The sequence below is a fragment of the Nostoc sp. UHCC 0870 genome, assembly GCF_022063185.1.
Lineage (GTDB): Bacteria > Cyanobacteriota > Cyanobacteriia > Cyanobacteriales > Nostocaceae > Trichormus.
Map to the genome: position 1 here is coordinate 1,067,572 of NZ_CP091913.1, position 115,343 is coordinate 1,182,914.

Annotated in this window: 106 protein-coding genes and 2 tRNA genes (2 of these 108 only partly in view); 60 read left to right on the forward strand and 48 right to left on the reverse strand. The window is 41.1% G+C overall.

What is annotated here, in order from left to right:
• Positions 1 to 246, forward strand: partial view of a M56 family metallopeptidase gene (locus L6494_RS04720; protein WP_237991681.1) — the 3' portion only. It extends 618 nt beyond the left edge of the window; only the last 246 of its 864 coding nucleotides appear in the window; its start codon lies off the left edge, out of view; it ends in the stop codon at positions 244 to 246.
• Between the two features lie 460 nt (positions 247 to 706).
• Positions 707 to 1,480 (forward strand): MlaE family lipid ABC transporter permease subunit, encoded by a 774-nt coding sequence (locus L6494_RS04725; RefSeq protein WP_237991682.1) that lies wholly within the window; start codon positions 707 to 709, stop codon positions 1,478 to 1,480.
• Between the two features lie 122 nt (positions 1,481 to 1,602).
• Here L6494_RS04725 and L6494_RS04730 read toward each other — a convergent pair whose 3' ends face one another.
• From L6494_RS04730 to L6494_RS04740, 3 genes are all read right to left on the reverse strand, one after another.
• Entirely contained in the window at positions 1,603 to 3,417 is a 1,815-nt protein-coding gene (locus L6494_RS04730; RefSeq protein WP_237991683.1) for an aspartate kinase, read from the reverse strand.
• Between the two features lie 198 nt (positions 3,418 to 3,615).
• Positions 3,616 to 4,203: a Uma2 family endonuclease gene (locus tag L6494_RS04735; RefSeq protein ID WP_237991684.1), complete on the reverse strand. Its 588-nt coding sequence runs from the start codon at positions 4,201 to 4,203 to the stop codon at positions 3,616 to 3,618.
• A gap of 177 nt (positions 4,204 to 4,380) precedes the next feature.
• Positions 4,381 to 4,917: a hypothetical protein gene (locus L6494_RS04740; RefSeq protein ID WP_237991685.1), complete on the reverse strand. Its 537-nt coding sequence runs from the start codon at positions 4,915 to 4,917 to the stop codon at positions 4,381 to 4,383.
• Positions 4,918 to 5,291: 374 nt separating this feature from the next.
• On the opposite strand from L6494_RS04740, the gene L6494_RS04745 reads away from it, so the two are divergent.
• From L6494_RS04745 to L6494_RS04760, 4 genes are all read left to right on the forward strand, one after another.
• Complete coding sequence (locus tag L6494_RS04745; protein WP_237991686.1) at positions 5,292 to 7,280, forward strand: S8 family serine peptidase; 1,989 nt, start codon at positions 5,292 to 5,294, stop codon at positions 7,278 to 7,280.
• Positions 7,281 to 7,962: 682 nt separating this feature from the next.
• Entirely contained in the window at positions 7,963 to 9,168 is a 1,206-nt protein-coding gene (locus L6494_RS04750) for an RNA-guided endonuclease InsQ/TnpB family protein (RefSeq protein ID WP_237988886.1), read from the forward strand.
• Between the two features lie 166 nt (positions 9,169 to 9,334).
• Positions 9,335 to 9,490, forward strand: coding sequence for a DUF2256 domain-containing protein (locus L6494_RS04755; protein ID WP_237991687.1), 156 nt, complete (start codon positions 9,335 to 9,337; stop codon positions 9,488 to 9,490).
• A gap of 128 nt (positions 9,491 to 9,618) precedes the next feature.
• Entirely contained in the window at positions 9,619 to 10,575 is a 957-nt protein-coding gene (locus L6494_RS04760; protein WP_237991688.1) for an isoaspartyl peptidase/L-asparaginase, read from the forward strand.
• Between the two features lie 375 nt (positions 10,576 to 10,950).
• Here L6494_RS04760 and glmU read toward each other — a convergent pair whose 3' ends face one another.
• The 3 genes from glmU to L6494_RS04775 all read right to left on the reverse strand — a co-directional run bounded on the left by glmU (position 10,951) and on the right by L6494_RS04775 (position 15,231).
• Complete coding sequence (gene glmU, locus L6494_RS04765; RefSeq protein ID WP_237991689.1) at positions 10,951 to 12,303, reverse strand: bifunctional UDP-N-acetylglucosamine diphosphorylase/glucosamine-1-phosphate N-acetyltransferase GlmU; 1,353 nt, start codon at positions 12,301 to 12,303, stop codon at positions 10,951 to 10,953.
• A 265-nt stretch (positions 12,304 to 12,568) separates the two neighbouring features.
• Positions 12,569 to 13,792 carry a response regulator gene (locus L6494_RS04770; protein WP_237991690.1) on the reverse strand — a complete coding sequence of 408 codons (1,224 nt, stop codon included), beginning with the start codon at positions 13,790 to 13,792 and terminating at the stop codon, positions 12,569 to 12,571.
• Between the two features lie 536 nt (positions 13,793 to 14,328).
• Positions 14,329 to 15,231 (reverse strand): tRNA (5-methylaminomethyl-2-thiouridine)(34)-methyltransferase MnmD, encoded by a 903-nt coding sequence (locus tag L6494_RS04775; protein WP_237995810.1) that lies wholly within the window; start codon positions 15,229 to 15,231, stop codon positions 14,329 to 14,331.
• Between the two features lie 106 nt (positions 15,232 to 15,337).
• On the opposite strand from L6494_RS04775, the gene L6494_RS04780 reads away from it, so the two are divergent.
• On the forward strand, positions 15,338 to 16,156 hold the full coding sequence (locus L6494_RS04780; RefSeq protein WP_237991691.1) for a sulfurtransferase: 819 nt from the start codon (positions 15,338 to 15,340) through the stop codon (positions 16,154 to 16,156).
• Between the two features lie 146 nt (positions 16,157 to 16,302).
• Here the strand turns inward: L6494_RS04780 and L6494_RS04785 are convergent, their stop codons facing one another.
• Complete coding sequence (locus L6494_RS04785; RefSeq protein WP_237991692.1) at positions 16,303 to 17,685, reverse strand: hypothetical protein; 1,383 nt, start codon at positions 17,683 to 17,685, stop codon at positions 16,303 to 16,305.
• 575 nt (positions 17,686 to 18,260) lie between these two features.
• Here L6494_RS04785 and L6494_RS04790 point away from each other — a divergent pair.
• Positions 18,261 to 19,730 (forward strand): FecR family protein, encoded by a 1,470-nt coding sequence (locus tag L6494_RS04790; RefSeq protein WP_237991693.1) that lies wholly within the window; start codon positions 18,261 to 18,263, stop codon positions 19,728 to 19,730.
• Between the two features lie 123 nt (positions 19,731 to 19,853).
• Here the strand turns inward: L6494_RS04790 and L6494_RS04795 are convergent, their stop codons facing one another.
• Positions 19,854 to 21,614: a hypothetical protein gene (locus L6494_RS04795; protein ID WP_237991694.1), complete on the reverse strand. Its 1,761-nt coding sequence runs from the start codon at positions 21,612 to 21,614 to the stop codon at positions 19,854 to 19,856.
• Positions 21,615 to 22,426: 812 nt separating this feature from the next.
• On the opposite strand from L6494_RS04795, the gene L6494_RS04800 reads away from it, so the two are divergent.
• Both L6494_RS04800 and L6494_RS04805 read left to right on the forward strand, forming a co-directional pair.
• Positions 22,427 to 23,653, forward strand: a complete 1,227-nt coding sequence (locus L6494_RS04800) for a succinate--CoA ligase subunit beta (RefSeq protein ID WP_237991695.1) — start codon at positions 22,427 to 22,429, stop codon at positions 23,651 to 23,653.
• A 228-nt stretch (positions 23,654 to 23,881) separates the two neighbouring features.
• Positions 23,882 to 24,763: a succinate--CoA ligase subunit alpha gene (locus tag L6494_RS04805; RefSeq protein ID WP_237991696.1), complete on the forward strand. Its 882-nt coding sequence runs from the start codon at positions 23,882 to 23,884 to the stop codon at positions 24,761 to 24,763.
• A 1-nt stretch (position 24,764) separates the two neighbouring features.
• On the opposite strand, the gene L6494_RS04810 is transcribed toward L6494_RS04805, so the two are convergent.
• Entirely contained in the window at positions 24,765 to 25,643 is an 879-nt protein-coding gene (locus tag L6494_RS04810; protein ID WP_237991697.1) for an aspartoacylase, read from the reverse strand.
• 618 nt (positions 25,644 to 26,261) lie between these two features.
• On the opposite strand from L6494_RS04810, the gene L6494_RS04815 reads away from it, so the two are divergent.
• Positions 26,262 to 27,176, forward strand: a complete 915-nt coding sequence (locus L6494_RS04815) for a LysR substrate-binding domain-containing protein (protein ID WP_237991698.1) — start codon at positions 26,262 to 26,264, stop codon at positions 27,174 to 27,176.
• Between the two features lie 250 nt (positions 27,177 to 27,426).
• On the opposite strand, the gene L6494_RS04820 is transcribed toward L6494_RS04815, so the two are convergent.
• Positions 27,427 to 29,493, reverse strand: coding sequence for a S9 family peptidase (locus L6494_RS04820; protein WP_237991699.1), 2,067 nt, complete (start codon positions 29,491 to 29,493; stop codon positions 27,427 to 27,429).
• Between the two features lie 48 nt (positions 29,494 to 29,541).
• Positions 29,542 to 30,288 carry a hypothetical protein gene (locus L6494_RS04825; protein WP_237991700.1) on the reverse strand — a complete coding sequence of 249 codons (747 nt, stop codon included), beginning with the start codon at positions 30,286 to 30,288 and terminating at the stop codon, positions 29,542 to 29,544.
• A gap of 224 nt (positions 30,289 to 30,512) precedes the next feature.
• Here L6494_RS04825 and hemE point away from each other — a divergent pair, with 224 nt between their 5' ends.
• A complete protein-coding gene (hemE, locus tag L6494_RS04830; RefSeq protein ID WP_237991701.1) occupies positions 30,513 to 31,565 on the forward strand; it encodes a uroporphyrinogen decarboxylase in 1,053 nt (350 codons plus the stop codon).
• Positions 31,566 to 31,665: 100 nt separating this feature from the next.
• Positions 31,666 to 32,619 carry an NAD-dependent epimerase/dehydratase family protein gene (locus L6494_RS04835; RefSeq protein ID WP_237991702.1) on the forward strand — a complete coding sequence of 318 codons (954 nt, stop codon included), beginning with the start codon at positions 31,666 to 31,668 and terminating at the stop codon, positions 32,617 to 32,619.
• 122 nt (positions 32,620 to 32,741) lie between these two features.
• On the opposite strand, the gene miaB is transcribed toward L6494_RS04835, so the two are convergent.
• Positions 32,742 to 34,106, reverse strand: coding sequence for a tRNA (N6-isopentenyl adenosine(37)-C2)-methylthiotransferase MiaB (miaB, locus tag L6494_RS04840; RefSeq protein WP_237991703.1), 1,365 nt, complete (start codon positions 34,104 to 34,106; stop codon positions 32,742 to 32,744).
• 78 nt (positions 34,107 to 34,184) lie between these two features.
• Between miaB and arsC the strand changes: the two genes are divergently transcribed.
• Complete coding sequence (gene arsC, locus L6494_RS04845; protein ID WP_237991704.1) at positions 34,185 to 34,583, forward strand: arsenate reductase, glutathione/glutaredoxin type; 399 nt, start codon at positions 34,185 to 34,187, stop codon at positions 34,581 to 34,583.
• Between the two features lie 40 nt (positions 34,584 to 34,623).
• Here the strand turns inward: arsC and L6494_RS04850 are convergent, their stop codons facing one another.
• A complete protein-coding gene (locus tag L6494_RS04850; protein WP_237995812.1) occupies positions 34,624 to 35,271 on the reverse strand; it encodes a Uma2 family endonuclease in 648 nt (215 codons plus the stop codon).
• 513 nt (positions 35,272 to 35,784) lie between these two features.
• Here L6494_RS04850 and L6494_RS04855 point away from each other — a divergent pair.
• The 6 genes from L6494_RS04855 to L6494_RS04880 all read left to right on the forward strand — a co-directional run bounded on the left by L6494_RS04855 (position 35,785) and on the right by L6494_RS04880 (position 39,015).
• Entirely contained in the window at positions 35,785 to 36,828 is a 1,044-nt protein-coding gene (locus L6494_RS04855) for a 1-acyl-sn-glycerol-3-phosphate acyltransferase (protein ID WP_237991705.1), read from the forward strand.
• A gap of 221 nt (positions 36,829 to 37,049) precedes the next feature.
• Entirely contained in the window at positions 37,050 to 37,286 is a 237-nt protein-coding gene (locus L6494_RS04860; RefSeq protein WP_190701020.1) for a DNA-directed RNA polymerase subunit omega, read from the forward strand.
• A gap of 158 nt (positions 37,287 to 37,444) precedes the next feature.
• On the forward strand, positions 37,445 to 37,879 hold the full coding sequence (locus L6494_RS04865) for a hypothetical protein (protein WP_237995814.1): 435 nt from the start codon (positions 37,445 to 37,447) through the stop codon (positions 37,877 to 37,879).
• 5 nt (positions 37,880 to 37,884) lie between these two features.
• Positions 37,885 to 38,250, forward strand: a complete 366-nt coding sequence (locus tag L6494_RS04870) for a DUF1818 family protein (protein ID WP_237991706.1) — start codon at positions 37,885 to 37,887, stop codon at positions 38,248 to 38,250.
• Positions 38,251 to 38,300: 50 nt separating this feature from the next.
• A tRNA-Pro gene (locus L6494_RS04875) sits at positions 38,301 to 38,374 on the forward strand.
• A gap of 242 nt (positions 38,375 to 38,616) precedes the next feature.
• On the forward strand, positions 38,617 to 39,015 hold the full coding sequence (locus tag L6494_RS04880) for a hypothetical protein (protein ID WP_237991707.1): 399 nt from the start codon (positions 38,617 to 38,619) through the stop codon (positions 39,013 to 39,015).
• 26 nt (positions 39,016 to 39,041) lie between these two features.
• Here the strand turns inward: L6494_RS04880 and pgsA are convergent, their stop codons facing one another.
• On the reverse strand, positions 39,042 to 39,575 hold the full coding sequence (gene pgsA, locus L6494_RS04885) for a CDP-diacylglycerol--glycerol-3-phosphate 3-phosphatidyltransferase (protein ID WP_237991708.1): 534 nt from the start codon (positions 39,573 to 39,575) through the stop codon (positions 39,042 to 39,044).
• A 514-nt stretch (positions 39,576 to 40,089) separates the two neighbouring features.
• Here pgsA and L6494_RS04890 point away from each other — a divergent pair.
• From L6494_RS04890 to L6494_RS04955, 12 genes are all read left to right on the forward strand, one after another.
• Positions 40,090 to 42,759 (forward strand): beta strand repeat-containing protein, encoded by a 2,670-nt coding sequence (locus L6494_RS04890; protein WP_330911066.1) that lies wholly within the window; start codon positions 40,090 to 40,092, stop codon positions 42,757 to 42,759.
• A gap of 361 nt (positions 42,760 to 43,120) precedes the next feature.
• The gene (locus L6494_RS04905) at positions 43,121 to 43,933 is read left to right on the forward strand and encodes a hypothetical protein (RefSeq protein ID WP_237991709.1); all 813 of its coding nucleotides are present in this window, start codon (positions 43,121 to 43,123) and stop codon (positions 43,931 to 43,933) included.
• Between the two features lie 469 nt (positions 43,934 to 44,402).
• Positions 44,403 to 45,623: an MFS transporter gene (locus L6494_RS04910; RefSeq protein WP_237991710.1), complete on the forward strand. Its 1,221-nt coding sequence runs from the start codon at positions 44,403 to 44,405 to the stop codon at positions 45,621 to 45,623.
• 224 nt (positions 45,624 to 45,847) lie between these two features.
• Positions 45,848 to 46,825: a hypothetical protein gene (locus L6494_RS04915; protein ID WP_237991711.1), complete on the forward strand. Its 978-nt coding sequence runs from the start codon at positions 45,848 to 45,850 to the stop codon at positions 46,823 to 46,825.
• Between the two features lie 89 nt (positions 46,826 to 46,914).
• Positions 46,915 to 48,327: an aspartate ammonia-lyase gene (locus tag L6494_RS04920; RefSeq protein ID WP_237991712.1), complete on the forward strand. Its 1,413-nt coding sequence runs from the start codon at positions 46,915 to 46,917 to the stop codon at positions 48,325 to 48,327.
• 170 nt (positions 48,328 to 48,497) lie between these two features.
• Positions 48,498 to 49,469: a DUF362 domain-containing protein gene (locus tag L6494_RS04925; protein ID WP_237991713.1), complete on the forward strand. Its 972-nt coding sequence runs from the start codon at positions 48,498 to 48,500 to the stop codon at positions 49,467 to 49,469.
• A gap of 813 nt (positions 49,470 to 50,282) precedes the next feature.
• Entirely contained in the window at positions 50,283 to 50,468 is a 186-nt protein-coding gene (locus L6494_RS04930; protein ID WP_237991714.1) for a hypothetical protein, read from the forward strand.
• Positions 50,469 to 50,892: 424 nt separating this feature from the next.
• Positions 50,893 to 51,405, forward strand: a complete 513-nt coding sequence (locus tag L6494_RS04935) for an inorganic diphosphatase (protein WP_237991715.1) — start codon at positions 50,893 to 50,895, stop codon at positions 51,403 to 51,405.
• Between the two features lie 296 nt (positions 51,406 to 51,701).
• Positions 51,702 to 52,085 (forward strand): aspartate 1-decarboxylase, encoded by a 384-nt coding sequence (gene panD / locus L6494_RS04940; protein WP_237991716.1) that lies wholly within the window; start codon positions 51,702 to 51,704, stop codon positions 52,083 to 52,085.
• 11 nt (positions 52,086 to 52,096) lie between these two features.
• On the forward strand, positions 52,097 to 52,996 hold the full coding sequence (locus tag L6494_RS04945; RefSeq protein WP_237991717.1) for an MBL fold metallo-hydrolase: 900 nt from the start codon (positions 52,097 to 52,099) through the stop codon (positions 52,994 to 52,996).
• Between the two features lie 446 nt (positions 52,997 to 53,442).
• Positions 53,443 to 53,769 (forward strand): hypothetical protein, encoded by a 327-nt coding sequence (locus L6494_RS04950; RefSeq protein ID WP_237991718.1) that lies wholly within the window; start codon positions 53,443 to 53,445, stop codon positions 53,767 to 53,769.
• A gap of 197 nt (positions 53,770 to 53,966) precedes the next feature.
• Positions 53,967 to 55,448: a sensor histidine kinase gene (locus tag L6494_RS04955; RefSeq protein ID WP_237991719.1), complete on the forward strand. Its 1,482-nt coding sequence runs from the start codon at positions 53,967 to 53,969 to the stop codon at positions 55,446 to 55,448.
• An 80-nt stretch (positions 55,449 to 55,528) separates the two neighbouring features.
• On the opposite strand, the gene L6494_RS04960 is transcribed toward L6494_RS04955, so the two are convergent.
• A complete protein-coding gene (locus L6494_RS04960) occupies positions 55,529 to 56,767 on the reverse strand; it encodes an ABC transporter substrate-binding protein (RefSeq protein WP_237991720.1) in 1,239 nt (412 codons plus the stop codon).
• A 193-nt stretch (positions 56,768 to 56,960) separates the two neighbouring features.
• On the opposite strand from L6494_RS04960, the gene L6494_RS04965 reads away from it, so the two are divergent.
• Positions 56,961 to 58,364, forward strand: a complete 1,404-nt coding sequence (locus L6494_RS04965) for an MFS transporter (RefSeq protein ID WP_237995818.1) — start codon at positions 56,961 to 56,963, stop codon at positions 58,362 to 58,364.
• A 114-nt stretch (positions 58,365 to 58,478) separates the two neighbouring features.
• On the opposite strand, the gene accD is transcribed toward L6494_RS04965, so the two are convergent.
• The 4 genes from accD to leuB all read right to left on the reverse strand — a co-directional run bounded on the left by accD (position 58,479) and on the right by leuB (position 62,475).
• Positions 58,479 to 59,429, reverse strand: a complete 951-nt coding sequence (gene accD / locus L6494_RS04970; RefSeq protein WP_237991721.1) for an acetyl-CoA carboxylase, carboxyltransferase subunit beta — start codon at positions 59,427 to 59,429, stop codon at positions 58,479 to 58,481.
• Positions 59,430 to 60,108: 679 nt separating this feature from the next.
• The gene (locus L6494_RS04975) at positions 60,109 to 60,918 is read right to left on the reverse strand and encodes a prepilin peptidase (protein WP_237995825.1); all 810 of its coding nucleotides are present in this window, start codon (positions 60,916 to 60,918) and stop codon (positions 60,109 to 60,111) included.
• Between the two features lie 115 nt (positions 60,919 to 61,033).
• Positions 61,034 to 61,300 carry a hypothetical protein gene (locus tag L6494_RS04980; RefSeq protein ID WP_237991722.1) on the reverse strand — a complete coding sequence of 89 codons (267 nt, stop codon included), beginning with the start codon at positions 61,298 to 61,300 and terminating at the stop codon, positions 61,034 to 61,036.
• 89 nt (positions 61,301 to 61,389) lie between these two features.
• Positions 61,390 to 62,475 (reverse strand): 3-isopropylmalate dehydrogenase, encoded by a 1,086-nt coding sequence (gene leuB / locus L6494_RS04985; RefSeq protein ID WP_237991723.1) that lies wholly within the window; start codon positions 62,473 to 62,475, stop codon positions 61,390 to 61,392.
• A gap of 59 nt (positions 62,476 to 62,534) precedes the next feature.
• Here leuB and L6494_RS04990 point away from each other — a divergent pair, with 59 nt between their 5' ends.
• The 4 genes from L6494_RS04990 to L6494_RS05005 all read left to right on the forward strand — a co-directional run bounded on the left by L6494_RS04990 (position 62,535) and on the right by L6494_RS05005 (position 64,210).
• Complete coding sequence (locus L6494_RS04990) at positions 62,535 to 62,714, forward strand: hypothetical protein (protein WP_237991724.1); 180 nt, start codon at positions 62,535 to 62,537, stop codon at positions 62,712 to 62,714.
• On the forward strand, positions 62,711 to 63,052 hold the full coding sequence (locus tag L6494_RS04995) for a hypothetical protein (RefSeq protein ID WP_237991725.1): 342 nt from the start codon (positions 62,711 to 62,713) through the stop codon (positions 63,050 to 63,052). The genes L6494_RS04990 and L6494_RS04995 overlap by 4 nt, the downstream gene beginning before the upstream one ends.
• Positions 63,036 to 63,266 (forward strand): hypothetical protein, encoded by a 231-nt coding sequence (locus tag L6494_RS05000; protein WP_237991726.1) that lies wholly within the window; start codon positions 63,036 to 63,038, stop codon positions 63,264 to 63,266. The genes L6494_RS04995 and L6494_RS05000 overlap by 17 nt, the downstream gene beginning before the upstream one ends.
• A gap of 80 nt (positions 63,267 to 63,346) precedes the next feature.
• Positions 63,347 to 64,210 carry a mechanosensitive ion channel family protein gene (locus L6494_RS05005; protein ID WP_237991727.1) on the forward strand — a complete coding sequence of 288 codons (864 nt, stop codon included), beginning with the start codon at positions 63,347 to 63,349 and terminating at the stop codon, positions 64,208 to 64,210.
• On the opposite strand, the gene L6494_RS05010 is transcribed toward L6494_RS05005, so the two are convergent.
• Positions 64,200 to 64,373 (reverse strand): hypothetical protein, encoded by a 174-nt coding sequence (locus tag L6494_RS05010; protein ID WP_237991728.1) that lies wholly within the window; start codon positions 64,371 to 64,373, stop codon positions 64,200 to 64,202. The two genes, L6494_RS05005 and L6494_RS05010, sit on opposite strands and share 11 nt — an antisense overlap.
• Positions 64,374 to 64,868: 495 nt before the next feature.
• Between L6494_RS05010 and L6494_RS05015 the strand changes: the two genes are divergently transcribed.
• A complete protein-coding gene (locus L6494_RS05015; RefSeq protein WP_237991729.1) occupies positions 64,869 to 65,726 on the forward strand; it encodes a mechanosensitive ion channel family protein in 858 nt (285 codons plus the stop codon).
• A 78-nt stretch (positions 65,727 to 65,804) separates the two neighbouring features.
• On the opposite strand, the gene L6494_RS05020 is transcribed toward L6494_RS05015, so the two are convergent.
• The 5 genes from L6494_RS05020 to topA form a co-directional block, all read right to left on the reverse strand.
• Positions 65,805 to 65,975, reverse strand: a complete 171-nt coding sequence (locus tag L6494_RS05020; protein WP_330911067.1) for a hypothetical protein — start codon at positions 65,973 to 65,975, stop codon at positions 65,805 to 65,807.
• Between the two features lie 308 nt (positions 65,976 to 66,283).
• Positions 66,284 to 66,508 carry an AbfB domain-containing protein gene (locus tag L6494_RS05025; protein WP_237991731.1) on the reverse strand — a complete coding sequence of 75 codons (225 nt, stop codon included), beginning with the start codon at positions 66,506 to 66,508 and terminating at the stop codon, positions 66,284 to 66,286.
• Between the two features lie 29 nt (positions 66,509 to 66,537).
• Complete coding sequence (locus L6494_RS05030; protein ID WP_237991732.1) at positions 66,538 to 67,680, reverse strand: IS4 family transposase; 1,143 nt, start codon at positions 67,678 to 67,680, stop codon at positions 66,538 to 66,540.
• A 157-nt stretch (positions 67,681 to 67,837) separates the two neighbouring features.
• Positions 67,838 to 69,601, reverse strand: coding sequence for a galactose oxidase-like domain-containing protein (locus tag L6494_RS05035; RefSeq protein WP_237991733.1), 1,764 nt, complete (start codon positions 69,599 to 69,601; stop codon positions 67,838 to 67,840).
• 509 nt (positions 69,602 to 70,110) lie between these two features.
• Positions 70,111 to 72,288 (reverse strand): type I DNA topoisomerase, encoded by a 2,178-nt coding sequence (gene topA, locus L6494_RS05040; RefSeq protein WP_237991734.1) that lies wholly within the window; start codon positions 72,286 to 72,288, stop codon positions 70,111 to 70,113.
• Positions 72,289 to 72,443: 155 nt separating this feature from the next.
• Between topA and L6494_RS05045 the strand changes: the two genes are divergently transcribed.
• The gene (locus L6494_RS05045; protein WP_237995827.1) at positions 72,444 to 73,505 is read left to right on the forward strand and encodes a J domain-containing protein; all 1,062 of its coding nucleotides are present in this window, start codon (positions 72,444 to 72,446) and stop codon (positions 73,503 to 73,505) included.
• 1,327 nt (positions 73,506 to 74,832) lie between these two features.
• On the opposite strand, the gene L6494_RS05050 is transcribed toward L6494_RS05045, so the two are convergent.
• Positions 74,833 to 74,917, reverse strand: a tRNA-Ser gene (locus L6494_RS05050).
• A gap of 487 nt (positions 74,918 to 75,404) precedes the next feature.
• Here L6494_RS05050 and arsM point away from each other — a divergent pair.
• Together arsM and arsS are read left to right on the forward strand one after the other, a co-directional pair.
• A complete protein-coding gene (arsM, locus tag L6494_RS05055; protein ID WP_237991735.1) occupies positions 75,405 to 76,373 on the forward strand; it encodes an arsenosugar biosynthesis arsenite methyltransferase ArsM in 969 nt (322 codons plus the stop codon).
• A gap of 234 nt (positions 76,374 to 76,607) precedes the next feature.
• On the forward strand, positions 76,608 to 77,627 hold the full coding sequence (gene arsS / locus L6494_RS05060) for an arsenosugar biosynthesis radical SAM (seleno)protein ArsS (RefSeq protein WP_237991736.1): 1,020 nt from the start codon (positions 76,608 to 76,610) through the stop codon (positions 77,625 to 77,627).
• Positions 77,628 to 77,869: 242 nt separating this feature from the next.
• Here arsS and L6494_RS05065 read toward each other — a convergent pair whose 3' ends face one another.
• From L6494_RS05065 to L6494_RS05110, 10 genes are all read right to left on the reverse strand, one after another.
• Complete coding sequence (locus L6494_RS05065) at positions 77,870 to 78,241, reverse strand: hypothetical protein (protein WP_237991737.1); 372 nt, start codon at positions 78,239 to 78,241, stop codon at positions 77,870 to 77,872.
• Positions 78,241 to 78,447, reverse strand: coding sequence for a hypothetical protein (locus tag L6494_RS05070; RefSeq protein WP_066381921.1), 207 nt, complete (start codon positions 78,445 to 78,447; stop codon positions 78,241 to 78,243). Before L6494_RS05070 ends, L6494_RS05065 begins: the two co-directional genes overlap by 1 nt.
• Positions 78,448 to 78,456: 9 nt before the next feature.
• Positions 78,457 to 78,684 (reverse strand): hypothetical protein, encoded by a 228-nt coding sequence (locus L6494_RS05075; protein WP_237991738.1) that lies wholly within the window; start codon positions 78,682 to 78,684, stop codon positions 78,457 to 78,459.
• A complete protein-coding gene (locus L6494_RS05080) occupies positions 78,656 to 79,573 on the reverse strand; it encodes an AAA family ATPase (protein WP_237991739.1) in 918 nt (305 codons plus the stop codon). The genes L6494_RS05075 and L6494_RS05080 overlap by 29 nt, the downstream gene beginning before the upstream one ends.
• Before the next feature lie 301 nt (positions 79,574 to 79,874).
• Positions 79,875 to 80,984 carry a glutamate 5-kinase gene (proB, locus tag L6494_RS05085; protein WP_237991743.1) on the reverse strand — a complete coding sequence of 370 codons (1,110 nt, stop codon included), beginning with the start codon at positions 80,982 to 80,984 and terminating at the stop codon, positions 79,875 to 79,877.
• Between the two features lie 287 nt (positions 80,985 to 81,271).
• Complete coding sequence (locus L6494_RS05090; RefSeq protein WP_237991746.1) at positions 81,272 to 81,811, reverse strand: YqeG family HAD IIIA-type phosphatase; 540 nt, start codon at positions 81,809 to 81,811, stop codon at positions 81,272 to 81,274.
• A gap of 22 nt (positions 81,812 to 81,833) precedes the next feature.
• Entirely contained in the window at positions 81,834 to 82,406 is a 573-nt protein-coding gene (locus L6494_RS05095; RefSeq protein WP_237991748.1) for a DUF3727 domain-containing protein, read from the reverse strand.
• Positions 82,407 to 82,546: 140 nt separating this feature from the next.
• A complete protein-coding gene (gene ruvX / locus L6494_RS05100) occupies positions 82,547 to 83,008 on the reverse strand; it encodes a Holliday junction resolvase RuvX (RefSeq protein WP_237991758.1) in 462 nt (153 codons plus the stop codon).
• A 20-nt stretch (positions 83,009 to 83,028) separates the two neighbouring features.
• Positions 83,029 to 84,282 (reverse strand): GNAT family N-acetyltransferase, encoded by a 1,254-nt coding sequence (locus L6494_RS05105; RefSeq protein ID WP_237991760.1) that lies wholly within the window; start codon positions 84,280 to 84,282, stop codon positions 83,029 to 83,031.
• 274 nt (positions 84,283 to 84,556) lie between these two features.
• Positions 84,557 to 84,760: a hypothetical protein gene (locus L6494_RS05110; protein ID WP_190696624.1), complete on the reverse strand. Its 204-nt coding sequence runs from the start codon at positions 84,758 to 84,760 to the stop codon at positions 84,557 to 84,559.
• A gap of 100 nt (positions 84,761 to 84,860) precedes the next feature.
• Here L6494_RS05110 and L6494_RS05115 point away from each other — a divergent pair, with 100 nt between their 5' ends.
• Both L6494_RS05115 and L6494_RS05120 read left to right on the forward strand, forming a co-directional pair.
• Complete coding sequence (locus tag L6494_RS05115) at positions 84,861 to 85,262, forward strand: hypothetical protein (RefSeq protein ID WP_237991762.1); 402 nt, start codon at positions 84,861 to 84,863, stop codon at positions 85,260 to 85,262.
• Between the two features lie 290 nt (positions 85,263 to 85,552).
• On the forward strand, positions 85,553 to 86,155 hold the full coding sequence (locus L6494_RS05120) for a DUF4360 domain-containing protein (protein ID WP_237991763.1): 603 nt from the start codon (positions 85,553 to 85,555) through the stop codon (positions 86,153 to 86,155).
• On the opposite strand, the gene L6494_RS05125 is transcribed toward L6494_RS05120, so the two are convergent.
• A complete protein-coding gene (locus L6494_RS05125; protein WP_237991765.1) occupies positions 86,152 to 86,403 on the reverse strand; it encodes a hypothetical protein in 252 nt (83 codons plus the stop codon). The genes L6494_RS05120 and L6494_RS05125 overlap by 4 nt on opposite strands.
• 248 nt (positions 86,404 to 86,651) lie before the next feature.
• On the opposite strand from L6494_RS05125, the gene L6494_RS05130 reads away from it, so the two are divergent.
• The 6 genes from L6494_RS05130 (at position 86,652) to phnE (ending at position 93,118) form a co-directional block, all read left to right on the forward strand.
• Positions 86,652 to 87,278, forward strand: coding sequence for a Coq4 family protein (locus tag L6494_RS05130; RefSeq protein ID WP_237991774.1), 627 nt, complete (start codon positions 86,652 to 86,654; stop codon positions 87,276 to 87,278).
• Positions 87,279 to 87,314: 36 nt separating this feature from the next.
• Positions 87,315 to 88,697, forward strand: coding sequence for a cytochrome P450 (locus L6494_RS05135; RefSeq protein ID WP_237991776.1), 1,383 nt, complete (start codon positions 87,315 to 87,317; stop codon positions 88,695 to 88,697).
• 116 nt (positions 88,698 to 88,813) lie between these two features.
• Positions 88,814 to 90,106 (forward strand): APC family permease, encoded by a 1,293-nt coding sequence (locus L6494_RS05140; protein WP_237991778.1) that lies wholly within the window; start codon positions 88,814 to 88,816, stop codon positions 90,104 to 90,106.
• A 253-nt stretch (positions 90,107 to 90,359) separates the two neighbouring features.
• On the forward strand, positions 90,360 to 91,157 hold the full coding sequence (gene phnC, locus L6494_RS05145) for a phosphonate ABC transporter ATP-binding protein (RefSeq protein ID WP_237991781.1): 798 nt from the start codon (positions 90,360 to 90,362) through the stop codon (positions 91,155 to 91,157).
• A gap of 110 nt (positions 91,158 to 91,267) precedes the next feature.
• The gene (phnD, locus tag L6494_RS05150; protein ID WP_237991790.1) at positions 91,268 to 92,269 is read left to right on the forward strand and encodes a phosphonate ABC transporter substrate-binding protein; all 1,002 of its coding nucleotides are present in this window, start codon (positions 91,268 to 91,270) and stop codon (positions 92,267 to 92,269) included.
• A gap of 75 nt (positions 92,270 to 92,344) precedes the next feature.
• A complete protein-coding gene (gene phnE / locus L6494_RS05155) occupies positions 92,345 to 93,118 on the forward strand; it encodes a phosphonate ABC transporter, permease protein PhnE (RefSeq protein WP_237995829.1) in 774 nt (257 codons plus the stop codon).
• A gap of 121 nt (positions 93,119 to 93,239) precedes the next feature.
• On the opposite strand, the gene psb34 is transcribed toward phnE, so the two are convergent.
• Both psb34 and phnF read right to left on the reverse strand, forming a co-directional pair.
• Positions 93,240 to 93,410 carry a photosystem II assembly protein Psb34 gene (gene psb34, locus L6494_RS05160; protein ID WP_237991801.1) on the reverse strand — a complete coding sequence of 57 codons (171 nt, stop codon included), beginning with the start codon at positions 93,408 to 93,410 and terminating at the stop codon, positions 93,240 to 93,242.
• Positions 93,411 to 93,548: 138 nt separating this feature from the next.
• Positions 93,549 to 94,265: a phosphonate metabolism transcriptional regulator PhnF gene (phnF, locus tag L6494_RS05165; protein WP_237991803.1), complete on the reverse strand. Its 717-nt coding sequence runs from the start codon at positions 94,263 to 94,265 to the stop codon at positions 93,549 to 93,551.
• Positions 94,266 to 94,383: 118 nt separating this feature from the next.
• On the opposite strand from phnF, the gene phnG reads away from it, so the two are divergent.
• From phnG to phnM, 10 genes are all read left to right on the forward strand, one after another.
• A complete protein-coding gene (gene phnG, locus L6494_RS05170; RefSeq protein ID WP_237991814.1) occupies positions 94,384 to 94,842 on the forward strand; it encodes a phosphonate C-P lyase system protein PhnG in 459 nt (152 codons plus the stop codon).
• A 94-nt stretch (positions 94,843 to 94,936) separates the two neighbouring features.
• On the forward strand, positions 94,937 to 95,539 hold the full coding sequence (phnH, locus tag L6494_RS05175) for a phosphonate C-P lyase system protein PhnH (RefSeq protein ID WP_237991823.1): 603 nt from the start codon (positions 94,937 to 94,939) through the stop codon (positions 95,537 to 95,539).
• A complete protein-coding gene (locus tag L6494_RS05180; RefSeq protein ID WP_237991825.1) occupies positions 95,529 to 95,981 on the forward strand; it encodes a GNAT family N-acetyltransferase in 453 nt (150 codons plus the stop codon). The genes phnH and L6494_RS05180 overlap by 11 nt, the downstream gene beginning before the upstream one ends.
• 316 nt (positions 95,982 to 96,297) lie before the next feature.
• Positions 96,298 to 97,458, forward strand: a complete 1,161-nt coding sequence (locus L6494_RS05185; protein WP_237991834.1) for a carbon-phosphorus lyase complex subunit PhnI — start codon at positions 96,298 to 96,300, stop codon at positions 97,456 to 97,458.
• 68 nt (positions 97,459 to 97,526) lie between these two features.
• Complete coding sequence (locus L6494_RS05190; RefSeq protein ID WP_237991836.1) at positions 97,527 to 98,735, forward strand: alpha-D-ribose 1-methylphosphonate 5-triphosphate diphosphatase; 1,209 nt, start codon at positions 97,527 to 97,529, stop codon at positions 98,733 to 98,735.
• 20 nt (positions 98,736 to 98,755) lie between these two features.
• Positions 98,756 to 99,319 (forward strand): phosphonate degradation HD-domain oxygenase, encoded by a 564-nt coding sequence (locus tag L6494_RS05195; RefSeq protein WP_237991845.1) that lies wholly within the window; start codon positions 98,756 to 98,758, stop codon positions 99,317 to 99,319.
• Between the two features lie 222 nt (positions 99,320 to 99,541).
• Positions 99,542 to 100,405, forward strand: coding sequence for an alpha-D-ribose 1-methylphosphonate 5-phosphate C-P-lyase PhnJ (locus L6494_RS05200; protein ID WP_237991848.1), 864 nt, complete (start codon positions 99,542 to 99,544; stop codon positions 100,403 to 100,405).
• Positions 100,402 to 101,172, forward strand: coding sequence for a phosphonate C-P lyase system protein PhnK (phnK, locus tag L6494_RS05205; RefSeq protein WP_237991858.1), 771 nt, complete (start codon positions 100,402 to 100,404; stop codon positions 101,170 to 101,172). The genes L6494_RS05200 and phnK overlap by 4 nt, the downstream gene beginning before the upstream one ends.
• A gap of 246 nt (positions 101,173 to 101,418) precedes the next feature.
• On the forward strand, positions 101,419 to 102,144 hold the full coding sequence (phnL, locus tag L6494_RS05210) for a phosphonate C-P lyase system protein PhnL (protein ID WP_237991868.1): 726 nt from the start codon (positions 101,419 to 101,421) through the stop codon (positions 102,142 to 102,144).
• 31 nt (positions 102,145 to 102,175) lie between these two features.
• Complete coding sequence (gene phnM, locus L6494_RS05215) at positions 102,176 to 103,312, forward strand: phosphonate metabolism protein PhnM (RefSeq protein WP_237991870.1); 1,137 nt, start codon at positions 102,176 to 102,178, stop codon at positions 103,310 to 103,312.
• A gap of 38 nt (positions 103,313 to 103,350) precedes the next feature.
• On the opposite strand, the gene L6494_RS05220 is transcribed toward phnM, so the two are convergent.
• The 7 genes from L6494_RS05220 to L6494_RS05250 form a co-directional block, all read right to left on the reverse strand.
• The gene (locus L6494_RS05220; RefSeq protein ID WP_237991873.1) at positions 103,351 to 103,620 is read right to left on the reverse strand and encodes a DUF7219 family protein; all 270 of its coding nucleotides are present in this window, start codon (positions 103,618 to 103,620) and stop codon (positions 103,351 to 103,353) included.
• A 262-nt stretch (positions 103,621 to 103,882) separates the two neighbouring features.
• Entirely contained in the window at positions 103,883 to 106,816 is a 2,934-nt protein-coding gene (locus L6494_RS05225) for a hybrid sensor histidine kinase/response regulator (protein ID WP_237995831.1), read from the reverse strand.
• A gap of 89 nt (positions 106,817 to 106,905) precedes the next feature.
• Positions 106,906 to 109,149, reverse strand: coding sequence for a methyl-accepting chemotaxis protein (locus L6494_RS05230; protein ID WP_237991882.1), 2,244 nt, complete (start codon positions 109,147 to 109,149; stop codon positions 106,906 to 106,908).
• 64 nt (positions 109,150 to 109,213) lie between these two features.
• Entirely contained in the window at positions 109,214 to 109,711 is a 498-nt protein-coding gene (locus L6494_RS05235) for a chemotaxis protein CheW (protein ID WP_237991884.1), read from the reverse strand.
• Positions 109,712 to 109,715: 4 nt separating this feature from the next.
• Complete coding sequence (locus L6494_RS05240) at positions 109,716 to 110,093, reverse strand: response regulator (protein WP_237991895.1); 378 nt, start codon at positions 110,091 to 110,093, stop codon at positions 109,716 to 109,718.
• Between the two features lie 60 nt (positions 110,094 to 110,153).
• Positions 110,154 to 111,203, reverse strand: a complete 1,050-nt coding sequence (locus L6494_RS05245) for a response regulator (protein ID WP_237991907.1) — start codon at positions 111,201 to 111,203, stop codon at positions 110,154 to 110,156.
• Between the two features lie 518 nt (positions 111,204 to 111,721).
• Positions 111,722 to 112,027, reverse strand: coding sequence for an endonuclease domain-containing protein (locus tag L6494_RS05250; protein ID WP_237991908.1), 306 nt, complete (start codon positions 112,025 to 112,027; stop codon positions 111,722 to 111,724).
• A gap of 103 nt (positions 112,028 to 112,130) precedes the next feature.
• On the opposite strand from L6494_RS05250, the gene L6494_RS05255 reads away from it, so the two are divergent.
• Complete coding sequence (locus L6494_RS05255; RefSeq protein WP_237991910.1) at positions 112,131 to 112,307, forward strand: hypothetical protein; 177 nt, start codon at positions 112,131 to 112,133, stop codon at positions 112,305 to 112,307.
• A 170-nt stretch (positions 112,308 to 112,477) separates the two neighbouring features.
• On the opposite strand, the gene L6494_RS05260 is transcribed toward L6494_RS05255, so the two are convergent.
• Together L6494_RS05260 and L6494_RS05265 are read right to left on the reverse strand one after the other, a co-directional pair.
• The gene (locus L6494_RS05260) at positions 112,478 to 114,619 is read right to left on the reverse strand and encodes a tetratricopeptide repeat protein (RefSeq protein WP_237991912.1); all 2,142 of its coding nucleotides are present in this window, start codon (positions 114,617 to 114,619) and stop codon (positions 112,478 to 112,480) included.
• A protein-coding gene (locus L6494_RS05265; protein WP_237991914.1) for a P-loop NTPase fold protein crosses the window boundary here: on the reverse strand, positions 114,576 to 115,343 show its 3' portion. 579 nt of this gene lie beyond the right edge of the window; 768 of the gene's 1,347 nt are visible here — the last part of the coding sequence; the start codon falls outside the window, past its right edge — the gene reads right to left on this strand; the stop codon is at positions 114,576 to 114,578. Before L6494_RS05265 ends, L6494_RS05260 begins: the two co-directional genes overlap by 44 nt.

A 115,343-nucleotide genomic window follows, 5' to 3' on the forward strand; every position in this document is an offset into this window, starting at 1 on the left:
CCTTTATTGTTGGCAGAATCGCTATTATTAGTAGTCAGTAATGCTTCTGTATTCACCCCATCTGGAATTTGCTGTGCGGCTTTGGGTGATAGTGTAGGCGATGCCTACGGCGGTAAACTACGCTTAGAACAGAGAATTGAAGCTTTACTAACACCAGCAACACCAACCCCAGAAATTAAATTACAATCTTGGCATACATTCCTGTTAGCATTTTTGCCTTTACTAACCGTGATATTCCACACCTAGTTATCAATGATTTTTGCCTAGGGACTAAACCATTCATCATAACAAAAAACCCTTGTTTAGCAAATAAACGAGGGTTTTTGCTTGAGAGAAAATGCTTAGGTCGTGAAATCAACTCTTAAAAATAAACCTAAAAATAACCATATCAAAATCTAGATATAATATTATGTCATTAATCAACTACCCTACTTTATTCCTGAGACAATTAAATTAGCGTAGTATAGCGTTTTCTAATCACATGAGGTACATCATAGCCCCCTCCTTGCGTGCGGGGAGGGGGTTGGGGGTGGGGTTCTTGTACCTCACTAAAGCGAGAACCGCTATAGTTCAGATCATAGATACACATAAACATTCTGTAGGGAATTACAAATTACGAATTACGTAAAGCCTGCGGCATAGCTGCGCTTAGAGCGTAGCGGGACGTTAGTCCATTACGAATTACGAATTAAACCGGGTGGTAAAATTGCAACCAAAAAAAAATTTAGATCAATTATGGATTGTACGTTGTTTGGCCGCAGTATTACTTTTTGGTCAAGTCTGCCTACATTTAATCCAAGGAAAAACTTACTACCGTAAAATTCTAGAGCATATGGTAACTGCGGGGCCTGCTTCCATATCTCCAGTTTTGTTAGTCAGTGTTTTTTCAGGCATGATTTTTACTATTCAAACTGCCAGAGAATTAATAAAATTTGGTGCTGTCAGTACCGTAGGAGGTGCTTTTGCCTTAGCTTTTTGTCGAGAATTAGCCCCTATTTTGACAGCAAGTATTATTGCCGGACAAGTAGGTTCTGCGTTCGCCGCCGAAATAGGTGCAATGCGTGTTAGCGAACAAATTGATGCGCTATATATGCTCAAAACTAACCCTATTGATTATCTAGTTTTACCAAGAGTAATTGCCTGCTGTTTAATGATGCCCATCATGATGATTTTTGCTTTAATTATGGGCATCGCTGGAGGCATTTTTGCAGCTGCACAATTTTACAAAATTCCTCCAGAAATATTTTTAGAATCAGTTAGAGATTTTTTAGACACATCAGACGTATTTACTATTTTACTTAAAGGCTTAATTTTTGGAGCTATAGTTTCTGTTAACGGCTGTAGTTGGGGACTAACTACTAGAGGCGGCGCAAAAGAAGTAGGAGAATCCGCCACAACAGCAGTTGTTACTACTTGGGTAGCAATTTTTATGACAGATTTTTTCCTATCTTTATTATTATATGAAAATCCTACATTGTGATTAGGCATAATCAGTCATCAGTTATCAGTCACTTTATAACTGATGACTGATAACTGATTTAACTCCCTACTCCCTACTCCCTACTCCCTACTCCTTACTCAGCACTCAGCACTCAGCACTCTCTACGCAGGTACAACAAATTTCTCGCTACCAGCCAAATCAAAGGCGGCGTGAATGACTTGTAAAGCTTGTACGCCTTGTTCTTGGGCTACGACACAACTAATTTTAATCTCCGAGGTAGCGATCATTTGAATATTAATTTGGTGTTTAGCTAACGCATCAAACATTTTTGCAGCTACACCTGGTTGTCCTACCATACCTGCACCCACAATACTAACTTTAGCGATCGCACTATCCAAAACTACATCACCCCATCCTAAATCTGTTGCTACTTCTGTCAGCAATCTGTGGGCGGTTTCTCCATCCATCAGGGGGACTGTAAACGCTATATCTCGTCTGGCTACACCATCAATTACCCGACAGCGTTGAGATTGAATAATCATGTCTACGCTGATGTTGTGCTGTGCCAAAATACCAAAGAGTTTGGCGGACATTCCCGGACGATCGGGGACTTGGCGAATCGCTAAACGGGCTTGTTTTAAGTCTAAAGCTACACCGCGCACGGGGGGATGGGAAGAAGGTAGGGAAGCCGGGGAAGTAGGGGAAGCCGGGGAGGCTACTATCTCAAAAGCTTGACATAATGAAGCCACAGCGCGATCGCCATCACTCGCATCAATGACACAACTAACTTTGACTTCGCTGGTGGAAATCATTTGGATATTTACTCCGGCTGCGGCTAGGGTGGCGAACATCTTAGCGGCTACCCCAGGACGGCCTATCATCCCTGCGCCAGAAATACTGACTTTGGCAATGTCTTGTTCTACCATCACCTCAGCCTCATCAGCGTTGGGGTGAGATGGATTTCTTAAAGCTGGGGCGATCGCTGAGGCTACGGCTTCGGCTCGTTTGAGGATGGGTGTTCTGACAGTGAAAGCAATATCATTAGTATTACCTTCGTGTATCGATTGAATAATTAAATCTACATCTACTTGTTGGCGGGAAATTTCGCCAAATAACTTAGCTGCTACCCCTGGTTTATCGGGTATACGCAACAACGCTACCCTTGCTTGGTCGGTGTCAAATTCTACCGCATCTACAGGACGAGCAATTTCTAAATTAATCAGCGATCGCCCTTGATTTTGAGGAGTTGTCACCCAAGTCCCAGGGTCATCCGTCCAACTTGACCTAACTACCAGAGGTACACAGTAGTTACGGGCAATTTCCACAGCACGGGGATGTAATACTTTTGCACCTAAACTCGCCAGTTCCAGCATTTCATTACTGGTGATTTCATCCATTAACTGCGCTTCAGGAACTAGCCGGGGGTCTGTAGTTAAAATCCCTGGTACGTCGGTATAAATTTCACAAAAGTTAGCTTGTAATGCAGCTGCCAAAGCTACCGCCGAAGTATCAGAACCACCACGCCCCAAAGTCGTAATTTCTAACTCACCATTGCTAGAGATACCTTGAAACCCAGCAACAACAACGACCTTACCATCATTAAGGTGACGCATCACCCGTTCTGTTTCAATCTGCAAAATCCGGGCGCGGGTGTGTTCAGCTTCGGTAACAATTCCTACCTGTGCGCCAGTCATAGAAATCGCTGGTTGTCCAAGTTCCTGTAACGCCATACTCAGCAAAGCAATAGTAACTTGCTCCCCTGTAGATAGCAGCATATCCATTTCCCGACGGCTAGGATTAGGAGAAATATCATTAGCTAGCTTAACGAGTCCATCGGTGGTTTTTCCCATTGCTGAAACCACTACCACCAGAGAGTTTCCTGCTTTGACAGTTTTATAGACACGCTGGGCTACAGCTTGGATGCGTTCGACTGAACCGACAGATGTACCACCGAATTTCTGAACTATAAGCGGCATAACTTTTGTTTAATCAATATCCCTACTTCTTTCTATGCTTCCCTAAACTTAGGAAGTATTGAAGCCATTAATAGTTAATCAGTTTAGTGAACTACCTACACCGACTGCAAGCATTTAATCAAAGTAGGTTGGTTTAACGCAAGGAAACTCAACATTTACAATGCTACCAATTTAGTATTGATTGCCTCACTTGTGCCTTTAGTTTTGACTCAAAGATTCTTCAAAAACCACATCTTCATACAACGCCGCCATTGTCCCCTCAAAATTAACACTGTTGAGACAAAATAATTCCTGTGCTGGCGTGTATGATTGCAAAATCCACAAACCTTGCTCATCGCGTCGGAAACACTCGACACGTTGACGCTTGGTATTAATTAAAACATACTCTTGTAAACTTTCCAAGGCTTGATAATCAGCGAATTTATCACCCCGGTCAAAAGCTTCAGTAGAATTAGATAAAACTTCCACGATTAAACAGGGAAATTTTTTATAAGTCGGTGTTTCTTGGTCGCGTTGGTCACAAGTCACCATCACATCAGGATAGTAAAAGCGGTTCAAAGACTCAATTCGGGCTTTCATGTCAGCGATATAAACACGACAACCAGAACCGCGTACATGAGTCCTTAAAAGCGCAAATAGATTTCCTGCAATAGTAACGTGAGGGTCACTTGCGCCAGCCATTGCGTAGATGTAGCCATCAATATATTCGTGTTTTTCTTGGCTGTGTTCTTCTAGTTGCAGGTATTCTTCTGCGGTTACGTAGTTTTCTTGAGGAGAAGCAACCATGATGCTAACTTCCTTTTCTTGCGCTATATCACTTGGCGATATCCTAGCATCTTTGAGTTAATGGAGCGATCGCCTTTTGAGCAGTCGTTTAAGGCTGTAGTGCAACCCAAATAGCGATCGCCTGTCACCTGTCACCTGTCACCTATCGCCTGTCACCTGTCACCTATCACCTGTCTATCAACGCCGTCTCATTTCCATGAGCATTTGCGGCTCGACATTCTCCACATTCGGTATTGCTTCTAATTGAGCAATGCCTTGCAAACTATCACTCATCTTAGCTGATTTAGCACGTAACCAAGCCGCATGGGGAGCATAAGCCAGACTTTGGGCGACTTCATAACCTGCTTGATTAATCGCTGCTTGTTGTGACTTTACCTCCACATCTTCCGCAAAGCGAATAAATACTAAACCCGTGGGAACGGCGAGTGAACCCCCTTCCAGCGTATAGACAGGGCTGAGTGTGTCTTTTATTTCTGGCTTAGGTTCACCAGCAAAAACTACTATTTTTCCCTCATTTAATACTAAAACTGCTGAAGATGTTACGGTACTTGGTTCTTTGTAATGTACGGCGTAGTATCCAGGCTGACGGCTGAATAATACAGGCGCATCTTTACCAACACGAATTTGTTGGGGATATTCATTAAAGTAGTCTGGTTGAAATCTCACTTCAGCAATTGGGGGTAGAGAACAAGCCTGGACGAACAACTCAATCATGTTGTTTAAATTCTAATGATTTTCGGCTATCAGCAAATTGGTCTTGTAAACTTTTAATCAAGCAGAGGAAAGATGAATTAGTTAGATGATTTTTTCGTATTCAGGACTTTAGTCCTCAAAACTATCAGGACTAAAGTCCTGACTACAAACCTATTACCCTTATTTTTTCTCTAGACAGCAGAAAGTTAATCTAGGTTGCTGTTTACTTACATTTTGTAACTTGTATTGCCGATATTCTGGAAAAATCGAGGGCAGGCTTGTATTTAGTGGCTAATACTAAATTCTTTCTCAGCTGCGGCTTGTGGGTGACTCATTCCAGATATGCACACGCCAGCCAGAGGCTGAGATTTAACTTGAGACCAGGAGATTAAATTATGGTTCAGGTTCGCTATGGTGGCCAGAACGGTGAACAGTATGAACTTGTGATTAGTGACGATCACATTGTAGTTCGTACCCAAAGCCGTAATGTGCTTGTAGGCGATCGCCCTTTTGAAGTGGCATCTGTATCACCAGAAGCCCGTAATATCCTCAATCAATTTGAGTTGACAACGCGATTCCGTCAAGCAGGTGTAGAAATTCTGCACGTGAAAGTACCACATGAAGATGGTGCTTTATGTAACCAAGCTAAGGAAATTTTAAATCAAGAAGCAGAAATCCAATTTGCTGGACGGGTATTGGTTGATCCTCAATCGATGCAGCCAGTGGTCTACACCGAAAACTTATTCGTGAAGTTCGATGACGAAGCGGAAGTTAGTACCTGTGAGGAAGTTTTGGGGCGTTATGGTTTAACCATCAAACGTCAACTTGATTATGCCCGTAATGCCTATTTTATCAGTGCGCCTGCAAATACTGGTTTAGCTGTCTTTGACCTGGCTGAAAGACTACTCCATGAAGAGTCAGTAGAACTGTGCCATCCTGAGTTAGTCCGGGAATTGCGCCAACGCCAAGTTTTCCCCCAGCAATGGCATCTCAAGGAAACCACAATTGATGGTAAAACTATCAATGCTCATGTAAACGTTGAAGCAGCTTGGAAGTTAAGCGAAGGTGCAGGCACAATTATTGCCATTATTGATGATGGTGTGGATATGGAACATGAAGAGTTCCGTTCTTCTGATAAAATTGTCGCCCCACGGGATGTAACACGGAAAAATAATAATCCCCGACCAGGAAACTCAGACCATCATGGTACAGCCTGCGCCGGGGTAGCCTGTGGTAATGGTAACTTTGGAGCATCCGGTGTAGCACCAAAAGCCAAACTCATGCCGATTCGGTTTGCTTCTGGGTTGGGTTCACAAGACGAAGCCGACGCTTTTGTTTGGGCGGCGCAAAATGGTGCAGATATAATTTCTTGTAGCTGGGGGCCACCAGACGGGATTTGGTGGAAAGACGATGACCCAGGCCATCAGCAAAAATTTCCCTTACCTGACTCTGCACGTTTGGCGATGGAATACGCCTTTAATAAAGGGCGCAATGGTAAGGGCTGTGTGATTTTATTTGCCGCAGGTAATGGGAATGAGAGTGTCGATAATGACGGTTACGCCAGCTATCCTAAAGTGATTGCTGTCGCCGCTTGTAACGACTTCGGCAAAAGAAGTGCCTACAGCGACTTTGGGAATGCTGTCTGGTGTGCTTTCCCTAGCAATAACGGCTATAGTTCTCAAACCCCTGGCATTTGGACAAGCGATCGCACTGGTTTAGCTGGGTACAATTCTGGTAATATTACACTTGGAGACGCAGCAGGCAACTATACTAATAGTTTCGGCGGCACTTCTAGCGCGTGTCCTGGGGTGGCTGGTCTCGCCGCTTTGATTATTGCCCGTAACCCTGATTTACGTTGGGATGAGGTCAAAGACATCATTAAACGTTCCTGCGATCGCATTGATGAAGCTGGCGGCAATTATGATGCTAATGGACGTAGCCCCCTCTATGGATACGGTCGCGTCAATGCCCTCAAAGCCGTAGAACTGGCGTTACCACCACAAAATGAACGCGTTGGTATTTTCAAAGCCGTGCAGGATGTCCCCATTAACGATTTGCAGACATCTAAATTGAGTTTAGCGATCGCTAACACCAACACTATTAAATCTATCAAAGTTGAGGTAGACATCGAACATACCTACATTGGCGATTTAATGGTAAATCTCAACCCCCCCACGGAATTAGGCTTATTACCGATAGTTCTCCATAGTCGTCAAGGCGGATCTACAGACAACATCAAAAAAACCTATGATGAAGTCAACACCCCTGAATTAGCTACCCTCAAAGGTAAAATTCCCCAAGGCAATTGGACTTTGGAAGTAACAGATAAAGCCGAAGCAGATACAGGCAAAATTCGCAGTTTGACTATTGAAATTGGCTTTTAAGCACAGGTCTAATCCCAGATTTCTCGGTTAAGTGACACTTTAACCCCTTAATTCTTAACTTTTGTGGCTCTAATCTGCCGTGCCAGATTAGAGCCATCATTTATATTACCCGGATTTCTCACAAGCTTTGCGATCGCTATTACCAAACCTTTATCAGGCTTAAATTTTGAGCGTTTTAGACACTGCACGAATCACAGCAGTATGTGAACGGGGTATTTTATCTCAAGTCTAAGTGGCATAAGCGTTTTGGGCTAACCGTTTAAACCTTTGTGAGAAATCCGGGATTAGACATCTCCAAAAAAGAATGTAGAGATGTTCCACCGAACGTCTCTACAAGGTTTCTCTCATGATTAGTTGAAAATTTATAAAGGGTAGGTTGAAAACCCCTGAGAAATAGCAACGTAGTTGCGTCCAAAGTGCTTTAGACAGGGGATGAAAACCACGCTTATTGGCTTTAGCCCTCAGTGACCTTTGGCTTTTTGGGTTCTGGCAAAGAATCTATCCATTCTTCAACAAGGCTAGACATAGTTCTATCTTGCTCGACGGATATTAACAAAAGCTTATGATACCTGCGTTCCGACAAACGAAATCCTAATCTTTTAGTTTTCATAAATGTTCAACATTGTTTGTACATTTATGATACTATACAAGAAATTCAGTACATCAAGGAGGTGATTAAGTAGTGCTGGTATTAGAGTACAAAATAAAAAGCACAAAGTTACAGTATCAAGCCATAGATGAAGCTATTAGAACCACGCAGTTCATTAGGAATAAAGCTATTCGTTACTGGATGGATGCACCAAGAGAAGCGAACATCAATAAAGTCGCTCTTAATAACTACTCAACAGCACTACGGAAAGAGTTTAAATTTGTAGAACAACTCAATTCAATGGCTTGCCAATCTGCAACCGAAAGAGCTTGGTCGGCTATTGACAGGTTTTACAGTAATTGCAAATCAAAGACTCCAGGCAAGAAAGGATATCCACGCTTTCAAAAAGATAACCGTTCAGTTGAGTATAAAACTTCGGGATGGTCACTACACCCCACCAGACGACGCATTACTTTCACTGATAAAAAAGGTATTGGTGAGGTCAAATTACTTGGTAAATGGGATATTCACACTTACCCAGTTAAGTCAATTAAACGGGTAAGGCTAGTCAAGAAAGCTGATGGTTACTATTGCCAATTTGCAATTAAAACTGAACCATTAAGTGAGTCAAGAATTGCTGATGGTGAAGTGGGCTTAGATGTTGGTTTAGAGTATTTCTACTCTGATTCCAATGGGTATCATGAACCTAATCCTAGATTTCTAAGGAAAGCCGAAAAAGCAATTAAGCACTCTCAACGTCAAATATATAAAAAGGAGAAAGGTAAAAACCAACGACGGAAAGCTAGACAGAGATATGCTCGGAAGCACTTAAAAGTAAGTAGACAACGGAGTGAACACGCAAAGAGAATTGCGCGTAACGTATGCAAGGCTAACGCCTTAGTGGTCTACGAAGATTTAAGAGTAAAGAACATGGTAAAAAATCATTGTCTTGCTAAATCAATTAATGATGTTAGCTGGGGATTTTTTCGTCGCTGGTTAGAATATTTTGCAGGTAAGTTTAACAGTAAAGCTGTTGCTGTCAATCCTAGAATGACATCTCAAAAATGTAGTGATTGTGGCGCAATTGTTAAAAAAGCTCTTTCAACTCGTACCCATAAATGTAGTTGTGGATGTGAGATGCAAAGAGATGTTAACGCTGCTAAAAATATTCTGAATCTTGCAAAAGCTACGGCCGGGCAGACCGAAAGTAACGCTACTGGACTAGTAACCTCTACTTTACTTGGGGAAACCCTGGTTGAGCAAGTGACTAGGGTGAAAGTAGAATCCCCGTGTCTTTAGACCGGGGAGTGTCAAATACTATATTTTCTGAGCTAACTGCCCAAAAAAACAACCCATAGGAGGATGTAAACGGCATCGGATCACCAAATGTATCTTCCTTTAGTGACAGGGTATAATTGTCTTCCATCTCTCTCCAGAATCGAACTCAACTTTGCAAGGTATTGATATGGGGCGTAATCGTTCTAAGTCTGACTTACCTACAAAAATTTGTCCCGTGTGTCAACGTCCTTTCACTTGGCGAAAAAAGTGGGAAGATTGCTGGGATGAGGTGAAATATTGCTCAGAACGTTGCCGTCGTCGTCGTTCTGAGGGAAAAACATAAGAGGACTGGGGACTGGGGACTGGGGACTGGGGACTGGGAAAAAATTTCTTTAATACCCAATGCTTTATACCCAATATCTAATACTTCAAAACAACCGCAACTTAAACTTAAATAGCGCAGGGGCATAAATGAAATCACAGGTGCAACCTAAATTAATTATTCACGGAGGAGCAGGTAGTTCTCTCCACGGCAAAGGGGGATTAGAGGCAGTTAGGCGATCGCTCCATGCCATAGTAGAGGAAGTATATGCTCTGTTATTGTCAGGAGCAGATGCTTCTGTAGCAGTAGTGCGGGGTTGTCAACTGTTAGAAGATGAGCCGCGCTTTAATGCTGGTACTGGTTCGGTACTGCAATCTGATGGTCAAATCAGGATGAGTGCTTCTTTGATGGATAGCGCATCAGGCCATTTTAGTGGTGTAATTAATGTTTCGCGGGTGAAAAATCCCATTGAGTTGGCACAATTTTTACAAAGTTCCCCAGACCGCGTACTTTCAGATTATGGTGCGGCGGAATTAGCGAGAGAATTACAAATTCCCAGTTATAACGCTCTGACAGAGTTACGGTTGCAAGAATGGATACAGGAGCGTCAAGACAACTTTAAAAGCCCGATGGCTGGGGTGGTTGCAGAACCGGAAATTTTAGAACCCAGTAACGCTGGACGCGGTACGATTGGCGTAGTGGTCTTAGATGCCTACGGGAAGCTCGCAACTGGTACTTCCACAGGTGGTAAAGGCTTTGAACGCATTGGCCGGGTAAGTGATTCTGCTATGCCCGCAGGTAATTATGCTACTAATCATGCTGCCGTTAGTTGTACTGGTATTGGTGAAGACATTATTGATGAATGTTTAGCCCCCAAAATTGTCATTCGCGTCACCGATGGAATGTCTTTAAAAGAAGCAATGCAAAAGTCTTTTGCGGAAGCACACGAGAACAAGAGAGATTTTGGCGCGATCGCATTAGATGCAAATGGTGCGATCGCTTGGGGTAAAACCAGTCAAGTCATCCTCGCCGCCTTCCATGACGGTGAAAAAGTTGGCGACACCTTAGAACTCCCTGAAAGAACTGAGGTGGGCTGCATAATTTAGTGGGGAGTGCTGAGTGCTGAGTGCTGAGTGGGGAGTGCTGAGTGGGGAGTGGGGAGTGGAATTTTCCTTTCCTACTACTACTGTATCAAGTTAGTTTTGACAGTTCGTAGTAAGGACTTTAGTCCTTAGAAAAATCAGGACTAAAGTCCTTACTACAAACTCGCTTATCCATCAATTTAAACTTGACGCACTACTACACTCCGTGTTCAGAGTTTCGAGTCAAACATTGGTTATAACTATCAACTTTCATTAACTACTCAGCACTCTTTGTACTCAATACCCAACACCCAGCACTCATCACTCTTCTTACTCAGCACTCAGCACTCTTTTTACTCAGCACCCAGCACTCAGCACTCATCACTCAGCACTCATCACTCAGCACTCTTCACTCTTCTTACGCCAACCACGTTTAATTACCTGACGACTACGAGCAATTACTAAGCTATCATCAGGCACATCTTCAGTAATTGTAGAACCCGCAGCTACGTAGACATCATTACCCAAGGTGACAGGAGCTACTAAAACGCTATTAGAACCGGTCTTAGTGCGATCGCCTATAATGGTGCGATGTTTTTTCACGCCGTCATAGTTGGCGGTGATTGTCCCTGCGCCTATATTGACTTGATTACCTGCTGTTGTATCACCTAAATAAGATAAATGGGCTACGTTGGTGCGATCGCCTATCTGGGTATTTTTCAATTCGACAAAATTACCGATACGGCAATTAGTACCCACTTGAGCATGACCCCGTAAATGGGCATAGGGGCCAATTTTCGTTCCTGGTTCGATCACACTATCTGTTACTACAGAATACTGCACGGTGACGTTTTCACCCAAATGGCTATTTTCAATTAAACTACCTGGGCCGATACGACTCCCGGATTGAATAACCGTATTTCCTCGTAGATGAGTTTGCGGTTCAATAATTATATCAGGCTGTAATTCTACGGTGTCATCGATAGTAATACTATTGGGATCTATTAACGTCACACCAGCTAGCATCCATTTTTCCTTGACTCGCCGTTGTAAGATTTCGGAGGCTGTAGCTAATTGTAGGCGATCGTTAATACCCAAAATTTCCTGCTCATCTTCTACATCTACTGCCATTACCTGACCAACTTGGGTGACAGCATCTGTGAGATAGTATTCTTTCTGGGCATTATTCGCCTGCAAATGCGGTAAAACCTCTGCTAAATTCTGCCAACGAAAACAATAAATGCCGGCGTTAATCCGTTGATTTTGCCTTTGTAGGGAAGTACAGTCTTTATCTTCAACAATTTGTTCTACAAAGTTGTTATGACAAAAAACACGCCCATAGCCTTTAGGGTTGGCTAGGTTGGCTGTGAGGATAGTAGCAGCGTTTTGATTGGCTTGGTGAGTTTGTAATAACTTTTCTAGGGTTTCAGTGCGTAACAGTGGCACATCCCCGTTCAATATCAGTAAATCCCCGCTATAGCCTTCTAGATGCGGTAATAATTGCTGGATGGCGTGACCTGTTCCTAACTGTACAGTCTGTTCCACAAATTCCAATCCAGGTAACTGCATAGCTGCTTTGACTTCCTGTGCCTGATACCCTACAATCACCATCTGACGTGACGGTGCAAGAGGTTCTGCACTAGCCAAAACTCTTTCAACCATTGTCCGCCCACCCAAAGAATGTAAAACCTTGGGTAAACTAGACTTCATTCTAGTGCCGCGTCCTGCTGCTAATATTGCTACAACTACCATAATTAGCTATTATCTACAATTAAATTTCGCTGTTGTACTTGGTACTGTGAGATTCAGGCTCAAATCATATCAGCTAATCAATGCAGTAAGTATGGGGAGCATTAACAATTCAAAATTCAAAATTCAAAATTCAAAATTAAAGACAGTTGGAGTTAGGGATTTAAACCCCAACTCAACTGATACTACGTGTAGATGTAGGGGTCTTAAACCCTTGAATTTACGATAAATTAGGACTGTTGAATGTTGACTTTTTTCTGTCTAATGACTATTGCCGAGAGAGAACGAATTCGGCAAACTGCTGCATGAGTTTTGGGTTGCGCCAACCAGACTCAGTTTCATCTAGCATGATACATAGTGCTTCTTCTGGTGTAAAAGCTTTTTTGTAAGGACGTTCGCTTGTTAAAGCATCATAAATATCAATTACTTGAAATACCTGGGCAATGTAGGGAATTTCATTTTCCTTGAGTCCATCGGGATAACCTGAACCATCCCAGCGTTCATGGTGATGGCGAATAATGGGAATTACACCTTGCATACTACGTAGGGGTTGACAGATTTTTTCCCCAATTAAGACGTGTTGCTTCATAATTACCCAATCTTCAGGGGTGAGTTTGCCTTGTTTGAGCAAAACTGCATCGGGAATTCCTACTTTGCCGATATCGTGAAGATAACCGCCCCAACCTAAATCTCGAATTTGGTAGCGTGAGAGATTTAGGTATTCTCCAAAGGCTTGACCTAACCTTACTAGCCGTTCACAATGGTCGCCAGTATTAGGGTCGCGACTTTCAACCGCCCTAGCTATAGAAAATAATGCTTGTTCTGCGTGGTCTAAATCTTCATTTAACCGCTTCTGATGGACTAGAGATTTAACACGGGCTACTAGTTCTACTCGGTCAAAGGGTTTGCTTAAAAAGTCATCTGCGCCTACTTCAATGCCCTGGATGCGCGATCGCCTATCATTTAATGCTGTAATAAAAATTACGGGAATTAGTCTAGTATCTTCGTCTTGTTTAAGTAATTGACACACTTCAAACCCATCCATCCCCGGCATCATCACATCTAGCAAAATCAGATCCGGTTGCTGTTCTTGGACAAGTTCTACTGCTGTATAACCACTATCTGCCTCAATGACTGTGTACCCTTCCAGGGATAAAAGTGCAACCGCAGTCATTCTACTAGCCGTATGATCATCAACTACTAAGACTTTTGGGGGTTCGGAATCGAAGCTTTTGACTGGGGACGTTGTGGTTTGTATGGTTTTTGAAATTAGGCACTCATAACCCGAATTTCGATTGGGTTTCAGCCAAGAAGTTGCTTTTTGGCTTTCTGTAATCATAAAATCTTCTTTAGATAAATCCAAGGAATAATCTTCTACGTCTTGCAATCCTGGTCCGTGATCTGAACTAATATTGTTTACTTGGCTGAGGGGTTTATACCCATTCACATTTTGTTCAGTAGAGCCTGTGTACTCACCACTCCTTTTAATCACAGAAGCACCCCAATCTTAATAAAAAATTAAACAGCGTCCCAACTTCAAAAAGACCTGAGTATTTAACTTTATACAACTGTCAATCTCTTCTTTTACCCGCATCGTATCAGAATACTTATTTGAGCAAGACCCATCCATTCATTTTGTATGAGAAAAGTGAGAATTGACTTAATCTATTTTCCCTGCTTCTGATTCCAGTATGATGAATTTGTGCCAATGTTAAATCAGGTGTTTTACTGAGATTTTTAATCATGGTTACAGCAGAAAAAATAATGATTGTTGACTCTATGTCAAAGTTATGCAGGTTGAGTTTTAAGTTTCTGTTTTGGGCGGATAAAGTTCAGTATTTTCATCCATAAATTTAGGTACTATGATCATCTGCTTTCAATATACAAGATTTATTGTATATTACAATACAGACAACAGATAAAAATACTACATTTATGTCTAAAATAGCAATAAATCGTAAAACCTGTTAAAAATTTTACAGTATACCTGTAATTCAGCACTAAATTATTTTTGAGATGGTAGTAAAGCTAAGAGTGATCACTGAGTAACCGCCGTTTGCGCCAACGAGAAGTAGGTTCTAGTAAACTAGTCTGTTGTTCTTGTTGTCGTCTTTGCAATATGACAGACGCAGGATCATTTAATTGCGGATCGCGGTAGGGAATAGCAGCACGAGTGAGGAGATGTTCTTTCTCTGCCGGGGAAAGGGGGGGAAGTGCTGAATTTGACTCTGATTCAACACTTTGAGGATGGGCTGCAACTGTGCCAGGCGATCGCCTGCCTACTGGTTCTGTTGAACCTATTTGTAATCCAGCTAACAATAAAGCTTTACGTACACACGCAGCACAGGAATAAGTAGCGAGTATACCAGCCCCGTGTAAACACAGAGCTATTTGTTGCATAAATTCCACAGTCCATAGTTGAGGACACTGAGGCGGTGAAAATGGGTCTAAAAAAATAGCATCTGCTAGAAAACCCAACTGATTAACTTTCCTAATTGATTCTCTAGCATCACCAATTAATAATGTTGCTTGGAGGCGATTTGTTTGCACCTGTTGCTCAAAAGCCAACTTGGTCAAAATGGTAGTGTATTCATAGTTCCAGTTATCTAATAAATGATGAGCAATTGCCGCTTGTGGTACAGATGGATTTAGTTCTAAACCAATCAATTCAACATAGCAATTGGGATTCACTGCCCAAATAGTCTGCAATGCTGCTGCGGTATTGTATCCTAGACCGTAACAAATATCTAATAAACGCAAAACTGGTTTTTGAGCAATTTTACTTAGTTGAGTTGCACTGGCAAATTTCCGAAAACTTTCCTGCTTCGCCCCAAAATTACTGTGAAAAGCTTCACCAAACTCTTGGGAGAAGAAAGTTAAAGAACCATCTGCTGTTAGCTGAGGGGTAAAATTATTCTCTAAGTCTGACATGGGTACAGGTGACAGGGGACAGGTGACAGGGGACAGGGGACAGGCGAGGTAGGGGAACAATCCAATGTCGATTGACAAATGACTAATAACTAATGACTAATGACTAATGACTAACATTCAATTTGTTGTTTCATCGGACTGGTTACTCGAACACTTGCATGATCCGCAGGTTGTGATTGTAGATTGTCGCTTTTCTTTAGCTGACCCGCAACTAGGACAAAAACAATACGAAGCAAGTCATATAGAGGGGTCTTACTACCTAGATTTGAATCTGGATCTTTCTAGTCCGGTGAGTGAACATGGTGGAAGACATCCTTTACCACAACCTAATGACCTAGCTGAGAAATTAGCCGCAATTGGGGTAGAGTTTCAAAAAACTTTAGTTGTCGCTTACGATGACTCTCGCCTGGCTTTTGCATCTCGTCTTTGGTGGTTGTTACGCTATTTGGGTCATGAACAAGTAGCTGTTTTGGATGGAGGTTTTAGCCAATGGGAAAAAGCTGGCTATCCCGTCACAGATGTCATTCCCCAACCGCAAACAGCTAAGTTTATCCCCCAAGTTCAAACAGAATTGGTGATAGATATTGAAGCTGTAAAAAATCGTAAAGATTTACCGATGGTTGTTTTGGTAGATTCGAGAGAAGGCGATCGCTATCGTGGTGAACGAGAACCAACTGATAAAATCGCTGGTCATATTCCTGGTGCGGTCAATTACCCTTGGATGGAAGTAACAGATACTTCCGGCTATTTAATTCCGCCAACAGCACATCAACAACGCTGGGAACAAGTAGAACCATCTGAAGAAATTTTAGTTTATTGCGGTTCTGGTGTTACAGCCTGTGTAAATTTGCTGTCTTTGGAGTTAGCTGGGATTCATACAGGTAAACTTTATGCTGGTAGTTGGAGTGATTGGATTAGCTATTAGTCACCTATCACCTGTCACCTATCACCTGTCACCTATCACCTGTCACCTATCACCTATCATCTGTCACCTATCACCTGTCACCTATCACCTATCACCTATCACCTATCATCTGTCACCTATCACCTGTCACCTATCACCTGTCACCTCTAAAACTCACCTAGCACCCAGTTGTAATTGACACTAAAAAACCAGCTATCAAAATCAATGTTCCTGGCGGTGGAATCACCAAAGCTAAAACCAGTCTGAACATTCATTCTATTGGACTTAGATAAACGATAAGTGAGGTGTGCAAATAAACGATGAGATTGGTCATTGCGATCGCGTTCTGTAAAGTCTGATAAATTTAATTGGTAATTTAACCCTACATCCAGAGGCTTTTGTAGCTGGTAGTTCAACGATAACCACAAAGAATTCACTATACGACTACGGCTATCAGGGTCAGCTAAGTTCCAACTCAATTCATAAACACTGTCTAGCATTAATCGTTTACTCAGTGGATCTCTTCTACCCAAAGATAGCCTGAAAGATTGTTCATTTAAGAAGCGATCGCCAGATTTAAATATATCGCTACTGTTCGCATAAAATAATTGCTGATTGCTCCAACTGATTTCACCAAACATTCGTCGTGATAGCTGTTGGTAAATACCCAAATTAAATCTTATTTGGTTATAATTAAATTTTGATTGGTCTACATAACGAATTAAATTACCATCAATTGAGCCATTTAAATAAGTCTTAGTTCCCAAAGGGAAATATGCAGAAGCTAGTCTGATTCCAGAAAATAATAACCCATCTTCTACAGGCATATTTTCAGATGAGAAAATGTTACTTGTATGAAAATAACCAATACGTGCTTGTAGAGAACCTATAGGTTTAAACTTAGGTACAGGAATTTCTGTCTGTGGAGGTTGTGGTTGTTCTAGGGGTGGATTGGGTAAAGGTCTTCGACGCACCCTTAGTCCCAATTCCTGATAAGTCTCAGACTCTGAATTTAATTGTTTTCTTTCTCTTAATCGCCGCCTGAGTCTTTCCAATCTTTCTAATCGTTCATTGTCATTTTTTGGCGGTGATTCCAACAATTGTTCTATAGGCTTTGGAGCAGTTTGGGGGAAATTATTAGGCTGAGTTTCTAGCTGTGGTGGTTCATTCCTCTGTTGAATAACACCAGTATCTGAACTTGGTATAAAATTCGCTTCAGTTCCGGCATTTTCTGTTTGTGTAGGAATTGCTTGAGCAATTGAAAGTTTTGCTTTAACCAGATTTAAATCCACCTGTTCTTTAGAGGATATGTCAAACAATACGAATTTTGGCAATTGAGAATAATCTGTGTTTAAATCAAGTTCTTGACACATTGCCATATTATTCTCTGCATTTAGCAAAAATTCTTGTGTTTTGCCTAACTCATCTTGACAGGTTGATGTCTTTGTTTTTTTACCGGATGCTGCATCTACCTTGATGGTATAACTACTTGCACCAGTAATAACTAATAAAACCGTGAGAAAAAAACTTTTCCAGCCCTGAAATTGCATTTTATATGGATGGATTTAATTACTTTTACCGCACTCAGTCCTGAGTCCTGAGTCCTGAGTCCTGAGTATATTCTTCTTACCAAGAATATTAGCTTACTAAGCTGTTGGACATTTAACTTGCATAAATAGGTCGGACAAGATGCCACCCCACAAGAGTTAGGAGCATTCATCATATGCAAACTAGAGATGCTTTAGCTGATTAATCTGATGTCTTAGTTGGGTTTTGTATTTAATAAATGCGGTCAACGGCAGCAATGATACATATTTTTTATGTGTAAATTCATAAATAGTATTTTATAACACTAACTATAGGATTAATATTTAATTTTTGACATCTATACAGATTGTGTGTACTTAATTGTATTGGATTTATATATATATCACATAGACTACTTATATACTTAAGTACAGAATTAGTTTATGTTATCTATTTTGTATAGGAAATTTAGGTAAACTTAACATTAAACTAAATCAAAATATTTAATAAAAGTTATAAAATTGACAAGCTGATATGTTTAAATTTCAGAAGCAATTTTAAACTAGTTTAATAACAGTGCGATTTTTACTAATTTGATATGATGCGTTTTAAACTGTTTCCGTTGTGGGCAATTGGCTTGTGGGGTGTAGCAATAGTAATAAGTTTATCAAATCCGGTAAACGCTAATACCCCTCTGACTCGTGCTGAAGTTCAGAGCCTCCGTAATTTTGTACAATTGATTCAAAGAAGCAACAGAAGTAAACGTCCGGCACGGGCTAAAGACGCTATTATTCCTGGAGATGGACTATCTACTGGTAGAGCTTCTTTAGCCGATTTGCGTTTCAATGATGGTTCTTTAGCAAGAGTTGGGGAACAAGCAGTATTTCAATTTTTGCCTAGAACTCGGAATTTTAGACTGTCAAACGGAACTGTATTACTGCTGATTCCACCAGGAAGGGGACAAACACGCATCCAGACCCCAAGTGCAGCAGCAGCAATTCGGGGTTCGGCGTTATTTGTGCGCTATGACCAACAAACAGATACTACAGTTATAGGTGCGCTGACCAATAGTGGGATTACAGTTTCTAACAAAGACGCTTCTCAAGATCAAGAACTGAAAGCAGGACAACTTTTAGTAGTCGTCAAAGGTAGATTTCAGGGTCTATACGATTTTGATTTGCAAAATTTTTATCAAACCAGTGACTTAGTTCAGGGATTAGATTTAACTAAACAAAATCTTACCTCTTCTTCAGACCCTGCGATCGCTAGTGTGAAAGCAGAAATTGCCACAGCTTTAGCAGGACAAGCACCGTTAAGTGGTCAAGGAATAATTGACAACCCATCTTTTTTAAATTTAACTACTAGATCAGATGGTGAAAACACAGCTACAGTAAATTTAATTGGAGATTCAAATGCTTCTCCAGTAGATACTTTTGTAGACACAGGAGAAATATTATTTAATAATGCTCAAGAATCGGCAAATAGTGAAGAAAAAATCCCAACTATAGACAATAGTTCTAATTCTATTGACACAAATACCAACCCTCCAACTTCAATCACAAATCAACAGCCTACACCAGAACTAGAACGTACACCAGAAACTGAACCGATACTAGAACCTACACCAGAACTAGAACCTACACCAGAAATAGCACCTACACCAGAAATAGCACCTACACCAGAAATAGCACCTACACCAGAAATAGCACCTACACCAGAAATAGCACCTACACCAGAACTAGAACCTACACCAGAAATAGCACCTACACCAGAACTAGAACCTACACCAGAAATAGCACCTACACCAGAAATAGCACCTACACCAGAACCAGAACCAGAACTAGAACCAGAACCAGAAATAGCACCTACACCAGAACTAGAACCTACACCAGAAATAGCACCTACACCAGAAATAGCACCTACACCAGAACTAGCACCAGAACCAGAACTAGCACCAGAACCAGAAATAGCACCTACACCAGAACCAGAACCAGAAATAGCACCAGAACCAGAAATAGCACCTACACCAGAAATAGCACCAGAACCAGAGTTTATACAAGGAATATAGATAAATAACTAACAATCCCTAATTTTCTGCACATTAAAATTGCGAAAATTGATAAATATGGGGATATGAGATAATACGGTTCAGGACAGAAAATACTGATTTAGAGGCGGTATTTCTGATTGATTAATTTTGTGGTGTACGTATGTAAATTGCCTGATTTCCCGTATTGTAAATAAACAAAGGCAGATTGGCGTTTTCACTAATTACTGTTAAAGCTTCCTGTAAGCTTTCCCAGTGATTGGTAACATCAACAATCGTACTGGTATTGTTAGTAGTGGCTTCGGATATACCACTTTGCAGCATTTGTTCGTACTCAGGGGTAATTTTGACATTAATTCCCTTCTCATCTACTGTAAAGTTACAAATTCTAATTCCACTAGAACAGGTTTTATTTAAATCTGCACGGGTTTGCTGCCAAGCATTATTTAGTTGTAGTTTCTCTTGTGCTTGCTTGAGAGAGGCTGAATATGGTGCTATGGCACTCTGAGCTTGATTGTAGTACAAGCTATCATTAGAGACTTGTTTAGCCACCTGTAAAGCCTGTTCCCAATATATGACGGCTGCTTGCCATTGTTGTTGTTGTTCGTAAGCTTGGGCTTGTTTGGCAATACTTATAAGTTGTTGGTAGCTTTTAGCTCCTAGTTCTTCTATGGTGACGCGATCGCGCGCTCTGGCTAATTTAGGTTTATATTCTAGTAAAAGCTGTTGTGCCTCTTGGTATCCCGGACTAGTTTGGGGAATCACATTCAAAGCATTCACTACGATTTGCCAAGTGGACTGCACCTTTTGCCAATCTTGTAAACTTTTAGCATTGGTTTCACGCCTTGCAGCTACACCCGCCACAGCTTTAGCATCCACCAGTTTCTTCAGCCATTTTTCTTCAGCCAGTATTTGCTGATTGACAGTTTTTAAATTGGCTCGATACCTCAGTAATCTTGGTGAAATGAGACGGTAAAGCTCACTATTGGGGTTAACTAATTCTAACGGTGCGATCGCCTGCCGCCATAAGTTTTGCCTAGCTTTTAATTCTTCTGGGCTATTGGCAGGTGTTTTCATCTTTTGTTCTGCCACAGTAGCAACTTCTAAAGCTTTTAGCACCGGATTAATTTTTTTTGCCTGTGCAGACAAACTGGATTTGAGTTCTTCAGCTTGCTGATAATGAGGCGACCACCAGGGGATAACGGTTAAGGCGACACTAGCTGTTTCTAGCTGCTGTGTAATTGTAGCTAATTCATTATCTGACTTAGCGCGGCTTATTAGCTGTCTAGACTGAGTTTTGAGTTCTTCAGCCGCTTGAAGCTCTCTACATTCAGACATCACACAAGGACGAGTCATTACATAAGCACCCACACCCCCAACAAGGACAATTCCTATCAAAGCCATACCCAAGAAAATAGGTGGAATTGGCCTGCGGTGTGGAGTTGTTAACAAATCTGGTGTACCCGCTAAAGGGTCAAACACTTCCTCTTCAGTTTCATCTTCAGTGTGACTTAGTGGAGGAGAATAAGCCAGAGGAAATGCCTCCGATATTGCTTCCTCAACTATTTCATTTTCCTGATTGGCTGGGGTTTCTACCTGCTCATAACCCTTCATCATCAAGGAACGTTTAGCATAGGGAAGTTTTTCACCTAACATTCTCAAGAAGCATTGAATTTGTTGCTCCCGATAAGGTGCTAGCGACTGAATAACTTCCTCAATCACGGAAAAAATTTGTTCTGTGTCAACGTTTATACCGAATGGATGTTGAGCCAGAATCATCAATTCGTCTTTGTTGACAGCACACTTAATCTGGAAAACTTCCCCAGAGGGGATTTCTGCTAGGAATTGTTCCTGCAAGGTTCTGGCTAAGATTTGCAAATCTTCCTGCTGGACTGCTACTGCCATAGAGCTTTCCTGCTGGTTATCTATATTATATTTTTTATCTTTGAGAGACCGAAATAAAGGTTGTTCGTTGATTGAATGCAGATGCACAGTTTAACCAACCATAATCATAAAATCCAATAGACCAACTTTTTAACACACAATTTGGAGTTGTCACCAAAAATTCAACTGCTATATGGAGTCAACAGCTAATAGTCACGAGTCAATGGTCAAAAACTTTAATTTTTGACCATTGACTGTTGATAAGACTAATCTATGGCAGTGGCGTAAGTCCTGACTAAATATACTGACTTGGACTGAAAAACGCTAAATATTCCAGATTTCTCTGATCAGTTGGGGATCTCAGGCTTTCAATTCTCACAAAATCAAATGCGATCGCTATAGACAATCAACCCTAAATTTTATAATCTCAGTTTTAGTAGAAATTACAGATCGAAATTGGGAATAATAAAACTTTTGATTGTTATCATTGACTAACCTTTACTTATTAACCAGTATAAAAATCAATCAAATCAGTATTCTGGTTGCTAACTGATTAATTCTCAATCGTGATATAAAAAAGTTTGAAGTAAAAGTTGGTTTTATTCTATATTAGTAAATTCACCGATATTATCCATTACGACAGTTGAACACAATACTAAGGAGTTAGGACTAGAAATTAAATGTGCTGTAATGACTGAATTCGATACAATTGATACGTGAAAAATAAGTTTTTATAGTTGCTCAAGGCTTGATTATCTAATTGGGGTGCAGTCAAAAACTAAAAAACAGCACCAAAATAATTCTCTGAAAGTATAAATATCAGGTGCGTAACAATGGATTTATTGGAATATCAAGTTAAAGAATGGTTTGGGGAAATAGGCATTCCGGTCTTACCTTCCCAACGCATAGACCATCCTACAGATTTAAAACGCCTGAAAATTCGCTATCCGATTGTGCTGAAATCTCAAGTACACGCTGGAGACAGGGCAAAAGCAGGAGGAGTGAGGATTGTAGAAACAACCATTGATGCTGTTGCGGCTGCCCAAAATATCTTTAATTTGCCCATTTGGGGGGAATTACCAGAAGTTGTACTAGCAGAATCTAAGTATGATGCTAGTCAGGAGTTTTATTTAGCCGTAGTTTTAGATACAGCGATTTGCCGCCCAATCCTTTTAGGTTGCCAAGAACCGGATGTTGACTGGGAATTAGCAGGCGAAAAAATGCAGCACGTCGTTGTAGAACAGGAATTTTCGCCTTTTTATGCCCGTAGGCTGGCTTTAAAAATGGGTTTACAAGGCGCACTGATGCAGTCGGTAAGTACCGTTTTAGAGAAAATGTATCAGCTGTTTATACAAAAAGACCTAGATTTAGTAGAAATCAATCCCTTGGCCATTAATAATTCTGGGGAGGTGATGGCACTCAATGGTAAAGTCAGAGTGAATGAACGGGCAATTGGGCGGCATCCAGAAATTGCGGCAATGGCAGCCAAAATTGCCAATTATCATGGCACAAATCAGATTAACGCCCGGTTTGGTGAGTGGGATAGTTTAGCGATGCACGGCAGAATAGGTATTTTAGGCAATGGTACAGGTTCAATGATGGCAACCTGTGATTTAGTTGCTAGTGCTGGTGGAAAACCAGGGATGTGTTTAAATCTCCGACACGCTTCGATTATAGATACATCACCGACCACATTTGGCGATCGCTTAGTTAAAGGTTTAAATATCCTAGCTGCTGATAAAAGTATTCAGGTCATACTCATTAATCTTCTCGGTAGTATTCCCCAACCAAAAGCAGCAGCTACAGCAATTGTTGATTTTGTATTAGGAAACAAAGGTGAACTGCCATCATCGGTGGTACGCTCTAATGGCAATAAAAGAGAGCATTTGTCACCAAACTTAGTTATTCGTTTAGCTGGTTCAGAGTTAAACGCGGCTAAAGACGTTTTAGCACCGTTAGAAGCTCATGATGATGGACTGATAGTAGTGGAAAATTTAGATGAAGCTGTAGCCGCAGCAGTTAGTCTAGTTAAATCACCCGCCTATAAGAAAGCTTCCTAGGTATTAGAGGGGACAGGGGACAGGGGACAGGTGACAGGGGACAGGGGACAGGGGACAGGTGACAGGGGACAGGTGACAGGGGACAGGTGACAGGTTCGATAATTTCCCCAATCCCCAATTCCCAATCCCCAATTCCCAATTCTCAATCCCCAATCCCCAATACCCAATACCCAATTCTCAATCCCCAATCCCCAATACCCAATCCCCAATCCCCAATTCCCATCTTTTATGAACTTAACGCCAGACAGCAAAGTTATTATCCAAGGCTTCTATGAATTTATCTCAGCAACCCATATTGCTCAAATGAAAGCTTATGGTACAAACTTAGTTGCTGGTGTCGATCCTGGATGTGGTGGACAGGAAATTTACGATCTACCTGTATTTGATTTGGTAGAGGAGGTAGTAGATAAATTTGGCGCAATTGACACAACGATTATTTGCGTACACCCTTACCAAGTTCTAGATGCAGCCTTAGAAGCGATCGCTTCTGGGATCAGTCAGATTATCATTATCTCGGCGGGTGTGCCGCCTTTGGATATGGTGCAATTACTCCGCAAAGCTGAAGCCGGGGAAACTCTAGTAGTCGGCCCCAACAGTCCGGGAATTATTGTGCCAGGAAAAATTCTTTTAGGCACACAACCGAGTGAATTTTATACCCCAGGATCGGTAGGAATTGTGAGTCGCAGCAGCACTCTGACCTATGAAGTTGCTTGGGAACTGACAAAAGCAGGCTTGGGGCAATCGATTAGTGTCAGTATTGGTAGTGATGCCATTGTCGGTTCTTCCTTTTTGCAATGGCTGCAAATTTTAGATGAGGATGACAGTACCGAGGCGATCGTTTTAGTCGGTCAACCAGGCGGGGGTAGTGAAGAAGCCGCAGCTAGGTACATCACTGAAGCCATCGATAAACCAGTTGTGGCTTACATCGCAGGTAGACAAGCACCACCGGGGAAAACTTGGCGACAAACTGGTACTTTAGTTACTGTTGTGGGTCGTCCGCCTAACTTTGGTACTGCACAATGCAAAATCGCCGCTTTTGAAGCCGCAGAAGTTCCGGTGGCGGAACGTCCTTCTTTAATTCCCGAATTGTTGAAAAAGGCAATGCTGTAATTTAAATTGTGAGTTGTTGTTTTTCTGTGAAACACATAGCAACGCCTTTCTCGTAATAAGCGGCTTCATTAATAAAAATTGGGTAAACTATTGATGTGCCTGTGTAGGCGATCGCTTGACCATCAAATGTTAAAAATATAGGCTCGCCTGGATGGAGTGGTTCATAATCACGAGACTGGATTTTCGGGTGAATCATTGCCTGAATTTCGCCTTGTTCATTTCTGGGATAATCTATAGAACATAAAAATTTATACAGTGTGAGTGTATTATTATGTTCCAAAATATCACCGCGATTATATCTTTCTAAATAATCTAAAATTTCATAAATTAGTTTCTCAGTATTTTGAAATAATTCTGCATCTAAGACACCTTGAGCCACAGCACCTACTTCAATTACAAAACCTAACTCACTTAGGGAACGGAGAAAATTACTACCTTCTTCTGGTATCGTCTGGCAAACTTTGACTAAAGGATTAATTGCACTTAGATAAGCAGCTAATTTTAATAGGAATGGATGCTGATTACCTAAAATAATAGTCAAGCCCATGTTGGCTGTTGTACTGTGTAAATCAATAATTACATCTGCCTTGGTTTTATTATCTTCTCCTAAAAGTTTAGATATATTCTTCGCCTGTATCTCTTCATAACTAGACAAGGTAGTATTTTGTAAATCTTCGTTTAAAAAACAACGGTTTAAATCTTTTTCGATGTAGCGTCTACCTGCTGCAAAGGCTTGGGGATTACCTAATAATGTCAAAGTTTCAAAGCTGTATTTTTGAATTAATTGTGGAAATTGTTCAAATTTTTTAATCAGAAATGCACCTGTAAATTCATTACCGTGAGTTCCACCAACCAGGGCAACACGATTAATTTTATTCATGAAATATTCCTCCAAGTGTTTAACAATTCAAAATTCAAAATTCAAAATTAAAGACAGTTGGAGTTAGGGATTTAAACCCCAACTCAACTGATACTACGTGTAGACCTAGGGGTCTTAAACCCTTGAATTTACGATAAAATAGCAGTAATTTAGTCAATAGGAAATAAGCTGTAGGAAGTGGTAATTGGGAAAATTCACTTTCATATTCGGACATAGAACCAATTTTCTTGGGACTGCCTCCTGCCTCATTTTAGGTACAAATTTAGTGTTTATTGATATATTTTTCTTGTATGATTAGCAGCGTACCTAATATTTTTAAGATGTGCAATACCATTTTAATTAATAGAATTATATTTAAAAAATATAGTTATATTAATTTTCCACAATCAAGCAACAGATGCAAAGCTGTAAACCCAGGCTACATCTGAATTTATTAAGTTTAAATTTGGTATTACTCCCCTACGGACACTTTATAAAAGAAAAAGCCGTAGTAGTGTATCCAGTTTAAATTGATGGATCAGCAAGTTCGTAGTAAGGACTTTAGTCCTGATTGTTCTAAACACTAAAGTCTTGACTACAAACCCCAAAACTAACTTGAAAAAGTAGTAAATTGGTATTATGTCAGTAATGATTGAAATTCGACATTTGCGATATTTTATTGCTGTAGCAGAAGAATTAAACTTTAGTCGGGCGGCGGAACGCCTAAATATTGCTCAACCACCCCTAAGCCAACAAATTCAAGCCTTAGAAGCAGAATTAAGATTGCAACTATTTGAGCGTCATCGGCGGCCACTCCGCTTAACCTCTGCGGGGAATGTGTTTCTCAAAGAAGCACGTTTAGTTTTGACAACTTTAGAGAAAGCAGTCATCTCTGCACGCCAAGCAAGTCTAGGAGAAATTGGTAGTTTAATAGTGGCAGTAAATAGCACGATCGCTAATAGTGTTTTACCAGAAATTCTGCGAACTTTTCGCGATCGCTATCCCCAAGTCAGGCTGATTTTGCGTGAGGTGATGTCTTCACAACAATCACAACAGTTACACAACTCTCAAATTGATGTTGGTTTTGATTGTTTACTCAGCAACGGCGATACTGGGTTGAGTTCTTTAGAAATTTTGCAAGAACCGATAGTCATTGCTTTACCAGAAAACCATCCCCTAGCAAAACAACCCGAAATTTCTCTCAAAGCCTTAGTAGATGAACCTTTTGTTTTACCTTCACCAGATGTAGTTCTTTCCTACGGTCAAATTATTGAACTTTATCAAGAGGAAGTGGGTTTACCACCAAAAGTAGTCCAAGAAGCAACGTGGTTGATTACAGTTTTGAGTTTAGTTGCTGGGGGAGTAGGTGTAACATTGTTACCAGCTAACGCCCAAAACCTACAACGCACAGGAGTTGTCTATAGACCCATACAGGGAAAAAATCTGACTCGACCTATAGCCGCAGTTTGGCGCAGTGATGATATGTCTGTGATTTTGCAGAATTTTTTGCAGGTAATCAAAGATGTAGTCCCGGATGTCTCACCAGAGCAGTAGGTTGGTAAGCCACCGCCTTGAACGGGTCTCCCACCTTGGGGCGAGTGGCGTTTGACGTAAGGAAACCCAACACCGAAATATAGATTCAGCTTTCAAGATCCATAAAGATGACTTACTTGGTTCTACGGAATTAGTCATATCTTCTACAGGCCCAGCATTTGAAGAAGTTTCTTGGAGATTTAAGAAAACAGGTGAATCTCCCTAAATCCCCCTTAAAAAGGGGGACTTTGATTCTATTTTGCACTGACAACTAAACCAAACCCAAACGATCCAAAATAAAGGCATACTCAAAAGCTAGCTCTTTTAAGCTTTCATAACGTCCAGAAGCACCACTATGTCCAGCATCCATATTGGTTTTGAGTAGGAGAATATGATTGTCTGTTTTGAGTTCTCGCAGTTTGGCTGTCCATTTGGCAGGTTCCCAATATTTGACGCGGGAATCATTTAACCCGGCTGTGATTAACAAATCGGGGTAATCTTGGGCTGTAACGTTATCGTAGGGTGAGTAAGACTTCATGTAGTCATAGTAGGCTGGATCGTTGGGATTTCCCCATTCTTCCCATTCCATTGCCGAGAGGGGTAAAGATGTATCTAGGATTGTTGTCACCACATCGACAAACGGCACATTAGCGACCACTAACTCAAACAATTCAGGACGCAGATTAATTACTGCACCCATTAATAAACCGCCTGCACTACCACCTGTAATGGCTAGGTGTGTATTTGCTGTCCAACCTTCCTTAATCAAATATTCGGCACAGGCTATAAAATCGGTAAAGGTGTTTTTCTTGTGGAGGAATTTACCGTTTTCATACCATTTGCGTCCCATTTCTTCGCCGCCGCGAATATGAGCGATCGCAAATACTACCCCTCGGTCTAATAATGTTAGTCTAGTTGAAGAAAATGATGCGGGGTAAGAAGCACCATAAGAACCGTAGCCTGTAAGTAATAAGGGATTTTTACCGTCTTTTTTAATTCCCTGTTTGTAAACAATCGAGATGGGAACTTGTGTGCCATCTTCGGCTGTAGCCATTAACCATTCACTATGATATTGAGTTTGGTCATAGCCTCCAAGCACTTGGGTTTGTTTTTTTAATTCCCGTTCTTGGGTTTCCATATCGTAATCAAAAACAGATGGCGGTGTAATTAAGGAAGTGTAATTAAACCGCAAAATATTAGTATTAAATTCTGGGTTACTACCTTCGGAAAATTCATAGGTAGGTTCAGGAAAGATAATATTACTTTCATCATTTGTTGATAGATTTTGGACTCTGGCAGTTTGCAATCCATCTTTGCGTTCATAAATCACCAAATGATTAGCAAACAGACTAATTCCTGATAACAATACATCTTCCCGGTGAGGAATTATGGTTTGCCAATTTTCTTTTGATATTGCAGCTAGGGGAGTTTTTACCAATTTAAAGTTAGTAGCTGCTTCATTGGTGACGATGTAGAAGTAATCACTATGATGGTCTACATCGTATTCTATTCCTGAGTCGCGTGGGTAAATTATCTGAAAATCACTACCAGGATTATTGGCATCTAGATAGTGAACTTCTGTGGTAATGCTGCTCCGCAAAGTCATCAAAATATATGCTTGAGAGCGAGTATTATAAACGTATAAAGCGTAAGCCTCATCAGGTTCGTGATAGATTAACTCATCAGACTCTGTTGATGTGCCGAGAGTATGTCTAAATAATTGGTAAGGACGGTTAGCTGTATCAATTTTGGTATAAAACCCTGTTTGATTATCGTTTCCCCAACAAAAGGAAAAATAAGTATCAGCAATAGTTTCTGGATAAAATTGACGTGTATTTAAATCCAAAAAGAAAAGTGTATATCGCTCAGAGCCAGTAGTATCAAATGAGTAAGCTAGGATTTGATGATTAGGGCTAATATCAAATACACCTAATTCAAAAAAATCATGTCCGGCTGCTAATTCATTTTCATCTAATAGCACTTCTTCAGGAGCATCTAAACTGCCTTGTTTACGGCAATAAATGCGATAAGCTTTTCCGGCTTCAGTTCGCGAATAATAATAGTAATTATCTTTGCGGTATGGTACTGAGAGGTCAGTTTCTTGAATGCGCGAGAGCATTTCATCGTAAAGCTGAGTTTGCAGCGTCTCTGTATGCTGCATCATGGTTGTAGTGTAGGCGTTTTCTGCATCTAGATAAGCGACTACCTTGGGGTTATCAATATCGCGCAACCAAAAGTAGTTGTCTAATCGGCGATCGCCATGTAACTCTAAAACCTGGGGCTGTTTGTCAGCAACAGGAGGCTGAATATTTTTTTGTAACACCCGATCTTTTGTCATCCTTCTGTAACCTTTTATCCCATGTCAACCAACTAGCTACCCAAAAATTTAGGATGAGCTAGGAACTCCAGCCTGACGTTGTAATTGTTTTCTCAAAGTACATAAGCCAATTGCTGGTATAACTCCGAGAATCATAGCTGTAAATCCTTGTTCAATCCAATACATTCCTGCTGCTGGAATCAAATTTTTCATTAAGGAAAGCAACCAAACTACCAGACTAATACAGAAGAAGGAAAAAGAGGGGAAAAAATTCCACCACCAAGTTTTGACTGTATAACGCCGCAAGACTAACCATTGCACAAAACCTAGCCAAATCCCTGAAAGAATATAGAGAAATGTTGACAAAAATCCTAAAGTCAAAGTAGTTTCAGGACTTAAAGTTTGATCAGATGAATTAGCCAGACTAGCAATATAGTTAATCCAAGCGGTTGAGACACCATTAGCTAATAGCCAACCGATGCTGGTAGCCAGTATCCATAGCCAACCAGGGAGATAACGGCGCATAACTAATGCTTGATCAGCAGCAAAAACTACCGCAAAGACAATATTACCAAGCAATCTCACGCAAAAACTCCATACTTGTGGCTGATCAGCAAAAGTAGGGAGCAGAGTTTGCCAGAGAATTTTTTCTATAGCAATACTGACAATACCACCCACCACCCACCCCACAATAGTCATTAACGTAAACTGCACAAAGAATATTCGGCGTTGAGAACGGGGAATTAATAACTTGACTGGGCGAGAATTACTATGAGCATCTGCAAAATGAGAGTAATTACTAGAGTTAGTTTGCATATTAATTTAAGTTAAGAAATTTGAATAAAGTAATCTCAATAAAACCAGTTTTAACCTAAGCAAGAGAACGGTTATAGGGCATAGATCATGGGGCATAGGTGTAAAATATTCACTATCAACTGTCCCCTGTCACCTGTCCCCCGTCACCTCTATTTGATCAAGCGTAATCCCAGAATGATAAGCTAAACAGTGACATAAAAAAGTGACTTAGGATGAAGTGTTAAATGGGTGTTTCGTCAACGACTCCTCATCTTTTACGGGCTGCTCGTGGTGAAATTGTAGATCGTCCCCCTGTATGGATGATGCGACAAGCCGGACGATATATGAAAGCATATCGGGATTTAAGGGAGAAGTATCCTTCATTTCGCGATCGCTCCGAAATTCCAGAAGTAGCAATTGAAGTCTCCCTCCAACCTTGGAGAGCTTTCCAACCAGACGGAGTAATTTTATTTTCCGATATTGTCACCCCCTTACCAGGTTTGGGGATTGACATGGACATTGCGGAAGGTAAAGGCCCCATCATTCATGCGCCCATTCGCACTCAAGCACAAATTGACGCACTGCGTCCTCTAGAACCAGAAGCGGCTCTACCGTTCATTAAAACCATATTGCAGGCTCTACGCCAAGAAGTAGGCAACAAATCAACGGTATTAGGCTTTGTGGGTGCGCCGTGGACATTAGCCGCCTATGCAGTGGAAGGTAAAGGTTCTAAAACCTACTCCATCATCAAAAACATGGCTTTCACACAGCCAGATGTACTGCATCAACTCCTAGCTAAATTAGCAGATGCGATCGCAGTTTATACCCGTTATCAAATCGATTCCGGCGCGCAAGTCGTGCAAATGTTCGATTCTTGGGCGGGATATCTCAGCCCCCAAGATTATGACACCTTTGCTCTCCCCTACCAAAAGCGAGTATTCCAGCAAGTCAAAGCAACTCACCCAGATACACCATTAATTTTGTTAGTCAGTGGTAGCGCAGGCGTACTAGAACGCATGGCGCAATCTGGTGCTGATATCGTCACCGTAGACTGGACAGTAGACATGGCCGATGCTAGAGCCAGATTAGGTAAACACATCAAAGTGCAAGGTAATCTTGACCCTGGCGTATTATACGGCTCAAAAGAGTTTATCCGCGATCGCATCATTGACACCGTTCGCAAAGCTGGTAACTGGGGTCACATTCTCAACCTCGGACACGGTGTACACCCAGACACCCCAGAAGAAAACGTCGCCTTTTTCTTTGAAACAGCGAAACAACTTCATGCGGTTGTGTAGTCAAAACTTCTCTTTCTCTGTGTCTTTGTGTCTCTGTGGTTTAATATTTTTCACCACAGAGACACAGAGACACAGAGTGTTTTAATTCAAGCTTTCTCTTATGACCAAGAAACGAATTTTAGTGACTGGTGCTAGTGGCTGTATAGGTCACTATATTAGCGAAGCCCTAATTCAAGAAACAGATGACGAACTATATTTACTAGTTAGAAATCCCCATAAATTGCAAGTTGATACCACGGTTCGTCCTGGTATTCATGTGTTGCAGGGTGATATGCAGAATATCAGCGCATTAGCTGACTTATTGCCAACAATTGATGTTGCAGTTCTCACTGCTACGGCTTGGGGTGGTGAGCAAACCTTTGATATTAATGTCTCTAAAACTTTAGAGTTACTCAGTTTATTAAATCCTGACCGTTGCCAACAAGTTATTTATTTTTCTACAGCTAGTGTTTTAGACAGTCATAATCAACCACTCAAAGAAGCAGGGGAAATTGGGACAGATTATATTCGTTCTAAATATGAATGTTTACAGAAAATATCACAATTAGCAATAGCATCTAAAATTACTACAGTTTTCCCGACTTTAGTTTTAGGTGGTGATGCCAAAAAACCCTATTCTCATCTAACATCAGGGATTCCAGAAGTTACCAAATATATTAATTTAATTCGCTTCTTAAAAGCCGACGGCAGTTTTCATTTTATCCACGGTCAAGATATCGCCAGTGTAGTTAAATATTTAATATTTAATCCTCCCCAAAGCGATGCACCACGAAGGCTAGTTTTAGGACAAGCAAGACTAACCGCAGACCAAGCCATTGAAGAACTCTGCACTTATTTCGGTAAAAAGATTTACTTCCGCATTCCCCTATCTTTATCCTTAGCCAATTTAATTATCGTCGTCTTTCGGATTCAGATGGCAGCTTGGGATCGATTCTGCATGAACTATCGCCATTTTACCTATGATACGGTGATTAATCCTGGTAGTTTTGACTTGCCGAATTACTGTGCAACCATGAGTGATGTGTTAAAAATTAGCGGTGTTCAAAGCAGGTAAACCTGTGTAAATTAGAGTATTATTTACTCACGCAAAGACGCATTCGCCGGAGGCGTGAGATTTTTACACTAGCTTATAAAGACCAACTAGAAAGGGAATAAACAGAAATTTTTCAGTTGTTTCTAGACTGGCACAGCTTGACGCACTTCTACGGGTTCACCAGTCAAGCTAAAAGCACGAACTTCGGTGATTTTCACCTTCACTAATTGCCCTTTTAGTTGATTAATATCGCCAGTGAAGAAAGTGAGACGATTACCGCGTATGCGTCCCATTACCTGGGTTTTATCTTTGAGGTTTTGGTCTTCTACCAAGACTTCCTCAATGCGTCCCATGTAACGTTGCGATCGCTCGGCTGCTTTGACGTTCACTAAATGGTTTAATCTTTGTAGGCGATCGCTTTTTACTTCTTCACTCAGTTGATTATCCCACAAGGCGGCGGGTGTGCCTGGGCGGGGGGAATAGGCGGCGGTGTTCAACAGGTCAAAACCGATATCTTCTACCAATTTCAACGTATTTTCAAACTGTGCTTCTGTTTCCCCTGGGAAACCAACAATGGCATCACCACTAATTGACGCATCTGGCATATATTGGCGAATGGTGTCAATAATGCGGCGGTATTTTTCGTGAGTGTAACCCCGCGCCATCGCTTTTAATAGTTCGTTATCTCCAGACTGGAAAGGAATATGGAAGTGTTCACAGACTTTAGGCAATTCTGCACAAGCTTTAATTAGCCTCTCCGTAAAATAACGGGGGTGACTGGTAGCAAATCTCAGGCGTTCAACTCCCGGCACATCATGGACATAATACAGCAAATCTGTAAAGTTGTGCAGATGTCGCCCTTCTGCTGTCGCTCCCGGTAAATCTCGTCCGTAAGCGTCAATATTTTGACCAAGGAGGGTAATTTCTTTGTAACCCTGCCGTCCCAATTCTATCATTTCGTCCCGGATAGCTTCCGGTGTGCGGGACTGTTCCACGCCGCGCACGTTGGGGACTACGCAATAGGTACAGCGTTCATTGCAGCCATAAATCACATTGACCCAAGCTGTCACAGTGCTATCCCGCCGCGCCTGGGTGATATCTTCCATGATGTGGACTGCTTCAGTCGCCACAACTTGATTGCCTTCAAACACCGACTCTAATAAATCTTGCAGACGGTTGGCGTGTTGAGGCCCCATGACTAAGTCTAATTCTGGTACACGCCGTAATAGTGCTTCGCCTTCTTGTTGAGCAACACAACCAGCAACGACTAAAGTTAAGTCTGGCTGTTCATGTTTGCGCTTGGCTTGTCTACCGAGGTAAGAATAGACTTTCTGCTCGGCATTATCTCGAATGGTGCAGGTATTGTAAAGAATCAGATTTGCATTGTTGGGATCTTCGACAAATTCAAAGCCCATGTCTTCTAATATGCCAGCCATGCGTTCTGAGTCGGCTTTATTCATTTGGCAACCGAAGGTAGTAATGTGATAGCGGCGTTTAGCAGTGGTCATGGGCAATTATGCTTAATTAGGTGGATATTAAATATGCTGTGTGTTCTTCTCTATTCTATTAGAGTATAAAGTAAGCGCATGAAAAAAGTGATGTTTGTCTGCAAGCATAATTCACGCCGTTCTCAAATGGCAGAAGGCTTTGCCCGTACATTAGGAGAAGGAAAAATTACCGCTACAAGTTCCGGTTTGGCCATCAATGAAGTAGATCCAATTTCCTGTAAAGTCATGTCAGAGATTGGTATCGATATTAGTCAGCAGACTTCTAAAATTTTAAATAATTTCCATCCAGAAGATTACGATATAGTAATTTCTTTATGTGGTTGCGGTGTGAATTTACCGGAAGCTTGGGTAATTAGAGATGTATTTGAAGATTGGCAATTAGATGATCCAGCAGGAGAATCTATAGAAACTTTTCGTCGTGTGCGGGATGAAATAAAAGTAAGAGTTGTGCAGTTAATTGCATCTCTTAGCTTGTAGGGCTTTTTGTAACTAATATTGTCATTTTAAATCAGCCATTTTACGACGGTTTTATCTGCTGTATTACCCAAATCCGAAAATTCTTGAGCGTAGTATTTCTTCCCATAATTTTACTTTGCTCAAGATATTGGGTAATGACATCTATTAAAGGTAATTGAGGAAAATTCAAGCTGTTTTTCGATTCTATATAAACACCATTCTGCAAAATATTAATTTGTAGCTTATCTTTTTCAAACTGCCAAACTTCTGGCACTTTTAGCGATTGATAAATATTGAGATGGGTGCGAGAAGTAATATCAATTTCTAAAGCTAAATCTGGTGGAGGATCTACTTTTAAATCGAGCCTCTTCTTACCACGAATTTTAGATTCATTTTTAATATAAAAACACTGATCAGGTTCTATACCTTGAGCCATGAATTGATTTTTGAATGTGGTAGAACCTAAGCATCTAAACTCAACCTCTAATTCTTCTAAAAGTGCTTTGACTAAATCGCTGATAATTTCTTTATTATCTTCATGTTCTGGCAATGGAGACATGATTTCTAGCATTCCCCTATCATAAGCAATTCGGGCTGCGCGGTGTTCTCCTAAATCTTCAAGAATTGTTTCTAATTCTTGCCAAGTGACATCTCGTAGCAATACTTTTTGTCCAGGTGGAACATAGATGCGCTTTAATTCTAATAACATCGCTGCCACTCCAGAAACTTAAATCTAAGATAGCTTGTTTGATTGATTTTGTTGATAGTAAGCTTGTAATGCTGATGTAGTAATTTTTACGTCTAGAGTCAGATACACACTATGAATTTATCAGGCTAAGATATGTGGCAAATATAAGTCAATATGGTTCAGTTAAGGGTTATTTGTGTAGATACTTGATATCTATCTACATGAAGATTTTGGGCTTACCTGAACTGTATTGAAATATTAAGTGACATCTTATTTACCAAGCCCCGTTGGGGCGGGTATAGGGGTGTAGGGGTATAGGGGTATAGGGGTAAGAAAGAGCAGCCAACCTAACCCTTGGGTTAAAAGCCCTGCTCTTTGGGACAACGGTGTTGGGTTCTTTTTCAATCCCCGTCCAACACCTTCAACCCCCTACACCCTTACACCCTTATACCCTTACACCCTTATACCCTTACACCCTTACACCCTTACACCCTTACACCCTTACACCCTTACACCCCTAATGAACCAGTAGTTGTGATTAATCAACACTCTGAAAGTCTGATACATCCCCCAATAGGAACTCCGTCTAAGCAACCATATCAATTTAGCTGGTTTGACTGGTTTTGTTTGTGGTATCCTCCCGGTTGGCTGATTTTATTTAATCGCCACTGGCAACATTATCATAGAGATCCTGATGGTTGGTATTGGCTAGAATATTTACTATTTTTAATTCCTGGGGGATTTTATCTAGCATTGTTGAGTCGGTGGTTGCGCTTAGGTTGTCGTTCACCTAGAACAGAAATTGCAGAATTTAATCCTCACTATCAACAGGCATTTCGTGAAGAAATTTTAACTTTTATTGTGAAATATTATTTTCGTGGAGAATTGCAGCAAGTTGAGAATCTGCCATCTGTTGGTTCGATGATTGTGGTGATGAATCATGCAGGGATGTGTTTTCCCTGGGATTTTATTTGTTTGGGTTATTTATTAAGCGAAGCACGAGGTTGGACAGTACAACCTTTAGCGGGGGTATCATTATTTGATCATCCTTGGGTTGTGTGGTGGCTACCTCCCAAATGGTCGCAGGTTTTGGGTGCTGTGCGGGCAGAGTTAGGTGATTTTGAACAGGCGATTTCCCAAGGTAAAATTTTGCTATATGCCCCTGAAGGTTTACGCGGCCCCCTAAAAGGTTGGGGTAACCGCTACCAACTGCAAAAATTTGATGTGAGTTTTTTACAGTTGAGCGATCGCTATCATATTCCAATTCTGCCAGTCGTTTGCATCGGTAGTGAATCGTTACATCCTTGGACTATTAATCTCAAAAAATTACAAAGACTATTTAAATTACCGTTCTTGCCTATCTCACCTTTGATGTTGGTACTAATTATCTTTCCTTCAATGGGTGTTTGGGCTATGAGAAGTCGCTTACGTTATTTTATTCAGCCTGTGGATGCAGTAGACACAACAGCAGAGTTTGAAAATAATTCTAGTAAAGTACGTAAAGCCGTGTATCAACGCACCAACCAAGTTCGTGAACAGTTACAGAATCAAATCAATCGATTATTTAACAAAATGTAGGGGTTTAAATCCCCGGCCTCTATTAAGCCGCAAGTGTTGTGGCGGGGTCTAAATCCCCGTTACAACACGTAATTGCGTTAGCGGAGCGGGACGTTAGTCCATTGCGAATTGCGAATTGCGAATTGCGAATTGCGAATTGGTTTAAAAGGGTGTAGGGGTGAGAAAACACAGCATCTTGTTCGGTACTGCTAAACTAGGTATGTCCCCAAGAACCAATTACTATGCTCAAGCGTTCTAAGTTCGAGACAACACAGTCTCAGATTATGCACCGTTCCGAGGAACTAATTAGTGCAGCTTCCAATCGCTACCGCATTACGGTTCAAGTGGCAAATCGTGCCAAGCGTCGGCGTTATGAAGAATTTGAAAATGCCGAAGATGCCATGATGAAACCTGTGCTAAGGGCAATTATTGAAATGTCCGATGAACTGACACAACCAGAAATCATTGGCGAGCTGTGAAATTAATGCTGAGGTGGAAGTGCTGTTAGCGTAGCGGTGCAGAGTTAAAAACTATTTGCTTTGTGCTTTCACCTCAGATATTCACTACTATGAACAAGTAAAAAATTCTTTCTCATTCTCAGTTTATATTTGTGCGACTTAAATTAATTGCGATCGCTATCTCAACTCTCAGTGTGATTTTATTAGCTTCAGGAATAAGTATATTTCCTCTATCACCAGCACAAGCCCAAAGAGTTAGTCCCAGTGATGTCTGGCAGATAGTCTATGAAAAATTGCCTGATTTGCCCAAAGAAAACCAATATATCAGCAAAGAATCAGGGAAAGTAGCAGAAAATAGCACCCTAGCCAGCCGGCTGATTAGATATCACATCTACGTTAAAGAACGCGCCCCCAATTATCGCCTAGATTGGAAGCTAACGTTAGCTGATTATCTGGATGCCAATGAAATCATGTATGACACAACCTACCCAGGTAATGATACCTTAAGGCAGAACCCCTTAGATGGCGATCGCACTGTCATTAAAAACCTCACTCGCACCCAAAGAGATACCCTAGTTCAAATCCTCACCAACATCTTTAACCCCAATCCCTAACCCTCATGGAACGTCTAATTAAAAGCGGTGAAGGTTGGCGCATCGGCTGGAATCCTCACACCAGCGAGTTTCAAGGATTAGTCGGTACTGATGATTGGGCAATCGAGTTAACCGCAGCCGAGATAGATGATTTTTGTCGCCTGTTGGCAAAGCTAGCCGACACCATGAAACAACTCACCGCCGAATTAATGGATGAGGAAAAAATTGCCTGTGAAGCCGAAAGCGATTTATTATGGATGGAGGTAGAAGGCTATCCCCATGAATACAGTTTGCGCTTCATCCTCAACTCAGGACGCTGTGCAGAAGGTAAATGGCCAGCCCCTGCTATACCTGGTTTGTTGCAAGCTGCTGGAATGCTCAAAGTTTTTTAAACTTACCCCTTGATTATCCTAGAGTTTTGCGATAATATGGTAATTCTGACCGGGGCGTAGCGCAGCTTGGTAGCGCGCCACTTTGGGGTAGTGGAGGTCGTGGGTTCGAATCCCGCCGCTCCGATTGATAAAATCCCTAATCCTGCTAATCTTTAGTATAAGATCGGCAGGTTTTTTAAATTATTATTGGAATTTACACTACGGGTTCGTGGATTCGATTGCTGTTGAATATTATTCTAGTCCGCTTAAACATTAATAAATTCGTACAAAAAATATATGAATATTAATTAAATAATTCAACATAATGATACTCAGTATAGTTAAATATGTGACATATTTAACTATAGAGTTATTTTAGGCTTTGAGATGCTTCACGTTTCATCGAAAAGAAATAAAAATCGCCTACTGAATTTTTTAGGTGTACTTAGAAAAAAAGCAGGCAACCAAGAATCCCTACTACTGCTAACGACTTTATTCGTCTCTTTTGTTCCATCAATAGCTCAAGCTAGCTGCTTAATATGGACTTCTTGGCAACCAACTAGGTTAACCCAGCAACAATGTCTCAATAGAGCTGAATTAGCCCTGAGAAATACGGGATTCACTAAAGGTTTTGCACCATTGGAATCGGGAGTCTATGGAGAAACCGGACAATATAGCGGTACAATCCGGTGTATTAGTTCCAAAGGTATGGCATTTTTTATTGTTGCTGGCCCATCAGCTAGAACAGCGCAAAATTTACTAACACGTTTAGAAAACAACTATTAATATACAAAAAATTCAACTTGAGAATTTCAGTTTTTCTCTGGGGGTTTGTCGCTTGCAGAACTTTGCGGCCACAGATAAATTCCCCCAGAGATTAACGTCAAGGTGACAGAAATCCAAAAGGCGATAAGAGAGGGAATTTGCCACTCTACTGATAAGGGTGCAATGAGGAAGGCGATCGCAATAATTTGACTGACCGTTTTGAGTTTACCCCAAATATTTGCCCCGGTAATCGTCGTTTGATTAACTCGCCAACCTGCGATCGCTATTTCCCGCGCTAAAATTAAGAACACTCCCCAAGCCGGAATTTTTCCCAATTCCACTAACACCAGCAGGGGTGCTAATACTAACAATTTATCCACTAAAGGATCAAGAAACTTACCCAAATCAGTAATTTGGTTAAGTTTTCGTGCTAAATATCCATCTAACCAATCTGTGAGTGCAGCGACTAAAAAAATTGCTAAACATATCCATTTAGCTTGCTCTGTAGGGTTGTACAAACCATAAAGTAGAAATGGGACACCCAGAAGGCGAGAAAAAGTTATCCAGTTGGGTAAAGTCATGATTTGGGTTGAGCAATTTTCTATAATTTCAACCAACCAAATAATTGCCCTAATGTCAAATAGACATCTCCAAAAAAGAATGTAGAGACGTTCCATGTAACGTCTCTACAAGGTTTCTGGAAAACGCATATTTAATTTCTGGAAGTCCCCTCAAAGGGTAGTTCAAATTTTTCTGGTGCTGTTTCTTGTTCTTGCACTTTTCTATACATTTTAACGCATTTTAGCGCAAGGACTTTCCCCTATTGTAACTCTTTTGCTTACATCTTATTCACCTTCTATCCACCTGAATGTCTTAATTTATTCAGGTTTTAGGTTTATTCTGCAAACCCTAATTAGGGAAATAAAAGCATTTATTTCCCTAAAAACAAGAAAAATCTTTCAGGTTATATTAAAGTTTATTTACGTATATTCCCTGAAACTTCATGAAAAATTTATAATTTTATTCTTTGTATTATGTGAGTATTACAAGTGTTCAGTTCATGTGAGTAATAACACCACAGAGGTATAGATTATTGTGAAAATTAATGGTACTGCCAACAATGATTTTTTGAATGGCTTTGATAGCGACGATGAGATTAATGGTTTTGCCGGTAACGACATAATCAATGGTGGTCTAGGTAATGATCTGATTGATGGTGGACTGGGTAATGACTCCTTGTCTGGTGATGGTGGTGATGACACATTTAAAGGTAGTCGAGGTAACGACACCATCAATGGTGGAGACGGCTTTGATACCGCAGACTACGGCAGTTTGGGTAAAAAAATCACCCTGTCAGGAGTAGGGTCAATTATCAAAGCTGGTGGATTTGGTACAGATACCGTCTTTCAAGTAGAAAAGGTAATTGCTGATGCTACTGTTGCCAACAACACGATAGATGCGTCTCAATCTTTGTCAGGTGTACCTGCCATTGCTGACTTAGAAGCCCAAACCATCTCTGCCCTTAACGTTCCTGGTTTAGGAGATTTGACATTTAATGTCGTCAACTTTGACAATGTTATCGGTACTATCAACAATGACAGCATCAAAGGTGACAGCCAAAATAACCAATTAAGTGGTCTGGCTGGAGACGACTATATTGATGGTAGAGGTGGGAACGACCTGATTGATGGTGGAGACGGCAATGACACCTTGCTTGGTGGTGCTGGTGATGACACCTTTAAGGGTGGTCAGGGTAACGACAACATTGATGGTGGAGATGGTATTGACGTAGTAGACTACAGCAAACTAGGTCAGACTATCACTCTCTCAGGAGTAGGAACAGTTACTAAAGCTGGTGGATTAGGTCAAGACATACTCTTTAAGGTAGAGAAAGTAATTGCTGATGCTAAGGTTTCTAACAACACCATAGATGCCTCCGCCTCTTTGCTTGGAGTTGCTGCCATTGCCGACTTGCAAGCTCAAACCATCTCTGCGCTTAACGTTCCTGGTTTAGGAGATTTGACATTTAATGTCGTCAACTTTGACAATGTTATCGGTACAATTAATGATGACAGCATCAAAGGCGACGGACAAAATAACCAATTAACTGGTCTGGCTGGAGACGACATCATTGATGGTAGAGGTGGGAACGACCTGATTGATGGTGGAGACGGCAATGACACCTTGTTAGGTGGTGCTGGTAATGACACCTTTAAGGGTAGTCAGGGTGATGACTATATTGATGGTGGAACCGGCACGGATACCGCAGACTACAGCAAACTAGGTCAGACTATCACTCTCTCAGAAGTAGGGACAATTATCAAAGCTGGTGGATTGGGTACAGACTCACTCTTTAAAGTAGAAAGAATTGTTGCCGATGCTAGTGTTGCCAAGAATACTATAGATGCCTCCGCATCTGTTTCTGGTGTATCCATCACCGTTAACCTACAAAGTAAAACTTTGTCAGCCAACAATGTTCCTGGTCTAGGGACATTGCCATTTACTGTAGTCAACTTTGATGATGTCATCGGCACAAATGAAGATGACATCATTACTGGTGATACCCAGAGTAATACATTAACTGGTAATGGCGGTGATGACATATTTAGAGGCAGTCGAGGTAACGACACCATCAATGGTGGAGACGGCTTTGATACCGCAGACTACGGCAGTTTGGGTAAAAAAATCACCCTGTCAGGAGTAGGGTCAATTATCAAAGCTGGTGGATTTGGTACAGATACCGTCTTTCAAGTAGAAAAAGTAATTGCTGATGCTAGTGTTGCCAACAACACGATAGATGCGTCTCAATCTTTGTCGGGTGTACCTGCCATTGCTGACCTAGAAGCCCAAACCATCTCTGCCCTTAACGTTCCTGGTTTAGGAGATTTGACATTTAATGTCGTTAACTTTGACAATGTTATCGGTACAATTAATGACGACATTATTAAGGGCGACAGCCAAAATAACCAATTAAGTGGTCTGGCTGGAGACGACTATATTGATGGTAGAGATGGGAACGACCTGATTGATGGTGGAGACGGCAATGACACCTTGTTCGGTGGTGCTGGTGATGACACCTTTAAGGGTGGTCGGGGTAACGACAGCATTGATGGTGGAGATGGTATTGACGTAGTAGACTACAGCAAACTAGGTCAGACTATCACTCTCTCAGGAGTAGGAACAATTACCAAAGCTGGCGGCTTCGGAACAGACACAGTGTTTAAAGTGGAAACGGTGATTGCTGACGCTAAGGTTGCTAACAACACCATAGATTCCTCCCTATCTTTGCCTGGGGTATCTGTCGTCGCTAATTTACAAACGCAAACTATCTCCGCCTTTGACGTTCCTTTTTTGGGGACAATCACATTTGATGTCATCAACTTTGATAATCTTATCGGTACAGATGAAGGTGACAGCCTGACTGGTGACAACCAAAATAACCGATTAGAAGGTAGAGCAGGTGATGACATTATCTCCGGCGGCTTTGGTAATGACACCATCATCGGTGGATTAGGTAACGATACTCTTACAGGCGGTGCTGGTGCGGATAAGTTTGTTTTCAATAGCCTTGCTGATGGTCTTGACATCATCACAGATTACAACTTTGGTCAAAAGGACGTAATCCAAGTTTCTAAACTCGGATTTGGTGCTACTAACCTCAGCCAGTTCTTCTACGACAACACAAACGGCAGCTTGTCTTTCTCAGGAAATCAATTTGCTTCTCTTGTGAATCTCTCAACTAATATCAGTATTCAGTTTGTCTAAGAGACAAGCTGTCTAAAAGTATCCAAAAAACTGACACAAAAATCTTCTCTACTCTTCATTGTTCTGTGTCCTTTGTGTCTGTATCTTAGTCTATTGTTCTGTGTCCCTTGTGCCTGTATCGTAGCCTATTGTTCTGTGTCCTTTGTGTCTGTATCGTAGCCTGCGGTAAGGTGCTGTCGCATCTACATTTATTGGGATAATTTATTTCTTGGCTATTCCACATCTAACTTGCATATTTATCATGTAGAGCATTCATTTTTTTGCTTTATCTATCTCAATGAGAATAAAACGCTACCTTATTGTTGGTAGTCATTTTTTACATTTGATCATCAGATTCTGTGGAATTAAGGAGCTAAGTATTGTGATATTTTCGGGCAGTCATGTATTCAATCTATCGGTTAAATATTTATCGGCAATTACAGCCGTAATCACTGTTTTTCAACTACCAGTTCAGGCAGCCACATTTTTAGTAAATGAACGCGCGGCTTTGAGAGGTAATGATGAAGTTGACTGGGTAAGTTTAGGAAAAGTATTCAACCCATCTGCTCCTAGCTTTTCTGCTTTTTTGCCTAACTCCTTCTCCACAACTTCCCAAGGTGGATTAAGGTTAAATGTCGATATAGCTCCAGCTACTAATCCTGGATTTACTCCACCGTTTGTCTTTCAAACTTTACCGCCTCCTGGTATTCGGACTAATTTTGCTCAAGGTGATTATATTCTCTTTGGAGGTATAGACCCATCAGGTTTTCGACCTCTTTCCCCCGGCTCTCCTGACCCTCGTACTCCAGGGAATGGAGGACCTTTTACCATTAGTTTTGATAAGCCTGTTTTTGGCGTAGGTACTCAGATAGCTGTAGACATTAGTAACCAGCAAGTAGAAACTTTTATCACTGCTTTTGATAAAGTCAATAACCTATTAGGTACTTTCTCTGTTTTGAGTACTTCATCCCTAGCCTTAGATAATTCGGCAGTATTTTTGGGTATTCGTAGTGATACTCCAAATATCTCACGACTTGTTTTTAGCAGTACTGCTCCACAATTTGGCTTGGCTATTAATCGTGTCAGCATTGTGGTTCTAGTTCCTGAACCGACTTATACCTTAGGAATATTAGTTTTTGGTGTTTCAGGTGCTATTTGGAAACTGCGCCAACGCAAGACTAGGCAAGTAGGCTAATACAGTTCAGTTCACTGAAGGTACATAGTTCTTAAATATTCCCCTTAGTTCCTATTGAAAAGGGTAATTGAATGATGATTTAATCGACTTTTTCAGGGGAATTGTAAGTATAAAATCTTCTGTGAACTGTATTGATATGTAGCCTATAAAGCAGAAAGAATGACATTTTCAAACTTACGTATTAACGTAAATTTCCCACTTCTTGTATTTAGCGAAATTAAACTAAATGCCGTACACAGAACTAGAAACGATCATAGACGCGAAAATCAAAAGAGCTATACGCAAGCATGAGATGATAGTTGCTTGTATTAGCAGTATTATCGGGTTGATTTTTATAGTAGGTTTGTTCCACGCGATTTCGCTCAACCAAAGTCAAATTCAGGCATATTGCTCAAATTTGACTTTGGTTGTATCCAAGTTATTTCTATGATTAAGTGTTCCCTACTATGTATCAAAGGAAATTGCATCAATGGTGAATAATAACAATGGCAGGCCTACATTCGTCTTATTTTTGATTGTATTTATAGACTTGCTTGGCTTCGGAATTATCTTGCCGATACTGCCTTTGTATGCTGAACAATTCGGTGCAGAACCGAATGAAGCTACTTTGCTTGTGGCTATTTATTCTTTAATGCAGTTCTTATTTGCACCATTATGGGGTAGCTTGAGCGATCGCTATGGTCGTCGTCCCATTATACTACTAACCCTGTTCGGTTCTTTAATTGCATACACAGGCTTAGGTTTTGCCAACTCCTTGGGGATTTTATTTATTGCTCGTGGTCTTGCGGGGATGATGGCAGGTAATATAGCCACTGCTCAGGCGTACATAGCAGATATTACTACACCAGCTAATCGCGCTCGTGGCATGGGCATCATCGGCGCAGCTTTTGGTCTTGGCTTTATTCTCGGCCCAGCTATTGGAGGTATTCTCGTAGGGACTGACCCGGACAACGCTAACTTCCATCTACCATCGTTGTTCTCAGCCGGATTATCTTTATTAGCATTGCTTTGTGCTTTGGTATTACTTCCAGAATCCCTCAATGCTGAGACTAAAGCCAAAATCCAAGCTCATCGCTACCGTCAGCGACGGCTAAATTTGCTACATCTGTTACAGCGTCCTCAGTTCTGTATGCTCATTGGTATCTACTTTTTAGTTACCTTTGCGGTTGCAGCTATGGACTCAACGTTTGCTTTATGGTCTAAGCAGGAATTAAACTGGGGTCCTCAACAAATTAGTTATCTTTTTGCCTTCATGGGGATTGTCTGCACAATCGTTCAAGGAGGACTTATCGGATTTCTCAAGAAACTCTTGGGTGAAATCAAGTTACTTACCTTGGGAATATTAGGACTAGGTGTAGGATTACTGCTAATTGGATTCTCACAAAGCTTAATTTTATTATTAGTATCTACCACACTTGTGGCAGGGGGAATTAGTGTCAATCAACCAATATTGAATAGCCTCATTTCTCAAATAACAGTAACAGAAGACCAAGGACAAATATTAGGAATTGCCAGTTCTTGTTCTGCCTTGGCTCGCATTGTCGGTTCAATATGGGCAGGAGCTAGTTTCATGAAATTTGGGAGTTCTGCCCCTTTCTTGAGTGGTTTTTTAGTAGTGCTGCTAGCTTTTATTTTAAGTTGGCGAATGAATAAAAATACTTCTGAATCAAAAGCAGAACGTGTTGTCTGAAAATCTATTACAGTGCAGTGTCAATAAACTACTTAGTTTAAGTTGGAATTTTGACTTGCGTGTATTTTTGCTAGGTCTTAGAGGTTGTTTTAAAAGTTGTTATCTATGAATTGAATTGAATTATTACTCCCTTTTCCAAGATCAGGTTTAGGGTGGGGTAAAAATATTTAACACATCAGTCATAACTTTTAAAACATCCTTTTAATTAAGAATTACGAATTAATATGACAGGTCGCCAAGTATTATTTATCGGCATTTTTATCAGCATCCTCCTCACCTACGCAATTTGGCTGGGTGGGGGTATTCCTGCAAGTATTATTAAGCTTCCTGACCAAGGATTAAGCTGGTACTACTGGAAGCTTCCTCATCCGACTTTTTGGAGCAGAGCCACAGCCTGGGGTATGTACCTTGGGCATCAGTTTGGCATCTGGGCGTGTATCTGGTGGGCGCAGCAAACGCAGTTGAAATACAAAACAGCGTTGCACCCCATTAATTACGCGATGCTTGCCATCAATGGTGCATTTATCGCTTTACACTTCCTGCAAACCTACATTTGGTACGATGCCCTAGCTCAAGATACCTCCATTTGGGCTTCCCAAGGTGCGGTTGTACTTCTACTAGTCTTCATACTGATTTTGGAAACACCTCGACGCGGCTTGTTTTTTGGCAATCCTGTGCCATTCCATCAAGAGTTTTTGCGAATTATCAAGGTGTACCACGGCTATTTTTTCTCCTTCGCTGCTATCTACACCTTTTGGTATCATCCAATGGAAGCGACTGCGGGACACTTAATTGGTTTTTTCTATATGTTTTTGCTGCTGCTCCAATCGTCATTAATCTTTAATCGCGCTCATACAAACCGTTGGTGGACATTCAGTTTGGAAATTACGGTGCTTTTACATAGTGTAGTTGTGTCCTGGATGCTAGGACAGACTAAATGGCCAACATTTCTCTTTGGTTTTCTGGGAATTCTTGTACTTACCCAACTCCACGGTTTACCAGTGAGTAGCTTGACTAAACGTACTATTTACGGAATTTTCTTAGTGAGTGTAATAGCGGTTTACGGATTGACTGAACGCGGCTTGGGCAGAATTTATGAAGTAACCTATATCCCTTTGATTGAGTTTGGGCTGGTGGGTATAATTTACTTAGTCTTCATGCTCATCTTATGGACGTTTTCCCGTTTAACTCTCAAAACTTAATGTACTCAAGAACCATATCTCTAGAACAATCAAGTTTTTTGTGTATTTGCATGGCATGATCTGTATTTTGAGATCATCCCAACAATAATATGACTGATAATAGAGATTTTCGGATCGAACGCGATTCAATGGGCGATCGCCAAATTGCGAGTGATGTTTATTACGGTATCCAAACTCTGCGAGCTATCGAAAACTTCCCCATTAGCGGCATTAAGCCATTACCTACTTACGTAGATGCTTGTTTATTTATTAAAAAAGCTACAGCCATTGTTAACGGTGAATTAGGCTGTATACCCCAAGATATTAGCCAAGTCATCGTGGAAGCAGCTGATGAAATCCTCGCTGGCAAATTCCGTGATCAATTTGTGGTAGATGTTTATCAAGCCGGTGCAGGGACTTCGCACCACATGAATGTCAATGAAGTCTTATCAAACCGGGCTTTAGAAATTCTCGGTGAAGAGAAAGGCAATTACAAAAGAGTTAGTCCCAACGATCATGTCAACTACGGACAGTCTACCAACGATGTGATTCCGACAGCCATTAGGATTGGTGGCTTGTTAGCACTGGAGAGGACATTACACCCCGCTTTAGAGAAAGCGATCGCTACCTTAGAAAATAAAGCTGTAGAATTTCAAGATATCGTTAAATCTGGCAGAACTCACCTACAAGACGCTGTACCCGTGCGTTTAGGTGAAAACTTCCGGGCTTGGGCGCAAATCCTCTCAGAACACCAAAACCGCCTTTATACAGCCTCTGGGGATTTAATGGTGCTGGGGTTGGGTGGTAGTGCGGCTGGAACTGGACTAAATACCCATCCCCAATATCGCGTTCGTGTGGTGGAAGTCCTCTCAGAATTACTCAACTTTCCTCTGCAACCTGCACCCCATCTCATGGCTGCAATGCAAAGTATGGGCGCATTTGTCAATGTTTCTGGCGCATTACGTAACTTAGCCCAAGATTTAGCCAAAATTTCCCACGACTTGCGCCTGATGGATTCCGGCCCAAAAACTGGCTTGAAAGAAATACAATTACCCCCAGTACAACCTGGTTCATCGATTATGCCAGGAAAATATAACCCCGTGATGGCAGAGATGACATCAATGGTATGTTTTCAGGTGATGGGTTACGACAATGCGATCGCTTTTGCCGCCCAAGCTGGACAATTAGAATTGAACGTGATGATGCCGTTAATAGCCTATAACCTGATTCACAGTATAGAAATTCTCGGTAATACTATCGCCGCCCTCACGGAACGTTGTATAGAGGGAATTACCGCTAATAAAGAACGTTGTTTAGCCTACGCTGAAGGTAGTCTAGCTTTAGTCACCGCACTTAACACCCATATTGGTTATCTAAACGCCGCCGCCGTCGCCAAAGAATCCCTAGAAACAGGCAAATCCCTACGACAGATTGTTTTAGAAAAAGGTCTAATGAGTGAAGCAGAATTAGCTACTGTGTTAAATCTAGAACAGATGAGCAGTATTTTAGGGACTGGGGAATAATCAATTCAAAATTCAAAATGACGCTCGTTCGCCCTTGGCGTGCCGTAGGCATGACTCGCTAACGCTGCGCTAACAAAATTCAAAATTCAAAATTCAAACACCCTCTGACTCATAACTCAGCACCGGCTAAACGCCGCGCTACCGCTAACAGCACTCATAACTCATAACTCATGCAGAACTCAAAACCATCTGTCAGCCTCATTCGGGCTACTTCTTACGAAAAAGATACTTTAAGAGAATCTTTAGTTACCTTACTAGAACCTTTGGGGGGGATGGCGGCCTTTGTCAAACCAGGGCAACGTGTCTTACTCAAACCAAATTTGCTCACAGGTGCGCGTCCTCAAAAAGAGTGTACCACTCGCGCTGAAATAGTTTATGCAGTTGCTCAGATGGTAATTGCCGCAGGTGGTAAACCATTTTTAGGGGATAGTCCAGCATTTGGTAGTGCCAAAGGTGTAGCCATAGCTAATGGTTATCAGCCAATCATCCAAGAATTAAATCTTCCTATCATTGAATTTCACGGACAGCGTTACCAAACCGTGAGCGAAAATTTTAATCACCTACTAATCAGTAAAGAAGCGATAGAAGCCGATGTGGTGATTAATCTACCGAAAGTCAAGTCCCATAGCCAATTAACCTTAACTTTGGGAGTCAAAAACCTCTTTGGTTGCGTTCCCGGCAAAATGAAAGCATGGTGGCACATGGAAGCAGGCAAAGATGCGAACCGCTTCGGGGAAATGTTAGTCGAAACTGCCAAGGCGATTAATCCAGATTTAACTATTTTAGATGGGATCATTGGACATGAAGGTAATGGCCCTAGTGGTGGCGAACCCCGCCCCTTGGGAATATTAGCCGCAGCATCCAATGTCTTCGCCCTAGATAGGGCAATGGTAGAAGTTCTCAACGTTCCACCCCATGAAGTCCCTACTGTTGCAGCTTCTCAACGCCTAGGAGTTTGTCCAGAATTAGCTGACATTGATTTTCCCAACTTACATCCTGACTTACTTCAAATTACAGATTGGCGACTGCCAGACCAGTTAACACCAATTGATTTTGCTATGCCCAGGGTAATCAAGTCTACGTTCAAACATTTTTATATTCGCTTTATTAAAGAACCAATGAGTGCCTACGGTAGACAGTAGTTTGTCTTGAGCATTCGCCCAAAAGTAAGTGCAAATTCTGCTACAACAATCTGCAAATGAGGAGGGTAGTCTAGAAATTACCCTCCGATTGCTTAACTAGACCGCCCTATAGTGGCGGTTTTTCCCAATTAGAACTCCCTTGCTCCCCCATCCCCCATCTAAAAACAAAAAGCGTTTTTTACTCTACTTATATAAAAATAAAGTAATATTACTTAAATTTATCAATTTACATTTCGGCAAAGATTGATGGTGTAATTACCGAATCGTCACTAGCAAATCCTGAAAATTTGTCTGTATTTCTTCGGTGGGATTTTTTGTTTATGAAAACCTGCTAACCTATCTATTTATGGTTATCAATGTATTTAGGGCTAATATTTTTTAGCGGTTCAAAAAAGACTTCCATAGGCCAGTAAAACTGCGGATTATTACAAGTATAATGAACAAGCTAAATCGCTAGAAATAGCTTAGACAAAGGATTCAAATATGGTAAAATCTTAGTAAGATGAAACCATTCAGATAAATAATTAATTTGCTGAAAAATAAAAATCAAGTAATTATCCCGTGTATTTAATCTATGCTTAACCTGAAATTAATACATTAGACAGATGAAGGCTAACATATGATGTCCTCGGTCAAGTCAGAAATGTTCATATGCAACCATGTATCAAGATTGCCAAGCACAAATCCTACAAATATGAACCTAACCAAACTTTGATCGGCTACACATTTGACAATCGAAAATAGCTAAAATAGTATTGAAACTCTCTACTAGAGAGCTAACCTCCAATTAATTGTGATTAACTCTAATTCTGTATGAATTCAGATAGCCAGTCTGCCAACCCTCCCGACACGTATTCCCATCGTTTGGCAGACATTGTGGGAACATTAATAGCTGTGGTCACTCTAACACTACCTGTGTTTGTCATTGCCCATTATTCCACCAATGTTCCAGAAAGTCAGCAACCTATGACCTACGAACTCAAGACAGGTGAGCGATAGACAAAATTATCAACTGTAAGATGTAACAGCCAAAAGTTCCAAACACAAACAACGGAGAAAAAATTTTGAGCTAGTATTTTGTATTTAACTTCAATAATATCCGAGCCAAATCTGCGTTCTTAGCTAAAACTTTGAGCTAAGTTGTGTATAAGCCCGATAATGCAGTGTTTTAACAAAATTTAATTTGCATTAGCGTTGCGTATCAAAGGTTGATCAGCGAGTTATAAAAGCGTTGTGATGTTTGTTCACAACGCTTTTTGCTTAAAAAAGGAAATATCAAGGCTTGAAGCAGTTATCTCCATGCACCTGATAATTATGCGAAGTTCAGAATAATACTTTGGAATAAGTCCATCTTGGCCATAAAATTTTACACGGGGAGTATGTCCCCGATAAATTTTAAGTAAAACAGAGAGAGGAATTTTTTGTGGACTTATCCCTTATTCCAGCCCAGCCAAAACCCGGTGTGATTAATGTTTTGATCGAAATTGCCGGTGGTAGCAAAAATAAATATGAATTTGATAAAGACCTGCAAGCCTTTGCTCTAGATCGGGTACTGTATTCTTCAGTAAAATATCCCTACGACTATGGTTTCATACCCAACACCTTGGCGGATGATGGCGATCCCTTGGATGGTATGGTAATTATGGATGAGCCAACTTTTCCAGGTTGTATCATTCCTGCCAGACCGATTGGCTTTTTGCAAATGATTGACGGTGGCGATCGCGATGAGAAAATTCTGTGTGTACCAGACAAAGATCCACGTTACACACACGTAAAATCTTTGAGAGATATAGCTCCACATCGCTTAGAAGAAATTGCTGAATTTTTCCGCAGTTACAAAAATTTAGAAAAGAAAGTGACTGAAATTCTCGGTTGGCAAGATGTTGACAAGGTAGCACCCCTGGTAGAAGAGTCTATAAAAGCTTACAAGGGATAGTAGGCGATCGCTAATCGGTAAGACTAAAGTGAGTAATGAGTGCTGAGTAATGAGTGCTGAGTAGTGTTAGCGGAGCGGGGCGTTTAGCCCGTGCTGTTAGGGGTAGCGCGGCGTTTAGCCGGTGCTGAGTTTCGAGAGTATTGAGTTGTGTTATGCGTAGTGGGGCTTAAGCCCATGTCGATTGAGCATATCCCTCATTACTCATAATTTATTACTCATAATTCATTACTCATAATTCATTACTCATTACTCATTACTCAGCACTCATTACTCAGCACTCATAACATTGAAACGAAATGCAGCGTACCCTACTTTTAGCAAAAATTCACAATTGCACCCTCACGGGAGCAAACATCAATTATGTGGGTAGTATTAGCATCGATAAAATCTTGTTAGAAAAATCTGGCATTTTACCATACGAGCAAGTGCAAGTAGTGAATAATGCTAATGGCGAGCGGTTCATTACTTATGCAATACCAGCTCTAGCCCATTCGGGAATTATTGAACTAAATGGGGCTGCCGCCCGTCTAGGCATGATCGGCGATCGCGTGATTATAATGGCTTACGGGCAGTTTACTCCAGAGGAGTTAAAAAGTTACACTCCTACGGTAGTCATTGTGGACGAACAAAACCGAATTTTGGAAGTGCGGTACTACGATGACCTGCTCACTAAGGTCTAAATGCAAAAAAAATGTCAAATATTGAGCTGTCAGGTTCTCAGGTCTACCTAACTGAAAAGTCAGCCAACTCACCAAGTAGCCTTGTGGGTGATTTTGCTTTGAAATTTTGGGGTGTCAGGGGTTTGATTCCCACGCCAGACGTTAATACCAGCCGCTATGGTGGTAATACTACTTGTGTAGAAATGCGCGTAGGCGGTAAAAACTTAATTTTTGATGGTGGTACGGGTTTACGTGTACTAGGCAAAACTTGGCAACATTTAGAACAGCCATTAGAAGCCCATTTATTTTTTACTAATTCCCAATCAAATCGGATTCAGGGGTTTCCCTTTTTTGCACCCGCATTTATTCCGCACAATTGCTTCCATATTTATGGTGCAGCTGCTTCCAATGGGGCTTCTATCAAACAATGTCTGTGTGACCAAATGCTCCAACCGCACTTTCCCTACCCTCTACAGGTCATGCAGTCTGAGTTGCAGTTTAAAAATATCACCTCCAACAGTGAAGTCAAAATAGACGATATTGTTATTAAAACTGCACTGATCAACCAAACTCAGCGATCAATTGGTTATCGGGTGAGCTGGCAAGACTATAGTGTTGCTTATATTACAGATTTAAGTTACCGTGCAGAACAAGTAGAACGAGACGACATCATCGAAATTATTCAAGGTGTCGATTTATTAATTGCTAATGCTACTTATAGTCCGCCAACATCCCATGACCATGACTGTGCCGATTCCCTTTGGCAAGCATCTGTGGAAATAGCTCAAACCGCTAATGTGCGACAGTTAGTGATTTCTCATCACCACCCAGATGACCATGATGATTTTCTCGACAAAGTTCAACGTGAAATCACGTCTGCTTTTCCTCAAGCACTGCTAGCTTGTGAAGGCTTGGTATTATTTGTTGCATAATTTTTGTTCTCTAATGACTCAGCCCAAAGGCTTTTTGAAATATTCTCAAAGATAGAGGTTAATTTTCTTTAGACTTATCTTTTTTTGGTAAATTTTTTTTAAAAAACTGTGTTGGCTGTTACAATATTGTTAAGAAAAGTTTCTGGTTGCGTTTTGGGAACTCGCAACTGGGTTTTGACTCTATTGAGAAGACAACGCGAATGAATATTTTGAGACCAGCTGTGGGAGGCTGGTTTTTTTTTGCATGAGCTAGGTAGTGACAAAGCAATTACGCCTCATATGTCAAGTTTTGCAACTTACTGCGTAATTACTATTAAGTAAGGTGTATGCAATAATTAGGTGAAGTTTAACTTCAGATTTCGCGAAATATCTGGACTACTAGAATTTATTCATCGAAATCACATTAAATAGCACATCTACATAAATTTCCAGGATTGACCATCATTATGAGTTCTAACAATTTACCAGAAACAGTTTTAGATTCTCAAACCTTAAAGCAAGTAGAAAACGAGATTAAACAGGAACTAATAGAAGTCTTGAATCAATCTAAATTAAGCAAGGTATTGGAAAAATACGGTATATCAAAGTCAGAAGTTCTGAAAATCAACTACACACTCGACTTAAATAAACTTCAATCTACTGATGTTAGTGAGGATAAGGTAGCTATAGAATCTTTTTCCATGATGAGGATGCCACCTATACAGACAAACTTAGCATTGCTTTACCCTTGCCCAATGGAAGGCTATCCTGACGGTTGTTGGGTAGATTTATGAATAGTGTTTCATTAGGGGTGTAAGGGTTTAAGGGTGTAGGGGTTGAAGGTGTTGGACGGGGATTGAAGGGGAAATTGCGCCTATTTTGTTCGGTTATACGACTGTTGTTAGGGTGTAAATAACTATAACCTCTAATTAGTAGTGAAACTTGAAATCTCAAAGCTGCTAGTCGCTCTTGAACAAAGAGGTGAAAGTCTGTGTACGAATGGATCTTGCCAAGTCTGAGTGAAGTGTTAGCCGAAAGTGAATCTATTGTGACTGAAGGCTCACCAACCAAAGCAGAGAGGCAATGGCGGATGAGTCTAGCAGCGATAGAACATTTGTTAATTAACACTTTAGCTAAAACTGCACCTGATAAAACCCTGGGACTAGTATTGGCTGCACCTGCACCTTTATTTAGTCAGCCAATACTTACTAAAAGGTTGCAGACAGTAACTTTTACAGCTAAGTTGTTTAACCCTTTGGCATTGATGCCATTTCATATGCCAGATGGGATGGTTGAAGACCTACCTACGGCCGTTATCTCTCCAGAAGAAACTACTCCCGATGAGTCAGTTTTACCTTTATTACCAGCCGATCCCCTCGCAGCAGAACAGTTTTGTCTGGTATTTACAGATAAATTTAGATTAGTGCTGGTTTTAGCAACAGGCAAAGATGGTACAAAATCATTTTCATTTTCTTTTGAGCCAGAAGTAGTACAACAAGCATGGCGATCGCTTGGTGCGCGAGTCATGCTCAGTAATCCCGATTTCTTTCGTGAGTTGGATTCATTAGTTGAAAGCTATCCCTTAGTACCACCCGATTACCGCACCGCCTTTCAATTTAGCCAATTTTTGCTCCAAGAATTACCAGAAGAAGGGACTAGGGAAGAGTTCCCCCAATGCTCAAGGCCTAATACCCCATCCCGTTCGGCTGACGCTCACGGCGGAAGCCCAATGCCTAATCCCCCAGCACCCAAAGCTGATGTAGAATTACTCCAAGCTTTCGCCCATGAAGTCCGTACCCCACTGACTACTATTCGGACTATGACTCGCCTGCTGTTAAAGCGGCGGGATTTGCCTACGACCGTGATTAATCGCTTGGAAAAAATCGATCACGAGTGTACTGAGCAAATTGATCGTATGGAGTTGTTATTTAAAGCAGCAGAACTAGAAACCTGTGCGGCGGCGAAGTTTGCTATAACTCACCTAACTCCCATGTCTCTCGATCAAGTATTGCATCAAAGCATTCCCCGTTGGGAGCAAGCAGCACAGCGTCGTAATTTAACTTTGGATGTAGTTTTACCGCAGCAATTACCCTCAGTGGTAAGTAATCCGGCTATGTTAGACCGCGTACTAACCGGGTTAATAGAAAATTTCACCCGCAGTTTACCGCCTGGTAGTCATATCCAAGTTCAGGTGATTCCCGCCGGAGATCAACTAAAGTTGCAATTATCGCCTCAAACTCTCTGCCAAGATACAAATAAAGTCAATATCCCTCCCACACCACCAATCCGTAAAGCTCTGGGTCAGTTGCTCATGTTTCAACCAGAGACAGGTACTATTAGTTTAAATATTGCTGCTACTAAACACCTGTTTCAAGCGATCGGTGGTAAGTTAATTGTCCGTCAGCGTCCACAATACGGCGAAATTTTGACTATTTTCTTACCTTTAGAAGTGAGTCATCAAAAAAACGTCTAGATTAGCACTCTTAGAGGATGGTTGAAAATTTTTGTTGATGGATCAAATACTTTGAGATCCCGCTTCAAATTGATGAGTGTTCACTCCATCGCTCGAATTTGCTGATTTACTTCATTTTGCGCCTGTAACATTGCCTGCTTTAATGGTTGCTGCCCTAATAAAGCACTGATAAACTGGTTATCAAAATTGTTGACAATGGCGGCTGGATGTTTACCCACTTGTAATGGTGTAGCGTAATTAACACCAGCAACTAAAGGCGATCGCAACACATCTTGCTCATATCCTAACTTCTCGGCGACTGATTGGCGTGTGGGTAAAGCAAACCCTGTTCCTGTCCATTTCTGCATTCCCGCTTTCCCTGTGAGATAAGAAATTAATTCCCAAGCTTCAGCTTTATGTTTTGATTGCCTGTTCATCACATAGGCAACGGTATAAACCATTGTGCCTTTTTTATTATTAATAGTTGGTACTTCTGCGGTAGCAAATTCTAATTTGGGAAAAGTTTCTTGTAGGTAAGGAATTGACCAGTTACCTTCAATCACCATTGCTACCTTACCCTGACCAAACATTTCACTACCTGAGTTTGTCCCTACGTCAGATTTTTGGGCTGAGGAACGGTCTTGACGATACTGGTCTATAACTAGCTGTAATCCCTGCAAAGCTTGCTGACTAGCAAATGCAGCGTAACCGTTTGCGTCAATGACTTGTCCACCAAAGGCTTTAATTTTATAAATCTGACGTGCTAATTCTGGCATTTCCCCGAAGCCGTATCTGTTGAGTTTACCTGTTAATTGCTTAGAGTAGGTACGGAGTTCTTCCCAAGTAGTTGGCGGAGTGTTCAACCCAGCCGCCGCGAATGCTTTTTTGTTATAAAACAGTGCCAAGGTGGAATAGTCTTTGGGAAGACCGTAAATAGAGTTTTGATATTTAAAGCTGTTTAATAAAGTTGGTTCAAAGTCTGCGAGGTCAAATTTGGGTGTGATGTAATTATTTAAAGGTTCTAAGACATTCTGACTCATCAAAAAAGGAGCTTCCAGCGCATCTAGATAAAAAACATCAGGCGCGGCTTCCCCAACTAAGCGAGTTTTCATCACATCCATGTATTGATCAGAAATTACCTCATATTTGACCTTAATTTTGGGATGTTCGGCTGCAAAGCCTTGCAGAACTTGTGTTAATAATTTTTGCTCTACAGGCGAACCTCCCCAGCCACTAAGTTTCACTGTGACATAGTTGGGTTTTGGTAGACTATGACAACTAATAATAGTAATGGCGATCGCGATCGCTAGTCCCAAAAATCGCCACAAGTTTTTTCTCATTAAAATTGGATGAAAGTCCCTGTCACCTTACTTATATCGTGTGTAGCTGCGGACTGATATTTAACTCGTTTAAAGTTTTGTTGAGAAATACAAGTTAAAATTGTCTAAGAATTATAACCAAAGCTTTTAAGTGTAAACTGAGTTACCCAGTAATTGAACTTATATTAGGGTTCATTACCTATTAATAATGTCTATAGATTCGGTTCAGGTTGAAACAGTTTCACCTCTGATTCTGGAAGTTCCCCAGATTCCTCAAACCCAAGCTACACTTACTCCTACCGCCAAATCTCGCACCCGATTTACTAAAAATGCGATTCGCACCAGTTTAAAAGCCTCAACTGCGGATGCGGTTTTTGCGGCTGTGTTTTCGCTAGCGACTGGCGGAATTTTGCTAAGTAATTTCTTGGTAGAGTTAGATGCTAGTCCGGTAGTGTTTGGGATGATGTCTTCAATTCCCATGCTGGTAAACCTGATTCAGCCTTTGGGTGCTTACTTATCTGAACGCACTACCAGCCGGTTTCAATATTCCCTGTGGACATTTGGAATTGCTAGGCTGTTGTGGCTGATTTTATTAATTGGGGTTGTCGGTTTTAGTTGGGGATGGGTGAATTCCCTACAATTAGAAATAGTGACTTTATTGATTGTCTTAGCTAGCCACCTGTTAGGGGGACTGGGAAGCGCATCTTGGTTGAGTTGGCTGGCGATAATTGTTCCCCGAAAGTTAAGAGGTAGGTATTTTGGTATACGCAATAGTGCAGCTAGTCTGACTAATTTGCTGTGTGTACCTTTAGCGGGGTTGTTGATTTCCCATTGGTACGGCGGTACTCTTCAAGGTTATGGTGTTGTGCTGTTGGTGAGTATCGTTTTTGGTATGCTGAGTTTGGGATGCCAGTATTTTAAACTAGATATTAATCCAAAAGTCCAAAATGCGATCGTTGAATATCCTCATCAGCAACCTGAAAATAGCAATACAGAGCAATCTTTACCCAAAAACCAATCTCTACAAGTAGAGACTAAAGACAGCCTCTGGAAAAACTCTAACTTTTTGATGTTTCTGTTTTATTCTGCCTTTTGGATGCTGGCTGTAAATCTCAGCGCACCTTTTTTTAACCTCTATATGCTGGATACGCTGCATTTAGATGTCAGTTGGGTGACGCTTTATGCTAGTTTGCAAGCGGGAGCTAATATGCTACTGATGATATTTTGGGGCAAGTTAGCAGATAAAATTGGCAATCGTCTAATTCTGATTTTTATTGGTGTCTTGGTCGCGGTGACACCATTTTTATGGTTAGGAATTGATACTAATAATTTTGATTTATGGTTATCGCTGCCACTGTTACATATTTTAACTGGTGGAACGTGGGCAGCTATTGACTTATGTAATAACAATATGCAGTTAGAAATTGCCCCAATAAAAAACCAGTCACTTTATTTTGCGATCGCGTCTGCTGTGGCTGGCTTTAGTGGTGCTTTAGGCACAACTATCGGTAGCTGCATTGCCCAATTTGCTCAACATGGCGGTTTATTGGGAATTTTTGCTCTTTCGGGTATGTTGCGCCTAGTAGCTTTGATTCCGTTAATGTTTGTCAGGGAGTGAAGGATTGGGGACTGGGGATTGGGGACTGGGGACTGGGGATTGGGATTTAGAAAAATTCTCCCTTACCTCCCCTACCTCCCCTGCTCCCCCTGCTTCCCCTGCTCCCTTACTCTCTCAATCAACAGCTGTGGTACTAAGACTCATCGTCTCCCACAGCACCATAGGAGGGGCGGTAGGGATGGGTTGGTGTAAAGCGATGAGTTTGGTTAGGGTGGACTTTAATTGGGTACGGGGTACAATGTCATCAACAAAACCATGCTTGAGCAAGTCTTCAGCCGTTTGGAAATCGTCTGGTAGTTTTTCTCTGAGGGTTTGCTCAATCACGCGCCGACCTGCAAAACCAATGGTGGCTTTTGGTTCTGCCAAAATAATATCTCCCAACATGGCAAAGCTAGCTGTTACACCGCCTGTAGTGGGATTAGTCAAAATAGGTATGTAAAGTAATTTAGCATCGCGGTGACGTTCTAGGGCGGCGGAAATTTTCGCCATCTGCATGAGGGAGAGCATACCTTCTTGCATTCTCGCTCCCCCGGAGGTGCAGACAATAACGACTGGGTAACGTCGTTGGGTAGCTTGTTCAATGAGGCGGGTAATTTTTTCGCCCACGACAGAACCCATACTACCGCCCATGAAGCGGAAATCCATCACAGCTAGAGCAATGGGTAAACCGTTGATTTGACCCAAACCAGTTTTCACTGCGTCTAGAAGACCTAGTTTATCTTCCATTTCCCGCAGGCGATCGCTATAGGCTTTGCGATCGCGGAATTGCAAAGGATCTGTAGGTCGCAAATTTTCGTCAATTGGCCGCCAGGTGTTTTGATCTGTCAATTGGCGGATACGTTCATCACTGTCTACCCGATTATGATGTCCGCATTCAGCACACACCATTTGATTGGCTAGAAGGTCTTTAGTATAGGTCAAGACACCGCATTTAGTACATTTGTGCCATAGCCCGTCAGCAATCTCACGTTCTTGGCGTTCGGGGTTGGTTGCTCCCGACTTACGGCGATTTGCGAACCAATCAAATAGAGACTTTAAACCGCGTGATTCTTCGTTGTTTGCCATTTTTATCTTATTCAAGTGGGTACGAGGTCGAAAATCAGTCAAGCAGCTAGGATAATTTAATTATCATTAGTCTTGAGTAATTTTATTGACTATTGATTATTAGCCTGTAACTGTTGACTACATCACCAAATTACGCTTATAAGCAATTCAGACCTAAATTTGCATCTTTGGTTGCCAGCTTAACGAAAATACTGATGCCAATACAAGTCTCTGGTTCGTCTCTTCTTGTATATGTATTGGCAAAATTAAAGACGTTATCATACCAACCCCCCAACAGTATGCCTTTCCTCAACCCCCAGCTTGAAATCTTGCCCCCAAGATTGCAGTTTGCCTTGCCAGTTGACAAGCATTTAGCATTTACCAACAGGTACTTTTCAATGAGAGGGTGATACTGGTCACAAGCTGATATTACCAAAATGTCAAGCGTAAATGGGGTAATCAACGCTACAGTCATGAAAATTTAGGTGACAGGGGACTATTCAATTCAAAATTCAAAATGACGCTCGTTCGCCCTTGGCGTGCCGTAGGCATGACTCGCTAACGCTGCGCTAACAAAATTCAAAATTAAAGAACCTCTGAGGATTGGGGATTGGGGACTGGGGATAGGACAGAATGAGTATCGCGTACTCCCTACTCAGCACTCTCTCACTCACTCTCTCACTCTCTCACTCTCTCAGCCCTAAAAAAACAATCGTAGGTAAGCTGATAAAATTGCTTCGCCGCCGAATAGGGTGAAGAATGCGCCGGCGGCTAAAAAGGGGCCGAAGGGGATTTTTTGCCCCCATTTGCGTTTTGATAGCATAATTGCGCCGATACCTACTAAAGCTCCTAGGGTACAGGCGATAAATCCCGCCAAGAGTAAATGCTTCCAACCTAGCCACGCACCCATCATGGCTGCTAGTTTGGCATCTCCTGCACCCATTGCTTCTTTTTGCAGGAAAATACCAAGAATAGCGATCGCATCAAATAACCATAAACCTAATACAGCTCCCACTATCCCCATCATCAGATGTTTGACTACTCCCTCAATACTGGGTTCAGTAATATAACCTAGTACCATTTGAAAGATAATTCCCAATACTAACCCCGACTTAGTGAGAGCATTGGGTAAAGTCATTGTATCTAAGTCGATCAGTGATAATGCTAATAACCAACTACAAAAAACCCAGTATCCTATTGTCAGAATTGAGACGTTAAATAAAAAGAATATGAGGAGAAAGATTATCCCTGTCACCGCTTCTACTACTGGGTAACGCAGAGAAATCTTGCTTTTACAATAACGACATCGCCCTTTTAACCACACCCAACCAAGCACAGGCACATTATCATAGGCTTTTAGCTGATTCAAGCAATGGGGACAACGAGACGGCGGCCAGAGAATTGATAATCCGGCAGGTAATCGATAAACTACAACATTAATAAAGCTGCCAATAGACGCACCCAAGGCGAAAACAATGATACTCGCCACGGCTACCATCAAAGTATCCATATAGTTATTTGTCACAAGTCCTGAGTCATTTGTCGTTTATCTTTCGCCGTTTGTCGAGAGTTAATGATTTTTTCTCTTGACTTTTGACTCTTGACCATTGACTAATGACCAATAACTAATACATATGAGATTCAATTTGGCTCAAGGGTACAAAACACTCTTGAGGTAGGAGAACTGGTTGACTGGTAAAAATTACCTTACCCCGATGATTCACCCGATTAATTGCTACTCCTGAAGGTTGGCCAGCTATTTCAGGATGTACTTCACAATGGGTGTAGTAAATTTGCCCCGCAGCTCTGATTACGGCAGGATCAATCAAAGGAGACTGGCTTCTGGGGGCAGTAAAATTAGCTTTTCCTTGTTCTTGTCGTAAAGCGTACACTATATTGCTGCGTAGTTGCTAGATTTGCTTCTAGTTTAGCTGAAACTTCTAGTAACGGTTGCCAATTTGGCGGATTTAACTAGAAAATATTATTTTTCCAGAGCTTTAATCAGTGAGTCACCCATAGCGCGACAACCCAAAAGATTCATCCCTGGTGACATGATATCTCCAGTGCGATCGCCTTGGGCTAAAACTTGCAATACGGCTTGTTCTATTTTGTCTGCGGCTTGGGGTTGATCTAAACCGTAGCGTAACATCATCGCTGCGCTTAAAACTTGGGCTAGGGGGTTGGCTTTATCTTGTCCTGCAATATCGGGTGCAGAACCGTGGACTGGTTCAAATACTCCGGGACTTGCAGCACCTAAACTAGCAGAGGGTAACATCCCAATACTACCTGTGAGCATGGCGGCGGCATCAGAAAGGATATCGCCAAATAAGTTGCCTGTGACGATAGTATCAAACTGTTTGGGAGCGCGTACCAATTGCATGGCGGCGTTATCTACATATAGATGTGAGAGTTCCACGTCTGGGTATTCTGCGGATAATTTGATCATGCGATCGCGCCACAACTGCGATACTTCTAATACGTTGGCTTTATCTACTGAACAAAGTTTACCCCCGCGTTTCCGTGCGGCTTCAAAGGCTACTCGCCCAATCCGATCAATTTCGGATTCGGTATACACCATTGTATTGACACCGCGTTTCTCACCTGTCTCGGTGGTAAAAATCCCTTTGGGTTTGCCGAAGTAAATACCGCCTGTGAGTTCACGCACTACCATAATATCTACACCTTCCACGACTTCCCGCTTTAAAGTGGAAGCATCGATTAGCTGGGGTAAGATTTGGGCTGGACGTAAGTTGGCAAATAGTTCCAAACCTGCGCGGAGTCCTAATAAACCTGCTTCTGGACGTTGGTGAGATGGGAGAGTATCCCATTTATAACCACCGATGGCGGCGAGTAAAACAGCATCACTGTTGCGACAAGTTTCTAGGGTAGCAGCCGGCAAAGGTTCACCTGTTGCATCAATGGCTGCACCACCAATCAAAGCTTCTTGAAAATCGAACTGAATATCAAATTGCTGTCCTACAACTTTCAGCACGTCTACCGCCACAGCCATAATTTCGGGGCCAATGCCATCGCCAGGGAGTAGGGTAATACGGTAGTTCTGAGTCATAGCTAGTTTTATGCGGTAAATGCTTGCAAATTAAATATCATACCGAGCAATATGTACCTATGGAGTGTTTAATTTATTTGGATGTGTGTTGTCTGAATCGGCCTTTCGATGACCAGACACAAGAACGCATTCTTTTGGAAACAGAAGCAGTGCGGATAATCTTAGCTCATTGTCAGATTGGTGAATGGCAATTACTGGGAAGTAAACTACCCACACTGACCCTATCGGGTTCAGTGTGAGCCTCCTTGCGGCAGTAGGTGAAGTCATAGATGATGAGTTGGAACAGACACCGGAGGGAGAAAGAAAACAGCAAATGATGATTTTGACGGGTGTAGCCAACACCAAAATTCTAGCTAATGAACAGGTTAAATATCGTGCGAGGCAACTTGCGGTTCTTGGTTTTAAAGCTTTTGATGCGGCTCATATTGCTTGTGCAGAAACTGGAAATGCCGATGTTTTATTAACAACTGATGACAGAATGATGCGTTTAGCAGCTAGATACAGTGCCATGCTACAAGTGAGAGTAGAGAATCCATTACGATGGGTACTGGAGGTAATAGATGCTAGACGTAACTAAGCTGACTCAAGCTGAGATTAGACGGTTAGGAATAGAGGCACTCACTCAGGCTCTTGGTCCTGCTGGAATGGCGCGATTTATGCAGCAATTTGAAAAAGGTAGTGGAGATTACACAACAGATAGAGATAAAATATTAGGAAATCCCACCCTTGATGAAATTTTCGCTCGCATTGAAGAGCGACGAAAACAAAGTGAGAAGAATAAAAATTCTTAAATCTTAAAAAAAAGTATTTATACGCATTTAGAGCAGAATTTCTAGTATTTTTTGATAAATACCACATATAAACACAATTTATGCAAGTCCAACAGATTGGAGAATTTGTGCTGAAACTCTTGACAGAGTTCGGTTTAAAAGTTCTAGGTGCGATCGCCCTATGGCTAATTGCTCAAAAACTGATTGATTTTGCACTCAAGCTGCTGCGACGCGCTTTCCGCAGTCAAAATATTGAGCCGACGCTGATTAGTTATTTGCTGAATATCATTGGTGTAACCCTGAGAATTGTCCTAGTTGTAGCGGTTCTCGGCTTCTTTGGGATTGAAACCACTTCTTTTGCAGCGTTACTAGCGGCTGCTGGTATAGCCATTGGTGCAGCTTGGGGTGGACTATTGGCAAACTTTGCGGCTGGTGCTTTTTTAATTGTTTTTCGTCCATTTAGCGTTGGTGATTTTATTACAGCCGGCGGTGTGACTGGAACAGTTACAGAAATTGGACTATTCACAAGCAGCATCAATACACCCGACAATGTGTTAACAATTGTTGCTAATAACAAAATCTTTTCTGACAATATCCAAAATTATTCTGCCAATCCCTACCGTCGTGTTGATTTGGTAGCTCAACTGCATCACACTGTCGATCATAACCAAGCGATCGCACTACTAAAGGCGAAAATTAGCCAAATTCCCAATGTGTTGGATAATCCCGCACCAGATGTAGAAATTCTCGACTTCAATTTGGCAGGGCCAGTATTAGCGGTGCGTCCTTATTGTAATAATGACCACTATTGGCAAGTGTATTTTGACACTAATAAAACTATTAAGGAAACCTTTGGTGAAGCTGGTTTTCCAGTTCCCGAACAACGTTATGCTGTCAGCAGTCCTTCAGATGTTGCAATGAATGCTGTTGTTCCCACAGGATCATTAAGTGAGTTTATTTCATAGTAAAAACTGTGATCTGTCTTGAAAATAGTGCTGAGTGCTGAGTGCTGAGTGCTGAGTGCTGAGTGCTGTTAGCGGTAGCGGTAGCGCGGCGTTTAGCCGGTGCTGAGTTCTGAGTGCTGTTAGCGGTAGTGCGGCGTTTAGCCGGTGCTGAGTTCTGAGACATTTTCATGCTTGGTTGTGGGGGTTTCCCCTCATTAGCTGATTTGCAGCATATTAATTCAACAGCAAAATAATAAGTGCAAAGTAGGTAAAGTATTTACTCTACCTACTTTTTTTAAGTCAGCGTAATGCACCTTTCCCAAGGCTTTTGGTGCGTTACGGCTTAGGCCTTACACACCCTACATATACTGATATTTTTGAAATATACTTAACCCACCAAAACGACATTACTTTTTTTGAGTTTCTAGCATTTCCTAATCACATGAAGTATGTCATAGCCCCCTCCTCGCAAGCGGGGAGGGGGTTGGGGGTGGGGTTCTTAAACATTATATGACTTGTTATTAGTTCTAGTAGGCAATCTAACTAAATGTCTTTCAAAAGACAGAAACTATAAAACCTATCTTGAGGAAGAGGTGGGGTTTTATGCTTATTCACACCATTATGGCAAGCGTGCTGAATTTCTTGTCAATTTTAGAAATTTACAAATAGAGAAAATTTTATGAATTTAACTCAAATTTGGCCGGTTGCTATTGGACTACTAACACAATTTGGACTGCAATTATTAGGCGCGATCGCCATATGGATTATTGGTCAAAGGTTGATTGATTTTGGCTTAAAATTACTACGGCGCGCTTTCCGCAGCCAAAATATTGAGCCGACACTAATTAGCTATTTACTGAATATCGTTTCAGTAACGCTAAAAATTATCCTAATTGTGGCAATTCTCGGCTTTTTTGGCTTTGAAACTACTTCTTTTGCTGCATTGTTAGCCGCACTTGGTATCGCCATTGGTGCAGCCTGGAGTGGATTATTAGCAAACTTTGCGGCTGGTGCTTTTTTAATGATTTTTCGTCCCTTTAAGACAGGTGACATGATATCAGCCGCAGGTGTAATAGGAAAAGTGGCAGAAATTGGACTGTTTACAACAACAATAAATACACTGGATAATGTGATGACTATTGTCGCCAATAATAAAATATTTGCTGACAATATTGAGAATTTTTCTGCTAACCCTTACCGTCGTGTTGATCTTAAAGCACAACTACATCACAGTGTTGATCACAACGAAGCAATTAGGCTATTAAAACAACGCATTAGCCAAATTCCCAATGTGTTAAATAACCCAGCCCCAGATGTAGATATTTTGGACTTTAATCTAGCAGGAACTGTATTAGCGGTGCGTCCCTATTGTAATAATGAACATTACTGGCAGGTTTATTTTGATACGAATAAAGTCATCAAACAAACCTTTGGTGAGGCTGGTTATCCTGTTCCTGAACAACGTTACGCATTTACTGGCAATTCTGAAGATGGTACTAAGCCTTTTATCTCCTCTACATCTTTGAGAAATTTATAAGACTATAAGTTTGTAGTAAGGACTTTAGTCCTGATTTTCTAAGCACTAAAGTGCTTACTACAAACCCCAGATTCTAACCTAATTCATGTGAGAGCGATCGCAATGATAAGGATACAGCCACTCACACCGAAACAGCCCCCGTGTATGCTTTTCTATAAAAGTGCCAGCGTGGCGACTTTTTGATATATTAATTCCAGCTTTTGTTTTAATTTCGTATAACCAAGGAAAGGCGGCTAATAAAGTAACCATTGTTACAACAATATAAATAAATTTGGGTTTTGATTTACTTATTTTTCGGGAATTGCTGTGAGGGTTTTGAGGCATAAAGTCTAAAACTGACAGTTAATTCAAAACCCATGCTAGCTTAAATTTTAAAATGTCGCTGTTGATAAATAAAATATCCGACTTCTGGAAGGATGCAACTGGCGAATGGTGGGTCTGATCCCTTATTTAGTCATACATACAACTATATATGAAAAAAAATCTGTCGGATACAAACCGACAGATTCAATAGAACTAATTTGTGAAATTGATAAACTTTGCAGTTCTAGCAAAGATTATGGTGTCCAAGGTGTGACAAACTTAAAGGTAGTATCATTCTTGTACAGGGTATCAGTAGCCTGGGGATCAATCCACAACTCATAGTTGCGGTGACGAATATAGCGATTCGGATAGTTGAAAGATGCAAATGACACAGCAGTTGTGTCTGCTAATCCAGGTTTGGGACAGAATGTGGCATCGGCTTGGAATAAAGCTGTGTTATCGTTTTGATTGGCTTTCAAACGATAACCTTGAGGGGGCGACAAAGAAGTTAAAGAGGCTGCTGTATAAGCATCATAGCCATCACCCCCTGCTGATAAAATGCCTGCTTATTGCGAACGGCAGCCATCATTTCCAAGACCAATTCCTGACACCCATTCAGAGAGATTATCCAATTGTATCCGTATAAACCTATCCAAAAGGCACTATGTCTTTTTCTATTTCTTTTCAGCTCACTTGGACGACAAACATAAGATTGTTGTCTAGAAAATTGAGTTTTCTGACCTTGTAACCATGCAGAAGTCATTGCTATAGCAATCAATAAAATCAGGCGGATAAGCCTATCAGGAGAAGCTTGAGAACCCTCTAAATTATAGCCACCAGTTTTACAATCTTTAAACATAGCCTCAATCCCAAAACGTTGACCATATATTTTGACAGCAGTTGATATATCTGTCAGATTAGTTGATAAATACCAAGGTTCTTTCTCTTGTTTACCACGATATTTTCGTTTCCAATAAACTGCTAAATTACAACGACCAAAACCCTGATTTTGTGTGAGATTAACCTTTTGAAAGAATCTGCGGTCGCCAGGGGAAATTGAAATCGTATGTAAGGGTTGAAATTTTTGTCTTTTTTCTCGAAAAGTAGTATCTTTTTTTTGTCGGAAAACATACTTCAACCCTTGACGGTGTAACCAACTGGCTAATTCAATTCCCTGAAATTCTCTATCCCCAATTACAACTAATTGATAATGTTTCAATAGCCGGATTACTGGACGTAATACCTTTTGTTGTTCTTGAAGGTTACTGCAACCATCTTTCTTAAGTACACACCAATATATTGGCAATGCCCTTTTTTGATAAATGACGCTCACCATGAGAATATTATTATCTTTCCATTGGGTTCTATCCAGGGCAATAATCAATTGTGATTTGGGTTTGAATAGACGTGATAATATTTCTTCAATAATGGGAAACCATAGTAAAACTACACTCAACGCATTCGATTTGAGAAATCTTTGTAAGTGACGACGACGGCTATTTTGTTGTATTGGTAAAGGTAGAGTAGCAGCTAATCTTTCAATTTTGACTTCTTTTTGATTTTGTAGTAACCATACCAGCATTTTTAGGGTAATTAATTGTGTCTTACTCAGGTACTTTTCTAAGATTTCTTGATAGAATTGGGGCAGCATTTATTTGTGTGGTCTTGTTAACTTCACGAGACCATTCTTTTTTACCATCAAACTGCCCCTTCTAAGTAGCGGTCTAATAACCGCACAGCATTGTCAATAAGAATCGTTTTTTTTGAGAGGGTATTTTACTTGAATGCCTCTCCCTGTAATACTTTGACTATTCTTGTCGCCCCCTCAAACGATAACCTTGATGGCGGAGGAATTTACCCGCAACATTCACTGACTCAAAGGAAATACACTGCTGATTTGCTAACCCCGGTACTACTTTAAATGTCGTGCTATTTTTGTCTACAGCACTACTGCTAACATTCACCTGTTTGATATAGCCAAGTGAATTAGTTTCACCAACATAGTGACTGGAAAAATTCAATGATTGGATGGACTGCCTACTATATAGTGGTACTTGGACGTTGGGTGGAGTTACAGGGGAAGGATTACCACCTACTTGGATGATTTTCGATACGGAAGGCACACCAGCCGAGTTGACTAAAAACAGCATATAGTAACCTGGTGGTGCAAGATTAGCATTTGCAGGTGCTGTTACATTCAGTGTAGTCCCGGATTGGGTAAAAGATAGGGGTACTAAACGCTGGTCGAAGTTAGTTGCATGGGTGACTGCACCTAGTTTAATCAGATGACCTTTGGTAATACTGGCGGCTTGTGGTGATGTGACAGTAAAAAATTGACCGTAGCCAATAGCATCTGGTGCAGAACTGATTGTGGGACGCGCCGCAGGAGTACCATCAAGGTTAAACAGATAAGGTGGGGAAAAAACCTCTGCATTTTGTTCATTGTGTCCTGTAGCACCACAAGGGCCACATACACCACCAGCCACCACTACACGACCGTCAGGTAATAATAAGGCGGTGGAGTGATACTGGCGGGGTTTAGCCATACTGGCGACTGTTTTCCACTGTCCCGTGGCGGGATTCCAGATTTCACCTGCATAGACTGCGGTATTGAGGTCAAACTGCGATCCTGGTTGTCCATCTTTGCCGTTGGGGTTAGAGTTACCACCAGTGACTAAAACTTGACCATCAGCCAGAATTGTCAGGTTTTGCTGTCGTCGTCCATAGGTGAGATCCCCAGTTCTGGAGACGACGGGTTGATTGCCATTGATATCAATCGCATAGGTACTTTTCGGTGCGGGGCCTCCACCTGCTACAAGGAATTTCCCTGTGCTGTACATCGCATAGCTGCCATAGTCGCGGAAAATCCCATCTCGTTCGCCAACGGTTGTAATACTACCTGCACCGTTGGTATCGATGTAGCGCATGGAACTTTCTGGCCCGACATAAAATATCTTGCCGTTGGGTGCTAACTGTGTCCACGGAAAATAAGATGTGTTGTCAATAAAACCTTTGGGTAATGCAAAGGGAATTTTGGCACTGCTTAAACTCCGCCATGTCCCAGATTCAAATATTTCTGGTGTATCTGCATCTATGGGATAAGAACCACCAGTTACTAAGATGTTGCCGTTAGCCAGTAGGGTAGAACTGGGATAGTATCGCCCAGTATTCATACTCTGATGCAGTGACCACTGGTTGCTTTGATTGTCAAAGATGTGTGTGGTATTGTCTGCAACTCCCACAGTTCCCGTGACTGTAAATACTTTCCCGTCTGGTAATTGGGTATGGGGGGCGCAAAATAACTCCTCTCCTTGTAAAGAGGCGTTGGAATTGAGTTCAGTTTTGCTATTGCTAACTGGATTCCAGAGGATAGTTTTGTTGGTTGCGCCTCCAAATCCGTTATTGGTGCTATCCCAGGCGAGGACATTACCATCGGGCATGAGTGTGAGGTGTACGCCATACACTGGCCAAGGGTCAACCCCAGACCATTGACCAAGAGATGCGGCGGCTGGTGTTTGGGCATATAGTACACCATGAGTAACAGCGATCGCTAATGTAACTATCGCTGCCATAATTTGCAAATGCAGTTTGAATTTCATTCAATTTCGGGATGTCTGGAAGATGCTAATGTCAATATTTTCAAGATTGGCAATTTCCTGTATTCCACAGAGCAAATACTGAGTGGATGTAGACAGAAAAAGATGTTCTCATAACTGAAATTACCAAACTCTAAAACTAAACAAAATTATTTATTGGATAAATTTTGTGAAACTTTCGTAAATTTAAAACACATAAAACGTGATTACTTAATGCTATAAAAATACAATTTTTATTAAATCTAAACAAAAGTATTTTTTCCCTATCTCCGATTAAAAACAGGACTTATGCAAGTGTCACAATCGATGGTTGGTGCGTGACGCTATAAGTCTCATTACTGCGTTCAAATATTTCCCAGTGTCACACAACGGCAATAAAGCGGGAGGAAAATCCACACCGCTTTTTGCCTCCCCTACATAAAAAATATGTCAGTTGCGTAAGTCCTAAAAAAGTCTTTAAAAATCCACAGGAATAGGAGGATAGTCTAACTTTCCTTCCCCGCTCCTTCCTTCCCCAATTCCCCAAACTTAGGACTCCACCAGCCTTTTTGCGTGCTGAAATAGGCGACATCTTGATGTTTCTTGTCTTGGCGTGACTGGGGATGAGAACACCGTAGCATGGTTTTGGACTGTCCATCTTTGGTGTAACTATACTCCTCTAAAGGCTGTTTGCATACAGGGCAAGGATAGGAAGTTACCTTAGTAGGCGGCTTTGGCTGATTCTCTCCTGGGCTGGCTTGATTTCTGGGTGCTTCCCAAGTTTTACTGCGATCGCTCCAAAACAGTACAATGTTGGCACAGCCACTAGTACACTTGAGAAAATACTTTTTCTTAACTTTACTGCTCTTAATCTTCGAGAGAAAATTGTTACACTCAGGGCAACGCGTCCTAGAGGTTTCATACTGGCGTGTAGCAGATGCCGTAATATTTGACACGCCCACCACTACAGTTTTAGCTTTGGTGAGTGCTGGGACAAAGTAATCCTGATTCCAAGTAGTGAGATATTGCTGCCAGCCTTGTTTACCGTGAGCGATCGCATCTAGGGCATCTTCCATCTTAGCGGTGAATTCTGCCTCTAGTAAATCCGGCAGTGCTTTTTGTAAAAAGGCATCAACTTCTAATCCTAAAGCTGTTGGTTGTAAGCTACCCTTCGCTAACTCTACATAACCCCGATGCTTGAGGGTGGCGACAGTAGGCGCATAGGTACTGGGACGACCAATGCCTTTACGTTCCATTAGCTGCACCAATTTGGGTTCACTGTAGCGTGGCGGCGGTTGTGTCTGTTTTTGCTCAAAATTGGCATTTTCCAAATTTAGAGCCTGTCCCTGCTGCACAGAAGGTAAAACAGAATCTTTGCTGAGATTATTCCAATACTTGGCATAACCATAAAATTCTATGACTTGCCCTCTAGCTTGCCACAACAGATTCCCTGACTGAGTGACCACTTGAGTTTTACGGAGTTGGGCAGAACGACATTGAGAAGCAACTGCCCGTTTCCAAATCATCACGTATAAATTAAATTCATCGGCTAGTAATTCAATTCGTAATTGTGCTGAGGGACGAAACACGTCTGTAGGGCGAATTGCTTCATGGGCTTCCTGTGCAGATTTACTGCTGCGATGCTTGGCTACTTGGGGTGGCACATTCTGCGGGTCGTTTTGTTCCAACCACTGACGCGCACTCGCACAAAATTCAGGACTCAATATCACTGAATCTGTTCGCATATAAGTAATTAGCCCAGCCTCATACAATTTTTGCGCCACCTGCATAGTTTTGTCTGGGGCAAATCTCAGCTTAGAACCGGCGGCTTGTTGCAAAGTCGAGGTGGTAAAGGGTGGGGGTGGTTGGCGTTGTACTGTCTTACCTTCCACCTGGATAATTTGGTGCGGATATTTTCTTGCTTCCTCTACTAACCTTATGGCTTCTGCTTCCGACAGCACACGCTTGGATTCTGGTGCTTTTGTTGTATTATCTGCGGCATCATCATGGATTTCTGCTGCTTGTTGTTCTGCTTCTGGCGTTGAGTTTGCTAGACCTTTGTAAAAAGCCCGAAAACCTTCGGCATAATCTACCCAGACATTCCAATAGTCTTGGGGAACAAAAGTTTGAATCTCTCTTTCGCGCTGACAAATCAGATGTAATGTAGCACTTTGAACTCTACCGACACTTTTAGCACCGTTATTCAATGCCCAAACTAGGGGGCTACCCTTGTAACCTACCAACTTGTCTAGACAGTCACGGCATAATCCCGCACCTACTAAATTAAAGTCTAGCTTTCTGGGGCGAGCGATCGCAGACCTCACAGCTGATGGTGTAATCTCGGTATATATCACCCGTTTTGCATCACGTAATCCTAGCACTTCTTTGAGATGCCAGGCGATCGTTTCTCCCTCCCGGTCTGGGTCAGTTGCCAAGACAACTTCATCAACCTGCTTAGTAAATGCCTTTAGCTGCTGAATTGTCTCCTTAGCCCGTTGGTCACGCGGCACATAGTTGCATCGCACACTACCGCCATCCATACTAAATCCCAGTGAATCCTCACCTTCATTGCTGAGTTCTCGAATGTGACCACAACTAGCACGGACAATCCAGTCTGCACCAAGAATTTGACTAAGTTTTTTAACTTTACCAGGGGATTCAACGACTAGAAGACGTTTCACCATAGCACCCGCTTGTTAATAACAGAAGCAACTTTTTATCTTACATCTAGTATTTACGTACTATCAATACTTACATACTAAATGTATCTTGTATCAGTTGATTTCTACATACCTTGACAGTTATTCTGCTTAAAGCCCTCAATTTACCTACACCTCCCATGCCTCGCAAAATTGCGTCTCCACCCCGCACCAGTAAAACAACACCCTTGGCTCTTTCGGAGTTACATATCCGCTTAGAGGGATTAGAAAAGGAACATCAATCCCTATTGAAACAAATTAAGAGAAAGCGAACAGAACTAAAGAATTTTGTTGAACAGATGCGTTCTTTAGCCACGGAAATATTTCACAAAGCCAACCCCAATTTCCAAAAAATGGCAGAACTCGACCAAGAAATTCATGCTCTGTTCAAAGAAATTTTGACTAAAAGAAAGTTCGGCAAAAAAACAAAAAAGAATATAGAAGCAGTTTATCAGCAACTCCAATTAACAGGAATCATTAGTTTGAAATTTAATCATCCTGATGCAGATACAGAACTAGATGAACTGTTTGAAAATCTCCGTCCTCAAGATGATGGTTCTCAAGAGACAGGTGAAGACCGCCATCAAGCTTGGGAAACACAACAATCTCTAGAATCTCCTTCAGCAACTAGAACTGAGGAATCTAGAAAAGTTCGTCAAACATTTTTGAGGTTAGCAGAGATTTTTCATCCTGATAAAGTCCAAGATAACGAAACTCTTCAGTACCATACTGAAATCATGAAGGAAATCAACAAAGCTTATCAAGAAGGGGATTTAGCAAGACTATTAGAAATCGAGCAAAAGCATCAAGTTGGTGAATCTATCGATAACAATAGCGAAGATGATTTAACTCGCAAATGTAGAACGCTAGAACAGCAAAATGAAATTCTACTCAATCAATATGAGAACTTGAAACAGGAACTACGTTCAGCCAAAAATACTCCTGAAGGCGCAATGGTCGCCGATGCGCGTAAAGCAGCTAAACAAGGCATTGACTCTATTGATATGATGCTGGAGACAATAGACACTCAAATTAATGTCATCACGCAAGTTCGTGATTTTGTCCAGAATTTCCGTGACCAGAAATTGACAATTAAAGAATTTCTCAGTAGTCCAGCAACTCTACGCTCATTGAATGAGGAAATGATGGAAGATATGCTTGAGCAAATGATGTCAGAATTAGACGGAATCATCGTATTTTAAAGATAAAATCAGGCGCAGACTGTACTCACTCTTAACTTGCACCATTCTCAATAATCGTAGGTTGAGCAATGCCGATGACCTAAAAATCTTGGCTGGAGCGAATTTTCATCCACCTTACTTTAATTGCAATAAAAAAAGGCTTGGTTTAACCAAGCCTTTATATATACCAAGCATTTACTACACCAAGATTAATTTAAACCTACTCTTACTTTAGTTCATCTTCCTAGAGACTGTATACAAATCATCTCAAAACTGATATGTGCTAAATTAGTGGATAATAAAAAAGGTTTGGCCTTCAACCAAACCTTTATAATTGCTGTGCTTAACAACGTACAAAATTAATTTAAAACGACTGTCTTCACATATCATCTTCCTTGAGTATGTATCAATACCTTGCTATAAATGGTATATTGATAAACTTTCCACATTTAACTTCTCAGCAATCAATTCCATGCACAAAAAAAGTAATAAAAAGTAAAAAGAGGCTTGAGTAATGACTCAGCCTCTAGGCATACCAGGTGTTTACCATATGCTTTTAATTTATGCCTAAGTTGAGAATAATTCATCTGTCAAAAAGATGTGTACAAAACTTTGAAAATCTGGTATGCCATACTAGAATGCTAATTCAGAATTATCGGGACTACTAATTAAAAGAAAACCCTGGGTTATATTCCAGGGTATACACACGTTTTTCAGGCATTAACAGTCTAAATTCTACCTGGTTAAAACATTTATATCCCCCATCTAGGGAAAGATGCTGATTCAGTCCTTACGTAATAATTAGCAAATTATTTTCAAAGAAGTATTTACAATTTTTTTTATTAATTAAAGTTGTAAATATTAAATTGAGAAATTGTTTTTTAAATTTTTACAAAATAGGCTTGGATAATAACCAAGCCTATAAATACCAAGAGTTTACCATATGTTAGGTAATATATTTATAATCTTACTTTAGTTCATCTATCAAAAGATATGTAAACATATCCTAAAATCTACTGAAGCAAGTTTCTAAATATACATTTATTAGAAATGATATAAATATTTTTCACATGATAAACCAAAATTTGTATACATATAGAAAAGGTTTAGCCAGTGCTAAACCTCCATAGAAAGCAGTTATTCGACACACCAGAACTAATTTAAAACTACTCTTGTTTCAGGTCATCTTCCTAAAGGATGTGTTTAAATGTCCCTTTTTTTGATAGCTCAGGGAAGTAACCTCCAAGCTTGACTGTGCGCTTTTTGAGGTACTCAAAATTCATGCAAAATATATGTCATTGCGATCGCAATAACAAGAAACATATCCTACAGCTTAGATGAGAGTGAACGGAGAGGGGGGGATTCGAACCCCCGTTGAGTTTCCCCAAAACGCATTTCGAGTGCGTCACCATCAACCACTCGGACACCTCTCCAGATATTAACTCACGGGTTTGAGTGAGTTTAGGAAACTACTGAGACTCAGTTCCCTCTTGTCATCATAGCATCCCTTCACCCCCGCAACACTGCCAACGCTGCGGCTGCGAACACTTCCTTTCTGTTTTTAGCCCCTCTCCTCAATAAAATCCAACAAATCCTCTGGGGTGTGGGTATCTTCCTCAACCTTAACGTTAGGATTATTAGTTTAGTTATCAAGATTTACCTAACTCAAGATTTTGGTAGTCTATTCAGATGTAAGAAAAAGTGAGATAAGTCTTATGAGTCTTATGAGTAGCGATCGCCCGCGACGGAATTGGCATAATTCTACACCAAGATAATCTGGTTAAATCCCTAACAAATCAAAATGCTAAAACTCACAAAAAATGTAATATTTATAACTGAAATTCAAGTATTTCAATTTTTGTTTGAGATTTAAAAGCCCCAAAACCTTAATTTTACCAGTCATACAACTAAAGGATGCTCATGACTTATCTAGAAACAACCGCTAAATTTTATACTGAAGTTGCCGAAACACCACAAGTTGGTTTGTGTTGTGTCCAAAGCAGTCCTCTACAGCTACCTGGACTCAAAATTTCCACCCAAATGCAGGAAATGAACTATGGTTGCGGTACGACTGTTCATCCCACTGAACTAGCTAACGACCCAACTGTACTTTATGTAGGTGTAGGCGGTGGCTTAGAAGCACTGCAATTTGCTTACTTCTCCCGCCGTCCAGGGTCAGTGATTGCGATTGAACCAGTGGCGGCTATGCGGACAGCAGCCATGCGTAACCTAGAACTTGCTGCTCAAGAAAATGCTTGGTTTGAGCCGAACTTTGTCGAAATTCGAGAAGGAGATGCTTTTGCTTTACCTGTTCCCGATGCTTCTGTAGATTTAGTAGCACAAAATTGTCTCTTTAATATTTTTAAACCAGAAGATTTACACCGAGCTTTACAGGAAGCATTTCGAGTGTTAAAGCCAAATGGACGCTTATTAATGAGTGACCCCATTGCGAAGCGTCCGATTCCCGAACATCTGCAAAACGATGAACGACTGCGGGCGATGTGTTTATCGGGAGCAATGACTTATGAGCAATATATTGAACATCTTGTAAAGGCTGGCTTTGGTCAAGTAGAAATTCGGGCGCGTCGTCCTTACCGCATCCTCAATCGCCAAAATTATAATTTAGAAGCACATTTACTTTTAGAAAGTCTCGATTCTGTAGCCTTTAAAGTGCCAATTCCTGAAGATGGTGCTTGTATTTTTACAGGTAAAACAGCAATTTACACTGGAATAGAACCCTTATTTGATGACCAAGCAGGACATATTCTGCAACAAGGAGTACCTGCGGCGGTATGTGATAAAACTGCTGCCAAATTAGCTGCATTCAATCCAGAAGAAATACTGATTACAGATTCAACTTGGCATTACAACGGTGGTGGCTGTTGTTAGCTCTTCTTATTGAAGTAATAAGGCATAAATAATGAACGGTTTGTAGTAAGGACTTTAGTCCTGTCTTTTCTAAGAGACGCGACGCATAACTTGCTTATTTGTAAGAAGAAAAAAGAGGGCTATAGCCACTTACTACTAACTTAATTGCCATATTATTAAGTAAACCAATATAGTTTTATTTCTGCCCACCAAATACCTTGGTTTGGTTTTTATATAAGAAATTGAAGGTGAAAAATGGTACAACAAAAAGTAATTCCTTTATCCTTAGATACGGTCATCACACCTTTTAGCAAAAAACTGGAGTTACCCCTAACTAAAAAGCAAATTACTGTTTTACAAATCAATTTGGGTAAACGCTGTAATCTAGCTTGTAGCCACTGTCACGTAGAAGCAAGCCCAATACGTACTGAAGAACTTTCTCCAGAAATTTGCAACCAATTAATTGAATTAATCGAGAAATTTCCCCAAATTAAAATTGTAGACCTGACAGGTGGCGCACCCGAAATGTTATATGGTTTTAAACCAATTGTCGAAGCGGCGCGAGCTAATGGTAAACAGGTAATTGTTCGCTCTAATTTGACTATTTATTTTGAAGCAGGTTTTGCAGATATCCCCGAATATTGCGCTCAAAATCAAGTCAGAATTGTGGCTTCTCTGCCTTGTTATCTCTCTGATAACGTTGATAAAATGCGGGGAAATGGTGTGTATGATGCTTCAATTCGCGCTCTGCAATGGCTGAATAGTCTGGGTTATGGTGAAGACCCTAATTTAATCCTTGATTTAGTTTATAACCCTCAACTTCCCGTTACAGATAACTTTTCTCTCACCCCCAATCAAGCTAGTCTGGAACAAGATTACAAAGAATTTTTACAAGAAGATTTTGAAATTTGTTTTAATAACTTATTCGCCATTACAAACCTGCCAATTGGACGGACTAAGTTGTATTTAGAACGCAAGAAACTGTACAGACCTTATCTCCATTTTTTAGCAGCGAATTTTAACTCTACTACCGTTGAACATTTAATGTGTAGAGATGAACTTTCTATTGACTATCTAGGTAATGTCTATGACTGCGACTTTAACCAGATGGAAAATCTACCATCAAGAACTCATGATGGCGAAATACTAACTGTTTCTAAGTTATTGGCATCTGGCACATTAGACTTAATTAAAGAAATCAGAACTGCACATTATTGTTACGGTTGTACGGCTGGATGTGGTTCTAGTTGTGGTGGCATTTTAGTTGAAAGTTAGCTATTAGCCTAGAACTTAAGTTCTAGGCGGGATAAGGGTTCAGCGTAAAAATGTTGGACTTGTGTGTACACCGTAGGCAAGCAAAGAGGGAGCTATGATATACCTCATGTGATTAGGAAACGATATACGCTGCGTTGGCGCAGCCTTTGTCTACGACACGCTCCGCGAACGTAGAGAAGAAAGTCAATCTAAAATCCCCTGTACCAACGCGCTATTATGCCGCGATCGCTCAGTTTTTTATACTAAAACTCTTGGTAATCCAAGTATTTACATTTTTCATCCTCCACAAGCTTACGCAAAATTTGCAGTGTTTTCAGCTTATAGGTGGTATCCATATATTCTTGCTTTGAGGGCGAGCTACCTAACTTATTCAACACCTCATCACTTTCTTGAACAATTACGTCTCGAAAGAAATCACTCAACTTTCTGCGATTTCCACCTTCAAGAAGAATTACAGCAATTTTCACAGGTTCTCCATCAGGTTTCATCTCTATTTCTTGAGGCTTTGCAATCTTAGAAAAGTCTGATTGCTCAAGCCATTTGTAAAAGTCCTGTGAAACGTCAACTGAATCAACCGTTGTTTTATCTTGTGAATAAAATACGATATCCAACATTAGCCTTCCTCCTGAGCTTCAGATTCCATAAACAATTTCTCAGGGACATTTTCTGCATATGCTACATCATGCTCATCAAAGAGTTTTTTTGCTGGCTTTGTGATTATCCCTGTGGTTAAGACAGCAGATACACCTCCCTTATTAATAATCTTTTTTGCTAAGGTTGAATCAATCTGTTTACGAGTTTTAATTTCAATGTATGGCATCTATATGTTCTAAGACTTATTGTACTCAGAGTTAATTTGGCGAACAATTTCCTTCACCCTGGGTTCATCCTCAGAGTTGTAATAAAGAATATCGCCTCTAGAATCATCGCCTATGGTTCTCTCACAAGGAATTCCCTCTGCTTTCAACCTATTAATGACCCAGGTGATGAAATCTCTGTGGGCTTTCAGGCGGTTAATTTTTTTGTCTTCATCTGTTTGCCATTCTCTGTCTGCCATTTGTAAATTCTCCATAAGTTATGTTTAAATGTTCGTCAGTTGAGAAACTTTCTTCAAAAAGCTTGAATAACTTATCTCTAATTGAAATTTCTTTGTCTTCACAAATGACATCAATCAATAAATTTTTATAAAGAGTTTTTATATCACCTGATTTGAAAGCACGACGTTTATAAATATCATATAGCTGCTTTAAATCTTGCTCTTGAGGAGTGTAGTTAATCGGTTGACTCAAATATTTAATATAGACACAAAAATCATCCCAGCAAAGATTAGCATCAACAGAATACTTCAGAGAGAACCTACGTATTACGGCTGTATCGATTAAATTATCTACATTAGTAATACCAAGCATAATCATTTTTTTACTTGAGGATGGATGTAGCCTATCAAGCTCTAATATTAAAGTTGTCATCGCTCGACGGATAGCATCATGCTCTTGAACCCTACTACGGCTCATACAGAAAGAATCTAGTTCATCTAGCACTAGAAATGCAGATGAGTCATCTGAACAAATTTTTCGTAAATCCTCGAACGCTTGCTCTAAATTACGGGATGATTGTCCTAAAGCAGGATCAAGCATCTTACCAATATCAATAGTGTAAAAATTAATTTCGTTAGTGACTTCTTTTTTAAGACGGTCAAACAGTAAATGACAAAGAGTAGTTTTGCCTGTATTTGGTGGTCCGCAAAGAAGTATTGAAGGAACTAAATCATAAAATATAAATTCTTTTACTCTCTGAGTATCTGCTGTTATTACAGCTTTACAAAACCGAAACAAATGCTCCTGAAGGGAATCTAGTCCAAATAATCTGTGTTGGAAGATTCGCTTTTCTATTTCGGCATGAGATATATGCTGTAGTCCACTAGCTTGTTGAATATAGTCAACCATGTAAGATTTTTCGGTGTAATATGCTACTTTATAGCATACGATAAGATTATATGACATCCTCAAAATCCGAATTTTGCAAGATTCTTCATCTACTGCCCCACAAGTAATCTAGTTAGTTATTTATCCCTGAAAATTTTCAGCCCTGAGAATTGAAAAAGACAGTAAGGTTCATTTGTTGGTAAGGAGCGATCTGCGGGCTTCTAAGACGATGCAGGAGCGTATATTTAAATTTCACAATAAGGTTGGTTTCACCCACCCAAGCCGAAGCTATTAAACACGATTTCTAGGCAAGACTTTTCTTTTAAGTCAGAACTAAGTTATCCCGGTGAATGACAGTTTCCGCACCGGCATAACCTAAGATTGCAGGAATGTCTCTAGAGTGACACCCGCAAATCTTTTGCAGGTCAGTGCTATTGTAGTTAACTAGTCCTCTGGCAATCTCTTGACCGTTGACATCACATAATTGCACTGCATCTTGGCTGTCAAATTCGCCTTCAATGGTTTTAATGCCAGCTGCTAATAAAGATTTACCTGCTTCGACAATAGCAGCGATCGCACCTGTATCTAAATATAATTTCCCCAGAGGTACAAGACCATAAGCAATCCAGCGTTTACGCGCTGAGGTTGGTTCTGGTTGGGGTTGAAAATGTGTACCAATGGCTTCCCCTTGTAAAATCTTCTCGATGTTACGCGGGAATCTTCCCTGTGTAATCACGGTACGCACTCCCGCCGCGATCGCAATTCTCGCTGCTGAGATTTTTGTCACCATACCACCAGTACCCCATTGTGAACCTTGAGAGCCTGTTTGCACTTGTAATTCTGCCAATTCTTTCATGCTCGTCACTAGAGAAATTGGTTGCGCGTCGGGTACAGAACGGGGATCGGCAGAGTACAATTTATCGACATCGGTAAGCAAAAATAACCAATCTGCTTCTACAAGGCTGGCTACCAATGCGGAAAGGGTATCATTGTCGCCAAATTTCAGTTCATCGATGGCTACGGTGTCATTTTCGTTCACTACAGGAATTACTCCCAATCCCAGCAGTTCACCAAAAGTATTGTAGACATTGAGATAGCGGCTGCGCTGGACTAAATCGCTACGGGTCAGCAAGACTTGAGCAATTGGCTGTTGCAAGGTGGTAAATAAATCATCATACACCCGCATTAATCGCCCTTGACCAACGGCTGCTACTGCTTGTTTTAGTGCGATCGCTTTGGGACGTTCGGTTAAACCCAAACGCGCACAACCCACTCCCACAGCCCCAGAAGATACTAAAATAACTCGATTACCCTGCTGTCTTAAATCAGTCAGGGTTTCTGCTAAAGTGGCGATCGTGGAAAGTGCCAGTTGTCCACTCTGTGGTTGAGTTAGGCTAGATGTGCCGATTTTGACGACAATTGTTTTGGTCATTAGTCAATCCCCTTTGGGGAATTCAAAATTCAAAATACCCTATCGGGTTCGCGGTAGCGTCTCGTTAGAGAAGCAAGCTACAAAATTCAAAATGAAAATCCCCATAAATTGCAAAACGCCAGTCCTTCTATAAGTGAAGGCTGACGCTTTACTGGTTTATTTTTATTTGTTATGAGCTAGGGTCTTTTTTGGCTGACCCCATGTTATTAATACCTATAATCTCCGATTTTTTTTGGCTCACGGGTTTTCTTAATTATTTTTTTAGATTTAGATTGTTTAAGCATTTATTAATCTTTGTGAATTTTTGTGTCCTGGGAGATGATCGAAGCTCCGAGGATTTCCGAGAACCAAACTTCAAAGTTGCGAATGGGATGGGAGCGCAGAGCAGCATCAGGATGGACAATGGGTTCTACCAAAATGGTAAACATATCTAAGCGATTCCCTGCCACGACATCAGTAAACAAGCGATCGCCTACCATCCCCACTTCATGCACAGGTAAATCCATCGCCTGGAGTGCAGAGCGAATTTTTCTGCGGGAAGGCTTGGCTGCACCTAGGTAGTATGGCAGGTTCAGAGAGCGAGCAATGCTACCAATTCGGGCTTCGCTCAAGTTATTGCTCACCAAGCAAAGCGATGTACAGATACGCATTTGCTCTACCCAGTCCTTGAGTTCTGGGGAGGCTGCTCCGACTCTAATCGGTACTAAAGTTTCATCGACATCCAACACCAGCCCTTTCAGCCCATAATGTTGAATAATTTTTGGTGTAAGGTTCAACACAGAACCATGCAAAACCAAATCAGGCTGTACGAGCTTGTTCCAAGTCATAGTTAATAGTTATTAGTCATTGTTATTCAACTTCGTTAAAAAGTTGCTCTTCTAAAAGCGGTTGCACTTCGCGGAACTCTTCTGGAGAGAGTAATACAGGTTCGCCACTTTTTGCTATTCTGGCAAAAAACAGCAGTGGATCAAGCGGCGTATAAATTGCGTACTCCTGCTCTTGATGATAAAAGGTGGTAAGTAATTGTAATTGCTCTGGTTCTAAATCTGCCTCGTCTTCTTCGATTTCTAGAGTAAAAAGTTCTGAATCTTCTACTGGTGGTAATTCACCAGCAACTGTCAAAGCGTAAGCAGTGTTTTTTAGTAACAAGTTCTGCTCGGCTAAGACAGCTTGAGCTGTGCTAAAAATTTCGTCAATTATGGCATCATCTTCTACCAGAACAGCTTCTTCTTCTTCGTCATCACCTTCCCAAGCAAAAATTTCGATGGGTGAATCTACAGGAAGCAACAAAACATATTCCTGTCCATCTGCTGAAAGCGAATGTTCTATATAACATTCAAGGGTTCGCCCCTTATCATCAGTCAAAGTGATGGAACCTGTGGGAGCTTGATCGTTATTTTCAGAAAATGGAGAAGAAAACATAGCTAATGGATGAAACTTGATAAGTACCAACAGTTGTGAAAATCTATTTGCTGTTTTATGACCAATAATGTCAAGCAAATAGCTTTAGATTTAAATACAACTGCTGTGTAACAGCTTTCAGAATATCATGTTCAAAGGTATCAATACTCTACAGATACTTCTGAACTGTGGATAATAGCTCGTTTACTATCTAGCCACTGCTGCAAAATTAGAGATGCAGCTTTGCGATCGATTAAACCTTTATTTCGTGAAGGTGAGCGATTTTCCGCTATGAGTAGTTGCTCGGCTTGAAAAGAAGTTAGTCGCTCATCGACATACTCTATAGGCAGTTGTAGAGCTTTCGCCAGTCTATTGGCAAATTTTTGGACATGGCGAGCCTGAAACCCTATAGACCCATCCATTGAATAGGGTAAACCTATAACCAGCACCTGTACTTCGCGTTCATGAACTAAATTACGGATTTGCGCCACATCTTGGTCAAAGGATGTACGCTCCAGAGTTGTAATCCCAGTAGCAATTAATCCCGTGCGATCGCATCCCGCAATGCCAATCCGCTTGCTACCTACATCTAATCCCAATGCTGATATATACTTTGTGGTCATTAGTTATCAGTTATCAGTTATCAGTCCTGCTTTCCATCCGTTGATTCATGTTGACAAGATGGATCAATGTTACAGTTTTTGCACCCAAAATTAACTGATTCTGACTGGTGTTTAACAGGGATTTCTGAGGCTTGCTGCTGTCTAACTTCTGCCCAAGACATCCCACCGGGTATGGGTTTACGGGCTGGTTGTAAGCCTTGAAGTACGTCAGTCCACTGAATACCTTCTAAGGAAACCAATTTTGATTCCCGGAGTTTGTGCCACACAGAGCGGGACATAACTAATGTATGTTCTATGCGTTTCGCGCCAATGCGCTCTAAATACTCTTCTCTTTCTGGCTGATAGTCAGAAGAGGCTAGTTTTAACCCTTGTTGTGGAAAATCTTGAGCAATGCGAGCCAACTGAGCCAGTAGCTCTGGATATAGCCAAGTATAGGCAGGATGGACGGTGAGGGTGGCGACGTGGGGGGTTTCGCCTTTGCGATCAAGCTGCACCTGAAAATAGCCTATGGCGGCTTTGCGTTGGGGTTCAAATACGTAGCCACTGACTACTTCGGTTTTTGTTACCCATTGCTTAATAGCATCAGACAATGCAGCGAACAAAGTGGTTTTAAAATCACGGTTGTTGCGATCGAATACTTGACGCACTAAGGGCGGCATTGATGCTGTATCTAATTGATATAGTAACTGAGCATCAGCATTGCTTACAGGTAGAAGGTTAGGCAAGTCTGGCTCGGCTTGCGCTAGTTCCGTGAGCAGTTCCGGCTCTATTTCCCAGTAAGTCATTTCTGCTAGACGCTGAAATCCATTTTGGCGATAAAGTGCCAGCGATTCTAGATCATTTACATTCACTTCTAATAACCAAGTCCGAGCTTCTAAAATCGACTCGAAGCAATGGCGTAAGAGTTGCGAACCAATTCCTTGCTTATCAGCACCTCGATCCAACACCACCCGATCAACGCGCCAAGTGCTGCGTGTCCGATTGAACGGTGATACTTGAATCATCCCTAAGAGCATTCGCCCCTGTTCAGCCACATAAGCACAGAAACGATATTTTAGCGGGTTAGGAAACCAACTCAAAAATCTGAGTAACCCATACCAGCGATGCAACAATTCCATTTGCTGCTTCACAACGCTCACACCGTTGGGAGACAAGGCGGCGAATGACTCTTGAGATATGCGCTCAATTCCATCCAGATCCCGGTATTGGACTGGCCGAATGACAACGCTGAGGTTTTGGGGAAGTAAGGAGTTCATTTTAATTTGGGCTGCCATATAGCCTTAACTAACTGGGAAGAAAGGAACTGCTGCAATTATCTTAACGGCTTTCCGTTCTTTACTATTGCTCCAAAAGGGTGATTTTCGTCACTAAATACTTAAAAATAGAAAAAGCAGACCTGTTGAGTAGATTTTTGGTATTCACCCAACATTATCTGCTTTTATTTTATTTGCTTTTTTTGTTAATTATATTTTTTCTTAACTAGACATCTCCTAGAAATGGAGTATCAACCTGACTACATAAAGCTTTTATCTTCTTTCTCGGAGCTATCTAGTATAAACCCTGACGAGAAACCAGCTTTTCAACGGTGGCTTGGGTTTGATGTAACAATTGTTCTCTACTGTCTTCTTGTGTTGGCTTGAGGGTTGGAAGCAGATTGCGAGCTTGTAGAGTCATGTGCAACTGTAGATGAGCAACGTATTCACTGATATCTTCGTTTGTTAAAACCGCGCCCTTGGATAAATTTGATTCCATTGCCACTGTGTTCTCCTTATCTCTAGTGCTGTTTCTTCACATCATAAAAACTTATCATGTTGTTTTGCTGGGCTTCTTAATTTGCAATGAAGTTTAACGGTTGTTTGCAAAAGAGGGATTGGGGACAAATCAATTCAAAATTCAAAATGACGCTCTCTACGAGACGCTGCGCGTTAGCGGAGCTTTCGCTTTAGCGATACGCGGACTCGCTCTAAGCGTTGGCGCAGCCTCTCCGACAGGAGAAGCTATGCCGAAGGCTTTACGCTACGCTAACAAAATTCAAAATGAAGACAACGTAAGAGTTTTGTTGATTTGGAATGGGTGGTTCTCTTACAAAGTTTGGCGGGACGGAAACCGACACCGCCACGCCACTTGCTACAACCGGACGAACCCCGGCAACGCAGTGGCTCAACTTTGCGCTTATTTACGCCCTGCTGTACTAGTGAAAAATTTTTATTTGATCAGGGTATATTTTCTGGAAGTGACTTTATTGACTTTGTAGTGTCTTAATAGTTCTACTCGGTACTCAGTTCTTTTCTCTATAGCCAATAGTTTGGAGAAAATCCTGATTTGGCAATGATTGCGAGCATTTTCTTGCTATGTCAAACATTGCAAACATGACTAGAGTAAATTCTGATATTTAGTGAAGTTTCCGCTAAGAATACTAAATTTTTTTACTTGGGAAACAAATTCACACCCAGCCTAGTCAGGAAATATACGAAGATTGACAGACCAAAATCTGGTCGAAAATTTTCAATCAAGACTGTAAAAATACCCAAAGGAAGTGGAGTTATGAATAATCAAAATTTCAAGCAAACATCTATCAAGTTTGCACAAGTTGCTTTGGCTACAACTACTGTATTAATGACAGCTGCTATTAGTCCTGCCTTGGCTAACAAAGTTGAAATTTTAGGTGCAGATTACGGTGGTAATGGTTGTCCTGGCGGATCTGCTAGTGTGAGCGTTAGCCCCGATGGTCAAGAGTTAAGTATTCTTTTTGATGATTTTGCAGCCCTAGGGAATAACGCCGCACAAAGACGTAAAAGCTGTAATTTGAGTATTCCAATTAAAGTACCCCAAGGCTTTCAAATTTCGCTCTATGATGCTGATTATCGGGGCTATGTTGCTCCCGGTACAACTGGAAGACTAAGAGCAGAATACTTTTTTGCTGGTCAGCGTGGGCCTGTTTTTGCCAGGACATTTAGAGGCGAAACTGACTACAACGTTCGAGATAAATTAGCGACTGTGGCTAATGTTTGGTCACGCTGTGGTGACAGTCTAAATATGCGGGTGAATGCTTCGATGACAGCTAGTGGTCAAGGTATGGCGACTGTTGACTCCTTTGATCTTGCACATCGTGGTTTGGTTTATCACATCAAATATCGCAAGTGTTAGTAGATAATTACTAATTCGTAATTAGTAATTAAGAGGGTAAAATCCTTTACTTTACTTGACTTGTTTTGAACGTATTGATGCACTGTTCCATTAGGGCTAAAAGCGATCGCCCACAATATATCTTCATGACGGGAGCAACTTGAGGGAGCAGCCATCTCCACCCGTTGCGAGTAAATTACCTTGGGGTTTAACTGCGATCGCATTGCAGAGTATTCATCTAGAAACTCATTATACTTTAAGTCTGCCAAGAAATTTATTTTTTGGCAGACTCAAAGTTGCAGATGTTAGAGGGTGTTTGAAAAGTCCCCTTTGATGTCATGCTGACGAAGGAAGCATTCCAGTATAACGGTGAAAACGCGGATTCTTCCTTCCGCAAAGCTCCACTCAGAATGACAAAGGATACCTGACAAAACTTTTCAAACATCCTCTTAATGTAGGAATGTTTAACACTGCTTGAGTTCTACACTCTCTGCGAGGTAAAAAGAGGAAACTCACTGTGCTGCAAAAATTTAAACAAATCTCAGCAGTTTTTACAGCCAAAAAATTAGGAAAATTTGGTGATTTTGCCATTCTTAAGTCTGATTTATTCGGGGCTAAAGTTGCTCCTGAAGTGGCTGAAAAATTACAATCAGTGGAGGGATATTATCCTCTAATTGATTTGGATAAATTAAGGCAATATCCTCTAGGCACATTCGGCAGAGAATATGCCGATCATATGCAGATGAATCATCTTAAAGCACTGAATATTAGTCCAGAATTAGTGGATGTTGCTCAACGCAATGTCTTTGCTTTACGCTACGCTGTCACTCACGATATTTTTCACGTTTTACTCGGTTTTGATACTACCTACGCTGGAGAAATTGGCGTATTGGCATTTGCTGCGGAGCAAAACTATAGTAAATCACTCAAAATTAGCTTAAAATTAGCTCAATTTCTCTATCCTATACTTGCGCCCCAACAAAGCCAGATGATTTGCGCTAACCTAAACAAAGGTCAAAAACTCGGAAAGAAAGCAGATTTTTTGTTGGGTTATCGTTTTGAAGAACATTGGCAAGAACCTATTGAGGAATTAAGAAAGTCTCTAGGATTAGTAGAAGTAACGCCCCATAGACATCTTGCTTAAAATGCAGTCTCAAAATTCAAAATAGGAGCATTAATCATGATTAATATTAAAGATAAAACTACTGATCAAAATATCCCTAACTTACCAGCTAAACCCAGTATACCTAGATGGCTGCAAACATTTAGAGGAATTACTAACCCGGTATATTATCTCAATAAAACTACACAAAAATATGGAGATATATTTATATCAGAGTTTAATAATTTTCCCCCACAAGTAATTATTAGTAATCCCCAAGCAATTCAAGAATTATTTACTGCTGATGCTCAATTATTTGATGCTGGTAAAGGTAATTATCTAATTCAACCCTTAGTAGGGGCTAACTCGTTAATTTTGCTGGATGGCGATCGCCACTTAAAACAGCGTAAACTTTTAATGCCCCCCTTCCACGGTGAACGGATGCGGGCTTATGGTGATTTAATCCGTGATATCACCAAGCAAGTCACCAGTAAATGGACTGTAGGACAGCCATTTATCGCCCGTCCCAGTATGCAGGATATTTCTCTACAAGTAATTTTACGGTCTGTATTTGGGTTGGAAGAAGGGGAACGTTACCAACAAATCAAGCAAGTCTTAACTGAGATGTTGGATACTTTTAACCAACCTTTGAGTGCTGTTTTCTTATTTTTCAAATTTTTGCAACGAGATTTAGGTGCTGGGACACCTTGGGGTCGGTTTTTGCGCCGCCGCCAGCTACTTGATGAGTTGATTTACCAGGAAATTAATGAACGTCGCCACCAAGTTGATGCTGAAAGTGAAGATATTTTAAGTTTGTTGTTGTCTGCGCGTGATGAACAAGGTCAACCCCTGACTGATGTTGAGTTACGGGATGAGTCAATGACTATGCTATTTGCTGGACATGAAACTACTGCGATCGCTTTATCTTGGGCGTTATACTGGGTTAATTATTTGCCAGAAGTGCGGGAAAAATTGCTGCAAGAACTCAATTCAATTGATATAACCAATGCAGACCCCGCAACAATTACTCAACTACCTTATTTAAATGCTGTCTGTTCAGAAACTCTGCGAATTTATCCAGTAGCTTTTTTTGCTTTTCCCCGCATTCTCAAAGCACCAATGAAATTCCAGGGCTATGATTTACCGAAAGGAATGATGATTTCTCCTTGTGTTTATTTGACTCATCATCGTCCAGATATATATCCTGAACCTGAGCAGTTTAAACCAGAACGGTTTCTAGAGAGCCAGTTTTCTCCCTATGAGTTTGTACCTTTTGGTGGTGGAAATCGTCGTTGTTTAGGTATGGCATTTGCTCTGTTTGAAATGAAGTTAGTTTTAGCAACAATTCTCTCAAATTACTCTCTAGAATTGCTCGATAAAGTTCCTCTCAAACCTGTGCGCCGTGGTGTAGTTTTTGCGCCTAATGGGGGCGTGAATTTGATGGTGAAGGAGAAAAGGTAAAAATCTTTAACCACAGAGACACTAAGACACGGAGGGAAAAAGAGTTAATTGTACTCATATTCAACCACGCTCATTTATCTGTATCATATGTTCAGATAAAAGGGGAGATATTCAAGATGTCCGTTACCAATTCATCACCCCAACTGAAACGAGAGTTAGGGGTTTTTGGGGCGACACTGATGGGGTTGGGTTCGATTGTTGGGACGGGTGTCTTTGTCAGTATTGGCATTGCGTCCGGTATTGCAGGGACGGCGGTCATTTTGGCGGTAGCAATTGGGGCAATTGTGGCTACTTGCAATGGACTCAATAGCGCGCAACTTGCAGCTAATCACCCAGTTAGTGGGGGTAGTTATGAATATGGTTATAAATATCTCACTCCTGCTTTTGGTTTCACCGCAGGTTGGATGTTTTTAGTAGCGAAGACGGCTTCGGCGGCGACGGCTGCTTTGGGTTTTGCTGGTTACTTACTAAATCTCTTGGGTGGGAGTTCTGATTGGGTGATTCCTATAGCTATCTTGGCTGTAGTAATTATGACTTTGGTTGTGTTGAGTGGAATTAAACGTTCTAATCTGACTAATATAGTTATTGTCTCGGTAACGCTGTTATCTTTGGCGTTCTTTATTTTGGCTTGTCTACCCCGTGCGGTGGAACAGGGAGTTAATAATTTAACACCGTTTTTTAGTAGTTCTCCAGGGGCAGTGCTTCATGCTAGTGCTTTGATGTTCGTGGCTTATACTGGCTATGGACGGATTGCAACTATGGGGGAAGAAGCCCGTTCTCCGAGGGAAACGATTCCCAAAGCGATGATTGTTTGTTTGTTCGTCACTATGTTGCTGTATATAACAGTGGCGACGGTGGGAATTGGGGCTGTGGGTGTGGAGACTTTGGCAAATGCTACAGGGGAAAAAGCCGCGCCGTTGGAAGTTGTCGCCCGTACTGTAGGGGGTACTGGTGCGGCTGTGGTTTTAGCTATCGGTGCAATAACAGCCATGCTAGGGGTGTTGTTAAATTTAATTTTGGGCTTATCCCGCGTACTATTGGCAATGGGTAGACGTGCAGATGCTCCCAGATTTTTAGCACATCTAAATCGAGAACAAACAGCACCCTATTGGGCTGTGATAGTTGTGGGAATTGCGATCGCTCTTTTAGTATTATTAGGCAATGTTAAAACAACATGGTCGTTTAGTGCCTTTAGCGTCTTAATTTACTACGCCATCACCAATTTTGCCGCTTTAAGACTCCCAGCTTCAGAACGCCTGTATCCTGTGTGGATAGGTTGGATAGGGCTTTTATCTTGTTTATTCTTAGCCTTCTGGGTAGAGTCTGCGATTTGGCAAGTAGGTTTAGGTTTGATTGTAGCAGGATTAATTTGGCATCAGATCAGGCGATCGCTATTCCAGCACAATTAATAATTGAAATTTCCCTAGCTTGTGAAACTAGATTAACAGTTTTATCAAAAATTAGTCTTTGGTTAATTAAATATTAACCAAAATATGCAGCAAAAAACAGAGGGTACAAACCCTCCATTTTATTTATGTATTTTTATAATTGGCTCATTCATTAGACTGATAATTAAGTAACTAAATCATAAATTATCCTTGGGTTAATCATTTATTAACCAAGGAATATTAATGTTAATGATAGACATTAATATGTCAAAAAATGGCAAGTACAGTGGCTATCGAAATTAATAATCTTTCTAAGAGATTCAAAGGTAAGACAGCAGTCAAAAGTGTATGCTGCACAATTAATGAGGGAGAAATGGTTGCCCTTATAGGTGCATCTGGCTCAGGTAAATCTACCCTTTTGCGCCATATCAATGGCTTACATATTGGAGATGCAGGCACAGTTTTTATTTTTGGCACTGTTCTACAAAGCAAGGGAAAATTACACTCTAAAATTAGGTTTTTACGAAGCCAGATAGGCTGTATCTTCCAACAGTTCAATTTAGTCAATCGGCTAACAGTTATTGAAAATGTTCTTGTTGGTAACTTAGCAAGGTTGTCTATTTTACGCTCAACATTACATTTATTCACCAAAGAAGAAAAAACCCAAGCTCTGGCTGCACTAGAGCAAGTAGGGATTCTAGAACACGCTTATAACCGCGCATCTAAGCTGTCTGGAGGTCAACAGCAACGGGTAGCGATCGCCCGTTGTTTAGTCCAAGGAGCGAAAATATTGCTTGCTGATGAACCCATTGCGTCCCTAGATCCTGAGTCGGCGCGTAAAGTCATGGAGTTACTCGTGCAGCTAAATAGCCAAAGCGGAATTACTGTAGTGGCTTCCTTACATCAGATTCAAATGGTGCGTAATTACTTTGATCGAGCGATCGCACTCAGAGATGGCGAAGTGATGTTTGATGGTGCAACGGTAGAACTAGATGATAAAAAACTCAATGAAATTTACGGTGCAGCAGCAGAAGAACTGGTGATGCGAGGACATGGCGAACTACTCGTATAATTTGCGCCGATTTCAACATCACTAATACTACAAAATAATTGTGCTAGAAGACAAATCCTGGATGTTTAAATACGTTAGCCTCAAAAACCTAATTAACTGAGTAACTCATCATGGAAAGAAGATTATTTATTCAACAGGCTTCTTTGTTTACTGTAACTTTGGCAAGTGCCAAAATACTTGCAGCTTGTAGTTCTAATGCTGATAATAGTACCGCAGCAATTAAAGAAATTAACTTTGGTGTTCTATCTACAGAATCTCAAGCTAATCAAAAACCGATTTGGGAACCTTTCGCTGCGGCTATGTCTCAAGAAATTGGCATTCCTATTAAACCTTTCTATGTTACACAGTATGCAGCAGTCATAGAAGCCATGCGCTTTGGTAAAGTGCAAGCAGCTTGGTTAGGTGGTAAATCTTATATTGAAGCAGCAAAAGTTGCTGATGCAGAAGCCTTTGCTCAGGTTGTGAGTGCAGATGGTACTAGAGGCTACTACTCTCATTTAATTGCTAATAAAGATAATCCTATTGCTGCTGAAGCTATAGCAGCAGGTGGCGATAAATATGTGATCAAAAATGCAGCTAATCTTACCTTTGCTTTTAATGATCCTAATTCTACCTCTGGTTTTTTAGTTCCTAGTTACTATATCTTTACTAAAAATAATGTTGACCCCAAAAAAGCATTTAAACGCCTAATCTTTGCTGGTAGTCATGAAGCTTGCGCTCTGGCCGTAGCTAATAAACAAATAGATGTAGCTACTGTCAGCAATGAAGCATTACGTCGTCTAGAAAGTACCAATCCTACAGCTAGACAGAAGATTGAAATTATTTGGAAATCTCCTCTAATTCCTAGTGATCCAATTGTTTATCGTCAGGACTTACCAGCAGATATCAAAAAGAAGTTGCAAAACTTTTTCTATAACTACAAAGATGCTAAAGTTTTAGCCCCATTTAAAATTGCTGGTTTTGTACAGGCTGAAGATAAAAATTGGCATACAATTCGAGAACTAGAGATTGCTAAAAAAATCCAAGAGACTCAATCTAAAGAAAATCTTAGTGAACAAGAAAAACAACAAAAAATAGCCGAACTCAATCAGCAACTCAAAAAAATTCCATAACATTACATTTATAGGTAGAACAAAGTGCGATCGCAACATCAAATAATTACTAACGCATCTCCTAACGTAGTAGCAATGTTAGAGAAAGAAGCAAAGCTTGTAAGTATCCAAAAAGTTTTGTTTCTTTTAGTGATTGCTGCTGTATTAATTGTTGCCTATAATCAAAGTGAGTTAGATTTCCCCGTACTTCTGCAACGGGGGGACAACATGGTGGAATATATACGTTCATATTTTCCCCCAGACTTTAACGATTGGAATTATTATTTCTCAGAAACGCTGATTACTATATCAATGGGAATTTGGGGAACTTTAATGGCAGCGATCGCAGCTGTTCCTCTATCCATCCTAGCATCTAATAATATGTGTCCTGTATGGGTTGTACAACCAACACGCCGCCTCTTAGATGCTATGCGTGCTATTAACGAAATTGTCTTTGCACTGATATTTGTAGTTGCTGTAGGGTTAGGGCCGTTTGCTGGAGTTTTGGCCTTATTTGTGCATACTACTGGTGTTCTGGGTAAGCTGTTCTCAGAAGCTGTAGAATCAATTGAACCAGGCCCCGTAGAAGGAATTAGAGCCACTGGTGCAAGTCAGATTCAAGAAGTTATTTATGGAGTGATTCCCCAAGTTATGCCTTTGTGGACTTCTTTCACTCTCTACCGATTTGAGTCAAATGTGCGTTCTGCTTCGGTGTTAGGAATTGTTGGTGCTGGTGGTATTGGGGTTTCACTGTATCAGAGTTTTGGTTCATTTGAATATCAAAAAGTCTGTGCAATTCTCATAATTTTGGTTATTACTACTGGCACTATTGATTTACTCTCTGCAAAAGTTAGAGAGTGGTTAGTTTAGGGTTTCTCTCTGCGTTGCACCCTCGTCTCAATCCCAATAAAAAACCCCGGCGAAACTAACCGGGGTAAAGGGGAGAAGTTCAAATGACGATGAATGATACCGATACAGAAACCTAAAAATATTAGCTAATACCCAATGCAACCAAAACTAGAGTTGTGACAAGCAATGTAGCAAACGCACCCTGCAAAGCATATTGACGTTGTTGCTCTTTGTTGGGGTAGGTAGCGTAGTACATTTTGGGTTCATTAGCGTAGTTATTTAAAACGCCTGCTTCGTTAATGGTTGTGTACATAATGTTTTCCTGTATTTGTTACTTTATGTAAACTAATTTAACAATATTGTTACAAAAAGTCAATAGAGATTGACAAAAATAGTGAATAAGTGTAATCAGAATTACTTATGTTGGAGAATTTTCTGAGGGGATAGGCGATCAGTCATTTTCAAAAAATAACTCCATGCGATCGCCTCGCAGTCGCGTTACACCATATTCAATCACGTGACCGGCTTGATCAACGTTGACTGATTCGGCTAACAAGATGGGTTGATTGAGGGGTAGTTGTAGCCACTTTGCATCATGAGGCTGGACTAGACGAGCAGAAACGCAGGTACTACGGCGTATATGGTCACATCCATATATCTGTTGTAAAAACTGAGATATTGATTGCTGTGCTTGCAAAATCTTGATATTTTTCGGCTCTAAGAAATCTGGGAATCGCTTCAGGGGAAAATATCCAGTACCTACACTAATGGGTTCTTCATCCGCTAAACCTAAACGCTCAATTAACGCTACCGGCTCACCGTAAGCAATCTCTAATCCTTGAGCAACAGCATCATCGGCAGGTACTTCTAAAACACGTAATAGTTGAAACCTCGCTTGCCAACCCTGCGCTTTCAGCGTTTGGTTGTAACGCACACGCTTACCAATAGCATAGCGGATGGTTTTAGCCGCTACAAAAGTACCGCGTCCCCTGTCAACTCGTAACAATCCTTCATTTTTGAGGAGAGCGATCGCCTGTCTGAGAGTATGGCGATTCACTGCAAACTGTTCCGCTAACTTGCTTTCGGTTGGTAGTTGTTCCCCAATCTGATACATCCCTTGATGAATGTGTTGTCTCAGTTGGTCAGCAATCTGGGCATAAATAGGCATTATTTCTTTCCTGTATCAATATTAGATTGTCAACTTGTCAAAATTGCGTTAATCTACTCTCATCTAGATGTCTAGACAAGTTAAGAATAGTTTAAAACAAAATACTACAAACTGACTTATGCCTACTGTGATGCAGCGACAAGCATGGATGGCAACATTAGCGAAAGCCGAGTTAGAGCTATTAGAAAAACTGGTAAATAAATTAGGCAATTTGCCCAAATATAGCTTTTTACGTTCCCCAGAGATTGGTCTAGCAATGGTGCGGGGACGCGCTGGGGGTACGGGACAAGCATTTAACTTGGGAGAAATAACCATGACTCGCTGTGTTGTGCAGTTAGAGAGCCAAGGAGAAGAAGCAATACCTGGATTTGGTTATATCGCCGGGCGATCGCACCGTCATGCAGAACTAGCTGCTGTTTGTGATGCGTTATTACAAATCCCAAATTGGCACGATCAAATTCAGGCTGAAATCATTCAACCCTTGCAAGCAGAATACCAAAAGCAGCAGGAACTCAAGCAGCGTCAAGCAGCCGCCACTCAGGTCAATTTCTTCACGATGGTGAGGGGGGAAGGGTGAATCAATTCGTAATTCGTAATTCGTAATTCGCAATTCATAATTCGTAATTCGCAATTCGCAATTCTTCAAAATTCAAAAATTGGATTATTGATTAATGTCAAATATAGTTACACATTTACCTGGCTTACAAGACCCAATCCATGATGCCCAACAGACGTTTCGGGCGTTGTTAGATGCTAATGCTCGACCGGGGACAGCTTATCAGATAAATGCTGAAATGAGTGTACCTTTAGGTTTAACGCCTGCTTGTGGGGCTGCTTGTTTGACGTTGCTGGATTTGGATGTTGTTGTATGGCTACAGCCGAGTTTTGACACTGAGGTTAGGGCTTGGTTGTTGTTCCATTCTGGCTGTCGCTTTACGCAGTATCCAGAGGAAGCTGACTTTGCCTTAATTCAAGATTTAACAGCGTTGCCAGAGTTATCTATTTTTAACTGGGGGACAGCAGAAAAACCAGAAGCCTCGACAACTCTATTGGTACAGGTAGAAAGTTTTGAAATGGGTCAATCTGTTTTGTTAACAGGTGCAGGAATTTTAGAGCAGCAAGCGATCGCTCCTACGCTTTCCCTTGATTTTTGGGACTTCTGGATGCAAAATCACCAACTGTATCCACAAGGTTTAGATATATTTTTATTTACAGAAAATTCAGTAATGGGACTACCACGCACAGCAAAGCCAGAGATATACCATGAATCTTGATATTCGTATTGCTAGCCGTGATGATTGGCCTGTATTAAATGAGCTTTATGCTGACATGGATGATGAGTCAGTTTTACCAAGCGATCGCGCAGAAAAAATCCTGACAGAAATCGCACAAGTTCCTAACTACCACATTTATATTACTTGTTTAAATCAGCAACCTGTAGGTACTTTTAGCCTTCTTTATGTGCCGACAATGATGCACCGAGGTTATCACAAATTTGCAGTTTTAGACGCAGTGACAGTCATTGCTCAAATGCGGGGACAGGGGATTGGTAGCCAAATGGTAAAAACCGCGTTGCAAATCAGTGCTGAGGCTGGATGTTATAAAGTCACACTCTCTTCCAATTTAAAACGCGATTCTGCCCATCAATTCTATCAATCACTAGGCTTCGAGCAGCACGGCTGGAGTTTTAAATGCGTAATCCAACCAAGTCAGTAAAGCAAAAATTGTGGAAATAAAAAATAAATAATGGAAACCTAAAAACCCGATTAAAGCCTAACTTACGCCGTGTGCAAATTTCTCTCAAACCTAACCCCCAACCCCTTCCCTACAAGGGAAGGGGAGCAAGATTTAAAGCCTCTCTCCTTGCAGGGGAAAGGTACTCTACGAGAAGAGCTTCGCTCTATGGAGAGGGGGTTCAAAAATAAGTTGCACATCGCGTTAACTTTCTAAATCAAAAATTACGTAGCTTGCTTCTCGCTTTGCGAGTATTACGAATTACGAATTACGAATTACGAATTACGAATTAAAAATCATGCCATACGTTGCAGTCAAAGGTGGGGAACAGGCAATTCAAAATGCAGAAGCACTGCTGCAAAACCGACGCAGAGGTGATCCTGCTATTCCTGAATTGAGTCTAGACCAGATTGAACAACAACTGACCCTAGCAGTAGAAAGGGTGATGTGTGAGGGTAGTTTATATGACCGAGAATTAGCAGCCCTGGCTATTAAACAATCTTGGGGTGATTTAGTCGAAGCGATTTTCTTATTACGCGCCTATCGGACAACACTACCCCGCTTTTACTACAGCCAGCCCTTAGACACCAGCAAAATGCAAATTCAACGCCGCATTTCTGCCATCTTTAAAGATGTACCAGGAGGGCAAAGGTTAGGGACTACCTTCGACTACATCCACCGCCTACTAGACTTTAAGTTGATAGCAGAAGGACAAGTTCCTACAGCACCAGAAGCAGAAGCAATTACAGAACCAGTTCCCCGTGTAATTGACACTTTAGATCGTGAAGGATTGATGCAAGCAGAAGAGCAGGGGAGCAGAGGGGCAGGGGGCAGGGGGCAGGGGGCAGGGGAAGAATTTTTCAATAATCCCCAGTCAACAGTCAACAGTCAACAGTCAACTATCAACAGTCCCCAACCCTTTGATTTAACTCGCCAACCATTGACTTTTCCTGCTGGACGGGATGCGAGACTGCAAAATCTAGTGCGTGCAGATGAGGGTTTTCTGCTGTCTCTGGCGTATTCTACACAACGAGGTTACGGCAGAAACCATCCTTTTGCGGGTGAGATTCGCATGGGGGAGGTTGAGGTGGTGATTTGTCCAGAAGAATTGGGATTTGAAATTGCGATCGCAGATATTACCGTTACTGAAGTGCAAATGGTTAATCAGTTTAAAGGTAGTAAAGAATTACCTGCTCAGTTTACCCGTGGCTATGGACTTACCTTCGGTTACAACGAACGTAAAGCCATGTCGATGGCGTTAGTAGATAGAGCAATGCGAGCGGAGGAATTAGGGGAAACTGTTGAAGGCCCAGCCCAAAGTGTGGAGTTTGTACTTTCCCACTCCGACAATGTGGAAGCCCAAGGTTTTGTCCAACATCTCAAACTTCCACACTACATAGACTTTCAATCTGAGTTAAATTTGGTGCGAAAAATTCGACAGCAGCAGAACAATTCGTAATTCGTAATGGGCTGCGCCCCGCTACGCTAACGTAATTCGTAATTTAGAAATTTAGATGGTGTAAGTAAGTGACAACAACACAAAATATTCAAATATTGTCAAACCTGACTAATACAAAAATTGCTATTCAAGGAGTAAGTGTATTAACTCCTGATGGTTGGGTTGAGGATGCTACGGTTTTAATTGAGGATGGGCAATTTATTAAGATTGATCAGGTAATTAGTCCTGATGGATTTCATTTGGTGAATGCTCAAGGACTCCAGATGTTACCAGGAATTATTGATTTACATGGTGATGCTTTTGAGAGGATGATTTGTCCTCGTCCGGGAGTTAATTTTCCTTTACCAATAGCGATCGCCGATAATGACCGTAATCTCTTAGCATCTGGTATCACTACTTTTTATTGCTCAATCACTGACTCTTATGAACCAGGGTTACGCAGCCGTGATTCTGCCCGTGCTTTAATTGAGTTCATCTTAGGGACGGGTAAACAAGTTTTAAATTGCAATCATCGTATTCATATTAGACATGAAGAGGCAAATATAGCAGAACATCAAGAGTTGTGTGATTGGATGGTATCCGGTCGCGTGCATCTTTTGTCTATCAACGATCACTTACCACCCCCAGGGAATGAAAAGAGATTGAGCCGCTATCTCAATAGTGTGAAGCAAAGATCATCTATGTCTATAGAGGAGATTGAAGAGTTAATCAATCAAGTCACAGCACGACGACATGAAGGAGATCCACAAATCAAAGAACTGGTGGATTTAGCCCATACATACAGTATTCCTCTGGCTTCTCATGATGATGATAGCTCTGAAAAGGTCGCACTTAGTCAGCAACGGCGAGTAGCGATCGCAGAATTTCCGGCGACTGTAGACTTAGCTGCTCAATCTCGTGAATATGGTGCAGCAGTCCTCATGGGTGCGCCTAACTTAGTGCGTGGTGGTTCTCACTTAGGTTTGATGAGTGTAGCTGAGGCGGTGAAACATAACGTTATCGATTGTCTCTGCTCAGATTATCATTACCCTTCCTTGTTTTACGCCCCCTTCAAACTTCAAGAATTAGGCTTAATGTCCTTTGAACAAGCATGGTCATTAGTTTCCAGCCGACCAGCAGAAGCAGCCGGAATTAGCGATCGCAAAGGTAAAATCGCTCCAGGTTTAGACGCTGATTTCCTATTGATATCTCCTGATAATTCGTTACCATCGGCGATTACTGCGATTTCATCTGTATATGTAGCCGGACAAGAAGTCGCTCACTATCAAATTCTCTAGACTTTTCCCAATCCCCAACAATGAAACCTACTATCGAAAGCATTATTAACCTATTCACCGAAAAAGGTTCTCAATTGTATGGTGCAGAAGCCGTCAGCCAGCTAGAACACGCCTTGCAATGTGCTAGCCTCGCTGAAAAATCAGGTCAAAGCCATGAATTGATTACGGCTTGTCTACTCCATGATTTAGGACATTTAATTCATGACTTGGGTGATAATCCAGCGACCAAAGGTATAGATGATCAACATGAACATCGAGCCATACCATTACTACGAAAGATGTTCAGTCCAGCAGTCACAGAACCAATTAGGCTTCATGTCACAGCCAAACGCTATCTTTGCTCAGTCATTCCTGAATATTGGGATAGTCTCTCAGCCGCATCCAAACGCAGCTTAGAACTACAAGGAGGTATATTTTCCCCAGAACAAGCAGAGCAATTCATTGAGCAACCCTACGCCCAAGATGCAGTGCAGTTAAGGATTTTTGACGATAAAGCTAAAATCCCAAATCTACCAACACCTGATTTAAATCACTTCATCCAATTTATGACCGCCTCCTTAATATCCCTAATCCCTAGCCAGTAGTGGCGTAGCAAGCCTTAAATGTTGCAAAAAAATTGTAGGTTGGGTTGACGTAAGGAAACCCAACACCAACATCTATATTGAGTTTCCGAGATCAATGTTGGGTTGCGCTCCGCTTAACCCAACCTACATTTAATGTACTATTTTAGCCTTGCCACGCCAGTAGAGTGTGTTAAGCCGCAGGCTAACGCACCGCACCAGATTCTCTTCCATATCGCAATCGAAATGAATATTTCGCCCCAATCCCCAGAAACAGGCTTTAACTTCGCCTACCTAGACGAGCAAACAAAGCGTTCCATTCGCCGCGCCTTACTCAAAGCCGTAGCGATTCCAGGACATCAAGTTCCCTTTTCTTCCAGAGAAATGCCTATGTCTTACGGCTGGGGTACTGGTGGGATTCAGGTGACGGCTGCTGTAATTGGTCAAACTGATGTCTTGAAAGTCATTGACCAAGGTGCAGACGACACTACAAACGCTGTAAATATTCGTCGCTTTTTCAAAAAAGTTTGTGGAGTCAAGACAACAGAACGCACACAGGAAGCAACTTTAATTCAGACTCGCCATCGCATACCTGAAACACCATTACAGGAAGGACAAATTCTAGTTTACCAAGTACCAATTCCCGAACCCTTGCGCTGGCTAGAACCATCATCTGTAGAGACAGGCAAAATGCACGCCTTAGAAGAATATGGGGCTATGTACGTCAAGCTTTACGAAGACATCACCACTCATGGACACATTGCCACATCCTACGACTATCCGGTAATGGTGCATGACCGTTATTTGATGAGTCCCAGTCCCATCCCGCGCTTTGATAACCCCAAAATGAATATGAGTCCAGCCTTGCAATTATTTGGTGCAGGGAGAGAAAAACGCATATATGCAATTCCACCCTACACCAAAGTCAGAAGCCTCGACTTTGAAGATCATCCCTTCACCGTCGAAAAATGGGATAAAGCCTGCGAGTTATGCGGTTCTACAGAAAGCTATTTAGATGAGGTAGTCATTGACGACCAAGGTGGGCGAATGTGGATTTGCTCTGATACAGATTTTTGTAATAATTCAAAATTTAAAATTTACAGCCGATGAAGCCTCTTTTACAGGTTCACCAATTGAGTAAATCTTACGGTGCAATTAAAGCTTGCGATCGCATTTCGTTTAATCTTTATCCTGGACAAGTTCTTGGCATTGTGGGAGAATCCGGTTCGGGTAAGTCTACTTTGCTGAGTTCTATTGCTAATCACATTACTGTTGATCAAGGTAATGTTACTTATAATAATCGTAGTGATGAAGACATAGAAGTTTTTCAACTTGCGGAAGCTAAACGACGTTTATTAATGCGAACAGAGTGGGGTTTTGTCCAACAAAATCCCCGTGATGGTTTGCGAATGCGGGTGAGTGCGGGAGCAAATATCGGTGAACGCCTTCTAGATATTGGGGTGCGGCACTACGGCAATATTCGGGATGAAGCCGCCCACTGGCTACAACAAGTAGAAATTGACCCAGCACGGATAGATAATCTGCCAATCCAATTTTCGGGAGGGATGCAACAAAGATTACAACTCGCCCGTGTGTTAGTAACGCGTCCTCGGTTGATTTTGATGGACGAACCAACAGGTGGGTTAGATGTCTCAGTACAAGCCAGGTTATTGGATTTATTGCGATCGCTTGTCCGCAATTTTAATCTCAGTGTCATCATAGTCACCCACGATATCGGCGTAGTGAGGCTACTAGCACACAGATTAATAGTCATGCAACAAGGACAAGTAGTGGAATCAGGTTTAACTGATCAAGTGCTTGATGATCCACAACATCCATACACCCAACTATTAGTCAGCGCAGCTTTAACACCATGATGAGTTGTGAGTGCTGAGTGCTGAGTGCTGAGTGCTAAGTATTGAGTGTTGAGTGTTGAGTTATTAGTTAACGCCGTGTGCAACTTTCTCTCTAACCTAACCCCCAACCCCTTCCCTACAAGGGAAGGGGAGCAAGATTTAAAGCCTCTCTCCTTGTAGGGGAAAGGTTTGGAGAGGGGTTTTATTATTTTTTCTCCTCTGTCACCTGTCACCTATCACCTATCACCTGTCACCTAACCTTTAACCATGCAATCATTAACTCTTAACCATCAACTAGTACACTTTCCTAACCAAGCACTTTTGCAAGTGGAAAACTTACGAAAAACTTTTACTCTGCATCAACAAGGAGGAATACAGCTATCAGTTTTAGAAGCAATATCTTTGACAGTTAATGCTGGAGAATGTATCGCTCTTTCTGGAGAATCTGGTACTGGTAAATCTACATTTATGCGTTGTTTATATGCTAATTATCGCGTTGATAGTGGTTCAGTTTGGGTAAAGCATGAGGAATCTTGGCTTGATTTATGTCAACTCGCGCCCCACGAAATTTTAGCAGTGCGACAAAAAACTATAGGATACGTCAGCCAGTTTTTAAGAGTCATTCCCAGAGTACCAGCCTTAGACGTTGCCGCCGAACCACTGTTGGAATTAGGCGTAAATATAGATGTTGCCTATAACAAAGTTAAAGACTTATTTCGTCGTCTCAACCTCTCAGAAAGACTATGGAATATTTCCCCCACTACCTTTTCTGGAGGCGAAAAACAACGGGTAAATATTACTCGTGCATTAGCAGTTGATTATCCAATTTTGCTACTAGATGAACCAACATCAGCCCTAGATGCTACCAATCGTCAAATAGTTATTGAACTATTACAAGAGCGAAAAAATCAAGGTTGTTCATTAATTGGAATTTTTCATGATGAAGAAGTGCGATCGCAACTCTGTAACCGTGAATTAATTTTTAACAGGTGACAGGTGATAGATTGAAAAATTACGAATTATTATGAGCGAGCAAATTTATACTAACTATCGTCTGCAACTACCAGATCAAGAAATTCTGGGTACTTTGTTAGTACGAGATGGATTGATTGCTGATATTCAACCAGGGATTGTGAGTCAGGGTCAAAATGGTGAGGGAGATTATCTTTTACCAGGATTGATTGAGTTACACACCGATAATCTCGAACGCTGTATGTCTCCCCGTCCGGGTATTCGCTGGCCTTTAGCAGCCGCAGCCGTTTATCATGACCGAGATTTAGCCAGCGCGGGAGTCACAACAGTCTGTGATGCGATCGCAATTGGGGATGTAGCAGCTGGTTCTCCTCGCTTATCTAACTATGCGCCGATGATTGATGTCATCTCCCAAGGACAAGCAGCCGGACGCTTTTGTGTGGAACATCGCCTGCATTTACGCTGTGAACTGGCTTATGAACAGGTGTATGAAATTACAGCACAGTATACAAATCATCCTCTGTTGTCAATGATTTCATTGATGGATCACACCCCTGGCCAACGCCAGTTTATCAGGTTGGACAAGTTTAAAGAATATTACATGGGTAAACACGGTGTGACGGCTGACCAAATTGACGAGTTTATTTTGATTCGTCAGCAAAAACAAGAAATATATGCTCAAAAAAATCGTACAGCTTTAGTAGAACTTGCCAAAACTCAAGGTATTTCTTTAGCTAGTCATGATGATGCTACTGTAGAACACGTCCAAGAAGCAGTGCAAGATGGAGTAGTCTTAGCTGAGTTCCCCACTACCTTAGAAGCAGCTAAAGCAGCACACAGCTTAGGGTTACAAGTTTTGATGGGTGCGCCTAATTTAGTCTTGGGTGGTTCTCACTCTGGTAATGTTTCCGCAATGGAACTGGTGTTACATAATTTAGTGGATGTGATTTCTTCTGATTACGTTCCTCAAAGTCTATTGCAATCCATCTGGATTATCGCCCATAAGACTGGCAAGCCTATTTACCAAGCTATGGAATTATTTACTAGTAACCCAGCTAAAGCCATTAATGTATTTAGCGATCGCGGTAGTCTAGAGATAGGCAAAAGAGCCGATTTGATCACTGTTCATGATGATGGTATCGTACCCCGCCTGAGTGCAACTATCTGCGGAGGCGATCGCGTCGCTTAATTCATCTCCAGATGAACCTCGTCATGACGAATGAAGAATTACGAACTAGAAACATCATCCATCAAGCCAACTTCGAGTTGCTTTTTCGCTGCTTTTAACTGTTTCCAAAGAATTTTAATTTCATGGTAAGCCTCTTGGGGTGACATTTTACCATTAGTCTGCAAATTACTGATATAACTCACCCGTTGAGCAAACTCTTGAAGATTGGCGTTAAACACTAAATACTCTGGCTTGAATTGACCATAATAACAACTACGGGGATATAGAAAGTCAGAGAGGTTAGAGAGAAAATCTGATTGTTCTGACATTTTTACTCATACCTTTTATTAGTTTCAAGCCAGACTCAAGAATGACCAACTGTGTTGGGGATAATTTTATATCAAATTAATAAAAAAAAATGTATTTTGGGTGACGTTTTTCTGAAATATATATAGCATTTCCTAATCACATGAGGTATATTATAGCCTCCTCCCTGCTTGCGGGGAGGGGGTTGGGGGTGGGGTTCTTGTACCTCACTAAAGCGATAACCGCCATAGCACTCCTATTTGATTTATGATTGCTATTTTAATTTCAACTAGAAGTTAATTGTTCTGCAACCTGAGCAATAATTTCCTCTAACGTGCGGAGTAATTCTTGCTCGTTGTAAGGTTTAGAAAAATAAGCTCTCGCCCCCAATTGCATAGCTAATTGTCGGTGCTTATCACTACTACGAGATGTCAACATCATTACGGGGATATGTTTAGTTGTGGTGCTAGAGTTAATTTTATCTAAGAAACCATAACCATCAAGACGGGGCATTTCAATATCACAAATCACACCTTGGACTTGTAAACCATCAGTTAACTTTTCCCAAGCATCTTGACCGTCTTTGGCTTGCTCTACTTGATACCCTCCTTTTTCTAGGGTGAGTGCTAAGAAACGGCGGACATTAATGGAGTCATCAATGATTAAAATTGTACCTTTCGACTGAATAGCGGGTGCTGGTGTTTTACCACTATTAAAAAACAGAAATGGTGTTTTTAACCTAGCTGATGGTAATTGATGGTTTTTGGGGGTACGCTGATCATTGGCAATCCAATACAGCAACTCATTGGTATTAACTAAAGATACTACCCGCCCATCACCCAAAATTGTGCAGTTACTAAAACCTGTGGGTAGGGGTATATTGCCCTCAACTTGGCGAATCGCAACTTCTTGCTCACCCCAGCACCTATCTACTTCGATGGCGACTGGTTGATTTCCTGGGATGATTAACACACTAGTAGCATTAATGGCGGGGGGTGTTTCTAGTTCTGGGCTATCGTAGCGTGGGCAGTTAAACTCTAGATAGTTACCTAGGCGAATTAATGGCAGTGTAGACCCTTGCCAGTTGATGACTTCACTACCGGAGGTGGAGATAATTTGCTCGGTTTGCAGTAAAAACAGTTCGGCTACGACATCGGTAGGAAATGCCAAGAGCATTTTATTGCTTTCTACTAACAGCACTCGCGCCATAGATAGGGTAAATGGCACAGATAAGGTAAAAGTTGTACCAACGCCTGCTTCTGTATCAACTTTGATATCGCCACGCACTAATTTAAGGTTGTTACGAACTACGTCCATCCCCACACCGCGACCAGATAAGGCTGTAACTTGGTCGGAGGTGCTGAACCCTGGTTCAAAGATGAGTGATAATAGTTCTTCGTCGGTAGCGTGAACAAGTAAAGCTTCATCTATTCCCATCCCCATAGCGCGGGTGCGAATTTTCTCTACAGGAATACCTCGACCATCATCACGCATGGTAATGATGGTGCGATTACTTTGGTGAGTGGCGGTAATTTCAATTAATCCTTGTTCTGGTTTACCCACGGCGCGGCGGGTGGTTGGTTCTTCGATACCATGATCGAAGGCGTTTCTTAAAAGGTGCATTAAAGGATCATTTAATGCTTCTAAAATGCTGCGTTCGATTAAGGTATCGCCGCCTCTGACGTGTAGCTGGACATTTTTACCGTATTCAACATTTAAGTCGCGGATGGCTCTGGGGAAACGTTCCACTAAATCCGAGATGGGACGCATTCGGATGTGGTTGAGTTTGGTTTGTAATTGTTTTGATGTTTTATTGAGTTTGCGGGTAATTTGGTCTGTGTCGTCAACGCTGAGTTGAATATCTGTGGCAACTTCTTGCACTTGGACAATGGTTTCCATGACGACTTGCGATCGCAAGTTTAATTCAGTATGGGGATTTTCTTCATTCTGGGCTAAGGACTGACTAACAGAGATAAAATTCCTGGCAGATGTTTGATTATATGCTGTCCGCAACTCCTGATTTTCTCGCTCTAGAGTCCGCACGCGCTGATTTAAATTACGCACTAGTTTACGTAGTTTTTCTAGTTGGGAATTTAGTCCGTTACGCTGGACAATTAATTCTCCAAATAAATCATTGATTTTTTCTAATTGCTTGCTAGGAACTCGGACTGAATTTTCTTGTTGATGTTCGCGGTCTTTGTCGCTTGGGGATTGGGGACTGGGGACTGGCGACTGGCGACTGGGGACTGTTTCTGCTTTTTCAGCAAATATTGTGTTTATTTCGGCAAAATCAACTGTTGTTAGTTCATGATTAATATTTTCATTGTTGTAAGCTAACCCAGCATTAATAAATTCTGTGGCTGGGGTGTCATATTCTGGAACTTCATCAATATTTGTATAAATTGGGGGTGGGATTTCGGCTGGCTGAGGTGCTGATGCTAACTCATCTAAATCTAGGGTTGTAGGTAAATTATCTCGTTGATGAGTTAAGACCAAAGCTTGCGATCGCCGCCATGCTTTTAAGGCTAATTGGGCAATTGACCAGATGCGATGACCTGATGCGTTTTCTATATGATATTTAATAGATTCACAAAGCTGGGTAAAAGCGGTGAGTTGCAACATTTCCCCCAACCCGCCTAATTCTACCGCCATAGTTGCGACTTCTGACTGCAAGCCTGGCTGGGATTGTTCGGCTAAAAGTGATTGCAGACGCTGTAAATATTCATCTACTTCAGTTTCAAACAGCAGGGGAATAATATCTTGCCCCTCATCTGTAGATAAGATGGTAGCGGCATCTTCTGGGGTAGGGTCGCCCAGGCGATCGTGTAATTCATCAAAAACAGGATAACAAAAAGTTGTTAACCACTGTTCTTCTATAGTATTTCCTTCTGCTAGTAATGCCACAATTTGCCGCAACCAATCTACAGCAGTAAGTAGAGAACTTTGTAATTGGGTGTCAATTGCTAAGGAATTTTTACTAGTTTTTAAAACTTTAAAAGAATCTTCTAAACGATGGGCTAAATCACTCAAAGCCCGAAAACCCATCATCGCTGCGCCCCCTTTAATCGAGTGAGCAGCCCTTAAAGCTCCATTGATTTTATCTAAATCAATCCGGTGATAAATATCAATTTCTAATAACACCACTTCGAGGGTATTAATGTAATCTGTTGCTTCTTCCAGAAATTGCATCTGGATTTCTAATTCTTTATCTTTTGACATAATTATATTAATTCGTAATTCGTAATTAAGATTGGGCATTAGATTTTTTCCCCTGCCCCCTGCTCCCTGCTCCCTACCCCCTCTACCGTCTAACTCACTTTAAAAGTCCCAACGGTTTCTTGTAACTGGTGGGAAATTTCTACGGTTTGTTGCAGAGATTGGGCAACTAAATGAGAAGAATCGCTGGTGCGTTGTGACACAGCCGCAACATCTTGCATTAGTTGGCTGACTCTTTGTGATGTTTGTACCTGGGATGCAGTAGCTGTAGAAATTGACTTAATTAAAAAGTCAATTTGCTGCGATACATCTAAAATTTGGCTCAGGCTTTGCTTGGCTTCTTCGACAATTTGCGTACCTTCTCCTACTTGAGTAGTGCCAATTTCCATTGCTTTGACTACTTCGCTGGTTTCCCGTTGGATGTTCTCTACAATATATTCAATTTCTTGGGTGGCTGAGGCACTTCTGGCGGCTAATTCGCCGATTTCTTCAGCGACGACAGCAAAACCTTGGCCTTCTTCCCCAGCACGGGCGGCTTCAATACCGGCATTAATTGCTAGTAAGTTGGTTTGGGTGGCGATTTGGTTAATGATGGAGACTACACGAGAAATTTGTTGCGAAGATTCCCCTAAGCGTCTAACTTTCCGGGATGTTTCACCGACGGTTTCCCGCAAAGATAGGATGTTCTGTACTGTTAAATCCATTGCTTGTCCGCTTTTGGTGGCGGTGTTGGCTGCGTGGTTAGCCACAATTGCAGCCTGTTCTGCGCTGGCGGCTACAGCCTGCATGGAATAAGTCATGTTGTCAACAGCATCAAGAGTACGGTTGATTTGTTCTGCTTGAGTCAGGGCTGCTTCTGCTAGTTGGTGAATTGCGCCTTCATTAGAACCAATGGCTGTATTTAATTGACTAGCAGCTTGTTTAACTTGGGTGACAATATCCCGGAGGTTTTCGACAATAGAGTTGAAAAAGTCGGCAACAGTGCCTATTTCGCCTGCTGTCACGTCGGCGCGGACTGTCAAGTCACCTCTAGCTGCACCTTCTACATTACTCAGCAGTTCTAAGAGTTGTATTTGTAGTGCTTCTTGCCCTTCGCTACTAAAGTTGTGGGCTATAACTGTCTTTTGCTTGGATAAAATCTGCAAATGTTCTCCTACTTGGTTAACATTGGCTGCTAAAAGTCCTAATTCGTCGGCGGTGGTCACTTCTACACGGGTGTTGAATTCCCCATGACTCAGCTTTGTTAAGGCGGCATTCGCTTTGTAGAGTTGCTGTGTGGTACGCTTGGCTAACCAAACTGCGATCGCACCTACAAGACCAGCTGTGATCACTGTGCCAATGGCTATTGTCCACAATAATTGTCTTTGGGGCTGCCACAAAATGTCTGCATTTGTGGTTAATAAAACTTGCCAGTTGAGGTTAGGTAAACCTTCTAGTCGTGGTGATGGTACGTAACTATAAAGTTTTCCATCTGTGATTAAACTATCGGTTTTTTGATAAGCTAGAAGTGGCGATAAATCAGGATAAGCTGTTTTTATTTGTTTACCTAATAATTCCTTATCTGGACTGAGAAATACTTTGCCTGACGGGTCAAGTAAACTGTATGTATGCCCATTAGCGACGTAATTTTTCATCGCTGCTTCTAAAGATTTTATCGGCATCCGCACGCGAACTACAGCAATTGTTTCATCGGTGACTGTATCTTTAACTGGTGCAGCTATGTAAATATTTGTTGTTTCCGGTTGACTAATAACCGGAGTATTTCTTTGTAGAGTTGTTTGAAAATAATTCTGATATCTTTCCGTATCTAAGGGTTCACCTGTAGATTGGAGAATTACCTTACCTTCAATATCAAATACAGCTATGCTGTCATAGTTTTGATTAATCTGGAGAATTTGATTAAGCAGTGCTTGCTTTTCTGTATCAGTGGTGATGTTCCTCACCCTAGAATTAGTCAGAAATGGTAATTTAGCGAGAGTTTGAATATCGTGATAACGTTCTAAAATATATCGGTTAACTGTATTAGCTAAACCCGTGGCTTGGGTTTGTTGCGCGTTGGTGACTTGCTGGGTAATGGATTTATTAAAGAGATTATAGGCGATCGCGCCGATAGTAAATACAGGTAGAGTCCCAAGTGCGATCGCTAAAATTACCCCTTTTGTTCTCAAACTCAATCGTTGCACATAATTAACTAAATTCTCTAAAGAATTACGACTTGTTTGAGGATTAATCACATTTGGCAGTTTAACTATACTAGTTGTATTTTTTTGATTGACAATAAATGGTTGATTATTTTGAGAATCTCCACTATTAGCCATGTCAGTTTTATGAAACATAAATTAATTTTCCTAACTATTTAAAGAGAACACAAACCAATTTTTGATTTATAGCAACTAACCGCTATTTATACAAAACTGCTGAATTAACAATCGCCTGGGCATCTAATACTAAAAACACTTCTTCTTGTTGTGCCACGCAACCCTGTAAATAAGGAACTAAACTAGATGCTACCTGACCTATAGGAGAATGAATTTCATCTGGCATAAATTTAGTTATGCCTTTAATTTCTTGCACCACTAATCCTAAAATTAGTGATTCCACCTTAATCACAACAACGTTATATTGCCGCAGCCTATTATCTAAGGATTCTAAATTGAGTAATCTTGGCAAATCAACAGTCCAAATAATGCGGCTGCGCCAATTCATTAAGCCTAAAATACAGGCAGGCATATTTGGCATAGGAGTTATAGTATCAACAGGTAAAATTACTGCTTCTTGTGTATGAGTCATTGCTAAAATAGCAGATGTCTGTTGATTTAGTTGAAACTTCAGATAAGTATCTCCTAATTTATTTTGATGCTGATTTGTCGCCAAGATAGCTTGAGAATTATTTTTCATCGATTTAAATCACCACTGATTTAATAGCACGCAACAAAAGTTCACGGGTGTATGGCTTAGTTATATACTCACTAGCACCTTGTTTCATTGCCCATAAACGATCAATTGCTTGATTTTTAGAACTGCAAATAACTATCGGTACTTTTGCCGTAATGGGGTTTCTTTTTAGAGAACGACATAATTCAAACCCACTCATTCCCGGCATAACTACATCAGTCACAATCACATCTGGCTTTTGTTCTAAAGCTTTTTCTATGCCTTCTTTTGCCCCAGAAGCCTTAATTACGTTGTAACCACTTTCTTGAAGATAGTGGCTCATCAATTCTAATTCACTGGGCGAATCTTCTACAATTAAAATTGTTACTACTAAAGTCAAACTCACTGTTAAATCTCCTTAAATAATCACCTGTCACCTGTCACCTGTCCCCTGTCCCCTTCTTCCCTACCCAAGATGTTTAAACACAATTTTCAACAATTCTGATTGATTAAACGGTTTTGTTAAATAACCTGAAGACCTGACCATTTTAGCTTTTGCTCTGTCAATAAATCCTGTTCTGCCAGTCACCATAATGATTGGTGTATTTTTAAAAGCTGAATGTCTTCGCAATAAAGAACATAACTCATAACCATCTAAATTTGGCATTTCTACATCTAATAAAATTAAATCCGGCTTACATCGGAGAATTTGCATCAAAGCCTTGACCGGATCATTGATAGTCACCACGGCAAATACATTTTCATCTAAAAAACTTTTAATAGAATTTAATACTGTTTGACTATCATCTATACAGGCAATAGTATATAAACTTCTTCGCACTAACCGAGGGCTATCAACTGGATCTAAATTATTTGATTTAGGTACTGTTTGACTATTTGGTTGCTGCGGCTGAGTTTGTGGTGGTTTATTTGTAGGTACAACCGGAGAACTTCCCGCACTATTAGATGTAGATGGAATGCGTTGTCGATTTCTTAACTGCCTTTGACAGTGTTCAACTAATACACGTAAGTCTAAATAACAAAATTTTGGTAGTTCTTCCCACGCAGTTTCAGGATAAAATTCATAGCTTCCTTCTTTTAAAACTAGAAATGATTCCAGCACTTCTTTAGCTAATTCTTCTATGAGAATTGCTGCTTGTTTGGAAGTAATATAGTCTTGATTGACTAACCAGCAAATCGCTTGGTAATCAGCATAAGCTAAAGACTGACTTTCATCTTGGGGTTCAAACATCAAGCGCATTTGCACACGAGTCCCACTGTTGAGATGAGGAATTTTTTGACTCAAGTGCCGCAGGTGACTATCAAGACGATCAAATAGCTTATCTGAATATGAGGCATAGGTAAGTTTACCTTGCTCTAGATTAATTGTCCAAAAAGCTATGTCTGTAAATATGCGTAAACATCCAGTAGCATGGCGACTAGTTAGCTGTGCTAATAAAGATATGGGATGTAGTTTCTGGATTAACCTGTAGCTACTTATAGGAGTTGTGTTCATGTTTTCTTTACTTCAGCTAAATTTGTTTAGCAGTTTTACCACAATTCCTATCAAGGATCAGTTAATAGTTTTTTGTAATCTTACATACAAATTTTTGAACCCAAGACTTGTGGTTAAACCCCATGAAAATCATGCGTAAGCTATTGTTGCTGTAGTTACTTGTACTTAAATTAATAGGCACTGAGTAGGATTAAGTCAACAAAAGGTAAAGACTCTAAAGAATCACATACCTTATGAGTAACTTTTAATTCATAAACACTGAAATAATAATGCAAAATTAACAGAATTTAACTTAGCGTTGGTCAGTATTTACACTTAAAAAATTTCTAATTAACTTAATTCAGGCTGATTTTTAAAATTACTTCCGTAAAATTACGGCACTTTTCTAGAAAATCCCTGAAAATTACCTCAACTGCTGCTGCTGCAATTGTGCATATAGTTCCCTATTTGCAAGCGGATATTATTGCATGATTAAAATTCAACGGGCTATTTGCTGTATTGGGTTTTGAAGGGTAATACTAACTCTGCAACATAGCTACAATCTTTGCCAACGCACCATCAATTGCATTCAAAATATCCTCATTTCTCAAACGTACCACCAGCAAACCCAAACTTTCCAAAAATTCCTGGCGGATAGCGTCTTCCTCTTGGGTATAGTCGTGAATCTCACCATCCACCTCCACAACTAAACCTGCTTCCCTACAATAAAAATCTACAATAAAGCGGTCAATTGCGTGTTGACGGCGAAACTTTAACCCTAAAAGTTGTTTGGATCTCAAATTTTGCCATAGTTTTTCTTCTGCAAGTGTAGGTTCACGCCGCATCTGTCGCCCCAGTGGCTTGAGTTTCTCCCAGAGGGGTGGCGAAGTTTGCCAAGATACCCCACCCCCTAGCCCCCTCCCCGCAAGCGAGGAGGGGGAAGAAGAGGTGGAGGAAGAGGAGGTGGAGGAAGACGAGGGGGGGGAAGACGAGGGGGGGGAAGACGAGGGGGGGGAAGACGAGGTGAGGGAAGAAGAGTTGAGGGAAGAAGAGTTGAGGGAAGAAGAGTTGAGGGAAGAAGAGTTGAGGGAAGAAGAGTTGAGGGAAGAAGAGGGGAAAGAATAAAAGGGGGGATTTGGGTGTTGATCTTGGGACATTTAGTTACACTTTGCTGCTAGTCTTTCCTTATTTTTCCCAGAATGAAATTAAGTCAGTCAGCGCAACGCAACCAAATTCATAGCCCCCTCCTCGCTTGCGGGGAGGGGGTTGGGGGTGGGGTTCTACCACCGACATCATCATTCAGACACCCTCTCAAACCTTTCCCTGACTTCTTCCACCGTCATCCCCAAAATATTAGCCACCGCTTGCAATAGACTCTCATCTTGGGTAGCTTGATAAAAACTAGCCAGATTGCTGATCGAAAGACCTAAATCATGTTCGTCATTAAACTCAAACGTAATCTGTAAATCTTCCAGGTAATAGGTTTTGGCTTGTTCTATCTCTCCCCATTCCTTTGCAACCTGACCAAGTTGGTAGTAGGTACTAGCTTGGCTATAACGATCGCCAAATTCAATTTTGATATCCAAAGCCTGTTGATAATAGGTTTTGGCTTGTTCCCATTCCCTTAATTGCTGGGCTACACTTCCCAAATTATTGTAGGTGCGGGCTTGGCTTAAGCGATCGCTATATTCAATAAAGATATCCAAAGCTTGTTGATAATAAGTTTTGGCTTGTTCCCATTCCCTTAATTCTTGGGTTAGTATTCCTAACTGTCCGTAGGTGCTGGCTTGGCTTAAGCGATCGCCAAATTCAAGTTTGATATCTAAAGCTTGTTGATAATAGGTTTTGGCTTGTTCCCATTCCCTTAATTCTTGGGCTACTTTTCCCAACTGGTGGTATGTGCTGGCTTGGCTTAAGCGATCACTAAATTCAATAAAGATATCTAAAGCTTGTTGATAATAGGTTTTGGCTTGTTCCCATTTCCTTAATTCTTGGGTTAGTATTCCTAACTGTCCGTAGGTGCTGGCTTGGCTTAAGCGATCGCCATATTCAATAAAGATATCCAAAGCTTGTTGATAATAGGTTTTGGCTTGTTCCCATTCCCTTAATTCTTGGGCTACGATTCCCAACTGGTGGTATGTGCGGGCTTGGCTTAAGCGATCGCTATATTCAATTTTGATATCCAAAGCTTGTTGATAATAGGTTTTGGCTTGTTCCCATTCCCTTAATTCTTGGGCTACCATTCCCAAGTTGTGGTATGTGCGGGCTTGGCTTAAGCGATCGCCATATTCAATAAAGATATCCAAAGCTTGTTGATAATAGGTTTTGGCCTGTTCCCATTCCCTTAATTCTTGGGCTACACTTCCCAAGTTGTGGTAGGTGCGGGCTTGGCTTAAGCGATCGCCTATCTCTTGGTAAATGTTTAAACACTGCTGATAAAAGGTAGTAGCTTCTGAAAATTTTCTCAATTTTAAATAAGCATTACCTATCTTCAATAATGCAATATTTTCACGGCGGCGATTTTCTATCTGTCTAGAAATCAACAATGATTCTTCATAATACTTGATTGCTGTTTCAAATTGCCTTTCTTGAGAGTAAGTATCACCTAATGTATTAATAACTTCTGATTGGAATAATCCGTCTTGAAAATTCTCAGCAATCTTTTTGGCTGCTTCTAAATATTCTCTAGCTTTTTCTGGCTTTATCTGGCTCAAATAAGCACGCCCTAGCTGATGTAAAATATTACTATAGCTGCGGAGACTACCTTCTGTTGGCTGTTGCCCAGTTGGGTTATGTTCCATTAACAGACGGTGTAATATATCTATTCGTTCTTGCTTTTCTGGCGGTTCTAATCTATCTATGATCTCACTATTTTGAGTCTGACTAATAGCGTTTTCTATAGTTTTATTTGGTGTTTTAAAGCGAAATATTCCTGAACGCCAAGCCCAAAAATCAGGTGCAAATTTAGCTAGGCGCGTGATGGCATAGTCTGGCAGAATAAATAATATGGGATGAGGTACACTTCTTTTATAAGCATCCCGCACAAAATTTAAGTCTTGTAAAACTGGCGGGTAGTCACCAAAAACACCAATAGCATTTTCTAAGCCTCTGACAATCAAGACTAACTTTTTATTCGCTTCTACCTGAATATGAGCTAATCTTTGGACAATTTCATCTCGCAAAAATCGCAGATTAGCATCCTGAGAATTGACAATAAAAAATTGAATATTTTCACATTCTGGGTTATTTTGCAACGCTGCAATTAATAAGTCTACATCTGGTGGAAAGTTAACTTCCACAAAACCAAGTGTAAACTTTTCTGCAAAGTCTATAAAAGTCAGTAACTCAGCAAAAGATTCTTGATTAATTGTGATAAATTGCCCAAGTTCTGCACTATTGACTTGTGAGTGCTGCAAGGGCTTTTTGGAAGAACTCATTTTGTTTTACCACGGGATTGGGGTAATTCCAACGTTTATTGCCGTTGTACTCTAAGACTGAAGTGTTAAACAGCATCAATTGACCAATTTCATCTTTGCTCACGTCTTTATTGATGCACACTTGCGCTAAATGTTGATAATGTTCTTCAGGGATAAATCTTTCAAAACCAAATTGCTGTTGTTTGATAGCATATTCCACATCTTCAGCAGTAATTTTGGGATGTTTTTTAGTGCTAGCAGTTTGACAAGCACTCCGCATCATCTGCATAAGTTGACGGACATGACCACCACTAGCTTTAGTTAACTCTAGCAATTCTTGGCGAGATACAAATACAGCATCAACATCTACGCGCTTCTCTATCAAACTAGCAACCGCATCTAATCCGGCTTGATTGTAGTTTAAATTGCAGACATCACGTTCAAATTCATAGATATTCACCATTGGCACAATATGAGGATTCCCATCAAACTGACATAGGGGATTTTTGGGTGAACAAAGAATAGAAATTGGTACTGTATAAATAATTGTACAGTGGAGTTCTTGTAACTGAGCTGCGTAGTCAAAAAATAAATGATCTGCAACCGCAGGGGGAACTCTATCTAGGTTATCAAAAATAATCAGTAAGCCTTTAAACTCAGGAAATTTTTTTCTAAGTTTAACGTAAGCATCACCCAGTAATAGGTTAATATCTGCCTTCAGGCGTGATAAGTCTTTTTCTAAAGT

What these genes read in the sequence shown, in the direction of transcription:
- L6494_RS04730 (WP_237991683.1), bottom strand. Translation starts at nt 3,417, where the DNA reads ATGCCGCTTATAGTTCAGAAATTCGGTGGTACATCTGTCGGTTCAGTC.
- L6494_RS04735 (WP_237991684.1), bottom strand. Translation starts at nt 4,203, where the DNA reads ATGGTTGCTTCTCCTCAAGAAAACTACGTAACCGCAGAAGAATACCTG.
- L6494_RS04740 (WP_237991685.1), bottom strand. Translation starts at nt 4,917, where the DNA reads ATGATTGAGTTGTTCGTCCAGGCTTGTTCTCTACCCCCAATTGCTGAA.
- L6494_RS04745 (WP_237991686.1), top strand. Translation starts at nt 5,292, where the DNA reads ATGGTTCAGGTTCGCTATGGTGGCCAGAACGGTGAACAGTATGAACTT.
- L6494_RS04755 (WP_237991687.1), top strand. Translation starts at nt 9,335, where the DNA reads ATGGGGCGTAATCGTTCTAAGTCTGACTTACCTACAAAAATTTGTCCC.
- L6494_RS04760 (WP_237991688.1), top strand. Translation starts at nt 9,619, where the DNA reads ATGAAATCACAGGTGCAACCTAAATTAATTATTCACGGAGGAGCAGGT.
- glmU (WP_237991689.1), bottom strand. Translation starts at nt 12,303, where the DNA reads ATGGTAGTTGTAGCAATATTAGCAGCAGGACGCGGCACTAGAATGAAG.
- L6494_RS04775 (WP_237995810.1), bottom strand. Translation starts at nt 15,231, where the DNA reads ATGTCAGACTTAGAGAATAATTTTACCCCTCAGCTAACAGCAGATGGT.
- L6494_RS04780 (WP_237991691.1), top strand. Translation starts at nt 15,338, where the DNA reads ATGACTAACATTCAATTTGTTGTTTCATCGGACTGGTTACTCGAACAC.
- L6494_RS04785 (WP_237991692.1), bottom strand. Translation starts at nt 17,685, where the DNA reads ATGCAATTTCAGGGCTGGAAAAGTTTTTTTCTCACGGTTTTATTAGTT.
- L6494_RS04790 (WP_237991693.1), top strand. Translation starts at nt 18,261, where the DNA reads ATGATGCGTTTTAAACTGTTTCCGTTGTGGGCAATTGGCTTGTGGGGT.
- L6494_RS04795 (WP_237991694.1), bottom strand. Translation starts at nt 21,614, where the DNA reads ATGGCAGTAGCAGTCCAGCAGGAAGATTTGCAAATCTTAGCCAGAACC.
- L6494_RS04800 (WP_237991695.1), top strand. Translation starts at nt 22,427, where the DNA reads ATGGATTTATTGGAATATCAAGTTAAAGAATGGTTTGGGGAAATAGGC.
- L6494_RS04805 (WP_237991696.1), top strand. Translation starts at nt 23,882, where the DNA reads ATGAACTTAACGCCAGACAGCAAAGTTATTATCCAAGGCTTCTATGAA.
- L6494_RS04810 (WP_237991697.1), bottom strand. Translation starts at nt 25,643, where the DNA reads ATGAATAAAATTAATCGTGTTGCCCTGGTTGGTGGAACTCACGGTAAT.
- L6494_RS04815 (WP_237991698.1), top strand. Translation starts at nt 26,262, where the DNA reads ATGTCAGTAATGATTGAAATTCGACATTTGCGATATTTTATTGCTGTA.
- L6494_RS04820 (WP_237991699.1), bottom strand. Translation starts at nt 29,493, where the DNA reads ATGACAAAAGATCGGGTGTTACAAAAAAATATTCAGCCTCCTGTTGCT.
- L6494_RS04825 (WP_237991700.1), bottom strand. Translation starts at nt 30,288, where the DNA reads ATGCAAACTAACTCTAGTAATTACTCTCATTTTGCAGATGCTCATAGT.
- hemE (WP_237991701.1), top strand. Translation starts at nt 30,513, where the DNA reads ATGGGTGTTTCGTCAACGACTCCTCATCTTTTACGGGCTGCTCGTGGT.
- L6494_RS04835 (WP_237991702.1), top strand. Translation starts at nt 31,666, where the DNA reads ATGACCAAGAAACGAATTTTAGTGACTGGTGCTAGTGGCTGTATAGGT.
- miaB (WP_237991703.1), bottom strand. Translation starts at nt 34,106, where the DNA reads ATGACCACTGCTAAACGCCGCTATCACATTACTACCTTCGGTTGCCAA.
- arsC (WP_237991704.1), top strand. Translation starts at nt 34,185, where the DNA reads ATGAAAAAAGTGATGTTTGTCTGCAAGCATAATTCACGCCGTTCTCAA.
- L6494_RS04850 (WP_237995812.1), bottom strand. Translation starts at nt 35,271, where the DNA reads ATGTTATTAGAATTAAAGCGCATCTATGTTCCACCTGGACAAAAAGTA.
- L6494_RS04860 (WP_190701020.1), top strand. Translation starts at nt 37,050, where the DNA reads ATGCTCAAGCGTTCTAAGTTCGAGACAACACAGTCTCAGATTATGCAC.
- L6494_RS04870 (WP_237991706.1), top strand. Translation starts at nt 37,885, where the DNA reads ATGGAACGTCTAATTAAAAGCGGTGAAGGTTGGCGCATCGGCTGGAAT.
- L6494_RS04880 (WP_237991707.1), top strand. Translation starts at nt 38,617, where the DNA reads ATGCTTCACGTTTCATCGAAAAGAAATAAAAATCGCCTACTGAATTTT.
- pgsA (WP_237991708.1), bottom strand. Translation starts at nt 39,575, where the DNA reads ATGACTTTACCCAACTGGATAACTTTTTCTCGCCTTCTGGGTGTCCCA.
- L6494_RS04910 (WP_237991710.1), top strand. Translation starts at nt 44,403, where the DNA reads ATGGTGAATAATAACAATGGCAGGCCTACATTCGTCTTATTTTTGATT.
- L6494_RS04915 (WP_237991711.1), top strand. Translation starts at nt 45,848, where the DNA reads ATGACAGGTCGCCAAGTATTATTTATCGGCATTTTTATCAGCATCCTC.
- L6494_RS04920 (WP_237991712.1), top strand. Translation starts at nt 46,915, where the DNA reads ATGACTGATAATAGAGATTTTCGGATCGAACGCGATTCAATGGGCGAT.
- L6494_RS04925 (WP_237991713.1), top strand. Translation starts at nt 48,498, where the DNA reads ATGCAGAACTCAAAACCATCTGTCAGCCTCATTCGGGCTACTTCTTAC.
- L6494_RS04930 (WP_237991714.1), top strand. Translation starts at nt 50,283, where the DNA reads ATGAATTCAGATAGCCAGTCTGCCAACCCTCCCGACACGTATTCCCAT.
- panD (WP_237991716.1), top strand. Translation starts at nt 51,702, where the DNA reads ATGCAGCGTACCCTACTTTTAGCAAAAATTCACAATTGCACCCTCACG.
- L6494_RS04945 (WP_237991717.1), top strand. Translation starts at nt 52,097, where the DNA reads ATGTCAAATATTGAGCTGTCAGGTTCTCAGGTCTACCTAACTGAAAAG.
- L6494_RS04950 (WP_237991718.1), top strand. Translation starts at nt 53,443, where the DNA reads ATGAGTTCTAACAATTTACCAGAAACAGTTTTAGATTCTCAAACCTTA.
- L6494_RS04960 (WP_237991720.1), bottom strand. Translation starts at nt 56,767, where the DNA reads ATGAGAAAAAACTTGTGGCGATTTTTGGGACTAGCGATCGCGATCGCC.
- accD (WP_237991721.1), bottom strand. Translation starts at nt 59,429, where the DNA reads ATGGCAAACAACGAAGAATCACGCGGTTTAAAGTCTCTATTTGATTGG.
- L6494_RS04975 (WP_237995825.1), bottom strand. Translation starts at nt 60,918, where the DNA reads ATGGATACTTTGATGGTAGCCGTGGCGAGTATCATTGTTTTCGCCTTG.
- leuB (WP_237991723.1), bottom strand. Translation starts at nt 62,475, where the DNA reads ATGACTCAGAACTACCGTATTACCCTACTCCCTGGCGATGGCATTGGC.
- L6494_RS04990 (WP_237991724.1), top strand. Translation starts at nt 62,535, where the DNA reads ATGGAGTGTTTAATTTATTTGGATGTGTGTTGTCTGAATCGGCCTTTC.
- L6494_RS05000 (WP_237991726.1), top strand. Translation starts at nt 63,036, where the DNA reads ATGCTAGACGTAACTAAGCTGACTCAAGCTGAGATTAGACGGTTAGGA.
- L6494_RS05005 (WP_237991727.1), top strand. Translation starts at nt 63,347, where the DNA reads ATGCAAGTCCAACAGATTGGAGAATTTGTGCTGAAACTCTTGACAGAG.
- L6494_RS05010 (WP_237991728.1), bottom strand. Translation starts at nt 64,373, where the DNA reads ATGTCTCAGAACTCAGCACCGGCTAAACGCCGCACTACCGCTAACAGC.
- L6494_RS05015 (WP_237991729.1), top strand. Translation starts at nt 64,869, where the DNA reads ATGAATTTAACTCAAATTTGGCCGGTTGCTATTGGACTACTAACACAA.
- L6494_RS05020 (WP_330911067.1), bottom strand. Translation starts at nt 65,975, where the DNA reads ATGGTTACTTTATTAGCCGCCTTTCCTTGGTTATACGAAATTAAAACA.
- L6494_RS05030 (WP_237991732.1), bottom strand. Translation starts at nt 67,680, where the DNA reads ATGCTGCCCCAATTCTATCAAGAAATCTTAGAAAAGTACCTGAGTAAG.
- L6494_RS05035 (WP_237991733.1), bottom strand. Translation starts at nt 69,601, where the DNA reads ATGGCAGCGATAGTTACATTAGCGATCGCTGTTACTCATGGTGTACTA.
- topA (WP_237991734.1), bottom strand. Translation starts at nt 72,288, where the DNA reads ATGGTGAAACGTCTTCTAGTCGTTGAATCCCCTGGTAAAGTTAAAAAA.
- L6494_RS05045 (WP_237995827.1), top strand. Translation starts at nt 72,444, where the DNA reads ATGCCTCGCAAAATTGCGTCTCCACCCCGCACCAGTAAAACAACACCC.
- arsM (WP_237991735.1), top strand. Translation starts at nt 75,405, where the DNA reads ATGACTTATCTAGAAACAACCGCTAAATTTTATACTGAAGTTGCCGAA.
- arsS (WP_237991736.1), top strand. Translation starts at nt 76,608, where the DNA reads ATGGTACAACAAAAAGTAATTCCTTTATCCTTAGATACGGTCATCACA.
- L6494_RS05065 (WP_237991737.1), bottom strand. Translation starts at nt 78,241, where the DNA reads ATGTTGGATATCGTATTTTATTCACAAGATAAAACAACGGTTGATTCA.
- L6494_RS05070 (WP_066381921.1), bottom strand. Translation starts at nt 78,447, where the DNA reads ATGCCATACATTGAAATTAAAACTCGTAAACAGATTGATTCAACCTTA.
- L6494_RS05075 (WP_237991738.1), bottom strand. Translation starts at nt 78,684, where the DNA reads ATGGCAGACAGAGAATGGCAAACAGATGAAGACAAAAAAATTAACCGC.
- L6494_RS05080 (WP_237991739.1), bottom strand. Translation starts at nt 79,573, where the DNA reads ATGGTTGACTATATTCAACAAGCTAGTGGACTACAGCATATATCTCAT.
- proB (WP_237991743.1), bottom strand. Translation starts at nt 80,984, where the DNA reads ATGACCAAAACAATTGTCGTCAAAATCGGCACATCTAGCCTAACTCAA.
- L6494_RS05090 (WP_237991746.1), bottom strand. Translation starts at nt 81,811, where the DNA reads ATGACTTGGAACAAGCTCGTACAGCCTGATTTGGTTTTGCATGGTTCT.
- L6494_RS05095 (WP_237991748.1), bottom strand. Translation starts at nt 82,406, where the DNA reads ATGTTTTCTTCTCCATTTTCTGAAAATAACGATCAAGCTCCCACAGGT.
- ruvX (WP_237991758.1), bottom strand. Translation starts at nt 83,008, where the DNA reads ATGACCACAAAGTATATATCAGCATTGGGATTAGATGTAGGTAGCAAG.
- L6494_RS05105 (WP_237991760.1), bottom strand. Translation starts at nt 84,282, where the DNA reads ATGGCAGCCCAAATTAAAATGAACTCCTTACTTCCCCAAAACCTCAGC.
- L6494_RS05110 (WP_190696624.1), bottom strand. Translation starts at nt 84,760, where the DNA reads ATGGAATCAAATTTATCCAAGGGCGCGGTTTTAACAAACGAAGATATC.
- L6494_RS05120 (WP_237991763.1), top strand. Translation starts at nt 85,553, where the DNA reads ATGAATAATCAAAATTTCAAGCAAACATCTATCAAGTTTGCACAAGTT.
- L6494_RS05135 (WP_237991776.1), top strand. Translation starts at nt 87,315, where the DNA reads ATGATTAATATTAAAGATAAAACTACTGATCAAAATATCCCTAACTTA.
- L6494_RS05140 (WP_237991778.1), top strand. Translation starts at nt 88,814, where the DNA reads ATGTCCGTTACCAATTCATCACCCCAACTGAAACGAGAGTTAGGGGTT.
- phnC (WP_237991781.1), top strand. Translation starts at nt 90,360, where the DNA reads ATGGCAAGTACAGTGGCTATCGAAATTAATAATCTTTCTAAGAGATTC.
- phnD (WP_237991790.1), top strand. Translation starts at nt 91,268, where the DNA reads ATGGAAAGAAGATTATTTATTCAACAGGCTTCTTTGTTTACTGTAACT.
- phnE (WP_237995829.1), top strand. Translation starts at nt 92,345, where the DNA reads ATGTTAGAGAAAGAAGCAAAGCTTGTAAGTATCCAAAAAGTTTTGTTT.
- psb34 (WP_237991801.1), bottom strand. Translation starts at nt 93,410, where the DNA reads ATGTACACAACCATTAACGAAGCAGGCGTTTTAAATAACTACGCTAAT.
- phnF (WP_237991803.1), bottom strand. Translation starts at nt 94,265, where the DNA reads ATGCCTATTTATGCCCAGATTGCTGACCAACTGAGACAACACATTCAT.
- phnG (WP_237991814.1), top strand. Translation starts at nt 94,384, where the DNA reads ATGCCTACTGTGATGCAGCGACAAGCATGGATGGCAACATTAGCGAAA.
- phnH (WP_237991823.1), top strand. Translation starts at nt 94,937, where the DNA reads ATGTCAAATATAGTTACACATTTACCTGGCTTACAAGACCCAATCCAT.
- L6494_RS05180 (WP_237991825.1), top strand. Translation starts at nt 95,529, where the DNA reads ATGAATCTTGATATTCGTATTGCTAGCCGTGATGATTGGCCTGTATTA.
- L6494_RS05185 (WP_237991834.1), top strand. Translation starts at nt 96,298, where the DNA reads ATGCCATACGTTGCAGTCAAAGGTGGGGAACAGGCAATTCAAAATGCA.
- L6494_RS05195 (WP_237991845.1), top strand. Translation starts at nt 98,756, where the DNA reads ATGAAACCTACTATCGAAAGCATTATTAACCTATTCACCGAAAAAGGT.
- L6494_RS05200 (WP_237991848.1), top strand. Translation starts at nt 99,542, where the DNA reads ATGAATATTTCGCCCCAATCCCCAGAAACAGGCTTTAACTTCGCCTAC.
- phnK (WP_237991858.1), top strand. Translation starts at nt 100,402, where the DNA reads ATGAAGCCTCTTTTACAGGTTCACCAATTGAGTAAATCTTACGGTGCA.
- phnL (WP_237991868.1), top strand. Translation starts at nt 101,419, where the DNA reads ATGCAATCATTAACTCTTAACCATCAACTAGTACACTTTCCTAACCAA.
- phnM (WP_237991870.1), top strand. Translation starts at nt 102,176, where the DNA reads ATGAGCGAGCAAATTTATACTAACTATCGTCTGCAACTACCAGATCAA.
- L6494_RS05220 (WP_237991873.1), bottom strand. Translation starts at nt 103,620, where the DNA reads ATGTCAGAACAATCAGATTTTCTCTCTAACCTCTCTGACTTTCTATAT.
- L6494_RS05225 (WP_237995831.1), bottom strand. Translation starts at nt 106,816, where the DNA reads ATGTCAAAAGATAAAGAATTAGAAATCCAGATGCAATTTCTGGAAGAA.
- L6494_RS05230 (WP_237991882.1), bottom strand. Translation starts at nt 109,149, where the DNA reads ATGTTTCATAAAACTGACATGGCTAATAGTGGAGATTCTCAAAATAAT.
- L6494_RS05235 (WP_237991884.1), bottom strand. Translation starts at nt 109,711, where the DNA reads ATGAAAAATAATTCTCAAGCTATCTTGGCGACAAATCAGCATCAAAAT.
- L6494_RS05245 (WP_237991907.1), bottom strand. Translation starts at nt 111,203, where the DNA reads ATGAACACAACTCCTATAAGTAGCTACAGGTTAATCCAGAAACTACAT.
- L6494_RS05250 (WP_237991908.1), bottom strand. Translation starts at nt 112,027, where the DNA reads ATGCGGCGTGAACCTACACTTGCAGAAGAAAAACTATGGCAAAATTTG.
- L6494_RS05260 (WP_237991912.1), bottom strand. Translation starts at nt 114,619, where the DNA reads ATGAGTTCTTCCAAAAAGCCCTTGCAGCACTCACAAGTCAATAGTGCA.